This window comes from Pseudomonas sp. GM24, from assembly GCF_000282235.1.
Classification (GTDB): Bacteria; Pseudomonadota; Gammaproteobacteria; order Pseudomonadales; family Pseudomonadaceae; genus Aquipseudomonas.
Genome location: NZ_AKJR01000206.1, coordinates 1 through 107,081, shown reverse-complemented (window position 1 = coordinate 107,081; position 107,081 = coordinate 1). Strand labels below are relative to the sequence as shown.

General features: G+C 55.0%; 89 protein-coding genes and 2 pseudogenes. 42 read left to right on the top strand and 49 right to left on the bottom strand.

Translation table 11 applies throughout. The annotated features are described in order from the left end of the window. The 5 genes from PMI23_RS22455 to PMI23_RS22435 all read right to left on the bottom strand — a co-directional run. Positions 1 to 601: electron transfer flavoprotein subunit beta/FixA family protein (locus PMI23_RS22455; protein WP_007950149.1), on the bottom strand; the 601-nt coding region annotated here is incomplete at its 3' end. A gap of 59 nt (positions 602 to 660) precedes the next feature. After that, the gene (locus PMI23_RS22450) at positions 661 to 1,899 is read right to left on the bottom strand and encodes a CaiB/BaiF CoA transferase family protein (RefSeq protein WP_007910352.1); all 1,239 of its coding nucleotides are present in this window, start codon (positions 1,897 to 1,899) and stop codon (positions 661 to 663) included. A 24-nt stretch (positions 1,900 to 1,923) separates the two neighbouring features. Beyond that, on the bottom strand, positions 1,924 to 3,126 hold the full coding sequence (locus tag PMI23_RS22445; protein WP_007910353.1) for a 3-oxoadipyl-CoA thiolase: 1,203 nt from the start codon (positions 3,124 to 3,126) through the stop codon (positions 1,924 to 1,926). A 24-nt stretch (positions 3,127 to 3,150) separates the two neighbouring features. Beyond that, positions 3,151 to 4,680: a 3-hydroxyacyl-CoA dehydrogenase gene (locus PMI23_RS22440; RefSeq protein WP_007910354.1), complete on the bottom strand. Its 1,530-nt coding sequence runs from the start codon at positions 4,678 to 4,680 to the stop codon at positions 3,151 to 3,153. A gap of 3 nt (positions 4,681 to 4,683) precedes the next feature. Then, positions 4,684 to 5,469 carry an enoyl-CoA hydratase gene (locus PMI23_RS22435; protein WP_007910355.1) on the bottom strand — a complete coding sequence of 262 codons (786 nt, stop codon included), beginning with the start codon at positions 5,467 to 5,469 and terminating at the stop codon, positions 4,684 to 4,686. Between the two features lie 237 nt (positions 5,470 to 5,706). Here PMI23_RS22435 and PMI23_RS22430 point away from each other — a divergent pair, with 237 nt between their 5' ends. The 8 genes from PMI23_RS22430 (at position 5,707) to PMI23_RS22395 (ending at position 13,361) form a co-directional block, all read left to right on the top strand. After that, positions 5,707 to 6,573, top strand: a complete 867-nt coding sequence (locus tag PMI23_RS22430; RefSeq protein WP_007910356.1) for an IclR family transcriptional regulator — start codon at positions 5,707 to 5,709, stop codon at positions 6,571 to 6,573. Between the two features lie 60 nt (positions 6,574 to 6,633). Then, positions 6,634 to 7,788 (top strand): acyl-CoA dehydrogenase family protein, encoded by a 1,155-nt coding sequence (locus tag PMI23_RS22425; protein WP_007910357.1) that lies wholly within the window; start codon positions 6,634 to 6,636, stop codon positions 7,786 to 7,788. A 59-nt stretch (positions 7,789 to 7,847) separates the two neighbouring features. Continuing rightward, positions 7,848 to 9,119 (top strand): MFS transporter, encoded by a 1,272-nt coding sequence (locus PMI23_RS22420; RefSeq protein ID WP_007910359.1) that lies wholly within the window; start codon positions 7,848 to 7,850, stop codon positions 9,117 to 9,119. A 359-nt stretch (positions 9,120 to 9,478) separates the two neighbouring features. After that, positions 9,479 to 10,171, top strand: a complete 693-nt coding sequence (locus PMI23_RS22415; protein WP_007910360.1) for a 3-oxoacid CoA-transferase subunit A — start codon at positions 9,479 to 9,481, stop codon at positions 10,169 to 10,171. An 8-nt stretch (positions 10,172 to 10,179) separates the two neighbouring features. Further along, positions 10,180 to 10,821: a 3-oxoacid CoA-transferase subunit B gene (locus PMI23_RS22410; RefSeq protein WP_007910361.1), complete on the top strand. Its 642-nt coding sequence runs from the start codon at positions 10,180 to 10,182 to the stop codon at positions 10,819 to 10,821. A gap of 151 nt (positions 10,822 to 10,972) precedes the next feature. Next, positions 10,973 to 11,401 (top strand): MarR family winged helix-turn-helix transcriptional regulator, encoded by a 429-nt coding sequence (locus PMI23_RS22405; protein WP_007910362.1) that lies wholly within the window; start codon positions 10,973 to 10,975, stop codon positions 11,399 to 11,401. Between the two features lie 52 nt (positions 11,402 to 11,453). Continuing rightward, positions 11,454 to 12,710 carry a M20 family metallopeptidase gene (locus PMI23_RS22400; RefSeq protein ID WP_007910363.1) on the top strand — a complete coding sequence of 419 codons (1,257 nt, stop codon included), beginning with the start codon at positions 11,454 to 11,456 and terminating at the stop codon, positions 12,708 to 12,710. Positions 12,711 to 12,716: 6 nt separating this feature from the next. Then, entirely contained in the window at positions 12,717 to 13,361 is a 645-nt protein-coding gene (locus PMI23_RS22395; protein WP_007910364.1) for a trimeric intracellular cation channel family protein, read from the top strand. A 25-nt stretch (positions 13,362 to 13,386) separates the two neighbouring features. Here the strand turns inward: PMI23_RS22395 and PMI23_RS22390 are convergent, their stop codons facing one another. From PMI23_RS22390 to PMI23_RS22360, 7 genes are all read right to left on the bottom strand, one after another. Further along, the gene (locus tag PMI23_RS22390; RefSeq protein WP_007910366.1) at positions 13,387 to 14,724 is read right to left on the bottom strand and encodes an MFS transporter; all 1,338 of its coding nucleotides are present in this window, start codon (positions 14,722 to 14,724) and stop codon (positions 13,387 to 13,389) included. A gap of 29 nt (positions 14,725 to 14,753) precedes the next feature. After that, positions 14,754 to 15,671 (bottom strand): formylglycine-generating enzyme family protein, encoded by a 918-nt coding sequence (locus tag PMI23_RS22385; RefSeq protein ID WP_007910368.1) that lies wholly within the window; start codon positions 15,669 to 15,671, stop codon positions 14,754 to 14,756. After that, positions 15,655 to 17,361: an arylsulfatase gene (locus PMI23_RS22380; RefSeq protein WP_007910370.1), complete on the bottom strand. Its 1,707-nt coding sequence runs from the start codon at positions 17,359 to 17,361 to the stop codon at positions 15,655 to 15,657. Before PMI23_RS22380 ends, PMI23_RS22385 begins: the two co-directional genes overlap by 17 nt. A 47-nt stretch (positions 17,362 to 17,408) precedes the next feature. Next, on the bottom strand, positions 17,409 to 18,818 hold the full coding sequence (locus PMI23_RS22375) for an alginate export family protein (RefSeq protein WP_007910372.1): 1,410 nt from the start codon (positions 18,816 to 18,818) through the stop codon (positions 17,409 to 17,411). 130 nt (positions 18,819 to 18,948) lie between these two features. Next, positions 18,949 to 19,884, bottom strand: coding sequence for a catechol 1,2-dioxygenase (gene catA / locus PMI23_RS22370; protein WP_007910374.1), 936 nt, complete (start codon positions 19,882 to 19,884; stop codon positions 18,949 to 18,951). Between the two features lie 49 nt (positions 19,885 to 19,933). Next, on the bottom strand, positions 19,934 to 20,224 hold the full coding sequence (gene catC, locus PMI23_RS22365) for a muconolactone Delta-isomerase (RefSeq protein WP_007910377.1): 291 nt from the start codon (positions 20,222 to 20,224) through the stop codon (positions 19,934 to 19,936). 25 nt (positions 20,225 to 20,249) lie between these two features. After that, positions 20,250 to 21,371 carry a muconate cycloisomerase family protein gene (locus PMI23_RS22360; protein ID WP_007910378.1) on the bottom strand — a complete coding sequence of 374 codons (1,122 nt, stop codon included), beginning with the start codon at positions 21,369 to 21,371 and terminating at the stop codon, positions 20,250 to 20,252. Between the two features lie 150 nt (positions 21,372 to 21,521). Here PMI23_RS22360 and PMI23_RS22355 point away from each other — a divergent pair, with 150 nt between their 5' ends. Continuing rightward, on the top strand, positions 21,522 to 22,394 hold the full coding sequence (locus PMI23_RS22355) for a LysR family transcriptional regulator (RefSeq protein WP_007910380.1): 873 nt from the start codon (positions 21,522 to 21,524) through the stop codon (positions 22,392 to 22,394). Between the two features lie 43 nt (positions 22,395 to 22,437). On the opposite strand, the gene PMI23_RS22350 is transcribed toward PMI23_RS22355, so the two are convergent. Continuing rightward, positions 22,438 to 23,313: a LysR family transcriptional regulator gene (locus PMI23_RS22350; protein WP_007910381.1), complete on the bottom strand. Its 876-nt coding sequence runs from the start codon at positions 23,311 to 23,313 to the stop codon at positions 22,438 to 22,440. A 100-nt stretch (positions 23,314 to 23,413) separates the two neighbouring features. Here PMI23_RS22350 and PMI23_RS22345 point away from each other — a divergent pair, with 100 nt between their 5' ends. Next, a complete protein-coding gene (locus PMI23_RS22345) occupies positions 23,414 to 24,763 on the top strand; it encodes an MFS transporter (protein WP_007910382.1) in 1,350 nt (449 codons plus the stop codon). 77 nt (positions 24,764 to 24,840) lie between these two features. Here the strand turns inward: PMI23_RS22345 and glyA are convergent, their stop codons facing one another. The 3 genes from glyA to PMI23_RS22330 are packed head-to-tail and all read right to left on the bottom strand — an operon-like array spanning position 24,841 to position 28,645. Continuing rightward, positions 24,841 to 26,103, bottom strand: a complete 1,263-nt coding sequence (gene glyA, locus PMI23_RS22340; RefSeq protein WP_007910383.1) for a serine hydroxymethyltransferase — start codon at positions 26,101 to 26,103, stop codon at positions 24,841 to 24,843. 40 nt (positions 26,104 to 26,143) lie between these two features. Continuing rightward, complete coding sequence (locus PMI23_RS22335; protein ID WP_007910384.1) at positions 26,144 to 27,322, bottom strand: M20 aminoacylase family protein; 1,179 nt, start codon at positions 27,320 to 27,322, stop codon at positions 26,144 to 26,146. 3 nt (positions 27,323 to 27,325) lie between these two features. Further along, on the bottom strand, positions 27,326 to 28,645 hold the full coding sequence (locus PMI23_RS22330; protein WP_007910386.1) for an MFS transporter: 1,320 nt from the start codon (positions 28,643 to 28,645) through the stop codon (positions 27,326 to 27,328). Positions 28,646 to 29,033: 388 nt separating this feature from the next. Between PMI23_RS22330 and PMI23_RS22325 the strand changes: the two genes are divergently transcribed. Next, on the top strand, positions 29,034 to 30,173 hold the full coding sequence (locus tag PMI23_RS22325; protein ID WP_007910388.1) for a porin: 1,140 nt from the start codon (positions 29,034 to 29,036) through the stop codon (positions 30,171 to 30,173). On the opposite strand, the gene PMI23_RS22320 is transcribed toward PMI23_RS22325, so the two are convergent. Further along, entirely contained in the window at positions 30,170 to 31,093 is a 924-nt protein-coding gene (locus tag PMI23_RS22320) for a LysR family transcriptional regulator (RefSeq protein WP_007910389.1), read from the bottom strand. The two genes, PMI23_RS22325 and PMI23_RS22320, sit on opposite strands and share 4 nt — an antisense overlap. Positions 31,094 to 31,253: 160 nt before the next feature. Here PMI23_RS22320 and PMI23_RS22315 point away from each other — a divergent pair, with 160 nt between their 5' ends. After that, positions 31,254 to 32,315: an SDR family oxidoreductase gene (locus tag PMI23_RS22315; protein WP_007910390.1), complete on the top strand. Its 1,062-nt coding sequence runs from the start codon at positions 31,254 to 31,256 to the stop codon at positions 32,313 to 32,315. Positions 32,316 to 32,576: 261 nt separating this feature from the next. Here the strand turns inward: PMI23_RS22315 and PMI23_RS22310 are convergent, their stop codons facing one another. Next, positions 32,577 to 32,813: a hypothetical protein gene (locus PMI23_RS22310; protein ID WP_007917634.1), complete on the bottom strand. Its 237-nt coding sequence runs from the start codon at positions 32,811 to 32,813 to the stop codon at positions 32,577 to 32,579. A 228-nt stretch (positions 32,814 to 33,041) separates the two neighbouring features. Between PMI23_RS22310 and PMI23_RS29465 the strand changes: the two genes are divergently transcribed. The 3 genes from PMI23_RS29465 to PMI23_RS22295 all read left to right on the top strand — a co-directional run bounded on the left by PMI23_RS29465 (position 33,042) and on the right by PMI23_RS22295 (position 34,462). After that, a complete protein-coding gene (locus PMI23_RS29465) occupies positions 33,042 to 33,362 on the top strand; it encodes a hypothetical protein (RefSeq protein WP_007917636.1) in 321 nt (106 codons plus the stop codon). A 156-nt stretch (positions 33,363 to 33,518) separates the two neighbouring features. Beyond that, positions 33,519 to 33,701, top strand: coding sequence for a hypothetical protein (locus PMI23_RS22300; protein ID WP_007917639.1), 183 nt, complete (start codon positions 33,519 to 33,521; stop codon positions 33,699 to 33,701). An 86-nt stretch (positions 33,702 to 33,787) separates the two neighbouring features. Further along, entirely contained in the window at positions 33,788 to 34,462 is a 675-nt protein-coding gene (locus PMI23_RS22295; protein ID WP_007917641.1) for an HAD family hydrolase, read from the top strand. A gap of 161 nt (positions 34,463 to 34,623) precedes the next feature. Here PMI23_RS22295 and PMI23_RS22290 read toward each other — a convergent pair whose 3' ends face one another. Both PMI23_RS22290 and PMI23_RS22285 read right to left on the bottom strand, forming a co-directional pair. Next, the gene (locus tag PMI23_RS22290) at positions 34,624 to 34,989 is read right to left on the bottom strand and encodes a histone-like nucleoid-structuring protein, MvaT/MvaU family (protein WP_007917642.1); all 366 of its coding nucleotides are present in this window, start codon (positions 34,987 to 34,989) and stop codon (positions 34,624 to 34,626) included. A gap of 169 nt (positions 34,990 to 35,158) precedes the next feature. After that, the gene (locus PMI23_RS22285) at positions 35,159 to 35,458 is read right to left on the bottom strand and encodes a hypothetical protein (RefSeq protein WP_007950146.1); all 300 of its coding nucleotides are present in this window, start codon (positions 35,456 to 35,458) and stop codon (positions 35,159 to 35,161) included. A gap of 335 nt (positions 35,459 to 35,793) precedes the next feature. Here PMI23_RS22285 and PMI23_RS22280 point away from each other — a divergent pair, with 335 nt between their 5' ends. From PMI23_RS22280 to PMI23_RS22255, 6 genes are all read left to right on the top strand, one after another. Next, the gene (locus PMI23_RS22280) at positions 35,794 to 36,225 is read left to right on the top strand and encodes a LexA family protein (protein WP_007915612.1); all 432 of its coding nucleotides are present in this window, start codon (positions 35,794 to 35,796) and stop codon (positions 36,223 to 36,225) included. Further along, entirely contained in the window at positions 36,212 to 37,492 is a 1,281-nt protein-coding gene (gene umuC / locus PMI23_RS22275) for a translesion error-prone DNA polymerase V subunit UmuC (RefSeq protein ID WP_007915614.1), read from the top strand. The genes PMI23_RS22280 and umuC overlap by 14 nt, the downstream gene beginning before the upstream one ends. Positions 37,493 to 37,620: 128 nt before the next feature. Further along, positions 37,621 to 38,178 (top strand): lipocalin family protein, encoded by a 558-nt coding sequence (locus tag PMI23_RS22270; protein WP_007915616.1) that lies wholly within the window; start codon positions 37,621 to 37,623, stop codon positions 38,176 to 38,178. Between the two features lie 43 nt (positions 38,179 to 38,221). After that, the gene (locus PMI23_RS22265; RefSeq protein WP_007915618.1) at positions 38,222 to 38,746 is read left to right on the top strand and encodes a DUF3833 domain-containing protein; all 525 of its coding nucleotides are present in this window, start codon (positions 38,222 to 38,224) and stop codon (positions 38,744 to 38,746) included. 256 nt (positions 38,747 to 39,002) lie between these two features. Then, positions 39,003 to 40,772, top strand: coding sequence for a hypothetical protein (locus PMI23_RS22260; RefSeq protein WP_007915619.1), 1,770 nt, complete (start codon positions 39,003 to 39,005; stop codon positions 40,770 to 40,772). Positions 40,773 to 41,013: 241 nt separating this feature from the next. Next, the gene (locus PMI23_RS22255; protein ID WP_007915620.1) at positions 41,014 to 42,045 is read left to right on the top strand and encodes a hypothetical protein; all 1,032 of its coding nucleotides are present in this window, start codon (positions 41,014 to 41,016) and stop codon (positions 42,043 to 42,045) included. Between the two features lie 431 nt (positions 42,046 to 42,476). On the opposite strand, the gene PMI23_RS22250 is transcribed toward PMI23_RS22255, so the two are convergent. After that, positions 42,477 to 44,501 carry an AAA family ATPase gene (locus tag PMI23_RS22250; RefSeq protein WP_007915621.1) on the bottom strand — a complete coding sequence of 675 codons (2,025 nt, stop codon included), beginning with the start codon at positions 44,499 to 44,501 and terminating at the stop codon, positions 42,477 to 42,479. A 331-nt stretch (positions 44,502 to 44,832) separates the two neighbouring features. Between PMI23_RS22250 and PMI23_RS22245 the strand changes: the two genes are divergently transcribed. The 3 genes and pseudogenes from PMI23_RS22245 to PMI23_RS22240 form a co-directional block, all read left to right on the top strand. After that, a complete protein-coding gene (locus PMI23_RS22245; RefSeq protein WP_007915622.1) occupies positions 44,833 to 45,051 on the top strand; it encodes a hypothetical protein in 219 nt (72 codons plus the stop codon). A 1,223-nt stretch (positions 45,052 to 46,274) separates the two neighbouring features. Further along, a complete protein-coding gene (locus PMI23_RS30055) occupies positions 46,275 to 46,544 on the top strand; it encodes a DEAD/DEAH box helicase family protein (protein WP_177321065.1) in 270 nt (89 codons plus the stop codon). Beyond that, positions 46,538 to 47,318: pseudogene (locus tag PMI23_RS22240) on the top strand (cation:dicarboxylate symporter family transporter); the annotation flags it as partial. The gene PMI23_RS30055 and the pseudogene PMI23_RS22240, both read left to right, overlap by 7 nt. A gap of 188 nt (positions 47,319 to 47,506) precedes the next feature. On the opposite strand, the gene PMI23_RS22235 reads toward PMI23_RS22240, so the two are convergent. The 4 genes from PMI23_RS22235 to PMI23_RS22210 form a co-directional block, all read right to left on the bottom strand. Next, positions 47,507 to 48,466 carry a hypothetical protein gene (locus PMI23_RS22235; protein ID WP_007915630.1) on the bottom strand — a complete coding sequence of 320 codons (960 nt, stop codon included), beginning with the start codon at positions 48,464 to 48,466 and terminating at the stop codon, positions 47,507 to 47,509. Between the two features lie 818 nt (positions 48,467 to 49,284). Then, the gene (locus PMI23_RS22225) at positions 49,285 to 51,042 is read right to left on the bottom strand and encodes a UvrD-helicase domain-containing protein (RefSeq protein WP_007915634.1); all 1,758 of its coding nucleotides are present in this window, start codon (positions 51,040 to 51,042) and stop codon (positions 49,285 to 49,287) included. Further along, complete coding sequence (locus tag PMI23_RS22220) at positions 51,039 to 52,931, bottom strand: ATP-dependent nuclease (RefSeq protein ID WP_007915635.1); 1,893 nt, start codon at positions 52,929 to 52,931, stop codon at positions 51,039 to 51,041. The genes PMI23_RS22225 and PMI23_RS22220 overlap by 4 nt, the downstream gene beginning before the upstream one ends. 731 nt (positions 52,932 to 53,662) lie before the next feature. Beyond that, positions 53,663 to 53,977: a DUF6966 domain-containing protein gene (locus tag PMI23_RS22210; protein ID WP_042705006.1), complete on the bottom strand. Its 315-nt coding sequence runs from the start codon at positions 53,975 to 53,977 to the stop codon at positions 53,663 to 53,665. A 711-nt stretch (positions 53,978 to 54,688) separates the two neighbouring features. Between PMI23_RS22210 and PMI23_RS22205 the strand changes: the two genes are divergently transcribed. From PMI23_RS22205 to PMI23_RS22185, 5 genes and pseudogenes are all read left to right on the top strand, one after another. Further along, a complete protein-coding gene (locus tag PMI23_RS22205; RefSeq protein WP_007915638.1) occupies positions 54,689 to 56,059 on the top strand; it encodes an alpha/beta hydrolase in 1,371 nt (456 codons plus the stop codon). 2 nt (positions 56,060 to 56,061) lie between these two features. Further along, a complete protein-coding gene (locus tag PMI23_RS22200; RefSeq protein WP_007915639.1) occupies positions 56,062 to 57,141 on the top strand; it encodes a trypsin-like serine peptidase in 1,080 nt (359 codons plus the stop codon). Then, a complete protein-coding gene (locus PMI23_RS22195; RefSeq protein ID WP_007915640.1) occupies positions 57,138 to 58,949 on the top strand; it encodes a trypsin-like serine peptidase in 1,812 nt (603 codons plus the stop codon). The genes PMI23_RS22200 and PMI23_RS22195 overlap by 4 nt, the downstream gene beginning before the upstream one ends. Further along, positions 58,946 to 62,050, top strand: coding sequence for an ATP-binding protein (locus PMI23_RS22190; protein WP_007915641.1), 3,105 nt, complete (start codon positions 58,946 to 58,948; stop codon positions 62,048 to 62,050). The genes PMI23_RS22195 and PMI23_RS22190 overlap by 4 nt, the downstream gene beginning before the upstream one ends. 95 nt (positions 62,051 to 62,145) lie before the next feature. Then, positions 62,146 to 62,439, top strand: a pseudogene (locus tag PMI23_RS22185) (hypothetical protein); the annotation flags it as partial. A 492-nt stretch (positions 62,440 to 62,931) separates the two neighbouring features. Here PMI23_RS22185 and PMI23_RS22180 read toward each other — a convergent pair. Continuing rightward, positions 62,932 to 66,525 (bottom strand): SIR2 family protein, encoded by a 3,594-nt coding sequence (locus PMI23_RS22180; RefSeq protein ID WP_238539553.1) that lies wholly within the window; start codon positions 66,523 to 66,525, stop codon positions 62,932 to 62,934. Positions 66,526 to 66,714: 189 nt separating this feature from the next. On the opposite strand from PMI23_RS22180, the gene PMI23_RS22175 reads away from it, so the two are divergent. Then, positions 66,715 to 66,930 carry a hypothetical protein gene (locus PMI23_RS22175; RefSeq protein ID WP_007916579.1) on the top strand — a complete coding sequence of 72 codons (216 nt, stop codon included), beginning with the start codon at positions 66,715 to 66,717 and terminating at the stop codon, positions 66,928 to 66,930. A 136-nt stretch (positions 66,931 to 67,066) separates the two neighbouring features. On the opposite strand, the gene PMI23_RS22170 is transcribed toward PMI23_RS22175, so the two are convergent. Together PMI23_RS22170 and PMI23_RS22165 are read right to left on the bottom strand one after the other, a co-directional pair. Continuing rightward, positions 67,067 to 67,285, bottom strand: coding sequence for a hypothetical protein (locus tag PMI23_RS22170; RefSeq protein ID WP_007916577.1), 219 nt, complete (start codon positions 67,283 to 67,285; stop codon positions 67,067 to 67,069). A gap of 95 nt (positions 67,286 to 67,380) precedes the next feature. After that, entirely contained in the window at positions 67,381 to 68,253 is an 873-nt protein-coding gene (locus PMI23_RS22165; RefSeq protein ID WP_007916575.1) for a DNA-binding protein, read from the bottom strand. 78 nt (positions 68,254 to 68,331) lie between these two features. On the opposite strand from PMI23_RS22165, the gene PMI23_RS22160 reads away from it, so the two are divergent. Continuing rightward, a complete protein-coding gene (locus PMI23_RS22160; protein ID WP_177321064.1) occupies positions 68,332 to 69,477 on the top strand; it encodes a site-specific integrase in 1,146 nt (381 codons plus the stop codon). A gap of 257 nt (positions 69,478 to 69,734) precedes the next feature. Beyond that, positions 69,735 to 70,520 (top strand): hypothetical protein, encoded by a 786-nt coding sequence (locus PMI23_RS22155; protein WP_238539552.1) that lies wholly within the window; start codon positions 69,735 to 69,737, stop codon positions 70,518 to 70,520. 27 nt (positions 70,521 to 70,547) lie between these two features. Here PMI23_RS22155 and PMI23_RS29450 read toward each other — a convergent pair whose 3' ends face one another. The 4 genes from PMI23_RS29450 to PMI23_RS22135 all read right to left on the bottom strand — a co-directional run bounded on the left by PMI23_RS29450 (position 70,548) and on the right by PMI23_RS22135 (position 75,473). Continuing rightward, a complete protein-coding gene (locus PMI23_RS29450) occupies positions 70,548 to 71,900 on the bottom strand; it encodes a TniQ family protein (protein ID WP_274517700.1) in 1,353 nt (450 codons plus the stop codon). Between the two features lie 64 nt (positions 71,901 to 71,964). Further along, positions 71,965 to 72,939 (bottom strand): ATP-binding protein, encoded by a 975-nt coding sequence (locus PMI23_RS22145; RefSeq protein ID WP_007916567.1) that lies wholly within the window; start codon positions 72,937 to 72,939, stop codon positions 71,965 to 71,967. 12 nt (positions 72,940 to 72,951) lie between these two features. Further along, positions 72,952 to 74,754 (bottom strand): DDE-type integrase/transposase/recombinase, encoded by a 1,803-nt coding sequence (locus tag PMI23_RS22140; RefSeq protein WP_157279750.1) that lies wholly within the window; start codon positions 74,752 to 74,754, stop codon positions 72,952 to 72,954. 104 nt (positions 74,755 to 74,858) lie between these two features. Beyond that, a complete protein-coding gene (locus tag PMI23_RS22135) occupies positions 74,859 to 75,473 on the bottom strand; it encodes a hypothetical protein (RefSeq protein WP_007913138.1) in 615 nt (204 codons plus the stop codon). A gap of 503 nt (positions 75,474 to 75,976) precedes the next feature. Here PMI23_RS22135 and PMI23_RS22130 point away from each other — a divergent pair. Further along, positions 75,977 to 77,035, top strand: coding sequence for an ArsO family NAD(P)H-dependent flavin-containing monooxygenase (locus tag PMI23_RS22130; protein WP_007913140.1), 1,059 nt, complete (start codon positions 75,977 to 75,979; stop codon positions 77,033 to 77,035). 166 nt (positions 77,036 to 77,201) lie between these two features. Here PMI23_RS22130 and PMI23_RS22125 read toward each other — a convergent pair whose 3' ends face one another. Next, positions 77,202 to 77,978, bottom strand: coding sequence for an SDR family NAD(P)-dependent oxidoreductase (locus PMI23_RS22125; RefSeq protein ID WP_007913146.1), 777 nt, complete (start codon positions 77,976 to 77,978; stop codon positions 77,202 to 77,204). Positions 77,979 to 78,192: 214 nt separating this feature from the next. After that, the gene (locus PMI23_RS22120; protein WP_007913152.1) at positions 78,193 to 79,110 is read right to left on the bottom strand and encodes a LysR family transcriptional regulator; all 918 of its coding nucleotides are present in this window, start codon (positions 79,108 to 79,110) and stop codon (positions 78,193 to 78,195) included. Positions 79,111 to 79,348: 238 nt separating this feature from the next. Between PMI23_RS22120 and PMI23_RS22115 the strand changes: the two genes are divergently transcribed. From PMI23_RS22115 to PMI23_RS22100, 4 genes are all read left to right on the top strand, one after another. Next, the gene (locus PMI23_RS22115) at positions 79,349 to 80,188 is read left to right on the top strand and encodes a pirin family protein (protein WP_007913154.1); all 840 of its coding nucleotides are present in this window, start codon (positions 79,349 to 79,351) and stop codon (positions 80,186 to 80,188) included. 72 nt (positions 80,189 to 80,260) lie between these two features. After that, positions 80,261 to 81,340 carry an alkene reductase gene (locus PMI23_RS22110; RefSeq protein ID WP_007913156.1) on the top strand — a complete coding sequence of 360 codons (1,080 nt, stop codon included), beginning with the start codon at positions 80,261 to 80,263 and terminating at the stop codon, positions 81,338 to 81,340. A gap of 244 nt (positions 81,341 to 81,584) precedes the next feature. Next, positions 81,585 to 82,373, top strand: a complete 789-nt coding sequence (locus tag PMI23_RS22105; protein ID WP_007913158.1) for an SDR family oxidoreductase — start codon at positions 81,585 to 81,587, stop codon at positions 82,371 to 82,373. 198 nt (positions 82,374 to 82,571) lie between these two features. Continuing rightward, on the top strand, positions 82,572 to 83,264 hold the full coding sequence (locus PMI23_RS22100) for a GntR family transcriptional regulator (RefSeq protein WP_238539550.1): 693 nt from the start codon (positions 82,572 to 82,574) through the stop codon (positions 83,262 to 83,264). 59 nt (positions 83,265 to 83,323) lie between these two features. Here PMI23_RS22100 and PMI23_RS22095 read toward each other — a convergent pair whose 3' ends face one another. The 8 genes from PMI23_RS22095 to PMI23_RS22060 all read right to left on the bottom strand — a co-directional run bounded on the left by PMI23_RS22095 (position 83,324) and on the right by PMI23_RS22060 (position 93,205). Beyond that, on the bottom strand, positions 83,324 to 84,850 hold the full coding sequence (locus tag PMI23_RS22095) for a UxaA family hydrolase (protein ID WP_007913162.1): 1,527 nt from the start codon (positions 84,848 to 84,850) through the stop codon (positions 83,324 to 83,326). Beyond that, positions 84,847 to 86,217, bottom strand: a complete 1,371-nt coding sequence (locus PMI23_RS22090; RefSeq protein ID WP_007913163.1) for an MFS transporter — start codon at positions 86,215 to 86,217, stop codon at positions 84,847 to 84,849. Before PMI23_RS22090 ends, PMI23_RS22095 begins: the two co-directional genes overlap by 4 nt. A gap of 114 nt (positions 86,218 to 86,331) precedes the next feature. Continuing rightward, a complete protein-coding gene (locus PMI23_RS22085; protein ID WP_007913166.1) occupies positions 86,332 to 87,258 on the bottom strand; it encodes a 3-keto-5-aminohexanoate cleavage protein in 927 nt (308 codons plus the stop codon). A 50-nt stretch (positions 87,259 to 87,308) separates the two neighbouring features. Next, positions 87,309 to 88,271, bottom strand: a complete 963-nt coding sequence (locus tag PMI23_RS22080) for a 3-hydroxyacyl-CoA dehydrogenase (RefSeq protein WP_007913174.1) — start codon at positions 88,269 to 88,271, stop codon at positions 87,309 to 87,311. Positions 88,272 to 88,592: 321 nt separating this feature from the next. After that, the gene (locus PMI23_RS22075; RefSeq protein ID WP_007913176.1) at positions 88,593 to 89,813 is read right to left on the bottom strand and encodes an alpha/beta fold hydrolase; all 1,221 of its coding nucleotides are present in this window, start codon (positions 89,811 to 89,813) and stop codon (positions 88,593 to 88,595) included. Between the two features lie 65 nt (positions 89,814 to 89,878). Beyond that, positions 89,879 to 91,267: an MFS transporter gene (locus tag PMI23_RS22070; RefSeq protein WP_007913177.1), complete on the bottom strand. Its 1,389-nt coding sequence runs from the start codon at positions 91,265 to 91,267 to the stop codon at positions 89,879 to 89,881. Positions 91,268 to 91,657: 390 nt separating this feature from the next. Continuing rightward, positions 91,658 to 92,584 (bottom strand): LysR family transcriptional regulator, encoded by a 927-nt coding sequence (locus PMI23_RS22065; RefSeq protein ID WP_007913178.1) that lies wholly within the window; start codon positions 92,582 to 92,584, stop codon positions 91,658 to 91,660. Positions 92,585 to 92,668: 84 nt separating this feature from the next. Continuing rightward, positions 92,669 to 93,205 carry a 2,4'-dihydroxyacetophenone dioxygenase family protein gene (locus PMI23_RS22060; RefSeq protein WP_007913179.1) on the bottom strand — a complete coding sequence of 179 codons (537 nt, stop codon included), beginning with the start codon at positions 93,203 to 93,205 and terminating at the stop codon, positions 92,669 to 92,671. Between the two features lie 352 nt (positions 93,206 to 93,557). Between PMI23_RS22060 and PMI23_RS22055 the strand changes: the two genes are divergently transcribed. Together PMI23_RS22055 and PMI23_RS22050 are read left to right on the top strand one after the other, a co-directional pair. Next, on the top strand, positions 93,558 to 94,562 hold the full coding sequence (locus PMI23_RS22055; RefSeq protein ID WP_007913180.1) for an LLM class oxidoreductase: 1,005 nt from the start codon (positions 93,558 to 93,560) through the stop codon (positions 94,560 to 94,562). Continuing rightward, positions 94,559 to 95,506 carry a nuclear transport factor 2 family protein gene (locus PMI23_RS22050; RefSeq protein ID WP_007913181.1) on the top strand — a complete coding sequence of 316 codons (948 nt, stop codon included), beginning with the start codon at positions 94,559 to 94,561 and terminating at the stop codon, positions 95,504 to 95,506. Before PMI23_RS22055 ends, PMI23_RS22050 begins: the two co-directional genes overlap by 4 nt. A gap of 18 nt (positions 95,507 to 95,524) precedes the next feature. Here the strand turns inward: PMI23_RS22050 and PMI23_RS22045 are convergent, their stop codons facing one another. The 5 genes from PMI23_RS22045 to PMI23_RS22025 form a co-directional block, all read right to left on the bottom strand. Continuing rightward, positions 95,525 to 96,541: a LacI family DNA-binding transcriptional regulator gene (locus tag PMI23_RS22045; protein ID WP_007913182.1), complete on the bottom strand. Its 1,017-nt coding sequence runs from the start codon at positions 96,539 to 96,541 to the stop codon at positions 95,525 to 95,527. A 161-nt stretch (positions 96,542 to 96,702) separates the two neighbouring features. Next, positions 96,703 to 97,665, bottom strand: coding sequence for a cyclase family protein (locus PMI23_RS22040; RefSeq protein ID WP_007913184.1), 963 nt, complete (start codon positions 97,663 to 97,665; stop codon positions 96,703 to 96,705). Between the two features lie 47 nt (positions 97,666 to 97,712). Further along, positions 97,713 to 98,804, bottom strand: a complete 1,092-nt coding sequence (locus tag PMI23_RS22035) for a glycerol dehydrogenase (RefSeq protein WP_238539549.1) — start codon at positions 98,802 to 98,804, stop codon at positions 97,713 to 97,715. Positions 98,805 to 98,879: 75 nt separating this feature from the next. Next, a complete protein-coding gene (locus PMI23_RS22030; protein ID WP_007913186.1) occupies positions 98,880 to 99,650 on the bottom strand; it encodes an SDR family oxidoreductase in 771 nt (256 codons plus the stop codon). Between the two features lie 634 nt (positions 99,651 to 100,284). Next, positions 100,285 to 101,223, bottom strand: coding sequence for a LysR family transcriptional regulator (locus tag PMI23_RS22025; RefSeq protein WP_007913188.1), 939 nt, complete (start codon positions 101,221 to 101,223; stop codon positions 100,285 to 100,287). 121 nt (positions 101,224 to 101,344) lie between these two features. Here PMI23_RS22025 and PMI23_RS22020 point away from each other — a divergent pair, with 121 nt between their 5' ends. Beyond that, on the top strand, positions 101,345 to 102,271 hold the full coding sequence (locus PMI23_RS22020) for an alpha/beta hydrolase (RefSeq protein ID WP_007913189.1): 927 nt from the start codon (positions 101,345 to 101,347) through the stop codon (positions 102,269 to 102,271). Between the two features lie 168 nt (positions 102,272 to 102,439). Here PMI23_RS22020 and PMI23_RS22015 read toward each other — a convergent pair whose 3' ends face one another. Beyond that, positions 102,440 to 103,096: a dTMP kinase gene (locus tag PMI23_RS22015; RefSeq protein ID WP_007913190.1), complete on the bottom strand. Its 657-nt coding sequence runs from the start codon at positions 103,094 to 103,096 to the stop codon at positions 102,440 to 102,442. A 57-nt stretch (positions 103,097 to 103,153) separates the two neighbouring features. Continuing rightward, a complete protein-coding gene (locus tag PMI23_RS22010; protein WP_007913191.1) occupies positions 103,154 to 104,335 on the bottom strand; it encodes a XylR family transcriptional regulator in 1,182 nt (393 codons plus the stop codon). A 176-nt stretch (positions 104,336 to 104,511) separates the two neighbouring features. Between PMI23_RS22010 and xylA the strand changes: the two genes are divergently transcribed. After that, positions 104,512 to 105,828 carry a xylose isomerase gene (xylA, locus tag PMI23_RS22005; RefSeq protein ID WP_007913192.1) on the top strand — a complete coding sequence of 439 codons (1,317 nt, stop codon included), beginning with the start codon at positions 104,512 to 104,514 and terminating at the stop codon, positions 105,826 to 105,828. A gap of 149 nt (positions 105,829 to 105,977) precedes the next feature. Beyond that, positions 105,978 to 106,979, top strand: coding sequence for a D-xylose ABC transporter substrate-binding protein (xylF, locus tag PMI23_RS22000; protein WP_007913194.1), 1,002 nt, complete (start codon positions 105,978 to 105,980; stop codon positions 106,977 to 106,979). Positions 106,980 to 107,081: the final 102 nt, after the last annotated feature.

Sequence of the window (107,081 nt, the reverse complement as noted above, 5' to 3'; positions counted from 1 at the left end):
CTTCGAGAGGCTTCTTCTTGGCTTTCATGATGTTTGGCAGGGACGCATAACGCGGCTCGTTCAAACGCAGGTCGGTGGTAACGATGGCCGGCAGTTTCAGGGAAACCGTCTGTGCGCCGCCGTCGACTTCGCGGGTGACGGCAACGCTGTCGCCGCTGACTTCGACTTTCGAGGCGAAGGTGCCCTGACCGTAACCGGTCAGCGCAGCCAGCATCTGGCCAGTCTGGTTGTTGTCGCTGTCGATGGCTTGTTTGCCGAGGATCACCATCTGAGGCTGTTCCTTGTCGACAACCGCTTTCAACAGTTTGGCAACGGCCAGGGACGTCAGGTCTTCAGCGGATTCGACGAGGATGGCGCGGTCGGCACCCAGAGCCAGCGCGGTGCGCAGTTGCTCTTGAGCGGTGGACGGGCCGATGGAGACGACGACGATTTCAGTCGCAACATCTTTCTCTTTCAGGCGTACGGCTTCTTCCACGGCGATTTCACAGAATGGGTTCATCGACATTTTTACATTCGCAAGATCGACGCCTGAGTTGTCCGCTTTAACCCGGACCTTGACGTTGTAGTCGACCACCCGCTTGATGGCTACGAGGACTTTCATGGAAAACTCCATTGCAAAAAAAAGAGCCCGGCTCGCGTTCGGCGCGCCGGGAAAGCGAATCAGCGCTCGCCCAACTGCTCAATCACGCCGCTGGCCTTCAGTTGCGCCAGGCGCTCGTCGTCCAACCCCAACTGACGCTTAAGCACTTCATCCGTATGCTCACCGAGCATCGGCGCCGGGCGCAGGTATTCCACCGGCGTACCCGACATCTTGATCGGGCTGCCGACGGTCACGAAATCGGCCTTCAGCGGATGGGGTATCGTCACCAGCATATTGCGCGCCTTGACCTGAGGCTCATCCAGCGCCTGGTCGATGCTGTTGATCGCGCCTATTGGCACACCCCGAGGGTGAATACGGTCGATCCATGCCTGCGCGCGCCCCTCAAGGAAATGCCGAGACAAGATTTCGATAATCGCTTCGCGATTGGCCACCCGGTCGGCGTTACGCGTGAAACGTGGATCTTCAGGCAGGTGTGCGAGGTCAATGGCCTCGCACAACGCGACGAATTGCGAGTCGTTGCCGCAGGCGATGATGAAGTCCTGGTCACTGGCGCGGAATACCTGATACGGCACAATATTGGCGTGAGCGTTGCCATATCGCCCAGGCGGCTTGCCGGAGGCCAGGAAGTTCTGACTCTGGTTGCACAGGGTGGCAACCTGCACATCCAGCAACGCCATATCGATATGCTGACCGAGCCCGGTCTTTTCCCGGCTAAGCAGCGCCGCCTGGATCGCCACCGTGGAATACAACCCGGTCATCAGGTCGGAAAAAGCCACGCCGACCTTTTGCGGTCCGCCACCGGGCAAGTCATCGCGTTCCCCGGTGATGCTCATCAGCCCGCCGATGCCCTGCACGATAAAGTCGTAACCGGGCTCGGCAGCACGCGGGCCGGTCTGCCCGAAACCGGTGACGGAGCAGTACACCAAGCGTGGGTTCAACTCCGCCAGCGACGCGTAATCCAACCCATACTTGGCCAGGGAACCAGCCTTGTAGTTTTCGATCAGCACGTCGCAATCGGTCGCCAGGGCACGTACCAACGCCTGCCCTTCCGGGCTGGCCAAGTTGAGCGCCACCGATAACTTACCGCGATTGGTCGACTGATAATAGGAGGCCTCAGAGGTCAGCTCGTCGCTCTGGCCTTTCATCCAGGGCGGCCCCCAGCCGCGGGTGTCGTCACCGACGCCTGGCCGTTCCACCTTGATCACTTCCGCGCCGAGGTCGGCGAGGGTTTGCCCGCACCAGGGCCCGGCAAGTACACGGCTCAAGTCGAGCACGCGGTATCCAGTCAAAGCACCCATGTCATTTCACCTTTACTTGAGCGTTCACGCGCGCTCGATAACCATCGCCAGCCCTTGGCCGACACCGATACACAGACTGACCACGGCGAAGCGTTTTCCGCTTTCCTGCAACGCCCGCGCGGTACTCAGCGCCAAGCGCGCGCCTGAGGCACCCAGTGGGTGGCCCACCGCGATCGCGCCACCGTTGGGGTTGACCCGAGGATCGTCAAGCGCAAGGCCCAGCCCCTTTAGACAACCCAGCACCTGGCTGGCAAACGCTTCGTTGATTTCGATGATATCCATGTCCGCCAGCGTCAGGCCGGCGCGGGCCAAGGCTTTGTTGATCGCCTCCACCGGGCCGACGCCCATGATGCGCGGCGCAACACCTGCGGCGGCGCTCGAGAGAATTCGCGCCATAGGCACTAACCCGTGGCGCTCACCGGCGGCGGCAGTACCGATCAGCAGTGCCGCCGCCCCATCGTTTACACCTGAAGCGTTGCCGGCGGTGACCACACCACCTTCGTGCAAAGGGCTTAGGCGCGTGAGGGCCGCAAGGTCGGATTGTGGGCGTGGGTGTTCGTCTTGCTCGACCAGGTTGGGCGGCGTCTTCCGACTAGTAGGGACACTGACACTGAGGAGTTCGTCGTTGAAGAAACCGCGCTGGCGTGCGGCATGGTAATTCGCCTGGGAACGCGCAGCGAAAACATCGGCCTGGGCCCGGTCAATGCCGTATTCCTGGGCCACGTTGTCGCCGGTCTGCGGCATGCTGTCGTTACCGAACTCGGACACAATCCTCGGGTTGGGAAAGCGTGCGCCGATGGTGCTGTCGAACACTGTGAAATCGCGGCTGTAGGCCGCCTCTGCTTTGGCCATCACGAAGGGAGCACGGGACATGCTCTCCACCCCGCCGGCAACGAACAGTTCGCCTTCCTGACAGGTAACAGCCCGGGCGGCATCGATTACCGCGGCCAGCCCACTGGCGCACAGCCGATTGATCGTCTGCCCCGGCACCGTCACAGGCAAACCGGCGAGCAGCGCAGCGTGACGCGCAATATTGCGACTGTCTTCACCGGCCTGGTTGGTATTACCAAGGATCACGTCTTCGATGGCATCGCCAGGGATGGCATAGCGAGCCAGCAATTCCCGGATCACATGGGCCGCAAGATCATCGGGCCGCACGGGCGCCAGCGCGCCAGCGTGGCGACCGAAAGGCGTGCGCAACCCTGCAAAAATATAAGCGTTGAGCATGGCAGTTTCCTAAGCGTTAAGGGATCAAGTCAGGGTCGGTTCGGGATGGCACAGCGACAGGCTGAGTGCCGCACGACGGCGCAGCCACGGGCCAGGTCGGTAACGAGGGTCACCGGTCAGTTCAGTCATGCGCTCCAGGATAGTCAGCAACCGCTGGGGCCCGACGCTGTCCCCCCAGGCCAATGGCCCTTGCGGGTAACCCAGCCCCCGGCGCACGCCTTCGTCCAGGTCTTCGACGCTGGCAATGCGTTGTTGCACGATATCGCCCGCCAGGTTGACGATCATCGCCAGCACCCGTTGGGCCACAAAGCCGACACTGTCATTGATCACGCTGACACCCACACCATCGCGTGCAAGCAATGCGTGTGCGGCATTGCGCAGGTCGACGCGGGTGGTGGGGGTAAGCATCAGCGTGCGGTAACGAGTGCAGTCGAGCAGCGGGTCGATGCAAACGGTACGGGTCGGGTCGGTGGCAAAGCGTTGCGCCGCGCGAGTGGCGTCATCCCCATACGGTGCCAGCAGGCACAACGCATCATCCGACGGTGTGGCCCCCTGCTCTACCTGCGCGCCGAGTTGCTCCAGCAATGCGCTCAAGCTGGCGCGGTCATTGTCGTTTTCGGTACCCAACCAGACGGGCGGAAACGCGTCCACAGTAGGTACGGCCTGCGGCTCCGGCGCATCCACCCTCTGGCCATCGACATACCGGTAGAAACCACGCCCGACCTTACGCCCGACATACCCCGCCTCGAGCATCTGGCGGGTCAGCGCGGCCGGACGATAACGCGGTTCCTGGTAGAACTGGTTGTAGATTGACTCGATCACCGGGTGGGACACATCCAGCGCCGTAAGGTCGAACAACTCCAGCGGCCCCATGCGGAACCCCAAGCCTTCACGCAGGATGCGGTCAATCTCTGCGGGTTCCGTTACGCATTCCTTGAGTATCTGCAGGGCTTCGGTGCTGTAGGCACGCCCGGCGTGGTTGATGATAAAACCGGGGGTGTCCTTGGCCCGGATCCCGCGATGTCCCATCCGCGTAGCCAGCGCTTGCAAGCTGTCGCCGACGCGCGGATCGCTTGCCAAGCCATCGATGACCTCCACCACCTTCATCAGCGGTACCGGGTTGAAGAAGTGAAAGCCCGCCACACGTTCCGGGTGCTTGCACTCACGCGCGATGCTGGTCACGGACAGCGATGAGGTGTTGGTGGCCAATATGCAGTCATCGCGCACCACCGCTTCAAGTTGGGCCAGCAAGGCCTGTTTGGCATCCAGGCGCTCAATAATGGCCTCCACCACCAGGTCAACATCGCTGAGCTCGGTTAAAGCCGTCGCCACCCGCAAACGCTCAAGTGTTGCCTGGGCATCGCTGCCGGGAACCTTGCCCTTGGCAACCAGCTTATCCAGGGTCTGCCCCAGGTTTGCGCGAGCGGCCTCGGCGGCGCCCTCGCGGTTGTCAAACAGCAAGACTTCAACACCTGCCTGGGCTGCAATCTGGGCAATGCCGGTGCCCATGACGCCGGCACCCACCACCGCCATGCGCTTGATTTCACGTGTCATGGGTCATTCCCCCAAAAAGCTGGCTTTGCGTTTTTCCAGGAAGGCGTTGGCACCCTCCTTTTGATCCCGCGAGTCAAACAGCAACTGGAACGCCTTACGTTCCAAGGCCAGCGCACTGTCCAGGGGTAAGTCGGCACCGAGCAACATCACTTCCTTGATCTGCGCAACCGCCAACGGTGGCAATGCGGCAATCTCTGATGCGAGCTCAAGCGCGCGCGGCAACGTGCGCTCATCACTCACCACCTCGCTGACCATGCCTATTGCAAGCGCCTCGGGCGCGGGCACCAGGCAGCCCGTCAGCGCGATACGCATGGCCTGGAACTTACCGACCGCACGGATCAGCCGTTGCGTGCCCCCCGCCCCCGGCATCAGGCCTAGCTTGACCTCAGGCTGACCGAAGCGCGCCGAGTGTCCGGCAACAATAATGTCGCAGTGCATCGCCAGCTCGCAGCCGCCACCCAAGGCAAAACCGTTGACCGCGGCGATCACCGGTTTAGGGCAACGAGCGATGGCATCCCACAGGTATTCCGTGTGACGACTGTACATCTCGATCGGGCTGGCCTGGGCGAACTCGCGGATGTCGGCACCGGCGACGAAACACTGTTCGCCGCCGGTGAGGACGATCGAACGCACCCGCGCATCAACGGATAGCGCACGAAAGCTCTCGGCCAGTTGTTCGCGCACTGCGCTGTTAAGGGCGTTCTTTACTTCGGGCCGTTCAATACGTACGACAGCGACGCCATCCTCGCGAATCTGTACATGCACGACCGGTTCTGGTTGGGAGTTCATAGCGACCTCTTATTATTGTTTCGATAGGCGAAACTGAGTACCGTATTTTCAATCCATCATAGGGAGGCTTCCAATTCTCTGTAAACATAAAACACAAAAAATCTAACAAAGCTCAATGATTACTGGTTTTTATCCGCCAACAAAAAAGCTATTGGTATTTTTATCGCAAGCGAATACAATTTCGCCAGACGAAACTCTATTTTATTTTCTTGCATTTTTTTAAAGTGAGGTTCTACCATGGCTCGCATCAAGGCAGATCAGCAGGCAGCTGACACGACCAAGGGAGCGGATGAAATCGGGTTTCTGAAGATGGGCATGCTCGACCCCGCCAGCGCACTGAGCGACGACGAAAACAGCGGCCAATTCGTGACGGCATTGGCACGCGGCCTGGAACTGATGAGGTGTTTCACCCCGCGCGACAACGTGCTGGGCAATCAGGACCTGGCGCGCATGACCGGCCTGCCCAAACCGACCGTGACGCGACTGACCAATACGCTGATGCGTCTGGGCTGCCTCAAACGAGAAGTGCATTCGGGCAAGTATCAGCTGGATGTCGGGGTGTTGGGTTTTGGCTACGCCATGTTGTCGAACCTGGCGATTCGCACGGTGGCCCATCCGTTGATGGAGGAGCTGGCGAACCACGCCCAGGCCGCCGTCGCCATGGCCTCTCGTGACCGCCTCCAAATGGTGTACCTAGATGTGGTCCAGGGCCAGGGCAACATGACCATGCGTCGTCAGATCGGCAGCTACTTGCCCCTTGCACAGAGTTCAGTAGGCCGTGCATGCCTGGCGGCCATGCCGGAAACCGAGCGGGAGTTTTTGCTCGATCACATTCGCCAGCGCGAATCGGAGCAGTGGCCAGCCATCCGCAAAGGGCTGGACCGGGCATTCAGAGATTACGCCGACTACGGCTTCTGTCTGTCGATCGGTGAGTGGCATCGCGACGTCAATTCCGTGGCCGTGCCGTTGGTGCACCCGCAATACGGGTTGCTGACGTTCAACTGCGGTGGGCCGAGTTTTCAACTGCCCCGCGAACAGCTCATGGACGACATCGGGCCTCGCCTGATCAACATGGTTAATAACATCGGTGCCGCTGCTCGCTGACGCAACGGAGTGACGGCGCCCCAATAAAGAACCGCTCGCCTGCGAGCGTTAGGAGCGCACATGATCCGTGATACCGAAACCCTGCAGATTCTTCTGGACTCACTTCGTCAGTTTGTCGGCGAAGTGCTGATCCCTCGGGAAAACGAGGTGGCCGACACCGACGCAATCCCCCAGGACATCGTTGAACAGATGCAAGCCATGGGTCTGTTTGGTCTGACACTGCCGGAAGAGTTTGGCGGGCTGGGTGTCACGATGGAGGAAGAGGTGAATATCGCCTTCGAGCTGGGACGTACATCCCCGGCGTTCCGCTCCTACATTGGCACCAACAATGGGATTGGCTCTATCGGCATTTTGCTGGATGGCACTGACGAGCAGAAACAGCACTACCTGCCCAAACTTGCCAGTGGTGAATTGCTCAGTTCTTTCTGCCTGACCGAGCCGGATGCAGGTTCTGATGCAGCCTCACTCAAAACCAGCGCGGTGCGTGATGGCGATACCTATATCCTCAATGGCACCAAACGCTTCATCACTAACGCGCCGCATGCTGGCATATATACGGTTATGGCGCGTACCAGCACCGAGATCAAAGGTGCCGGCGGTATCAGCGCGTTTATTGTGGAGCGCGGTACCCCGGGTGTTTCTCTGGGTAAACCCGACCACAAAATGGGCCACAAAGGGGCTCACACCTGTGACGTGATTTTCGAGAATGCGAGAGTCCCCGCGAGCCAGCTCATCGGTGGTATCGAAGGTGTCGGTTTCAAGACCGCCATGAAGGTGCTCGACAAAGGGCGCCTGCATATCGCGGCACTGAGCGTCGGCGCTGCAGAACGTATGCTGGATGATGCCTTGCGCTATGCATTGGAACGCAAACAGTTCGGCAAACCCATCGCCGAGTTCCAGCTGATTCAGGCGATGCTTGCCGACAGCAAGGCAGAAATCTACGCCAGTCGGTGCATGGTGCTGGACGCCGCGCGCAAGCGAGATGATGGCCATAACGTCAGCACCGAAGCCTCGTGCGCGAAAATGTTCTCCACCGAAATGTGCGGGCGTGTCGCCGACCGTTGCGTGCAAATCCACGGGGGCGCCGGTTACGTGAGCGAATACGCTATCGAACGCTTTTACCGTGATGTGCGCTTATTCCGGATCTACGAAGGCACCACCCAGATCCAGCAGATAGTCATTGCCCGAAACATGATCCGCGACGCTCAGAGCTAAGGCGAGAAACGCGCACCATTCGGGTCAAGTTCCCCTACAAATATAAAAAAGGTAACTCCATGGACGCTGCTCAGGCGAGTGCGACCGCGCACGCCAAATCCGGTAACTGGGTGCTGGTATTCATTTTTTGCTTTCTCGGGTTGCTGATCGACGGCGCTGATCTGATGCTGCTTTCCTACAGCCTCAGCAGCCTCAAGTCTGAATTCGGCCTGACCAATGTCGAAGCCGGAAGCCTGGGTAGCTTTACCCTGGCCGGCATGGCTATCGGAGGTATTTATGGGGGCTGGGCCTGCGATCGCTTCGGGCGGGTGAAAACTGTTGTCTGGAGTATCGTATTGTTCTCCGTCGGCACCTCTATGCTGGGACTGACGCACAGCTATTGGCAATTTGCGGTCATTCGTTTTCTGGCATCGCTTGGAATCGGCGCGTTGTACGTGGCTTGTAACACGCTGATGTCCGAATACGTCCCTACTCGCTACCGCACAACGGTGCTCGGCACGTTGCAAGCGGGTTGGTCGGTCGGCTACATCGTTGCCACCCTGCTGGCCGGTTGGATGCTGCCAAGTCATGGCTGGCGTGCGCTTTTCTATGTCGCAATCATCCCGGTGGTGCTTGCAGTAGTAATGCAGCGCTTCGTGCTGGAGCCTCAAGCCTGGATCGACGCGCAAGCCGAGCGTGCTCGACAAAAACTCGCCGGCACACAGCGAGGGTCGATTGAAAAGCGTGAAGGCATGTTCAAACAGATTTTCGGTGAGCCTAAAGCTCGCCGGATGTTTATCTGCTGGGCACTGACTGCCGGATTTCTCCAGTTTGGCTACTACGGCGTGAACAACTGGATGCCGACTTATCTGGAGAGCGAATTAGGCATAGATCTCAAATCCATGACCGGTTATATGGTGGGTACCTACTCCGCAATGATTTTGGGCAAGATTCTTGCGGGCATGGCGGCAGACCGCATCGGGCGTCGAACCGTGTTTGCATTTGGCGCGCTAGGGACGGCAGGGTTTCTACCGGTAATCGTACTGTTCCAAAGTCCGGAAAACATACTTTGGATGCTGGTCGTGTTCGGCTTTCTGTACGGTATTCCCTATGGTGTAAACGCCACGTACATGACCGAAAGTTTCGAGGCGAAATTACGCGGTTCTGCAGTGGGCGGCGCGTATAACATGGGCCGTTTAGGTGCGGCGGTCGCGCCTGCAGCTATTGGCTTCCTGGCTTCACATGGTTCAATCGGCGTGGGTTTTATCGTGATGGGGGCGGCGTACTTTATTTGCGGGGTGATCCCGGCGTTATTCATCAGGGATAAGCAGTTCGATCCGCAAAAGCAATAGCCTCTACTCAACCTCAGCAGCCTGGGGTATCCCTCGGTTCAACAGGCTGCTGTCAACTGCTGGCAAAGAGTTCTTCTACCCCCAGCAGTTACACGCGCATTGATCGCCAAACCTATTGTTAATACCATCGCACGGATGTTATCGGTGACGATTACGGCGCTCAAACATCACCAGACATTTGCAGTCGAATCCTTACCATTCGCGCGCGGATGCGTTCGCTAATCGCACGACATCGCCTGCTCGAACACCCTCCTTTACTCATTGTTTGGCACGCTACGCATATCGCTGCAGGCGCCGCCAGCCCTGCGGTTCGCATGCTGATTGATCTGTTCAATCAAGATGAATAACAGGAGAACGACTTGATCAACAAAACCTTTGAATCCATCGCGGCAGCGCTTGATGGAATAGCCGATGGTTCGACCATCATGGTCGGTGGTTTTGGTACCGCCGGCATGCCGTCTGAGCTTGTGGATGGTGTTATCGCCTCAGGCGTCCGCGAGCTGACCATCATCAGCAACAATGCCGGTAACGGTGAAATCGGTCTTGCCGCCTTACTCAAGGCTGGGCGGGTTGCCAAGGTCATCTGTTCGTTTCCACGCCAATCCGATTCCTATGTATTCGACGAACTCTACCTGGCAGGAAAAGTACAACTTGAAGTCGTCCCGCAAGGCAACCTGGCTGAACGCATTCGCGCCGCAGGTTCAGGTATCGGTGCGTTTTATTCGCCAACCGGCTACGGCACGTTGCTGGCCGAAGGCAAGGAGACCCGGGTGATCGACGGTCGCAACTACGTGCTGGAAATGCCGTTGCGCGCCGATGTGGCACTGATCAAGGCAGAGAAAGGAGACCGCTGGGGCAACCTCACCTATCGCAAGGCTGCACGCAATTTTGGGCCGATCATGGCCATGGCAGCGACGACCGCCATCGCTCAGGTCAACCAGATCGTCGAGTTGGGCGAGCTGGATCCCGAGCACATTGTCACACCGGGAATCTTCGTTCAGCGCGTGGTCGCCGTGCCGCTCGCCCGTCTTGCTAAAACCAACGTCAACTGAGGTCCGCCATGACTGCTATGAATAAACTCTCACGTAGCGAAATGGCCCAGCGTGTGGCCGACGATATTCTTGAAGGCTCCTACGTGAACCTCGGCATCGGCGTGCCGACGCTGGTGGCCAATTATCTGGGTGACAAGGAAGTGTTCCTGCACAGTGAAAACGGTGTGTTGGGCATGGGCCCGAGTCCCGCGCCGGGTGAGGAAGACGATGATCTGATCAATGCCGGCAAACAACACGTGACGCTGCTGGCCGGTGGTGCCTACTTTCATCACGCAGACTCCTTTTCAATGATGCGTGGTGGACACATCGATATCGCCGTTCTGGGTGCTTTTCAGGTCTCGGTCAACGGTGACCTGGCCAACTGGCACACCGGTGCTGCAGGTTCCATCCCAGCGGTGGGCGGTGCCATGGACCTGGCGACTGGCGCACGCCAAGTGTTCGTCATGATGGATCACCTGACCAAGACAGGCGAAAGCAAGTTGGTGCCGCAATGCACCTACCCGCTGACTGGCATTGGCTGCGTGACGCGGATTTATACCGACCTGGCCATCCTCGACGTGACCCCTGAGGGCTTAAAAGTCAGGGAGATTCTGGCCGATATCAGCTTTGAAGATCTGCAATCGCTCAGTGGCGTGCCGCTGATCAAGTGACAGGGCTTCAACCCTGCGCCGGACAGCGTTATGCACTGTTCGGCGACTGATACTCACGCTTCACCTCCACACCGCATTAACCAGCCACTGAAAATATAGTTGAATAATTCAACTATATCTCTATACTTCAGCCATACGACTGGAGCCCGCCATGTATTCCGACTTTCTGAATTTCAAGCTTGATATGGCCAGTGCCCTGCTGATGGAACGGGCGAATACCGTCTACCTTCAGCACTGGGATCTGGATGTCCGTGGATTGCGGGTTCTGCGCTTGATTCAGGCCTGCCCTGATATCACCCCGAAAGAAGTTTCAGCACGGGCCTTGCTGGAAAAGACACTGCTCTCCAAGACTCTGGCACTGCTCGAATCGCGGAATCTGATATCGCGCTCCCCTCACCCGGTCGACCGCCGTAGCGTTGGATTGCGTACCACTGCCGCGGGCTCGCAGATCGCTGACGACTCCACTGTCGTCGGCTCCGAACTTGAAGATCAACTGGTCTCTGCGCTCTCGCCCAAAGAGCGCGCGGCACTGGATAGTCTGCTTTCAAAACTGATGGAAAGCTTGCTTCCGCCTTCCTGACACCACCTCTCTCCCCTCTTTTTTCTGCCCTCTTTTACATAAGGAGTACCCCATGTCGTCCCTGAAAAAGTTGATTCCGGATCTTGATGCCTTGTTGCCTGAACTGGAGGACGTCTACAAGGACTTGCACCGTCATCCTGAACTGTCGATGTACGAGTATCGCACCGCGAAAATCGCCGCGGACTACCTGGAGCGTTATGGGTACGAGGTGACGCGCGAAATCGGCGTGACCGGTGTTGTCGGTGTGTTGCGTAACGGTGACGGTCCGGTGGTCATGTTGCGCGCTGACATGGACGCATTGCCCATGGCTGAGGCCACAGGCCTGCCCTATGCGAGCGATGTGGTCACCCGCGACGAAGACGGTGTTGAAGTTTCTGTTTGCCACTCCTGTGGACATGACATGCACGTCACCTGGTTGATGGGAGTGGCTCGGGTTCTGTCCGAACAACGCAGTACCTGGAGTGGCACGCTTCTGGCTGTATTCCAGCCGGGCGAGGAAGTGGGTGTTGGCGCGCAGAGCATGATCGACGACGGCATGCTCGATCGCTTCCCCAAGCCGGACATCATTCTCGGTCAGCACGTCATGGTCGGGCCGGCCGGCACTGTGGGGCACCGCAGCGGCACCATTCTTTCGGCTGGCGACAGCCTGAAAATCAAGATGTTCGGGCGCGGAGCTCACGGCTCTCAGCCGCAAACGTCGGTTGACCCGGTGATCATGGCGGCATCCACCGTGCTGCGCCTGCAGACCATCGTCTCGAGAGAAGTCTCTCCGCTCGATCAGGCCGTGCTGACGGTCGGCTCGCTGCAAGCGGGCACCAAGGAAAACATCATCCCGGACAATGCCACGTTGAAACTCAACATGCGCACCTACGACGAAGACGTACGCGAGCACATGCTGGGTGCGATCAAACGCATCTGCTGCGCTGAATGCTCAGCCTCCAACGCACCGCGCGATCCCGAGATCACCACCATCAACCGCTATCCGTTGACGGTCAATGATGCGCGCGCATCCAGCCGTTTGGCTGATGCCTTTGGCGCCTGGTTTGGCGACAGAGCTTATGAAACCGCACCGGCCGCTGCGAGTGAAGATTTCAGTGTATTCGGCCGCGCGTGGAAGGTGCCCTACGTGTTCTGGTTCGTGGGTTGCACAGATCCGCAGATCTACGAACAGGCCAAAGCCACGGGAAAAATCAACAGCATCCCGAGCAATCACTCGCCGCAGTTCGCGCCTTTGCTGCACCCGACATTGCGTACCGGGCTCGAATCGATGCTTTGCGCAGCATTCGCATGGTTCGGCAACGCTGAGTAACCAGGCATGGACACCCACCTGATCTACACCGTCATTGACCTGCTCGGCACGTTTGCATTTGGCGTGAGCGGTGCCATTGCCGCACGGCAGCAGCGCCTTGATCTGTTTGGCATTGCGACCATCACGTTCATCGTTGCCTGTGGTGGCGGGATTCTGCGGGATCTGTGTCTCGGCACACTGCCGCCGGCCGGGCTGTCGAGTTGGCGCTACCTGATCGTGTCGCTGCTCGCTTCAGCGTGGGTGGTGTGTGCTTACCCGATGGTGTGTCGAATGAAATCCCCCGTGCAATTGTTCGATTCCATTGGCCTCGGGTTATTCGCGGTGGCAGGCGCAAAGAAGGCACTGACCGTCCACGCCGGTGCCGAGGTTGCGATATTGCTGGGGATGGTCAGCGCTGTCGGGGGCGGTGTGCTCAGGGATGTTTTGCTGTCGCGTGTGCCCAGCATTTTGCAGCGGGAAATCTACGCGTCTGCCGCGTTGGCTGGGGCAGGTGTTGAAGTTTTGCTGAGTTACAACGGCGCCGATTCCGTGATGGTCTCGTGGCTGACCGCAGCAGGATGCACCCTGCTGCGGCTGGCGTCATTGCACTACGGTTGGCGGCTGCCATCCACCGACGATGAATCTGAAAATCGCCCGGACAGTACTCATTAGGCCCGGTGCGAACCGGACTCGATGCTTATTCACTGGGTTGTAACCTGACTTCTTCGTGCGACTGCACCGTTCGACGCTTGAGAAATATCAGGATAGCCGCTGCACCAATGACGCCCGGAACGGCAAATACCAGGAAACTGGCCTGCAGTGGCAAGCTTGATCCGTGCAACACACCGCCAAGCACGGGCCCGATGATTGCGCCTATCCGGCCTATCCCCATCGCCCACCCCAAACCGGTGGAACGGACATGTGGCGGGTAATATTGAACGGCGCAGGCGTTCGCCAGAATCTGAGTGCCGATTGTGCAAGCTCCGGCAATCGCGATGAGCAAGTAGAGCATCATCAAGGGAGCCTTCACGGCCAACAGGCTCAAGGACAATGCTCCGCAGGCAAAGAAAAACAACAGCACTTTGGCGATGCCGACTCGATCACCCAGCCATCCGCCACCGATGGCGCCTACGATAGCCCCCGTGTTGAGCACAAACAGAAACGCCAGACTTGAATTGAGCCCGTATCCAGCGCTGCTCATGATCTTGGGCAACCAGGAACTCAATGCGTAAACCATTAACAGGCAGCAGAAAAACGCTACCCACAAAGCGAGCGTACTGATCGTTCGCCCATCACGAAACAGTTCTCCCATTGAGGCTTTCGTTCCCTGCGAAACGTTATGGATCAGTAGGTCATCGGGTTCAGGCGCATAGGCAGGCGTCGCCTTGGCGAGCAAAAATTTGGCCCGTTCGATTTGCCCGCTGCGCAGAAGAAAATCCATTGACTCTGGCAGTTGCTTGATCAGCAACGGCGTCAGCAACAATGGAATCAATGCGACATAGAACACCGCTTGCCAACCCCACAAGGGGATGAAGATCATCCCGAGCCCTGCCGAAAGCATCCCGCCCAGCGAGTACCCACTGAACATGATGGCGACCAGCGTACTGCGTGATTTACGAGGCGCGTATTCATTCATCAGGGCAACGACATTCGGCATGACCCCACCTATTCCCAAACCGGCGATGAAGCGACATACCGCAAAGGTTTCGGGCGTGGAGGCAAAGCCGTTCAGCGCTGTTACGCCGCTGAACAGCAACACACACATCATGATGGTTTTGCGTCGGCCAATCCTGTCCGATAGCGATCCGAAAAACAGTGCGCCCAGCATCATCCCGACGAGTGCACAACTACCGAGTGCGCCAGCCTGCAACGCAGTCAGATCCCACTCGGCCATCAAGGACGGCAGCACGACACCGTAGATCACCAGGTCGTAGCCATCAAAGATGATGATCAACGCGCACCAGAACAACACTCGCGCATGAAAGGCATTGAAACGGGCCCCGTCGACCAGGGCTGAAGCATCGATTTTACGCATGGCATCGCTCGTTTTTTGTTGTTGTTCAGTCATCGCCTGACACACCTGAAGCCAATGTGAGAACTGGTAGTGTCAACGGATTGTGGCGATCGAGCTGGCGCACGGTAGCGCTGGCAATAGTTGGGCGCACACAGGTGTGATCCACCTTTGAGCACCTTCATCCCCGCCGATATTTTCGCGTTTGTGCAACATGACTTTTGGGGCGCGTCATGGGTGGTCTGGAAGACCGAAGTCGTCCACTCCCAGACATTGCCGATCATGTCGAACAGGTCGAATCCATTGCCGGGAAAGGTTCTTACCGGAGACGTACCGGCGAAGCCGTCGGCTTCCAGATTCTCGTGGGGAAAGGCGCCCTGCCAGGTGTTTGCCTGGTGCTGGCCATTAGGCGCCAACTCATGCCCCCAAACGAACTCGCTTGCCTGATGCCCACCCCAGGCGGCGTATTCCCACTCCTGCTCGGTAGGTAGGTCGCAACCTGCCCATTGGGCATAAGCCATGGCATCTTCGAGCCCGACGTGCACCACCGGATGATTGTCCATATTGCGTAGATTCGAACCGGGTCCCTGCGGGTGAGACCAATCAGCTCCCGGAACCAACGACCACCAGCGGCTCACATCATCCAGAAGCACAGGGCTGGTTGGCGGTATGAATACCAGCGATGCAGGTTGAAGCTGCGCGGGCGGCACACCGGGGTAGTCTTCAGGTCTCAGGGGCCGTTCGGCCTGCGTGACATAACCGGTGCATGCGATGAATTCGGCAAACATGACATTGGTGACCGGCGTGTCTTGAATCTCAAAACCCTCGACCTGCTCCCAATGGGCTGGTGCTTCTTCCGGGTAATGACGATCCGACCCCATCAGAAACGACCCGCCCTTCAGCCGGCGCCAGTTGGCAAGTCTGACAACGGCGTGATCCTCTTCGCTGCGCGCATCAATCGACTGTTTCATAGTGCTTAATCTCGTTGCCGAAACGGATTTTCGTCGCGAGTTGTTCATCCCATGTAATACCGTTACGCGCTTGGCACTCTTGCCATTGATTCAGCAAGGTTCGGGTAATCTGAGGATTCTGATCCGCGAGATCTGCGCGCTCGGTCGGGTCCTTGCGAATGTCGAAGAGTTCCCATTTGCCCGGCCCCCAAGGCGTATTGCTGAAGGTCATTTTCCATTTGCCTTGCAGCAGTGAGACTCGACCGAACAATTCGGTGCACTGCATCTGATCTTCCGGGTGAATGGCAGGGCTGGCCGCTTTCAGAAAGCTCAGTGCAGACGTCCCCTGCATTTTTTCAACGCTGGTATCGCGCGTTGATGGGTGTTCGACCCGAGCCAGTTCCAGGAACGTGGGAGCAAGGTCTTTCACACTCATATAAGCGTCTGAAGCTTCCCCGTGTCGCATACCCGGCCCGGCGATGAACGCTGCAGTACGAATGCCGCCTTCATAGGTAAAAGCCTTGTACATCCTGAAGGGTGTCGAGCTGACACGTGCCCAGTTTGGACCATACCCACTGAATGATCCCGGCTTGCCGATATTGTCCAGTGAGTTGTCAAAGTTTTCGGCAATCCACTTCGCGTTGTTCGGCGTGACGTCGTCCGGATTACTGCCTTCTGCGCCGTTGTCGGAAAAGAACACGAACACCGTGTTGTCATACTGCCCGGTATCTTTGAGGTGCTTGACCACCTTGCCGACGTTGTCGTCCAGATTAGTGATCATTGCCGCATAAACTTCCATTCGTCGCGACTCTAACGCCCTCTCGCGGGGTGACAGCTTTTCCCAGGTGGGCCATACGCCGGGGCCGGGATTGATCTGTACATCCTGCGCGACGAGTCCTTTGTCCTTCATCCGTTTCAGGCGTGCTTCGGCAATGTTTGCATAGCCTTTGTCGTAGAGGCCGCGATAGCGTTCGAGATACGCTGTGGGTACCTGCAGTGGCCAGTGCGGTGCGGTGTACGCCAGATAGGCGAAGAACGGCTTGTCGGTAGCCGCTCCAATCTGCTCAATGGCCGTGCGCGTGAAGTAATCCGACGAGTAATCGAAGTTTTTCGGGAGGTCGATATCTTCCCCATTCAATCGATAACTCGCCTTGGGATTCCTGTCGGTGGTGCCCCCTTGCGTGAAATGGTCGGCAGAGCCCTCGAGAAGCGCAAAGGACTGGTCAAAACCTCGCGCCTTCGGTCCCAGTTCAGGTGTTTTGCCAAGGTGCCATTTACCCACCATCATCGTGCGATAACCGTTGGCCTGAAGCAGCTTCGGAAAGGCCACAACGCGATCGGTCAGATAGCCCTCGTAACCGCGTTTGCCTGCCTGCTCGGGAAGTACCAGTTCGGCCATGGTGCCAACACCGGCGATGTGATTGTCGGTGCCGCTCATGAGCATGGAGCGCGTCGGTGAGCATGTCGGGGCCGTGTGGTAATTGCTGAACGTCACCCCTGCCCTCGCGATGGCGTCCAGGTTGGGCGTCTGAATTTCACTGCCGAACGCACTCAGATCCGAATAGCCCATGTCATCGGCCACGATCAGCACGATGTTCGGGCGACTGTCTTTTTCTATCGAGGCTGCATGGCTGTAGGGTTGCGAAAGCAGGCTGATGCCTCCTGCCAGGGCAACAGCACAGATCATCGATGGTTTACGTTTAACGAACATTGCGGACTCCGTTGTTATTGTTCAGCAGGCAAAGAATCGCCAAAGGATCAGAAAACGAACTGGGTGTAGATACCGAAGTAGTCAGTGTCTTTACCGCCGATATCCTCCAGGGCCGCCCCGGCCTGGACATGGGTATACATGGCGTGAACGGTCGTGAACCGGTTCACGCGCCAGTCGACGATGAAGTTGGTATTGGTTGCGACGTGCCGCGCATTTCCCTGGTTCGGCGCGTAGGGAGCAGCGGTCGGGAGGTAATAGATGCCGTCCTTGGTGCTTTCACGCATCAGGACATCGACGTTCGCTTCGAGCTTCACGTCCTGGGTCAATTTGAGCGATGCCACGGGGGCGACATTGATCATGTTGGTCGCGGTAAACCAATTGGCATCGGTGTACACCAGACCTGATGCAAGCGCTGGCGCAACGAAGTCGCCGAGGGTGTTGTCGTTCGGATCGTCGTCGCCGCTGAACGCGTTGGCTCGAATCCCCAAGCGAGGCGTTAGCGGTACATCTTTGAAGGTGTAACCCGCCTGCGTCATCAGTCCCCAGGCGCGGATGTCCTGGCCGCCGCTGTTGCCACCCTGCACCACGGCTTCAATGTCGTAATCCCACGGCGTGGATTGGCGATAAAACCGTACGCCATAACTGTTGCGCCGCTCATTGCCGGCGACACTGGTGTAGACCGCATTGTCTCGACCGAAGGTATAGGCGAATACATCAATATTGCTGTCCAGAGGGCTCCAGACTGCCGTGCCGTATACCCCGGAAAAATCCTGATGTTTATCGCGCTGGTCATCGAACTTGAGCGGATCGATCTGCGTCGGACTGACCGAGAACAGCTCCCAGCGGGTCTTGCACGGGGTTTGCCAGCCCAGCTTCACACCATCATAGGTGTAGCGGACGTTGGCACCTTCGCGAAGTCCGGCAAGGCGCACACTGCCCATAGGCATCACGAAACGTCCGCCCCGAACGTTAAAGACTCCATAGGAATCATCTCCCATGGAATATTCGGCGAACATTTGCTGCAGATCGGTCTTGTCGCGATTGAATCGACTCACCCGCTCGGAGAAAAACTCGCGGTTATCACCCAGCTCGGTAAATACCCGCAGACCATTACTCAAATTGAGATCTGCGCTGAGTCTCAGACGCTGTTGCAGCATGCTGTTTGGATTGGCTTTCCCGCCCACACCCAGCAAGGCATGTTGATAGTCCTGATACTGGTATCTGACTTCGCCACCGATAGCGAGATAGTCCCGTGCATCACCGGACAAGGGAATGTAGCGGATAGAACCTAACGGATCGTTGCGACGGATGTTTTCATCGGCGAGGTACAGTGGGTTGTCGGCCCACGCAATGGTGCTGACGGGCGGCAACTTCAATTGTGTTGCTTCTTGCGCCATGGCAAGTGATACGCCACACAAAAGAGACGAGCACAACAAGGGCTTGGAATAACTGTTCATTGTTAGCCTTTCTTATTTTTATTATTACTTTTGCAGGCTGCGAGTTCCCTTCAATGCCTTTCACATCACTGTGTGCACCTGGAAGAAAGTCAGGTGGCAACTTGCGTGGAGTTGCCACCCTTCCCTTGCGTCAGTCCTGAAGCACGCGCGGGCGCAAGCTCCGCTGCTCTTGTGTTGCAGCCTCAGCCGGTTGCAGTTGGAAGTCGAAAGACAGCTCGGCGAAACGCCCTTCTACACCACGTTTGGCACTCGATTGAGCGTCATCAATGAAGCGCACTTCACCGATCAAGCCTTCTCGCGTGGCGTAGGCGAAGTCGTCCCACAGGTACTTTTCGCCTGACAGATTGATTTGAGTGGTCAGGTGGCGGTAACCGGGTGCTGAAATGAAATAGTGAATATGCGCAGGACGCTGACCGTGGCGACCCAACAGATTCAGGCATTCCTGAGTCGGGCCCTGAGGATCGCAGCCATACCCGGACGGGACGATACTGCGCGCACGATAGCGGCCCTCGGCATCCGTAACGATGCGCCGACGCAAGTTGTACGCCGATTGGGATTTATCGAAGTAGGAGTAGTTGCCCTTGGTATTGGCCTGCCACAAGTCGACGATAGCGCCCGCGACAGGCTGGCCTTGCAGGTCGACGACCTGGCCTTCGATGAACAGCGTTGTGGCGACGCCCTCTTCACTGCCATCGTCCATACGCGCTTCGCCTTCACACAGCGGAGCACCGGCGACATACAGCGGGCCTTCGATGGTGCGAGGCGTGCCGCCGGTGTGGCCAGCCTGTTCATCGCGGGCATCATTGAGCAAATCGAGGAAATGCTCGAGGCCAAGTCCGGCCATGAGCAGAGCGGCTTCACCGCGACCGCCCAGGCGATTCAGGTAGTCGATTGCGCTCCAGAATTCGTCATCGGTAATCTGCAGGTCTTCGATCAAACGCGCACTGTCTTGCAATACACGCAGCAGGATCTGTTTGACTCGCACGTTGCCTTGATCATTGTCCAAACCAGCAGCTTGTTTGAAAAATGCCTGGATCTCATCAGAGCTGGAAATTCTGACAGTCATGATTATGTTCCCATCTTTTTATTATGTTCAAAGTCGCAAAGAGCAACGCTTAACGATCGTCTTCGTGGATCGATGAAGGATGGCGGCAGAGCCCAGTCACTTCGATATCCATGTACGGGAACAGCGGCAATTGCATGAGCGTGTCATGCAAAGCCTCAACGCTTTCGACGTCAAAAACGCTGAAGTTGGCGTAGTGACCAGCGATACGCCACAGGTGCCGCCATTTGCCTTCAGTCTGTAAACGCTGCGCCAGTTCCTTTTCATCGGCTTTCAAACGCGCGGCTTTCTGTGGGTCCATGTCCACGGGAAGCCTCACCGTCATTTTTACGTGGAAGAGCATCTTTCTTATCTCCTGATAACAAGGTTTAGCGGCGACGGAAGCGGGCCAGGCGATCTTCATCAAGCGTCAGCCCCAGACCTGGTGTGGTCGCAACATGCAAGTGGAAGTCGCGGTAGACCGGTGCTTCGGTAACGATTTCTTCGGTCAGCAGCAGCGGCCCGAACAGTTCGGTTTGCCATTGCAATTGCTCAAGCGTGATGAAGGCATGGGCCGATGCCAGCGTGCCGACGGCGCCTTCGAGCATCGTGCCGCCATACAGCGCAATGCCGGCCGCCTGAGCGATATGGGCGGTGCGCAGGACAGCGCGAGGGCCACCGTTCTTGGCGATCTTGAGGGCGAAAATACTCGCTGCGCCATCGGCGGCGAGGCTGAAAGCATCCTCGACACACTCGATGGATTCGTCGGCCATGATTGGCGCCGGGCTGCGCTGGTTGAGACGAATCTGCCCGCCGCGATTGATCCGGGAGATGGGCTGCTCGATCAGGTCGATCCCGTTCTCTCCCAAGACCTGGCACCCCTTGATCGCTTGAGATTCGCTCCAGTATTGGTTCACGTCGACCCTGACACTGGCGCGGTCGCCAAGGGCTTTCTTGATCGCGACCACGTGAGCAAGATCTCGCTCCAGCGCGTTGGCGCCAATCTTCAGTTTGAAAATGCGGTGACGACGCAGCTCGAGCATCTGCTCGGCTTCCTGGATGTCTTTGGCGGTGTCACCACTGGCCAGCGTCCACGCCACTTCGAGTGCATCGCGAACGCGCCCGCCCAGGAGTTCGCTGACAGGCAGACCTAAACGCTTGCCTTGGGCGTCCAGCAATGCCGTTTCGACTGCGGACCGGGCAAACGTATTGCCTTTAATGGCCTTGTCCAGACGCTGCATCGCGGCATTGATGTTCTCGGCATCCTGGCCAATCAGCAACGGCGCGAAATAGCTGTCGAGGTTGGTCTTGATGCTCTCCGGACTCTCATTGCCGTAAGCCAGTCCACCGATCGTCGTCGCTTCGCCGATGCCCTCGATACCATCACTGCAAAGCAGGCGAAGAATGACCAGGGTTTGCCCCTGCATGGTATGCATGGCCAACTTGTGCGGGCGAATGGTGGGCAAGTCGACGATGATCGTCTCAAGGCGCTCGATCCGGGTTAAGTTCATTTCTGGTTCCATTGTGCGCAGGTTCAGATATGGGTCGTGATGCCTGTGCATCGATACCCACGGAATCTTGTTTGATGTAACTTAGAATCCGCGCAACGTATCCACTGCGTCCAATATTCATTTTGTCTCTCTCCATACCTCGGAGGTATCGTGGAATTAAGACATATCCGCTACTTTCAAGCGGTGGCTGAAACACTCAATTTCACCCGTGCCGCCGAGCGCCTGAATATCGCCCAGCCACCGCTCAGCCGGCAGATTCAGCAACTCGAAGAGCATTTAGGTACAGCGCTGCTGGAGCGCACGCGTCCGGTGCAATTGACCGAAGCGGGCCGCTACTTCCATGAGCACAGCGGCATGCTGCTCAAGCAGCTTGAACAGCTGTGCGAGAACACTCGACGCATAGGTGAGGGGCAGCGGCAATGGCTGGGTATAGGCTTCGCGCCGTCTACCCTCTATGCGCTGCTGCCTGAACTCATTCGAGAATTACGCCGCGATTCAGACCTTGAGCTGGGCCTGCAGGAAATGACCACGCTTCAGCAAATCGAGGCACTGAAAAGCGGCCGTATCGACATCGGTTTTGGTCGTATTCATTTCGACGATGGCGCCATCCACCAGCAAGTGCTCTATGAAGATCCGCTGGTCGCGGTACTGCCGACCGGGCACCGTTTGCAGGGTGAAACCATTACGCTGGAACGCCTGTCGCACGAGTCCTTCGTGCTGTACCCGGCCAACCCGAGACCCAGCTACGCCGATCATGTTTTAGCGTTGTTTGCGAATCACGGTATGGGCCTGCGGGTATCTCAATGGGCCAATGAGCTGCAGACAGCCCTGGGCCTAGTGGCGGCGGGACTGGGCATCACGCTGGTCCCCGCCTCTGTTCAGCAGCAACATCGTGCGGATCTCACCTACGCGCCTATTCAGGATTCCGAAGCGGTATCGCCGATCATTCTGAGTCGCCGGGCTGGCGACATCAGTCCAATGATTCAACGCTGTCTGGCAATAATTACGGCCATCAACCACTGAGTATCAGGGCGCCTGTTTGCCCTGGGCGTCAAGCGAAACGGGATCAACGAGTACTGCTGGCCAATCCCAAACCGCAGGGTGCCAGTAACTTCACGATTGCATCGGCGGTCCTGCGTATCACCGTGTCGTTTCGCCGATCAGGATGCATGGCCACCCAGATATCGAGATCGAGCATGGGCAGATCGCTTTCCAGTCTGATCAGCCGAGGATCCGGATCGCCGATGAAGCAAGGCAATCCCGCAACCGCGATGCCGGTGCACGCCGCGTCGTACTGCTGACTCAAGTCGGTCACTTCACAGGCCACGCGCCTGGAGCCGATGATTTCGTAGAGCCAACGTTTGTGGGCAAAGTCGAAGTCTGGATCGTTATAACCGACAAATTCCCAGGCGTGCTCGTCATGGATGTTGTAATAGTCAGGCGCGGCATAGAGACCAAATTTCATGACCCCGACTTTGCGGACGATGTCCGTGTCCTCGATCGGCGATGCAAGCCGCAGTGCCAGATCAGCCTCAAGCCTGGACAGTGAAACAACATGGGAGTCGCTAAGAATCGAGAGTTGCACGGGCGGATCCAGGCGACACAGCATTGCCACATTCGGCGTCAGCAAGTGCCTCGACAGGATAGGCGGCGCCGAGATCGTTACCTTCGAACGCACGGTAGAGCTGGCAGTCAGGCACTTGCGCTCTATTGCGAACGCTCTTGAGTCGATTTCGACGAGATCGTCCAATAACTGCTGCCCGATAGCCGTCAACGGTGATTCACGCGTGAGCCTGTCAACAAGCCGAACATTGAGTTCGGCCTCCAACGCAGCGAGCCGGCGACTGACGGTTGCCTGATTGACACGCAAAGTCCTGGCAGCCCCTGAAAGACTTCCGGCCCGTGCGATCGCCAAGAAATAACGTAGATCTTCCCAGTTCATAAGCCATGCAGATATGCATTGATAGTGTGCGAATTATAGTATTTACGCATATCACGTCAACCGTTACTTTCAGGCCCATTCCTCTTGATGCGAACCTGATATGCCCAAAACTTCCTTAGCTGCGATTCAAATTGCAGCCTGTCTCGGCTTCTTGGTTGTCCAGCTTGACGTCAGCGTCGTCAACGTTGGGCTCGGAACGTTGAAGGCAGCATTCGACACCAATCTCACCGGCCTCCAATGGGTGATCAACAGCTATGCACTGGCTTTTTCTGCCTTGCTGATTCTCGGCGGTGCATGGGGTGACAAGTTCGGCGCCAAGACAATCTTCGCGGTGGGGTTTGTAATTTTTACAGTCGCCTCGATTGGCTGCGGACTGTCAAACAGCATGGCGATGCTCATTGGTATGCGCATCGTTCAAGGTATCGGGGCCGCCCTGCTGGTTCCAACCTCCTTGACGTTGATCAGAGTCAGTTTTCAAGACCCTGAAAAACGGCGTTCGGCCGTGGCAATGTGGGGCGCGTGCGGCGGCATCGCCTTGGCTGCCGGTCCAGTGATCGGTGGATTGTTGATTGAGTCACTCGGCTGGCGCAGCATTTTCCTGCTTAACGTACCGATTGGCATTCTCGCGGTGGTATTGATCCTGCGTCATGCCCCGCAGTCGCCTCGTACTGATCAGAAAGTGGATGCGCTGGGCCAAATCTGTATTGCTGCCTGTCTGGCGTCTCTGACCTATGCACTGACTGAGTCAGGTGCTATCGGCTGGAGCACTGAAACCCTTTCAATCCTGTTGCTCGCCGGCGTGTGTGCAGTGGCCTTCGTGCTCATCGAGCGACGAATCAAGCATCCGATGCTTCCAGCCCGATTGGCCAAAAACAGGATCCTCGCCACCACCGCTCTGGCAGGGGCAGCGATCAACCTGACGTTTTACGGCACGGTCTTCGTGTTCAGCATCTACTTTCAGTTGTTCCTGCACTACGATGCCTTCCGCACGGGACTGGCATTTATTCCACTGACCGCAGTGTTGACCTTCTCTACGATGGTGTCCTCCCGGATTGCCAAACGCGTGAGCGCCGCAAAAATCATCACGACCGGATTTCTTATTCAGATCGTCGGTTTCCTGGCTCTGTCCCAAGTCACTGCACAGACATCGCTCTGGTACTTGAACGTCGCCTTGATGATCGTAGGCATCGGCAGCGCCTCGTCCGTTCCCTCGATTACCAATTCAATGTTGTCAGCAGTCTCTCAGCAGGACGCCGGCATGGCCTCTGGATTAATGGCTTCAGCACGTCAATTGGGTGGAGTCATCGGCGTAGCGGTGTTTGGCGGACTGATCAGCAGCACCGCGCCCGAAGCTTTTGCCCGGGGTTTATCCAACTCGATGCTCGTCTCGGCTGCCGCTCTTTTTTTCTGCATTTGCGTCAACCATTGGGTAAACCGAAAGTCGTCCTGAGCATTGGGGACTTACCATTATTCGACTTGCTTATCGGTTTACCCGTCGGACTCAAGGTTTCGAGCCTCAGGTGATCCTCAATCGCGAGTAGATTGGTAAACCGGGAACTGTTGGCACAACTTCGCGACCTGCCGAGCGACGTGCGCTTCGACGTCAGCATCACCCAAGTGGTCAAGCACATCGCAGATCCAACCGGCGAGCGTCCGGCACTCCTCCCCCGTAAAGCCTCGCGTCGTCACCGCCGCCGTGCCTATCCGCAGCCCGGAAGTCACGAACGGCGACTGGGGATCATTCGGCACTGCGTTTTTGTTGACCGTGATGCCGCAGCGTTCCAGCGCAGCGTCGGCGTCCTTGCCGGTAATGCCCTGGCGAATCAGGCTGAGCAGAAACAGGTGGTTGTCGGTACCTCCGGAGACGACGTCATAACCCCGCTCGATAAAGGTTTGCGCCATGACTTGGGCGTTCTCGATGACACTTGCCTGGTAGGTCTTGAAGGCCGGCAGCGCCGCTTCCTTGAAGCACACGGCCTTAGCGGCGATAACTTGCATCAACGGCCCGCCCTGACTACCGGGGAACACTGCCGAGTCGAGTTTTTTCTCAAGTTCGGGATTGCTTCTGGCCAGGATCAGCCCTCCGCGTGGGCCGCGCAGCGTTTTGTGCGTGGTGCTGGTCACCACATCAGCGTAAGGCAACGGACTCGGGTACAACCCCGCCGCCACCAGCCCCGCCACGTGTGCCATATCAACCATCAGCAACGCCCCGACTTTATCGGCAATGGCCCGAAAGCGTGGGAAGTCGAGCGTGCGTGAATACGCCGAGAAACCCGCGACGATCATGCGGGGTTGATGCTCGACGGCCAGGCGCTCGACTTCGTCATAGTCAATCAATCCGCCAGCATCAGTGCCGTACTGTACGGCGTGGTAGAGCTTGCCGGAAGCAGACACCTTGGCACCGTGAGTCAGGTGGCCGCCGTGCGCCAGACTCATACCTAGCAACGTGTCGCCGGGCTTCATAAGTGCAAGGTAAACGGCACTGTTGGCCGACGAGCCTGAATGTGGCTGGACGTTGGCATAATCTGCACCGAACAGCTGTTTGGCCCGATCAATCGCCAGTTGTTCGATGACATCGACGTGGGCGCAACCACCGTAGTAGCGTTTTCCGGGATAGCCTTCGGCGTACTTATTGGTCAACAAGGTGCCTTGTGCCTGCATCACCTGCGGGCTGGCATAGTTCTCCGAAGCAATCAGCTCAATGTGTCGCTCCTGACGTCGGGACTCGTCGGTAATAGCGGCGGCCAATGTTGGATCGAAATCAGCGAGAGACAGGCTTTTCTGGAACATGAATTTTCCTTGAACAATGTTTTGAGGCTGATCAGGGCGGTCAGGCGAGAAAATCTTCCACCAGTTTTACCCAGCAATCGGCGCCCAGTCGGATCAGCTCATCATTGAAGTCGTAGTGCGGGTTGTGCACGGAGCAGCCGTGAAACTCGCCCTCACCATTACCCAGTAAGAAATAGCACCCTCGCACTTCTGTGAGCATCCAGGCGAAGTCCTCGGTGGCCATGACCTTCGGTCCCCGGCTTTGCAGGTGGCCAGGTTCAAAGAGTGGTGCAAGGCTTTCGCGCACTCGTTGCGTTTCGGTCTCGTCATTGATTAGGGCGGGGGCCAGCGGGGTAATTTCCAGATCAATGCTCACACCGAATGATTGCTCGTGACCGCGGACGATTTGTTCCAGTCGCTGATTGATCTTTTGCTGAGTCTGCGGGGTGTCGGTACGCACACTGATCAGCATGCGCGCCTCGTCAGGAATGATGTTGTAGACACTCCCGGCTTGCAGCATGCCGATGCTGATGACCGCGTATTCCTCCGGGCCGAGGTTGCGCGACTTGATGGTCTGGATCGCATTGATCAGGCTGGCTACAACAGGCAATGGATCAACCGATTTCTCTGGCATGGCACCGTGTCCACCTTGCCCGCTGATGCGCAGCGATACACGTTGCGAGGATGCCATGGCGGGGCCCGCCTGAACCACAGCCGTGCCCAAGGGGTAACCGGGCATGTTGTGCAGCGCGAAAATCGCATCGCAGGGAAAACGCTGGAACAGGCCGTCGTCGATCATCGCCTTGGCCCCACACAAGCCCTCCTCGTCCGGTTGGAAAATCAGATTCAGGGTGCCGTTGAATTCGCCGTGGATTGCCAGACGATAAGCGGCTGCGAGCAGGATCGCGGTATGCCCGTCATGCCCGCAGGCATGCATGCGATCGGCAATCTGGCTGGCATGCGCAAAGGTGTTTTTCTCTTGCATGGGCAGCGCGTCCATGTCGGCGCGCAGACCGATACGGCGTGTGCCCTCGCCTCTTTTCAGGACACCGACCAGACCATGTCCGCCGATACCGCGATGCACCTGATAGCCCCATTGCGTGAGTTTGGCGGCGACCAGTTCAGCAGTGTTCGGGGTTTCGCCGCCCAACTCAGGCGCAGCATGAATTTGTCGGCGCAAGGCGATGAAGCTTTGCAGTTCGGTTTCGCTCAACGCTGATTGGTTTTGTTGGTTGCGCATGGGTCAGTCTCGTCCAATGTTTTCCGGGAACAGTTTCAGGCAGCACAGGCTGATTACTCCGCCGACAAGCAGGTAGAACGCCGGGGCCGTGGGTGTGTCGAGTGCCGAAGTCAGCCATGTGGCGATCAACGGTGAGAAGCCGCCGAACAAAGTGACGCCGAAGCTGTAACTCACCGAGGTGCCGAGCGCTCGGTGCTGTTTGGCAAAGCCTTCCATGATCATCGCGAAAAACGCCCCGGAGCCCACACACCCGGGCAGTACCAGAAGCGCGACGATCAGCATCGCGATGTACAAGTCAGTGGTATGCGACAACAGCCATAGCGCGGGCCATGCTGCGATAACCGGTAAGGTAATCGTCCAGACCAGCAGTTTTTTGCGCAGGCCGTGGTGGTCGGCGTAGCGCCCTGCTATCGGCGTGATGATCGCCAGGCACGCGGCAGAAGCACAGGCAATCGCCAAGGCGCTGCGCTGCGGATAATGCAGTGCACTGACCAGATACGCCGGCATGTAGAAAATGAACAGGTACATGCTGATGGTTGCGCTCGCCATCAATCCGGTGGCGAGTACGGTATTGCGCAGATCAATGACCTCGCGCCAGCCGGGTTTGTGCACGGTGGATGGTGAAGAGCTGATGACGGGCGCTTCAAGGGTTTCCGGCAGGCAGCGGCGGATGTACCAGCCGACAGGGCCAATCAGCAAACCGATGACAAAAGGGATGCGCCAACCCCACGCTTCCAGGTCAGGCGTGGTCATGACACTGCTCAGGAGAAGACCGATTCCAGCCCCTACCAGCGCCGCGTACCCCTGGCTAGCGGCCTGCCAGCTGACGTTGCGGCAACGATTTTTCGTCGCCGACGATTCCATCATCAATACCGAGGCGGTGCCGACTTCTCCACCGGCAGAAAAACCTTGAGTCAGCCGACCGATGACCAACAGCACGGTGCCCAATACCCCGGCTTGCTGGTAAGTAGGGGCGAATGCGATCAGCGCCGTACCCAGCGTCATTAGCGCAATGGTCAGCGTAAGCGCGGCCTTGCGACCCTTTCTATCGGCGAAACGGCCAATCACCATCGCGCCGACCGGACGCATCAAAAAGCCTACCCCGAACGCCGTCAGCGACATCAGCAATGAGGCTATCGGCGACTGCGCGGGGAAAAAGTTCTTGGCGATGATCACGGCAAAAAAGCTGTAGATCGTGAAGTCGTACATCTCCAGGGCATTGCCGAGGGCGCACGCTACCGTGGCTTTTCTGGAGTTGGAAGTGGCCGGATTGGAACGCATCGTTCCGTTGGCCAGGGAAGTGTCCGAATGCAGGGTCGTCATGGCACGCTCCGATTTCTTATTGGCGTTATGCGAGGCCAACTATCGGGGAACTCCGAAGACGAATCACTTGCGCTTTTTGCAGGCAATTAACCAATGGTTAACTTGATTGCGTCACATCCTTTGAATGCGCCCTACAACGGTGCTGCGAGAGGACTTGAAGACGGGTATCGCACCAATGGCTTCCATTATTCAGACGCATGCAGCCGCCGAAACGAGGTAATCGGGCTTCTTTTTGTGATTTTTGCACATGCCTGCCGCCCTCAATGCACCGGTCATTCCCCAGCAAATTAACCATTAGGCATAGCCATGCAAAATTGACCATTTCCGCCGGTTTTTATTTTCGTGGAGGCTGCGATTCATCAGCCATCACGTCTACGGAGCGTCTGAAATGGTTATGTCCGCCGCGCGCAATTGTTCATTGACCGCTTTGCTCCTGGGGCTCGGGCTACCGACGTATAGCCAGGCTGAGGGATTTCCTGCGATCGCCCGAGTAGCGCCGGGATTTGGCTATTACAACGTCGATAAGGGTTACACCGACAAGCTCAATGTCTACGGCACACTCGATGCGTTTGTGAATTACCAGGACTCGGGCCATCACTCCGGAACCAAACTCGCGGGCGGCGGCGCCTGGACCAATAAGTTCGGGCTTTACATGCGCAAGGCCCTCAACCCGGACACGGTGCTGGAGTTCGACGTCGAGGAAGGTTTCAACCTCAATGGCCAAGCGCTGGACGAGCATTGGAAGCAGGTCGGCACGCTACGCCTGGCAGTGGCGGCGCTGCGTTCGCGGGACTACGGCAAGTTGGAATTCGGTAAAACCTATGGCATGGGCACACCCACGTTTGCTGATCCCTTTCTGGCCACCTACGGTTCGCCCTACACCTACCTGACCAGCCCGCCGGCCGGGCGCGGCGCCTATTATCTGGATATGCGACCGAAGCACACCCTCGCCTACACCACGCCCAAATTCGCCGGTTTCAGCGTGGCCACCGCCGTGAGCCTGGGCCTGAACGATACCGCCAGCTCCGGCAAAACCGTGCGCGGTAAAGGCATGAGTGTTCAGTACAGCAATGCGCGGTGGATTTTGCTGGGCTCATTCAATGATTACTTGAGCGATCCATGGGACGACGGCGACCGTCAGCGGCAGACCCACAACTACTTCAAAAGCGCTTCGGTGTTTTATGACTTCGGGCCGCTGTCTGCCAATGTCACCTGGCAGCGCCAGGACGTCGACTACCACGCGACGCCGAGCATGAGCGCATGGACGTTGGGCCTTTCTGCGCCCGTCGGCAAAGCCGATGTGGCGCGCATGGCACTGGTCAAGCGTGACATCGAATTCGGCGATAAGGACGCCAGCGGGATCATGCTCGGCTACGACCATTTCCTGAAGAAGAACTGGGCCATCTACGGGCGGGTCGCCCTGATCGATAACCGCCCCGAATCCGCCATCAGCTATGCGGGAATCCCCCTCGAGCAAACCGGTGACGACCCCAGTAACCTCGCAGTCGGCATGTACTACCACTTCTAATAAGTCGGCTCTGCCGATGACTCAGCGGCTAGCTTGGATTTGAGCCCGTAAAACAAATCTCTCGCCGGCGACGTCAATGAATGGCGGTCAACGCACACCAGATAAATCGGGTATTCGGGGATGACCTCCTCGACTTCGACGAGGACCAGTTCCGGTACCCGTCCCGGTGGCAGTGCGCTGCCCAGCGCAAGATTGCTCAGGGTCATGAACGCGTCGGCATTTTCCACCAGGCGCAAGGCCAGGAACAGCGAGGCACACTCGATCACCTTCTGCGGCGGGTGAATATCGTTGACCTCGAACATTTGGTAGAACTGCGAAGATCGGTCGTCTACCTCGTCCAGACTGATCCAATTGGCGTACTGCAATTGCCGTAAAGAGGGTGAATGCCGCAACGGATTGTTCGGACTGCATACCACGGTCCCTTTGATCCGGTGCAGGGCTTCCCAATCAAGATTCAAGCGTTGAGTGTTTTGTTGAGACGTCAGGGCAAAGTCCAGGCTCCCATCGCGCAAACGCTGGACGATATGGCTGGGGCGCAGCTCGATCAGTTTGATCCGCACCCGTGGGTTTTTCGCCTGGTAGTCACTGATGCACTTCTCAAAACCCGGCAGCATGGCGGTCAATGAAGTGACGCCGACAGCCACCTCCCCAACGGCCATGTCGTGAATATTGTCGGCCTCGATCTGCAGGCGCCGCATGCTCTCGACCGCCATGTGCGCATGCCGGATGATCCGCCGACCTTCGTCAGTCAACGACATGCCTTTATAGGAGCGCTGCAGCAGGGTCAGGCCCAGCTCGCGCTCCAGATCCTTGATTGAACGGCTCAATGCAGGCTGGGTGACATGCAGCATCTGCGAAGCTTCATTGATGCTGCCACACTGGTTGATCGCGACCAAGGCTCTGATTTGATGGAATTTCACGGTGTGCGACTCGCTTTTTATTTGGCGCCAACCATAAAGCAAGATGCCGGCCAGTTACCACTCTGTCGTTGAGCGCAGCTCACCAGGCTAATGCGGATTCGGTTCAGGTTGAACCTCTGTTGCTGACGTGGACTCCCAGATCTAAATCCAGGAGAAACGTATGACCCAGACAGCTTTGGTCGTGGGCGCCAGCGGCATCGTCGGCAGCGCCACCACGCAGTTACTCATCGACAACCAGTGGCAGGTCGCCGCGCTCTCGAGGCACCCTTCGCAAGCGCAAGGCGTGATTCCTGTCGCAGCAGACCTTCAGGATCCTGCCTCGCTGGAGCATGCGCTGGCAGATTTGAAACCCACTCATGTCTTCATCACCACATGGTCACGGCAAGCCACGGAGGCCGAGAACATTCGGGTCAATGCAGCCATGGTTCGCAATGTTCTCGACGCCATTCGTCCAGCCAAAAGCGTTAAGCACGTAGCACTGGTGACTGGCCTGAAACACTACCTCGGCCCATTCGAAGCTTATGGTAAAGGCAGCCTTCCGCAGACACCGTTTCGCGAAGACCAGGGTCGACTGGATGTCGAGAATTTCTACTATGCCCAAGAAGACGAACTCTTCGCCGCGGCTGAAAAGGACGGCTTCACCTGGAGTGTTCATCGCCCGCATACCGTCACCGGGGTTGCTGTAGGTAATGCGATGAACATGGCAACCACCCTCGCCGTCTATGCCTCGATTTGCAAACAAACCAATCGCCCTTTTGTATTTCCCGGATCAAGGGTGCAGTGGGACAGCCTCACCGATATGACGGATGCACGGCAGTTAGCGAAACAACAACTGTGGGCGGCCACCACGCCGGCTGCGGCCAATCAGGCATTCAACGTCACTAATGGCGATGTATTCCGTTGGAAATGGATGTGGAGCCGAATTGCCGACTACTTCGACTTGCCTGCTGCCGATTATCCCGCTTCACTTTCGCCGCTCGAGAAGCAGATGGATAACGACCAGGCCGCATGGACGCAAATGGTTGCGGAACACGGTTTGAAAGAATCCGATATTGGTCGCCTGGTGTCCCCATGGCACACCGATGCAGATCTCGGCCGCCCCATCGAAGTTGTCACGGATATGTCGAAAAGCCGTGCGATGGGCTTCACTGCGTATCAAGCAAGCGATCAGGCATTTTTCGACGTGTTCGACAAACTACGCGAGATGCGCTTGATACCTTAGGTTCTGCCAGCAACGCTGTCTGATTTCTCCACTGAACCAACCGTGCTACTCCCATCACGATAATTTCACATTGGCGGGTGTACGGTTGTGACAGCTCCTTAAGTGTTTCCCGACCCGTGCCCCCATCGCGGGTCTTTTTTTGCGCCGAATAAAGAGATCAGTGTCTTTATGTGATGTGCTCCGCACTATGGCTTGAACGTGCCGAGTCATCGCTGATACAGCGACCTCCGTGTGCCAATCAGTAAGCGTGCTGTCACCCCGTCAGCGTGGATCTTGCTGAGTATCCATCACCGCATTATCCGTCTCCTCCCGCACACGCTCAGGGTCTAGCCCGACGTCGTCATCAAGCGGACGCTCACCCTCGTTATCCGGCAGTTCGTCAATGCCCTCCTCCTTCATCGGGTCAACCTCAGTGCGCCCCGGGCTCAATGGATCGGGTGACGTGGGCATTGGGTCGTCCTCACCCATACCGCCTTGAAGCTTAGGATCGTGATTCATAGACACCTCTCAGTACCCTCAATGGTGGGGGCATGTAGCTTTGAGAGGGTTGGTATTTCGAGTGTTCGATTTATTGGGTTACCGACCGTCGCCAACCTGTCATTCAGCCTTTCAGTCATCTCGATGGAACGTTGCGCGAGACCCCATCCTCTATCGCAACACCAGCGAATCTGAGGACTTCATCATGAAGTATCTGGAGAAGCGGCCTTTGAAGATCGGAGGTGAGGAATGCATTCAGTAACACCTGACGGTCGTTACTTCGTTGTCAAAGGGCAGCTGTGGCGCTGTTCAAATCCATCATTGCAAGAGGACGTGCGCCAGCGTCTCGTCGATGCACTCATGGCAGCTCGACGGGAGGTGAAGAAAGCAAAGGATGCGGAAGACGAATCGCAGATGAAGCGCGCTCGGGAAAAAGTACAACTGGCCAAAGTAGCGCTTGGTGAGCGGGGCCCTGTTTGGTGGGTTGATGGCAGTCCTGATTTCAATCGATTCCGGGTCACTAATTCCCCTTATGCTGAATGGTTCAGCTTGCTTCATGCGTCTGATTAACCCTTGGCTCAAGGCGGAAGTAAGGCGATGGAAACCGCAGTGGCATTCATGCGCTGCGGTTGCTCCGCTTTGAGATTTGCGAAAGACGGAACGACTCAGAGCATATGTTTTCGAAAAATTGAGCGCCTCGAGTTTCAAGGGGCGAGGAGAAATCTTATGACTGAAAAAAGCTCCGTTTCATCAAAAAAAAGCAAAGCACTGAAAGATTCTGCTCTCGTCTCGGACGTGTCAGAAACAGGCTTAACGGATGATGAACGAGTGGTTAGGGAAGATGAGTTCCTTGGCGACGAACCACGTGTGGAACCCGGCCCAGCCGACTTGGAAAGACTCAAGGATTAACGTCAGCACCCTTGGTACTCGGTGCGACCGATATTTCGAATACGCGATATCTACTACCTGAAATTTGCTTAATGGAGGTGTCACGTATGCGCCAGCAAACCTCATTCTTATTTGATCTGGATGGCACGTTGACTGATAGCGTTTACCAGAATGTCTTTGCGTGGAAAACTGCGCTCGACTCAGAAGACATACCGTTGGCCATGTGGCGAATTCACAGAAAAATCGGTATGAGCGGCGGGCTGATGCTCAAGATGCTAGCCCGTGAGACCGGCCTGGAAATCAAACCAGACCAGGCTAAAAGACTCAGCGATAAACATGATAAAGCCTACAAGGATCTGCAGGGTCAGATAAGCGCTCTGCCTGGCGCTGTCGAGCTTCTCGATACTCTGAACCGCGATCAGCTCAAATGGTGTATTGCGACCAGCGGTGGCATGGACACTGCGGCGATAAATCTGAAGGCATTGGGCTTGAATATCTCGGAGGTGAATCTCATCACCCGTGATGACGTCAAGTATGGCAAGCCCGATCCAGACCTTTTCCTCGCCGCTGCAAGCAAACTCAATGTACCCATCGAAGATTGCCTGGTGATCGGCGACGCCATCTGGGACATGCTTGCCGCACGACGCTGCAAGGCCACCGGTATAGGGCTGCTTTCAGGTGGTTATGACACAGGAGAGCTTGAACGTGCAGGTGCACTCCGAGTCTACGAGGATCCTCTGGCACTGCTGCAGCACCTGGACGAGATTGCTTCACGTCAGTGAGCTCTCTCTAGACACCTAATACAAACGCGCGCCCTGCCAACGTACTGGGCAGAAGACGCCGCGCCTACAACCTGAATAGAGCTACGAAGTCACCCCCAAGTTGACTAAAAAACGAATTACTAAAAAGGGCCTTGTCAGGCCCTTTTGTATTTAAACCAAAATCACTTGGCCAACCAAGACTCGACAGTCGCAGAACCATATTTAGCTTTCCAGTCTTTCAACGTCTTGTGATTACCACCCTTGGTTTCAACAACTTCGCCGGTGTGCGGATTTTTGTAGACCTTCAACTGACGAGGCTTGCGACTACCAGTTTTGGACTCGGCGGCTGGAGCGCGACGACCTGCTTGCGGATCAAGAAGGTTGACCACGTCCTTAAGGCTGTAGCCATATTTCCCGAGCAAATCACGCAGTTTGGTTTCGAATTCAATTTCTTTCTTGAGACCAGCATCACCCTTGAGCGCCTCAAGCGCTTGGAGTTGTTCGGCGAGGTGTTTTTCGAGCTGACGGAATTCGGCGAGTTTAGACATAAGAAATTCTCGATGTGAGTAATACCAGAAGGTTACACGATAAATCACAGCCCGCACTTACAAGGAGAAGCGCCTGAGGTCTCTCACCCGGACAGCCGATATTAATATCTGTTTCCAAGCGACAATAGGCCCAGAGTTGACTCACTGTGCATGGCCGATGCTCCCTTTCTTATTGATGAGTATCCGCCTCCTCAGCCGGATAAAACTCGCCCTCCTTGCTTATCCTTTTTAGCTGTTCGCGCACGATCAACTCAACGCTGGCAACGGCGGCTTGATCGTCAGGGTCGACCGATTGCAAGCACAGGCGTCGGACGTTCTGATCGTGGGTGCCCTCGCTCATCATTTCGTGGGTGAAGACTTGTTCACCACGCCATAGGCATAGCTGGGTATGAGTCTGGCCGAGCCATATCTCGTTGATTGATCTCAGGTCGGTGGTAGCCAGTTGATCGACGGTGATTGTCTTATCCATTGCGCTGTACCTTACCAATAAGCAGAGACAGGTAGACTTACGGGCACAGGGGGGCGTTCCAAATGTCGGCACCTCACACCCGCCAAGGTTGGTTAAACACGTCTCGGATCGAGCTCGGGCGATCGTAGAAGGCGCAATGTTGTACCGCTCTACTGGCCAAAGTATCACCAGCTGGTCTGGCGCAAGCTCCTTGGGACAGTGATCCATCGATTCGCAGATCGAGTAGCGTCCGCACAGGGTGTCACCCGTCGAATTGTCGTACCTATGAGATTGACCGCAAGCGAAGCAAATCGTTAACTGTATATACGTACAGCTAACCTCTTAAGGCTTGCATCATGAACATCACCATGCTCGGCCCTCTCGCGTCTGGCGGCATAAAGCTGCCCTTCTATTCATCCAGGGTGCCGGCGGGTTTCCCCTCCCCTGCTGCTGATCACATCGAAAAACACATTTCCCTCGATGAGCTGTTCGATATCCGCGCGCCGCACGTGTACCTGGTGAGAATTGATGGAGACAGCATGCAGGGCGCCGGCATCTATTCAGGGGATCTGGTGGTCGTTGATCGGAGCATCGATGCGGTCAGCGGCGATATTGTCATCGCAGCACTCAATTCCGAGCCGTTCTGCAAGCGTCTGCTTCTGCGCGAGAACGCCGTGATGCTTTTGTCAGAGAATTCAAAATACCCGGCAAGGCATGTCATGGAGGGCGATGAGCTGGTGATCTGGGGTGTGGTGAAATACAGCGTGCGCAATCATGAAAACACTTGAGCCAGTCTTTGCCCTGATTGACTGCAACAGCTTCTATGCGAGCTGCGAGCGAGTGTTCAGACCCGACCTGGCAAAGACACCTATCGTGGTGCTGTCCAACAACGACGGCTGCGTGATCGCGCGCAGCTACGACGCCAAGTCTTTCGTGAAAATGGGCCAGCCGTACTTTCAAATCAAAGATCACCTTCGCCGGCATGGAGTCGTGGCCTTCAGCAGTAACTACGCACTGTACGGCGACATGAGCGAACGCGTCATGACGATCATCGAATCAATGGTGCCAGCGCTCGAGGTCTACAGCATTGACGAGGCGTTTGCCGATCTGACCGGCGTCCCAAGCGATCTGTCTGCTTTTGGGCGGCATATGCGCTCCACTCTTTTCAAGCGCACGGGGGTTCCAGTCGGGGTGGGTATTGCCCGCACCAAAACCCTGGCGAAGCTGGCAAACCATACCGCCAAAAGGTTGTTGGATATCACCGGAGGCGTGGTGGATCTGTGCGACCCGTTCAAACGCGACTGGACGCTGCGCAACACTGATGTCGGCGAGGTCTGGGGCATCGGCAGGCGCATGAAGGCGCACCTGGAAACGATGGGCATCAAGACCGCCATGGACTTGGCGAAAGCCGATCCGTGGATGCTTCGTCAGAAATTCAGCGTGGTGATCGAAAAGACCGCTCGCGAGCTTGCCGGCACCTCCTGTCTGGAACTGGGTGAAGCTGCGCCCCCCAAGCAAGAGATTTGCTGTAGCCGGATGTTCGGCACCCGGCTCACGCAGATCGAGCCGATCAAGGAGGCCGTCGCCACCTACACCCAGCGCGCGGCGGAAAAGCTCAGAGCGCAAAACTCGCTGTGCAAGAAGATCCGCGTGAGTATCAGGACAGGCATGTTCAATCCCGAAGAAGCGAAGTACGCGAACGGCGCACTCGTCGAGCTCCCCTACCCGACAAACGACGTCCGACTCATGACCAAGGCTGCGACCGAAGCGGTCAATCGCCTCTTCCGACCAGGCTTCAAATACAGCAAAGCGGAAGTCCTGCTGATGGATTTGCGCCAGCCCGGTGAATTCACGGACGACCTGTTTGCACATTCCCAGCCCGTTACGGCGGACAAAGTGATGACCGTCCTCGATGAAATCAATGGCCGTTGGGGAAAGGGAGTTCTTCGCCTGGCCAGCGTGCCGGCGGCGCCAGATTGGGCTATGCGCCGGGAGTTGATGAGTCAGAGCTACACGACGAAGGTTGATCAGCTGTGGACGGTCATGGCCCGGTAAGCGGTCGTTGAAAGCGGAGGGTAGCCTGCATGAGCGGGCCATCGTATCGATTGCAAGTTGATAGCACTTTTCACGCTCACCCTACCTCCAATGACATGTGCGTTTCTCCTGACAACCTGGAGGTCTCTATGTCGATACGCAAGATCGTTCTGCTTTCCTGTCTGGGTGCGGCACTCGCCGGGTGCGCAGGCTCGCGCGAGAAGCCCCCTCCCACCACCATGCAAGTCGACCTGCAGAAATACCAAGGCACCTGGTACGAGCAGGCCAGGTTACCGATGTTCTTCCAGCGCAATTGCCAGCAGTCAGAAGCGCATTACGGTCTGCGTGATGATGGCCGCATTGACGTCACCAATCGTTGCAGGGAACAGGATGGCGAATGGAAAGAGGTACGCGGAATTGCTGAATCGGAGCAGCCAGGCAAGACAGACAAGCTCTGGGTGCAATTTGATAACTGGTTTAGCCGCATCGCGCCAGGAATAACCAAAGGCGAGTATTGGGTGCTTTACCACGACCCGGCCTACAAGTTCGCACTGGTCGGCCACCCGAACCGGGAATATCTGTGGGTGCTTTCACGCACCTCTGAAATTAACGGCGTCAACCGTGAACAGCTGGTAAAGATTGCTCAGCAACAGGGGTATGACACCAGCAAACTGATCTGGCGTCCAGCAGACCCGACCAAGCCCTAGTCCACTGGGCTCCTTAAGCCCGGAGACCTTCGAGGAAATCCACATGCTCAAGAAATGGATACTGCTGCTATGCATTGGCCTAGCAAGCTGCAGCCAGGTGGATGTGCAGACCTACAGCCAGGAGACGCCCACGCTTGAGTTACGCGAATTCTTCGAGGGCCGGGTCGAAGCGTGGGGCATGTTTCAAAAGCGCTCAGGCGAGGTCACGAAGCGCTTTCATGTAGTCATCAATGGTCACTCCGAAGGCCGCAGACTGATCCTCGACGAGTCGTTTACCTACAGCGACGGTACTACGCAAAAACGAGTGTGGACGCTAACCCCTGCTGGCCCTGGCCAATGGCGCGGAACCGCTGGCGACGTGGTGGGCGAGGCGCTTGGTGAGGTGGCAGGCAATGCACTGCGCTGGAAATATGTGCTGAACCTTCCGGTGGATGGCAAGGAGTATCAGGTTCATTTAGATGACTGGATGTACCTGGTGGACAAGAACACCCTGATAAATCGCTCGTTCATGAGCAAATTCGGTGTAGAGGTCGGCCAGATCACTTTGTTCTTTCGCAAGCAGCCTTGAGGTTGCGTGTGGACAGGCCACTATCGGCCAAAAGCGGCCTTCCGTGAGCGGCTGCTTTCGGCCAGAAGCGGACGCTCGTCTTGGTCCGATTTCGACCCAAAGTTGACGGTGGCGACATTCGAAAAACCACCCAATGTGGTTGGTAAACCGAGCTAAGGTAAGCGAGCGAGGGGCTGCGCAGACCATACTGTCGTGAGGCCAGGGCGAAGGCCGCTGTTGACTCACAATGTGCTATCACTAAAACGGAAATTCAACCATGAGTGAAGAGTGGATTCTGCAAACCAAGGAAACCCGTAGGGCCTTTTCTAACGCGGCGTGGGTTCCTTTGAGAGCGTCAGTTGAGAGCAAGAAAAGGGATGTAAAAGACGTAGGTCATGTCAGTGAATATTTCGGCTGCGGCTCCGTTGCATTCCCGCCAGAGCATCGCCAGCTGGTTGAAGAACGTCTTGGATGGAGCGACATAGGCATTGGGCACACTGTCGCGCCATATGCATACGAAGATGGGTATTATGCGTCCATAGATCAGTATCAATACAACGATAAAGAACCAATAGGCATTAACTTAATTTATGAACACCCGCAACTTGTTGTCGGTGGTAGAAAATGGATTTTGAGCCCTGACCTGGTAGTTGCGCTGCGCCTGATCAAAGAAGGTGACAATTGGGTTAGACCTGAAGAAAATTTCGTTGTAGTGGCCCGCGAGACAGTAAGTGAAGATGGCGAATACTGTCAGATAGAAATCAAAAGGGAGTTTCTACTTGATTATCTAGCAGCTAGGAACCTTTCGCTTCGCCTTGCATACTACCGACAGAGGGTAGAAAACATCCCTGTACTAGAAGACAGCGCATATTCGAATCTTCGGCCTCACAATGAGGAAAGAGATAATGGCAAATTCACCCTAATCATTCGCAAGCTTGATGACGTCTTTGGGGGAAGCTGGGCGATGTTTCGAGCCTGGCGAACTGACGTAGATGAGGATGAAGACGCCCCTGTGATGGGGCCTGAGAATAACTCGAACACTGACCATGAGAGTTCAAAGGGGCACCGTGGAGGCTATGAAGGTGTAAGGGTAGAGGGGGAGTTTTGGCGTGAGGAGTGGATAGACCACCAATCCAAAAGTCAGCGCGTTCGTGGAGATGCGGATCCAAATCTACCGCAATTCATCGTGGAAACAGATGGAACGCGAATGAGGTCAGCAGAGCTTGATAACGAGGACGTGGGTCGCTGGCTGTGGTTTCGGTCCAGCGTTGTTACCGAGCTTCTGAACAATCGAGGATTCAAGCTGGCATGGTACACCGCTGAAACTGGAGCTATTCAATCCACGTCAGGATATAAAACTCATTTTGGAATCAACAGCTCTGATCTGATCACCGTATATGCTTATGACATCGCTCGCCTCGCCTCATGGGAGCAGCATGTTTGGGCAGCGCATAATGTAGCTCCTGAAGGTAAAGTATCAAGTGAGTTGCTTGAAGCACAGATGAAAGCGCAACCAGCATCTACACATGCTGTTGAAGAAATGTTTTTTGGAAGCATGAGACTTCTCGAAGACAGCTTTAGAGATAAATATAATATCTCTCTGTTCAGCCACGACATTGATGACTTCGAAGCAGGTCAGCAAATATCCAGGTTTGCCAGCAAAGACAGAGCGTCCCTGCTCAGGCTAGCCAAGGACATCATTCGCGTATTCTCAGACAGGCTCAACATAACCGAGCTACGCAAACTTTCTACACACGAAGAAAAAGCCAAGCTCGGCTCAAACAAATTACTCCAAAGTATTTTAGCGGAGAAAATTGGAGACGCCAAAGCCAAGCGAGTGTTTGCTGAGATAGCCGGTGCTTATGATATGCGAGTGGGAGATGCACACCCGACTGGCTCAAAGGTCACTGACGCGATCAAGCTGGCGGGCATCGATGAAGAAAACTCGCCCTTACGGCAAGGAGAACAGCTTATCCACAACGTTGGGCGGTCTGTTTGGTACATCGGAAAATTCTTGTTCGCCGAGACAGATGGCTCGGACGAGTAGCAGTCATGCGATCCGAGGGTGCACCAGGTAGATGAACTTTCGAAAATCCTCCTGGGCGGGGTGGACGTTAACGCGGTCAGCCATACGGCAAAGTAACTCCTTTGGCCCACGCAGGAGCGAGCTAAGGCTCAGCCATAGGGCAGCCCAGTACGCGCCTGGGGGGCACCTATTTTTGTTGTAATGGGATTAGGGTATTGTGCGTTCCCTATCGCGCCAAGAGGTGCTCAGGGAGAAAAGGTCGATGTCGGGTAAGGGCGTACCTACGCTGGATAGAGCGAAGGTTCTGGAAAATGCTGTAACGTCCATTCAGCTGGGGATTGAGGATTACCAGCTCACGCAGGGTGATGACGGGAACCCCCTCCGAGCCGTTTCATCCGCTCGTAACCTCTTCGCAGGGGTTTTGCTGCTGTTCAAGTACAGGATTGCAATGCTCGCGGACTCTCCCGAACATGCGGCCAGCCTCATCTACAAGGCAAGGAAATTCAAACCCTGCCGTGACCAAGATGGCGTAATCGAGTGGCGTCCCGAGCTTGAACGAAACAAGACAATCGACGTAGCAGACATTGAACTGCACTTTGAGGGTCTTGGCATCCGCACTGATTGGACAGCCGTGAATACCCTGCAACGGTGCCGGAACGATCTGGAACACCTCCACCCCAAGCATCCCCTGGAGGAGATCAATAAATTCTTGCTCGATCTGTTCCCACTCCTGCGGGACTTCATTACACACGAGCTATCAGAGAATCCGGCAGCCTTGCTAGGCGAGACCTGGGAAGTCATGCTGAGAAATCACCAGTTCTTTGCCCACAATCTGGAGGAGGTACAGCGCCAGTGGGAAGACCTGGGCGTCATGGCGCATACCCGCGAGTTGTTCAAGGCTTGTTCATGCCCTGCCTGTGGTTCCCCGCTGCTTGAGCCTAACCGGGAAGACCTCCAGGCTGGTGTGCCCTTCGACTACTCAGAGTTCCGATACAACTGCCTCGCATGCAACCAGTCAGATTCGTTCATTGAGTTGATGGAAGAGGAGTTACGAACCACCCGAGAGAACCCGTTCGACGACGAGGAAATCATCACGGACTGCGGTAGTTGCGGCGCTCCGATGTTCGATCTATCCGAAGGGCATTGCCATCTCTGTGGCTACACTTATCAGCCGCCGAAGTGCTCCGGGTGCCACACCTCCCTAGAGGGCTACGAAGCGGAGAATGGGGCTCTATGTGATAGGTGCTCGGAGTACGCACACTACGATGATGAGTACGAGCCTCACATAAGCTAGCCATTGTTCCGCACTAAAGCGCTTCTGAGTTTCCTCCGGCAAGAGCCGCTGTGGGTAAAAAGCTGTCCCCCAGGGATATGCTGGAGTGGGATGGAAGCTCACCCATTAGCACAGAGAGGCCTGTCGCTTATGAATGAATCCGTGCGGACAATCGTGAAATTCCAGGCCCCAGGCGACACTGCCTAAATAAAGTTTTAGGAATGTCCGCTTTGGGCTTTCTGTCGGTCATGTCCAAGAATAATGCTGGTCAAATCCGATGCGAATGACTGGTCAGGTCAAATGAAAATTGGTAGAGGCGAGTCTGAGCAATTACCCATCCGCCACGGACCAAAGTGGACAACTAGATCAGGTGAGCATACCCGTCGCTCGAATGGGAGCATGTTTTAACATTTGATCTAAATAGGCCGCCCTTTGACGCGGCCTAATAACTTTTAACTCTCGAAGGGCTTAGGATCCCGAGCAACGTGCTTTTCCAGCCGTCCGTTGATCAATGCAAACAGCGCCTCGAATTGCTCAAGACTTTGCTCTGGCAATACATTTTCCGGTTCCGACGCCATCTTTTTGAGGAATAGCCGTGTCGGTCGAGTTTTATGGAAGGGGATTTCAAGATTCGCAAGGCCCTCCTCAATACGCTTGGCGATCCGCGGGATATTGAGATTTAACTTCAACGCCTTCCCCTTCAACTCTTTGCTGTAGGCCTCTCGCACAAGCGCCTCATACACTACCGGATCTAGCAAGTCCTCAATATCTGCTTCGTTCGGCTGGGACGAAAACGCTTCCGAAACAAATACGACGTTCTGATCGCGAATGAGCTTCGCCTTGAGAAGCTCGTCCTTGGTGACCCTTGAGTCCCGCTCAGTGTCTAGAAGAACCAACACGTTGAGAGCCTCCGACGTCAGTAACGCAACCATGTAAGAGACCTTCTGCGCACCTCCCGCTGGAGTCATTGTGAGAGCGGTACTCAGTGCCGTTCTTCCCTTTTCGGACATATAGGCGCTAACAGCGCTCATGATCCAGAAGTCCGTAACCCCCTCGACAACAAGATTGTTGGGGCCGACAAAGAGGCTTTGGGCAAGGTCATAGCCGAGCGCTGCCTGCAGCGGGAACAGCGTCCTAGCATCTCCCGTCGGATCGTTCGTGACTGTGGTTCCAACTTCCTCCGAGATGTTGACGGTACGGACTGAATCGAGCGCATGCGTCGGCACCATAAAGGGTGAGTGCGTGGAGTAGAGGATTTGATTGGAGAAGTCCACCTCTAGATGATGGAGGAGATCTGATTGGGACTTGGCATGCAAATACAGGCCGGGCTCATCCAGCAGGAGCACAGCATTCTCCGCATGGCCTCCGTCTGTGTCAGCCGAAAACGTGATGTAGAAGGCGAAGAACCACTGAAAACCTCGGCTCCTGTCGTTGAGATTAACTTCAACGTCATAGGTGCTCGTTGGATCAGAGATGATGGTATCGATGTGGGGGCCGTCGAGGTTAAAACGAATCTTTAGCGCGCGATCTTTCCACAGCCGCTTAATCTCACCTGTGACAACAGCGCTGGCACGGTTCGCGAGCTGATTCCGCGTTTCATGATCATTTTGCCCATGGAGCTTCTGCAGCTCATCGGGATTGAGGCCTGCGACCTTGCACAGTTTCTCAAAGTTTCGGTCCGCATCCTCAAGCTGCCCCTGAGACTTCCGTTGGATGTAGGCGGCTATGTCTTGGTGGCCATCAAGTTCCGGGTATTCATCGATATAGATGAACTTCGGAATTGCGCCAGCAGCCCAGCTACGAGCCTGCTGTTGGGCATCCTTGTCAAACACGATGCTATCGGCCAGCTCTTCGAGCTCAGAGAGCGTCTCCTCTTGTTTGTCAGTCAACTCAGCATCAGCGCCGGCCAGCGCTGTCCGCAGAGCGTTTGCCGCAGCCACCATCTGACTAGCCCACGTGTCACGTAACCTTGTGGCGGTCGCAACTTTCTCGAAGGCATCGGCTGCCGCATCCAACGCGCTAGGGGTCTCCTGCTTCAACGCTGCAGCGCGCACCGCCGCAGCTACCTTCTTAACCTTGTTTTTTATGTCGGTTTCGTCGAAGACTATTGCCTTGAGCTCGGGGAATCTCACAGTTCTTAACGAGCCATAGCTACGCCCGACGATGACCAGGGACACCTCCGTGGCCCGCGGAAGTACTTCAAGCAGAGCTTCTTTGTCGTCATCGTCTAAGACCCATGTCGTTGACAACACGGGCGTGTCGTCTGTGCACTCCTCTAGGCGCCTGTGACGGGGAAAGTCCTTAATGGGCCTCAAAGCCTCGAATCCTGTAATCGGGTTTAGGCTGTGCAATGCACGAAGCAGGTTCGACTTGCCGCTCTCGTTTCGTCCCAGAAGGGCGGTAATACGAGAGACCGCGATTTCACCGCTGTCATTGATAGAGCGATAGTTACGAACTCTGAATGACTCTAGCCTCATGGCTACCCCCTTCTTGTTGGCCTAGTTCTGTATAGGTGCGGGTATTTTGGGTAGAAAGCAAGTGGAATAAGGATGCAGGATGCCATCATTGCGTGGAAGGTCCGCAATTGGTCCAAAACGGCACTTGCGAATGGCCGCTTTTGGCCGAAAGCGGCCGCTGGCTGGACCCGATGATGGATTGGATGCAGTCGCCGCCTCCTCCCCAACTGATTGGCTAAAGTCTCAAATTATCTGCGCGGCGAAGCAATTTTTAAGCATGCCGTATCTAAGCCTCTCTGCTGCGGCCGCATGAGCTAGGCTTTGCGAACCCCTCATTTCCAGGATGGATCGCATGCCAAATAACTCAGCTTCTAATATCGCCACTGCTGACGCCCTGACATTGCTCCTGCACAACCAGCATGCACTGGCGGCGGCAATCGAGGAGGTCGCCGTTTGGCTTTCAGCCAATGGCGTGGCAGCGGTTGCAGATAACGCTGTGATGACTATGGAGACCTTGGACACAAATGCAAAAGCGATCACAGATGCGATTATGCGGATACGGCAATCCTAATATCGCCTTTGCTGGCAGCAATCGGCCAGAAGCAGTTCTTCGAAGTGTCTAATGAAGAAGGACCGATTCATAGTCCCTTTGACTAGAGCGGGTACCAAATCTTTCATTAGTCGAAAAGAAACCGCCCCTGCCGAAGCCAAGGCGGTTCACAGCTCGACCTTAAGGCAGGTCGTCTAAGCGGTCACGCAGCAATTCATAGACGTGATAGACACGCGCACAAACCACCACGACATCCCACGCATGTTTCAAGAACTTGAACATGCTTGGCCCTCCCGTAGTTGGGCCAGCCTCCAGCGCGCTTATCCCGGAACACGCACGCTTTTCGGAACACACCAAGCGTTCCCTATGAGGTGGCTAAGCCATTGAACTCTCGGTTACATCCGGCACGGATTCCTAGGCCCGTGTAGAGAGTCGCAACTCGCGTCAGTCCTGGTTAGCAGCTCCCAGTCGGCTGTGCGCGAATCTGGCCCGATGTTAACCAATTTATTCCAGCTCCTGGGCGCGCAGTGGCGCACAAACTCGTCATAACACCAGAGGCTTTTTGTCCGAAGGTAGGATTTACGGGGCTTCGGCTGGGTTTAGTTTTTTAATTATTTTTTTCACGGGTATAGGTTTTGGACAAAAAACATACAAAAAGCTGCTAGCCCTTACCCGCTGGACTCTTCTGCGCGTCGTCATCGCAAAGATGGCGGGCGGCCATCAAGCCGCCAATCGTTAATTATTGCCACCAGTAGTGCCACATGTGTAAGCTCCTTTCACACCAAGCGTTCCCTATGAGCGAGCCATCTCGGTCCCTAACCGGAATGGCAGAAAAAACCGCCTACCTAAGGCGGTTTTTTTTGTCTGCGATTTGCGAGTCCCATGTAAAAGCTAACGTTTTTCCGATCAGTTGTTTTGCAGGTCGAAGATTCCAGCTGAATCGCACTTAGTTTATAGACGAATGATGACTGCTTGTGGCCGAAAGCGGTCGTTACTTAACTTCCGCTTCTAGCCATTTTCAGCCCTTCGCGAATCAGCCAGAAGCAGCCGTCGGTAAAGGGCTGTTTTCGACCTCAACACAGACTGGTTACTACCTCCCTCCCCTACTGTAATACTCGCATATGGCCAGTGCAGGGTTAGGCTAAGCAGAGGGTTTCGATCTACAGAGGGATTGCCGTGCCAGATTTCTTTGGTTGCGCAAGCAGGGACACTGAATCTTTCCCAGCAAAATCGAAGCCCTAATAATGGGTTCAGACCGGGGCAGCTGGGCAGCTGGGCAGCTGGGCAGCTGGGCAGCTGGGCAGCTGGGCAGCATGCATGCAGTGCTAGCACATTTCTCGGTACAAGATTATCCGGCAATTGTTAGTCTACCCACGGGCTACGGCAAAACTTCTTTGATGATGGCTCTCCCCTTATTGCTCGGGCCTGCTCGTGTTCTGATAGTCGAGCGGTCTAGCGCTTTGAGGAAACAGGTTCATTCCCATTTCTCAGTGCTATCAACGCTCATGGTCTGAGTCGGGTCTCGGAGTGCTTCTTCGAGTTCATCAACCTGATCATGAAGTTCGTCCCCCTCGGCGCCTTCGGGTCGGTGGCATACGTGGTCGGCAGCAACGGTTCGGCGGTGCTGATGCCACTGACCAATCTGGTGTTGATGTTTTACGTCGGCGTGGCGTTTTTCATCTTTGTCGTACTGGGTGCAAGTCTGCCGTATTTGCGGGTTCAGCCTGTGGCGGCTCCTCAAGTACATCAAGGATGAGATTTTCTTCGTACTCGGCACCGCTTCGTCGGAAAGCGCCCTGCCGCGCCTGCTGCAAAAACTCGAGAAGTTCGGCTGCTCGAAACAGAGCGTCTGCCTAGTGTTGCCCACCGGCTACGCGTTCAACCTCGACGGCACTTCCATCTATATGTCGCTGTGCCTGCTGTTCATCATCAATGCCTACGGGGTGCCGATGAGCTGGGAACAACAACTCGGCACCATCGCGATCATGCTGGTCACCTCCAAAGGCGCGGCGACGGTATCCGGTGGCAGCTTCGTGGTGTTCGCCGCGGCCGTTACGGCGATTGGCGGACTGGCGGTGGTAGGTCTGGCGCTGCTGTTCGGCGTCTACCGCTTCAAGTCGATGGCCATAGCCACCTGCAACACCATCGGCAACAGCGTGGCAATGGTCATGGTATCGAAGTGGTCAGGCGAGTTCACCGAGCAGACCGCCAGAGCTGAACACCACCGAGTGTTTGGCCGCAGCCCAGAGGCAGCGCTCCAATCATTCATTCGTGCCCAGCAGTTGTAGTGAAGACTGTTCATGACGAAGGGCCCGCAAAGGGCCCTTTTCTGTATTCTCTCCAAAATCACTTGATCAGCTAAGTCTCAGGCATTGGGCACCTTTCTACTGAATTGGCCTGTTTGACGTACTCGACCGCGAGAGCCCAAACATTTGTGGCTGTACATGAAAATGCACATCTGCATGGGTGTCACGTCTCAGTCGTCGACCTCGAGAGATTTGTACTCGCATTTCTGTCGAGCAAAGTCAGTAGGTACCACCACAGATGCTTCAAAAAAGGTGGCAAAGTCAAAATCCTCCAAAGCAAAAGGCGCGACCAATACGGACTCCTGCGTGTTTCCCAGAAAAACGACAGGTTTGGAGGTTTTCACGTTGGCACACTCATGCGAGTAATTGAAATCAAGTGCATGGGCCATCAGGTAGATTTTCTCTGAGATTCTTGAATCATTCATTTCTTCGTTCGACCAGCCCGAACCAAAAAGCAAAATAACACTGGACACACATATGAACAGTAGCGAAAACAGTGGTGGTAGTTCCACATCGTCGCCCGCCCACTTGGCTTTAATCCAAGTCAAAACAATCAAAAAATGAGCCAAGGCAGTAATTGTTGCCAAAGCCAATACAAAGGGGATTAACAACTTAAAGAGCACGAGCCCTGTCGTCAGTACCAAGGTGACAGTGAATGCCGATGCGTCAACATGAAAAACGCTGTTAACTAAACCTGCCGCTCGACCTCGAGCATAAAATATGGCGCCCGACAAGATAATCGATACGATTAGTTTTGTGATGTAAAAACTCCATAGCGATTTGATTAAGGCCGATCGTTCCAGCGATACACCAACAAAAATCGTACACAAGGTCACGCCCCACAGTTGCAGCGTTAAACGGTGGTGCTCTATCCACTCAATATCACTACTTCCCCATCGGCCGATGGATAACAGTACACCGACTATACCGATCACCCCCATTGCCCAACTGAGGTTATAACGATGCTTTTGCTGTTCCCGTTCTTGCGCGATTAGAAACTCTGCCAAACGATGACTGATGCTACGCACATAGTAGTTTAACGACTTTACTGAATTGCTAGACAGATCTCGCTCGTCTCCTCTCAACTGGCGATGAATTTCTTCGAGACTCCGCTCAATTTCTTTTGTCATTTTCCGTCCATTTGCTGTGTAAGTGCTGCTTGTTTTTTATAGAGGGGTTTGAACGACCCGCGATGTTGAGCAATGATCGCCCTTGAATGGAGTTGCAGAAACGCACGACATCAATGTTCAGGAACTGGACCACTTTTTAGAGTATCGAGGTCGTCACTTGCCCAGACTTTGGCATTGGGTGCTGGCTTTTGAGCCTGATGACTGATGCTGCGCAGCGGGACTTTCAATTTGGCCGGTCACGTGGCGGTAGCCCCCGGCTTGAACGGACCTATACCCGTTCCCAGTCGCGAGGATCATCCGGTAGTCCAAGGGTGGAAGTGTCCAGCAGTTCAAACGTATCTGGATGGAGTACGGAGCTGGTGGCGTCGTTTAACAAGTCATCAATGGCGTGCAGGATGCTCTGATAACTGCCTAGGCTCTCGTGATCGAACACTGGATGAAATCTGCCATCTGCCGCTTGAGCAATGAAGAACGTGCCGACCCGTGTCTTGTATTTTAATATCGAGCGCATATGCTGGCTTGCCCGCGTTGTCGGTTGAAAATGGAACTGACCGAGAACGAAAGTAGCAAAACGACACCATGGCGTCCACCGTCCGATCTGCGCGGCGGAAACGGTGCGAGGCTGCAGGGTGGCCACTCTAGGGAAGGAAGCGAACGCCTCAAACCCTGAGCCCGCAATTCATTGTTGCTTTCGATATAACAGCCACCCGACAGGACGGCATTTAGAAACAACCAGATATGAAAACGACTGCAGGTAGCAGCCAATCCGTGGCCCCTCGCGAAACACTATCCAGGCGCGACGTCTTTCGGTTGACGGATTATCGCTGAGCTACATGAAACCCGAGCCCTCGAAGGGTGGTTCGCTCTGCGGCTTTCAATTTCTTGACTGCCCAGACCAAGAGATTTCTGGGTCTTGAACTCGCCACATAGGCGAGCCTTGCCGCTTCTGAGTTCCGATCACCAATCCAGTCTGCCCAATGTGACTGATCCCCTCGCCTGGAAGCTGAGACAAGCATGGTCGCTTCGTGGGTTTCGCCTTTGATCTCATGAATTGTTGCCAACCGGATGCTGCTCTCTTGCAACGTCACCAATGAGAGTCTTTGAGTGACCAATTGCTCACCGAGGCCCGCGGGGGAGCGCAATCCAAGTGCTGTCAGTGGTGCTATTGCTACGGCAATATCGGCGATGACAAAGGCCTGCTTTGGCAGTTCATTAAGACGAGCTTTGGCGACCTTGCACCACCCGCGCCAGTGCTGACCTGCGACCGAGGCGCCTGTAATTGTGACAAATGCCAAAGCCTGATGAAGAAATAAGCGCCATTCCAACTCGGACTCGACATCCACAGGGCAGTGGAAGGAGTTGGGTTTTGCCGAATACTCCAACTTGCTGGCAAGCCACCCTCCAAACAGCGCAAGCGACTTCTGGATGGCGATTGCCGAATCATTACCTGCCAAGGCGCAGGCCAGTGCCAAACGCTCGGTATCGTTCAGGTCATTGGCACCGGAGCAAAACCGACTCAGCGTCGAATGACCGCGCGAGACGATCACCCGGTTCGCGTAGCTGTCACTGAGGCTCATAAACAGCGGCATCGCTTCCGAGGGACAATCGTCATATTCGACAATCACTGGTGCAGCCGGCTGAATCGTTGGATTGCCGTGAATTTTGTTTCCCGGCACCAGTTCGGAGCAGAGGTCGACAATGGCCTGAGAACTGCGAAAATTCTGACACAATTGAAGACCGTTGAATCCATGATCGCGGATGAACTGCATGACACGTGCGGGATCTGCATGGCGGAATCCATAGATCGACTGGTTGAGATCCCCCACGATGTGCATTTTCACGCCCAGCCCCAGCAAACCCTCCAAGATGGTCAACTGCTCAACCGAAAGATCCTGACACTCGTCGATCACCAGAAATGGATAGCGCAGGGCCAGTCGTGCGCAAAAGGTGGACAGCTTTTCCTCCTGCAAGATCTGGATGGCGAGGTGTTCAACATCCCTATAGGTGGCAAAACCGGCCCCCTTAAAACGTGTCTTGGCCTCCCTGAGGTCGCGCAATTGCCAATCCGCCAATACAACGGCGTTCAGCTTGCGGTCCAGCCCAGGTTCCCCCGTTCGGAAGACAAACTTACCCGTTGCCAGATCCAAGTCGTACTGGTTGGCGGGAACGCGGATGTGTTCGATGGCGTACTTGGTTTTGATGTAAACCGTTGACGTGGCATCGACCAACCTCAGCCGGAAGTCGCCGTTTTTACCAGCATACCCGGTGAGCCGATGGGCCACGGGCGCCACGAGACAATTGAGGATAAAGCTGTCAATCGTCGACACCCAGTGCGGGTAGGCCACCGGTGCCCGTTGCCTATGAGCAATTAGCCGGCTCTTCAGCTCGTTGGCCGCGCTGTTGGCGAACGACAGCAGTGCGATTCCACCCGGATAGCCCTGCCAACCCTCGATTTCGCGTGCCACCTTGGCAGCAATCACCTCGGTTTTCCCGCTCCCTGGACAAGCTTCCAAGTAAATATTGTCGTCAATGGAGGAACCGAGATATCCACGTTGGTCGTCGCTCGGAAAGGTCATTCAGATCCCTCCTCAGCAATAGCGCAGGCCCAACAGATTGCCTGCTGGATATAGCGCGGTACGGCAAAGACGTAGTCACCCTGTTCGAGCTTGTCGGCCAGTAGCTGGGCGTAAAGCCCCTTCCCCATGTTGGTAGAATCAATACGCTCCAGAAGCTCGTAGGCATATTCAGCTTTCTGCGCCTCGGTCAAGGCCACGAAATCGGCCGCGAGCATGTCCTGGAACGCAGCCTTGACGGGGCCATCGGTGGGCCAGTTGTCGTACGCTACCTGCAGCATCAGTTGCAGATTGCCTGCCGTCATCGCCAAGTCATACTCAAAGGTTTTAAGGTCGCCACTAAACAAGCGCCCGTATTGGGATGTCGCTATGGTTGGAATCAGGCCCAGAGCAGGATTTGTTCCGGCGGCCAAATTCCCTGGGTGCGGTTTGATGGCCACGTCGACCAACTGGTCCTGTACCCGCACCTTATGGGTTTTCGCCGGATCTTTGTCGGTGAGGCCCGCGCAGGGAATAGGTAGATTACGGCTGCGCAACTGCCCATCAACCTCACAAAACAGCTGCATGAAATGGGCGAAATAGATGCCATTGAGGTTGATGACTGACACCCCGTAATCCTCCAGGGTGTTCAACCCTTTGCCGCGATTAGCAAGCACGATTTTCGCCAGCTCTGGCAGCGCAATGGCCTCTGCCACGCCCTCGACAAGGATGACGCCCTTGGAGAAAAGCAGGTTGGATTTGGTGACATCCAGCCAGCGGTCGATAAATCGTCGACTTTGTTCCGCTAGGCCGCAAAAACGCGCAGGAACGGCGAGTGGTTCGCCTCCGCCGTTGATATGGATGATGTTGTTGATGGAGACGGCCGACGAAATCACCGTGGAGTGGGTAGTGATTACTACTTGAATATTCTTGTTGAGGGCCACCTCCTGCAGGTGCTTTAACAGCCTGATTTGCAGTTGCGGATGCAGGTGCGCTTCCGGCTCCTCAATCAACAACAGCTTATGCAGTGTGCGCTCCCCCGGCCCCTCCCCATCCTCGACGATCAACTCCGCGAGGATGGAGGCGATGTACAGCAAGTTGTTGTAGCCCAAGCTGTTTTCATCCAGCGAGCGGAACTGCGACAGCTCGGCAGATGACGCGTTCGGAAAGTACAGCAAACGCAAGCCTTCGACGATCCTGGTGAAGTTGGATTCCGAAAACTGGATCGTAGTGTTTTGCGACAACCTTTCTCCCAAGGCGGCGCGTAGACTACTGGATATCAGGTCATTTGCCCTTTTAATGTCTTGTTCAGCCGCCAGCTGAGAATTGAAGTCGGCGACTTTTACTTCAAGCGGATGCAATGTTTTGGTTTTAGCACACACCTGTAACTGATCTTTGCACAATGCCTTCATCAGCCGGGATAATCTGGACTGCCGGCCCTCCCGCAGCTTCTGCTCTGCGTCACGCAACGGTGGCAAGTAGATGCAGTGAATTAGCTCCAGCGTCTGTTGATTGAAGGCCCCAGTCCTGATTGCGCCACCCCAAAGCTCCTGGCTGTAGCGACCGCGCAACTCGCGGTTGAGCACGGTCAGATTGAGTACCGCTTCGTCCTGGTCACCACACCAGGAGTCGAGTGCTACTTTCTCGAACACACTGAGGTCGCCAAACGTCGCCGTGATGGCGAAACTGGAGGCTGGCGCGGCGTCAAGCTCGAACGACTTGTGAAAATCGCGCTCGTTGACCGAGCGTTTACCGGACTCCGAATCCTGGAACAGCTGACGCAACGCGTTGATCACGCCCGTTTTACCTGCCCCATTCTCCCCAACCAATACGTTCAACCCTTCATGAAACTCAACCGTGAAACGCCTGCCGAAACTCTTGAAGCCCTCAACCTCTAGCTGTCTCAAGTACATTAAATCTCATCCCATCAATTCAACGCTTGGCAGGTGCGCTGGCGTGCGCTTACCCGGTGGTAATTGCCAATGTCGCTAAATGCTCTGGGGATGTCCATAGGCCATTAGCCACTAAGTTATGACTAGATTATTTAGGGCAACCCAGGTGCACGCCCCAGAATTGATGTCGCTATCAACCCTGCCCGTGACATTTCGCAATTTCTTCAAGGTGAGCAATGGTCGCTAGTGGCCGATTGCTGCTGGTCGCGACCGTAGGTGATTGGTGCTAGATAGGAAGAACTGCCTGAACTTGTATTAATTTCTTAGCCAGTTCAGCCAGAGCATTTTAGGGACTTCGGATCGAATGACACATTGGCCATACTTCGAGTGTCAGGTACTGGTTGCCATTCAGCAGTGGTGGCGTCGATTTCGCGCAGAGTCCATTGCTGGGGGCCGGACCAGGACAGTTCTATGTAGGGGCCTTCGAGTACTTCGTTCGCTATTAACATGTCGACTTCGTCGGCAGGTCCCGGGAGCATGCCTCCGACAGCAATGGGCACGCGCTGATGCAAAAGGCTGTTGAGCATGCACAACAACTCGGCACGTGATGTGTAACGCACTCTGTAATCCCCGACTTCTGTGTAGGCAAACACCAGGCTGCCGGAAACGGAGTCGACGGAGCTGATCAAAGTGAGATGCGTCGGTGGCAGGCCTGACCCGTTTGAATACCGTAGTTTGATAACTGCGCCCCTTTATGTAGTTCGCTTTATGAGCTCGACGAGCTTCGCGGCTTCATTGCGCAATTCATCGAATCTTTCGTTTAGCTCAACGTGACCCGGCTTCCAGCAAAGGACGCCATTCTCATCACTTTGACCAAGAATGAGATCATTGAATGAGCCCATTCCACCATAAGCTGACTGTAGGTACTCAATTCCGGAGTAATCAGAATCCATTAAGCGTGCTCTTGCCTTACGCATCCACAGGCTCCAGTGAGTATCTCCATCGCTCTCAAGCATTGCTGCAAGCTGATCAAGAACGCAGATCAGCTCTTCGGTTTTAGGTCCCATTTCTTGACATCGTCCAAGGTGAATCACGGTATGGGAAGGAACCCCACCGCCGAGTATTTTTCGTCAGTCTCGCTACAATAAGCTACTGTTTCGCAATCAGGTTGTCCAAGGGCCGCTTTTGGCCGGTTTCAGCCCTTGATGGCAGGCAAAAAACGGCCAAAAGCAGCCAGATATCAGAGAACCTCAACCGAGGCGCATGGCACGACGGGCGCAGTCGAGTCTCTGCCCTGTCCAGTCCTGAAATGCGCGATAGAAGGAATTGGGATCTTCAGAACCGAGCAGGAGTGCAATTTCCGCACCTGATTGGGCGGTTTTCCCCAAATAGTGGCCTGCCAAACTTTCGTGCGTTGCAAGTTGTCCAGCTATCCGAAACGCCTTCATCTGCCGTTTGCTTCGGTTTTATCGATACAGGAAGCCAGTGATGATGACAATATGCATCACTTTTTTCAGCCCGTTGTGCTCACAGTCGATAGCGATCACATCCGCCAAGCCCAGCCCTCCGGTAGGCTCACATTAACGAAGGTGTTGCAGTGGTGCAGGTAGCTTGGCTCCTACTCGCTTAAATAGACTGCTGCCATCGTCGAGGTGCAGAACTAAATATTGGCCGAGATGTGCATTGATGAATTATGGCTATTTGCAATCATCGAGGCATTTGGCTAATTTCTCTCAACCCCAAACGAGCACAGCTCGAAACCCAACAAGGAGGTTGAAGTGGATATCGTCATCCTGATTCCCGGTATTATGGGCACTACCCTCCTGGCAACCAGCGCAGATGGCAGGCCACAAGAGGTTTGGCCGCCGACCCCCTATGAAGCCGTGATGGGTTACAAGCGCCTGGATCTGCTGACTCGGCCCGACCTGAAAGTCGGCGAGCCGATCAACAAAGTGGCCTGCTACGACTTCTACAGCCTGCTGCGCGAACACCTTGACGACCTGGGGTTCAAGAACACCGATAAAGGCAAACGCCGGATCGAGTTCGGCTACGACTGGCGGCAAGACAACTTCGATAGCGCACAAAAGCTGGCTGAACTCCTTGAAAATCTGCACATCCAGGAGCCCGGTGCGCGCGTTACGCTGGTAGGCCACTCCATGGGCGGCCTGGTCTCGCGTTTGCTCCTCGAACAGGCGCAGAACCAAAAACAACCTTGGTTCTCCAACATCACCCAATTGATTACCCTGGGCACACCGCACTTGGGCGCACCGCTCGCACTGGCGCGTATCTTCGGCTTGGACAGCACCGCTGGGGTCAGTGCAACAGACGTCAAGCGCCTGGCTAACGACCCACGCTATCCGTCGGCCTACCAACTGCTCCCCGCCCCCGGCGAAGCGGCGGTATGGGCACTTAACAGCCCTGACCTGAGGGCCGTCGACATCTATGAACAACAGTCGGCCACGGACTTGGGGCTGGACTATGGCTTGGTGAACAAAGCTCGGCGGATGCACCAGGTGCTCGCTGCGGGCACGCGCCCTGAAGGGGTGCGTTACTTCTACTTTGCCGGCAGCGGCCATCAAACTGTCACCCGCATCAATGTCAACCATACCGCCGGCCAGGCTGTTGAACATGCCACGTCGGTCATTACCAAAACCAATGATGCCGGCGACGGCACAGTGCCGCTGTACAGCTCGTTACCTATCACTGGCCAGCGCCAGATCGTGATCAACGAGCACGCCACTGTATTCAAAGGCGAACCGTTCCGCCGTGCGTTCTTCCGCTTGCTAGGCGGGAACATTGGACCTTCCATCGAGGGAGCAGTCGACGAAACCAAATTGACGGGTTCTCTTGATCGTCCGGTCTACGAGCAGGGCGAGTACATCGAAGTGACGTTGGAGGTGCTCAACCTCAAGTCACTCGATGGTAAAGGGCGCACCGCTACCATCGAAGGGGAGCTGGTGATCACCGACGCTCGCGCAGATGCGAAATCGCCAGCCCATACCTACCGAGTGAACTATTCGGGGCCACTTCTCGACCGCCTCAGTCTGATCATCGAGTCCGATGAGCTCGCGCCGGGCCTCTATGAGCTGGCCTTCCAGGGCCAACCCGCACTCAGTCAACCGCTGCATTTCGCAATCACCACAGTGTGAACATGGACGTCGCAAAGCTACTGCGCAGTCGCCTGTGCAGCCAGGTAAATGTGCATGGCCGCGAAAGCCTTGGGTCGGACCCACTGAGCGAAAAGGCACGTGAGCATTCTCTCGCGCGCCTGGCTTTGCAGGTCGATGAAAACGACCCTGCGGCCAGGCACTTGTTGGCCAGTGCTCGCGCAGGCCTGGATTTCCTGCGCAGTGAAAGCGGTATCCTCACGCCGGCAATGCGTGTCGGCATCGAGGCCATCATACTCACCGACGGCTCGCGGCCGGCGCTGTTGGTCAGCAACGACAGCATCGACTTTCAGGACCCACTGATCGGCGGCTGGTTCAGCCGCCTGGCCAAGAACAAGCCCCTGCTCAGGGAAACGTTGGGCAAAATTGCCCGCATTGCCCAGCAGCAACCCAACGGTACCAGCAAAACGTTAGGCACGGGATTTATGGTCGGCACCGGCCTGCTCGCAACCAATCGCCATGTGCTGCAAGAAATGGCCGTACTGGACTGCGCCGGCATCTGGCGTTTCAAGGACGACCTGATAATCGATTTTGGCGGTGAGCATGACCGGAGCAACCCGCCGGCTGCACTCGCTCGGCCTGTCGCCGTTGAGCGCCTCGGGCCTGAGCCGATCTTGCAACTGTGCGAACCACGGCGCCTTGACTTCGCCTTGATCCAGATCCAGGCGCTGCCCAACAATTGCCTGCCCACGCCACTGCAAGTGTGCGATGCCGACGATGCCCAAGCCTTGAAGCCAGGCACGCCGCTAGTCACGATCGGCTTCCCGGCCAAGCCGTCGTTCGGCATGGAGAACGCCAAGGCCCTGTTCAAATTGTTCAAGGGCGTTTTCGACGTAAAGCGCCTCTCGCCGGGGCTGTTGGGCGATGCGCTGGGCCAGGTGCCCGGCGACAGCCACCCACCACGCTGCTTCAGCCATGACGCTTCGACCCTGGGCGGCAACTCGGGCAGTTGCGTGATCGGCCTGGACGATACCTGGCAAATAATCGGCTTGCATTTTGGCGGGCGATCCGGGGAGTACAACCTGGCCCATGACATACGTGCGGTGATGGAGAGTGGTGCATGACGGAGGCGGATCTACGCTTGGCCAAGTGGGTGGTCGATGGTGAGTTGGCCTTTGCCGAACTGTTTCTCACCCTGCAGCAAAGCGATGACACTAAGGTTCAGTACGATACCCTAAGCCAAGACGGCGATACGCTCGAACAACGCCTGGCCAGGGCCTTCGGCCATGCACGCGCGGGCGGTTGGCTGAGCGAGTTCTGCACCAACTGCGTGACCGCTCGGTTAGTGAGTCGCGGCTTCATCGAGGAGGCGATCAAGCAGACCGCATCGCCCTGGATGGTCAAAGCCCAGGCCTTGATCGATGCCGATTCACCATTTTTGAACAGTGCCCTGCATGCCAAGGGGCTACTGCACGTTGCCGACTATGTGTGCCGTATCGAGATTGATGGCCGGCATGCCGGTACGGGGTGGCTTGTACCGCCAGACATGGTGGTCACTGCCGGCCATGTGCTGACTTCAAGCGCAACAAATGACCCGTTGGTCGACATTGACAAGCAGGAGGAAGCAGACCCTTTCAGGGTCGTCGTTTACTTCGACGACAAAGTCGATATGTTCGGGGGCCGCCGCGTACGCCGCAAACCCCGTGAATTCCTGCTCGCCGAACGGTGGCTGGTGGCACTCAATTCACCGCCAATACAGCCTGGCGGTATCGTCCAGCATGGTTTAGACGGCCAAGACTACGCCATCATACGCCTAGCCGAAGCGCCGCTGCCTATGGCCAAGCGTATGGAAATGAAAGCTACCCTGCCATATCACGAAGATTACCTGCTGGTGATGCAGCATCCCGAAGGCCAAGCGATGTGCCACCAGCAAGGCAACGTCACCGGGCTGCACGTGACACCGGGGCTATTCCAGCACTCCGTCAATTCCGAACCCGGCAGCTCCGGGGCGCCATGCTTCGACGTCAACTTCAGGGTGGTCGGGGTGCACACCGGAGAGATGCTGGGGGTGACACCCGCCAGCAACCTGGCAACGGCCATCGATCAAGTGGCTGCGACCATTGCTCAGCTACCGGCGACACTGCCGTCGAACTGGCCCTACAGCTTCGATGATGCCGATGGAGTCCCGTGGCCGATCGTCGACCGCGAGCAGACCCTGGCATGGCTGCGCGAGGCCTGCACCGACGACCACCAGCGCGGGCTAATGATTCGTCCGCCCCTGCGTATGCCCGCCGGCATGACCTTCACCGCTGAGCTGTTCAAAGCCCTGCTCCCCCAGGAACTGCACCGTGTGGTGCGCATGTCAGCGCTGGATATCCACGCACTTGGCGCAGAAGCATTCGCATTGCAGCTGCTGGCGGCAGTCGGCAAGAGCAACGCCACGCCGTTCACCCCGCCCCAAGGTGACACCACATCCATAGCCTACCTGCGCAACACCTTGGTACCCGAATTGCTGGCCAGGCTCGACCAGGCGCGCATGGAGCGCCATGTCTGGTTGTTGCTTGACGACCTGAAGCGCCCAGACGCCGCCCATATCTCCCTGGGCGATGGCAACAACCTTCGCGAATTGTTGGACTTGCTCTACGAGGCACTGGCGGGCTACAGCTGGCTGCGCATCGTGTTGCTGGGCTATGAGGGCACGCCACCCAGAGCCTCCGCCGCCTACTGGAGCGAACAGACGCTGCCCGAGCTTACTCCTGCAAGGTTCTCGCAATACATGGAAAAAGCCTTCGCTGGCGTGCCTGACATCAAGTACCGCGCAAGGTTGAGCAAGCAATATAAAATAGTGACCACAGGCCAGTCCGCAGAAGCCAATCTGCACTGCATGGCCACGACGTGCGGGCTGTTCCTCGACAACATGAGATCCCTATGACGGCCTCTGACGACGAAGCACTCAACAAGCGCCTCGCCGCGCTGGAAGAACGCCTGGCGGCCCAGCAAGTGACGGCCATCGACGGCCTCACCGACAAGTCGCGCGAACTGATTGCCAAAGTCGCCTTGGCAGGTGCTTTCGACCTCGGCCAACTGGCACGCAAAGCATCCCCCAGCGAGCGCGAGGCGCTGGTTGCGCACCTCAGCGATATCTCCGAACTGGTGATTGATACCGGCGACATGTACCGGCGCCTGTCCACCGGGCCTCGGCGCAAGGCGCTGGCCGAATTGCTGGCCAATCCGGGGTTCACGCGCAAGGTACTTGACCATTTCAGGCCCGCCCCCCGAGACCTCGAAGGCATGTACACCGCGCAACTACTGCGTGGCTGGCAGCCGCAACTGCAACTGCTGAGTACGCCGCAGTTGCAATCCTTGGCGGTGGCCACCGGTTGGCTGCAAGGCTTGTCCGACACCCGTAAAACCCTGAGCCTGCCAGATGCACGGCAGGTGCAAAGCGAAATTGCCAACCGTATCCGCGACCAGGAGTTACAGGCGCTCGTGGGTGAAGGCCTGATCGGCCGCGAAGATGAACTGAGCGAACTCCAGGTCTTCGCCACCGATACGCAAAATAAAGGGCAAATTCGGGTCATCGACGGCGAAGGCGGAATCGGCAAGTCGAGTCTGCTCGCGGCACTGACCCAATCATTGAATGCCCTCACGCCTCCCCTGCCCATCGTTCATTTCGATTTTGACCGGCCCTCGCTAGACCCTGAAGGGCCTGGCCTGACCTTGGAGCTCACTCGCCAGTTGGCCCGCTGCAACCCTAAGGCCAAAGACGATTTCAACGAGATCAGAAAGAACTTCAAGCGCTCATTCACCGACCGTTCGGCTAGCCGCTACGACATGAGCTCTAGCCGCGAGCAGACGGTGTCGTCCAGCATGGAAGGCAGCGCGTTCATCCGTTCAGTCATTCACCGGCTCGGGCTGCACAATCAACCTGTATTGCTGGTGCTGGACACGTTCGAAATGCTCGCTGGCCGTGGCGATAGCGCCGTCGGCGCGTTAGCCGAGTGGCTGGAAATAGTCTGGCAGGACTTCGACATGCACGGCATGCGCGTGCTGGTAGCAGGGCGCGCGGCGGCAAACATGGCGCTGCCATTGGGCACCAGGATCGGTAAACCGTTCAACTTGGCGCCACTGTTGCAACGCCATGCCCGTGCCCTGCTGAGCCGTGAAGGCCTGAGTAGCAGCCATGCAAAAAAAGTGGCCGCCGCACTGGACGGCAACCCGCTGGTACTGAGGCTCGTGGGCCGTTACCTGGCAAACCATCCCGACCATGTAGAAGAATTCCTGAAAGATGCTGCCGGGCTGGACAAGGCGCTCGGCCAGGGCGTGCTCTACACCCGCATTCTCAACCGCATCGGCATTGGCGAGAGCGACCCGCTGCGCAAGCTGGCGTATCCGGGGTTAGTACTGCGTGTGGTCACGCCAACACTGGTGCATGACGTGTTGGCCCCACTGGTACTGGGCGACAAGCTATCGGAGGACCAATCGCAGGCGCTGTTCGACCGCCTCAGGCAGTACGCCTGGTTAGTCGATGAGCACGCGCCGAATCAGGTACGCCACCGCAAGGACCTGCGTATCGTGACCTTAGGCCTGCTGCGCAAGGACCCGGTGGCCGGACCGCTTGCGCTGCAGTTGCACCGAGAAGCCATTAAATATCATCGTGAAGAATGTGACCCCGACCTGTCGAGCGAGCAGCACCTACTGGAAGTCGTCTATCACCGCCTGATGACACTGCGAAGCCCGCAGCAGTTGGACCAGCAGGAACAGATGCTGGTCAGGCAAGCCATGGCCGGCGACCTCAGTGAACTCACGCCCTACCCGGCAGCGCTGGCACGCGCCTACTGCCAAATGCCGCCGTTGCGCGAAGACCTTGCATTGTTGCCGGGCGAGTTGCAGCGTGAAGCGACCGCTGAATACGCCTGGGCGCTGATCGATGCCGACCGGGCCGAAGAAGCCTTGGCACTGCCGACACCGGGCTTTCTGCCCGTGTGGTGGCTGACAGCGCAGCATGACTCGGCCAGGTGGAATATCCCTGCCGTTGGTAATGCGCTTGGCATGGGCTATGAGGCCTTTCGCGGTATCGCCTCAAGCACCCGCGAGCATCAACAGAACGCCCTCGCGATCAGCGCATTCCTCGATCTCTGGCGGCGCCGAACCCGCAATATCCCCAAACCTTCAATGGTGCTGCGTTTAGTCGAAGCACGACGCACAAAACGCACGAGCGGCCAGCTCAAGTCCATGGTCGCTTGGGGCATTGGCGCGCTGCAGCAACCTGCCAACGTCGATCAGGAATGGGTGGTGATGTACTCGATCCTGACGCAGACCCTAGATGATTCAAAGCTCGACAATTACGAGAAAGCACGCCTCTGGTTACTGTTGTGGGCGGCGGGCCACGTCAGTGAGGACGACCTCTTCGTGGTTCACGGTGATGCCTTGTCACTGGACGACCGTTGCCTGGCCAAGCTCCATAGGTTGTGTGATGTCGTGCCGGGCAGTTACCCGCTTCGTGCTTGCCTGGCCAAGATCAGTAAGCAACGTGTCGAATTGGAGCAGGTCGGGCTCTATACCCGCCGCCTTGCCGAGGCCATCACCCAGTGCCAGGCCAATCGGATTGGCTTTTTCACGATCGCTGGATTCACCCCCAACGAAATGCTGCCTGGGATGATCGTTGAGTTACGTGCTCCCACCAGACAACTGATCCGCTCTGCCCTCATTGATGCCTCTCAGCGCCAAGCCGCCAATCGGTACTTCCTCGATCTGATTGCCAAGACACCAGGCACCCCGGCAGCGCTCAAGCAGGATGTATGGCTGAGCAAATTATGGAAAAGCAGTGGCAATAGGGTGTTGATACCCTTCGTGGAGTGGCTCGCGCGCATGTGTTTGGCCAGTGAGGTGTGCCGCGAGTTCGAGCGGATCTGTACTGGCGACGCTTCGCGGCAGTTCCGCCAACTGGCACAGGCCTGGCGCTTGGTCGAGGCGCTTGAGCCATCCTCACCAGCGCCCACGACTCGAAGGCCCGAAGGCCCCAGCCGCTGACAAATCGTAAAAGGTCCTAACAGGCTCTGTCGCGTCTAGACTGAGCACAACAGATCAGATAACAGCAACCGGGGGGCCACACATAGAGGTGTGCGATGAGCCAGTTCAAGCGTCTGTTGGTAATGCTCAACCCGAAAATGCATCACACGCCAGCGCGGCGGGATATAGCGGGGCCTTGCTGGATATCAACGTATTTCGACGATGTCGCCACCTTCGCGTTGATGAGCGATGGCAAGCGGCTGCTCGCCGACAATCGCCAATCGCTGGCCGACGAGGCCGAGCAACTGGGCAGAGACATCCGCCAGCCTCTGCCACGGCAGATCACCGCTGCAGTCGACCTCAACGCCCTCGGTGCCGGCAAGCACCTCGACGCCCCCTTCATCCACTGTACCCTTGGAGCGTCGGCATTTCGTCGAGGGTGCGGCCGATCGAATGATGAGCATCTTTGGCGTCGCTGGGCTGATTGAAGCGATCAGGACCTGAGTCCAAGCGTTTTCGCGTCTGTATACGGCTTTCTGGGCCGCGGCTGGTTACCGACCGGGGTAGATCTCCACTTACATCTGCGAATTTTAAAGCTGCCCCAGCTTCTTTCGCTACTCGACGTACTTACTTGCGTTTTCAAACAGCCTGGGCCGAAAGCGGACGATGATGAGCGGCTGCTTTCGGCCAAAAGCGGACACTCACTCTCGAAAATCTCTGTAATCTTCCAGCATGGAAAAAGCAGTCCTCTTACAACTGGCCGGCTAATCCGGCACAATTGTACTCAGCAGACTATTTAACGCGCCAGAGCCCTCTTTAAGGCGGGCCTTCATACTTGGTGATATTAAAAGGCCCGTGCATAAATTAACCGTTAGTTAATGACTAACTTGTCTCTGAGAATATTATTCCTCCTCAAATAGCCTCACTTCAGGTAACGGATCGTTTTTTGCGCTCGCTAAGAGAGACTCCAGATCTGGATGCCCGCTGGCGCTATGCTTTACGATCGCCTCCGCCAATTTTGCGCAACCGGACCTTATTGCCGAAATGAATACTGCCTCTTTCGCCACAGAGTATTCAGCGACGTAGGACGTGCTCTGGAAAAGATCAGGAAGGCACTCTGCTACTGTCGTAACGTCTTCGTCAGTGAGCCAGGACCGGTTTAGTAGATCACGAACCACAACTAACAAGGGTGCGATCACCGTCAGCCGACCAGACTCAATGAGGGAAATCAGTCGGGGGATCAATTTATCAGCTATCTCATCGATCCCCAGTTCTTTGGCCTTGATCACCGCACGAGCAGCGAATCCAACCTTGCTCACGTCCTTATCTCGAAGGCCCTGCTTAATTGCTCTGGCCAGCTCATGCCTTAATTCTGGAAGATGCTTTGCGAGGTAGCAAAACGCCAGCGGTGTTGCCGGGAAACTTTCCTGTGACGCGAATTCTTTGAATCGAAGGGCCAAGTCTTGAGTCACCTGCTCTTTTCCCAGCCAAGGTAATACGCTCTTGGCGAGAACCTCCGCAACCAGTGGGCCTGGCTCATTTGGATCGGAAAACATCTTAAATAGGGCTGAACCGTCATCACCTGGCTGCCTCCAGACAATCAATTCATTAAAGCACGTGAGCGCCTGATCTGGAGTGGGGGCCAATCTATTGTCACTCGCATGAGCTTGCGACGCCCATAGTAATTTACGGAGGTCTTTGACTTCCAACGACATGGGGGTCCGATACAAAAAATCCCTTATAAGCCGATCCGTTTTTACTCGATCAGGTGATGGAAGAAAGCTGAATACGTGAGGGAAGAAACTAGCGATGGGTAACGAATCAAGTGGGGCATCGGCACCATAAATCGCTTTAGCCAGATAGGAATTCTCCTCCTCGGTGGTGTAGCCCTTCAAGACCAGCGGCAGGAGGCGGGCAATGGTTGGGGTACTTATATTCGGGATTGAACTAGATTGGTTAAGTTGCTCCAACATTTCTGCCGGAATTCCCTCTATAGGACGGCTTATCAATGGGGGGGGCGCTAATGAATGCTTCGCGATGGAATCAATCATCTCGAGGATTCTTAGCTTTATTCTTGGATTGTCCTTTCGCGAGCCAGGATTGTTCGCAATCAGTTCAGGCCACTCAGGATTGTTTCTCTCACATGCCAGAGGAAACATCAGAATCTCCTCCAGCAATTCGTTCTGTTGGCTGGCGGGAATACTGTGCAAAGAATAATTTAGCAAATGCCCATAAGACCTAGACACCCAAACATGATTTACAACTTTGTTTTCGTCCAGGCCAATTGCAAAGCGGAAAGTCTCTTTGGCTTCGTCTGCTGTGGATCTTACGATCAATCTAGCATAGGCCTCAAGCATGACTCTAAGCTTTGAAAGAGCGAAAGCTGAACTAACATTTTTTGAATAGTATCTATTCAGGAAATGTTTAATTGCATCCCGACACAGCCGTTTCATGTCATCAACCGCTTCCGCTGGTGCGGCCGCGACATTGACACGGGAAAGCATGCGATTCAGATTAGGTGACGTATCAAGACTAGCAAAGCGCAGCGAGTGCTTCATGCGGTCATGCTGTGTCAGCTCATCTAGGAAAGCGATGTTTTCGAATTGGGTCGAGAAAAGGTTAGCCCCTTCGTACGTGGGCAAAACCCCTGTCGAACGCATCAGTCCGTCAGCGATCAAGAGAACATGAACTTCATTGCTCAAATGTACTGTTTTGGAGTTATCCTTGTATTGGCCCACTTGAAATGACGGTTCGACTGAAGCTTTTTTATCATTTTTATCCAGCCTCTCTCTAACCTTCTCCTTGAGGTGTTCAATCTCGTCCCACGGATCACACTTCCATCTGGATAAGATGCTTTTGGGTAGGGAATTTGATTTGGCGGGACGGTCGCTGTCTACAGCCCTCGCCAACAGGTCTGCCCATGCAAGTCTCGATAGGATTTGTACCGAGTTTGGGTTTTTTCGATGCTGCTCGATGAGTTGAGCGTGGCCATCTAGGACTAACTTGACCGCTTGCTCAGTCTGACCTAGCTCAGCGAGGACACCTGACTTTTTAAGTTTCCATTCCGCTGAGTGCTCTGGAAGTTGAGAGGCGCTGGTCTCCATCTCTGAGAAATTCAGATCCAGCCTGGCGCGATTTACTTTGAAGTATGCAACCTCTGCGACGACATCCGGCCAGAACTGGGTACGTTCTTCAATACGCGCAATAATTTCATCTTCGAATCGCCTTTGTTCTTTGCGTTCACCGATAGACCAGCGAGCGGTATTAAGCAGCACCAAGGCGACCTCTAGCTGTTGCCTTATCGTCAGTGTCGCGGGTTCATAGATGATCTTGAGGAGGGACTCCAACAGCCAACCCGGTAGTGCGTCAAAAGTAATGCTGTAACGCCAGGAGACTTCGTAGAGAATTTTCTCCCGCAGTTCGATCGTGCAGGCGTCTAAAACACTGGGGGTTATGCTCCTGACTCCATACTGAAACTGAAGATATAAACGTAACCCATACGGACAGACCAACCAGTGCGGGTAACTTTTTCGGTCGGACTCCATCATCGATGCAGCCTCTGCGAGAGGAAGACCTTCAATTGATTGTGGTCTCCACTCTGAGGGGTGCGCCGGCTTGAGCTTATTCAGCGTTTCGATAAACAGTTCTGTGGCTTGAAGGTGTCGCAGTCCAGGGTCGTCCAGATGTTTGACGGCATCCCATAGGTCGATGGGCGCGACGTTAATGGATTCGAGATATTTTCTCTTCGCAGCTGAAAGGTTCAGAGCGCCCACCAAGTACACTCGGCGCGATTGGCTCTGCAAATGATCACGTACCCAACCGGTCCACTGCAAGAAATTAGGATCCTCACCTGAGAAGCCCAGCAGGCATAGCTCGTTCTCGATAAACACTTGGCGAGAAAAATTCACAAACGCGGCGTGGGTTTCGGGGTAGCGCCGGTAGTCTTCCTGAGTGAATATCAGTTCCTCGGTGACGTTGACCGTGCCGTGAAGCTTGGTAATTCGGGGTGGGGCGACGGCGGCCAAGTCGGTTTGCTTTGTCACAGTGCTGTAAATTGGGTCATGAACACGTTCACTGGCACGCTCAAGAAGGGTATCCCAATTTGTCGTCAAAACATCAGACCAAGGAAGCTGCAACAGTTTGGTGTGCAAGTCACCCGGCGACCAAGCTGAGTCATCGATCTCTGCTCTGATGAGATCATTGAGTGTCTGCTGTCCGAATTGCGCCTTGTATAACTCCGCCAAGCGTAGGGGGTCGAGATACGCTAAATTCGGATCCCCGGGGTCCAGTTCAGTTGCCAGCTTTCTTGAGAAATCCATCCAAAGCGGCATTAGGCGTGTGCTGTCGCCACTTTGTGCAGCGCACCTGCTAAAACCTGCCCCGACCATTACCGCGGCCCCTCGATACGAGGAATCCTGACGCCACAGTACACCTGCCAACTTCTTCAGCGCAGGATAATCCTGGAGCGCTTTTACTTTTTGTTCAGAAAATTCCATAAATGAGAGTCCATCCAAGGTAAACATCCAATGCGATATCGTAATGCCATCGTACTCGACCCTCAGGTGGTTCTCTAGAGGTTGCCAACGTAGCGCACACCCTGGATCTTTGCGATTTTCTGGATTGCTCTGGGCGTCTGGACAGTTTTCATCCATGTGACGAACCTAGGGTCATGAAGGAGCGGGGCCATGCCCAAGATTGTCAGCACGAAGGACTTGCATATCTATCTCGCAGACGCGAACGAAGCGGGTTTGTTCAAGTGCTTCGTGGCGTGTTTCCTAATGGGAAAGCGCATTCAGGCCGATACCGCAGTTCAGGCGTATCGGGTGAATGAGAAAAAAGGGCCCACTAAGGGCCGTTTTTTAATCACGTTGCCTTGGCGTTCCACAATTATGGTGGAGTGACTCCAATAGTAGGATGTTGGAGCACTCCTCATTATTGAACTGAGCTGCCTCAAAAATACAACCGTCCGCTTTTGGCCGAAAGCGGCCGTTTGAGAATAGCCGCATTTTGGCCGATTGATGACGGCCTCAACGATTCCTAGCATAGCCGTAATCGCATGATCGCATCTGTTATCGCTTTTGCGTTTGCATCCAGTGTCCCCAAAGCAGCGACGGCGTTATCAGCAGCAATGTCTGCGCCATCCCCTGAAATCCAATGAGTGATCTCTTCGATAGCCGCACCGAGCGCATGCTGGTTGTGCAGCAGCAGCGTCAGCGCATCGGCAGTGGCGATTTTGGAATCCGAGTTACTTGGCATTTGTATCGTCCTTGAATGATAGGTCTGAAAGGTCAATTCGTGTTTACCAGAACAGATTAGCCCAAGCATCTTTGCTGGCATTAGCGGTAGTGCTTTTAGTTTTTTGTAGTTGATACCGTTTTTTTTCGGGCTCTTGGCTTACGCCTGGTCTCGGGAATCTGACGAGTCTGAGTCAACTGCTGTTCCAGGGTTTCAGCCCGGGCTAGCTGCGCCGCGGCATGCTGCTGAGCTTGGCTCATTTCGCTATGGGCCAACTCCAGCTTTCGTTGCAGGTCGTCATGCTTTCGGCTGGCGGCCTTTAACTGGTTTACTGCGGCCTTCCCCTCCTCCCGGGCGCGATCGATCTCGCGATGGGCGCGATCCTCAACCCCACGCAGATAACTATCCTGAGCTGTTCGCTCCTGTTCATGCTTCTGTCGTAACGCCTCGAAATCCTGCTGAAGTGTCAGGTTTTGCCGTTGGGTATCAAGCCGCTCGCGCAACAACACGTCACGCTGCTGTTGCAGCTCCTCAATCTGCGTCTGCCGCTGTACCAGCAGCAGATCCAGGTCAGCTAACCGCGATTCGGCCGCCTGACGCTTGGTCACGGCCTCTGTGACCTGTTGGCGCCCCTTTGCTAAATCCTGACGCACTTGATCCTCGACCGTCGCCAGCCGTTCACGCTCGGCCTCCAGTACTTCGCGCTGCTGATCCAACGCTTGTTCGGCCACACCTTGCGCTAAGTGAATCGCTTGCTGCCATACGGCAACGAAGGCTTGCGACACCTCACTAGGTAACGCCGGCAGTCGCGTTTCTCCGTTCAGGCGTTCGGCCAAACGCGCCCACCAAATATCCAGCAACCCGCCGACTCGCGCCGGACTACCTCGGCCCAATTCCAGGCGCACTCGCTCCACCGTCGGCCGCTCACCACGGGCCAGCACCGTATCCGCCGCGGCAAACACCTCGTGTTCCGGTACTCCTACTGCCATGCCTGATCTCCGCGTATATTAGGTCTGATAATTAAATGTTATCCGACGTTATTTTCTTGAATTTGGATTAATAATACGTTGAACGTATCAAATATTACAGATCGACTGGCTCTGGTAGACGAAATGCCGCTTAACCCGCAATCCTTGGCGCTGCACGCCCAGGAAGCCGCGGCGGCGTTTATTGCCGCCGGCACCGCGGCCAATACGGTGCGCAGCTATCGAAGCGCCCTCGCCTACTGGTCGGCCTGGTTGCAGCTGCGTTATGGCCAGGCGCTGGGCGATGCGCCCCTTCCCCCAGCGGTAGCCGTGCAGTTTGTCCTCGATCACCTGGCCCGGCCGCTGGCCGATGGCGGCTGGGCCCACCTGTTGCCGCCCGGCATTGACGCCGCCTTGGTCGCTGCCCGGATCAAGAGCAAACCGGGGCCACTGGCGTTCAATACCGTTAGCCACCGCCTGGCGGTACTCGGTAAATGGCACCGAATCAATGAGTGGGACAGCCCAACCGAAGCACCGGCTTTAAAAAACCTGCTGCGCGAAGCACGCAAGGCGCAATCGCGCCAGGGCGTCAACGTGCGCAAGAAAACCGCGATCGTGCTTGAGCCGCTGCAGGCGCTGCTCGCCACCTGTGACGACGGCGTGCGTGGTATTCGTGACCGCGCCCTACTCCTGCTGGCTTGGAGCGGTGGCGGTCGGCGTCGCTCGGAAGTGGTCGGTCTGCAGGTCAGCGATGTGCGCCGCCTGGATGCCGACACCTGGCTGTACGCGCTGGGCACGACCAAGACCGACACCGGTGGCGTACGCCGGGAGAAACCGCTGCGCGGACCAAGCGCCGCAGCGCTGGCCGCCTGGCTGGCCGCGGCACCAGCCGAGTCGGGCCCGCTGTTTCGCCGGTTGTATAAAGGCAACACGGTGGGGAGTATGGGATTGTCGGCCGACCAGGTGGCGCGCATCGTCCAGCGCCGGGCGAAGTTGGCTGGCCTCGAGGGCGATTGGGCAGCGCACAGCCTGCGCTCGGGCTTCGTGACCGAGGCAGGCCGGCAGGGCGTGCCGCTCGGCGAGGTGATGGCGATGACCGAACATCGCAGCGTCACCACCGTCATGGGCTATTTCCAAGCCGGCGCACTGCTAACAAGTCGGGCGACAGCGCTGTACGGAGCTGCCAGTTCGAAAACGAGCGAGACCATAGCGAGTGATCGTGCGCCTAAAGACAAGAGTCTTCCCTGAGGCTAAATAAGTTTTGGTGTACGCCCTCAAGACCTTTTGATGACTGCTGAATGCAACAGTGGCGAGTTATCGGGTTGTCTCCAGTATCGACCATCGCCCTTTCAAGGAAACACGAAGCGAGACACCAGACCGCACGTCAGCTTTTATCGCAAATGCACTTACCTTCCAGTCGGGTGACCTAACATTTAGGTAAGTCACTCCTCCGCTCGGCGACTGAAATGAAAAGAGCAACAATCCTGCAGATTGAGCGATGCCGCTTGAAGATCATCGGTGAAGGGCGTGTACCTTCGCCCATAACAGTAGCACGGGAGCTAGGTGCGGAATTCTCGCGTGCGTCAATCGTTCTAGGGCTACGGCAGCTCGAATCCCGTGAAGTGCGCAGATTACATGTATACAACCCAACTCAAGATCTGCCTCCGGCTAGAACCATGGTCACAGACCAGGGCCTCAAAAGTCGTCTGTCTATGACGGAAAAGCTTGTGGCAGAGCTAAAAGCGCGTACTGCGCACCTCGAACGCCGTGAAAAAACCCTCAACCGGAATCACACCAAGGCTCAACGCAAGCTCGCCAAAAGTCGGTATAGAAATCGTGACTACAGGTTAGCCATGGACACACTGAGCGCTGAAATCGTAGCCTTGGAGTTGGCTTTGAAACGAGCTGGCGAGCGCTGGCGACCCGAGCATCTCTCAGTTCCAGACCTTGCCAGCGCGACACTCCTTCATGATAACAAAGCAAGACTGATAGCTCAGAGATACTCAATATTAAAGCAACCGGCGCAGAATAACGGTGATTCTCAGCGGCCAAGTCTTATGCACCTTCCTCAAGATGCACTTTGTTCTCGCTTGCTGACGGTGCTTTCTCTCAACGAAGAGCACAAACACAGGATGTATCGCGTAGTTCGGACCTATGCGGATGAAAATAAACACCTTGCGGGGGTTATTAAAGAACTAGAGCGCAAGATTTTGATCATGGAACAGAACCAGCGGCGCTGTAACGGAACGTTCAGCCATCTATGGCCTGAAGACCTGCTGAAAAAACTATGAGGACTTGATCTCAAGGTGCTGTCGTAATCAATCCTCCACGCAGTCACAGCCTAGCGACGGTAAATGGTCTCCCAGGCTCGACAGGAAATTCTTATGAGGGCCGGGGACAAAAGTCGTGATACTAGAGGCTCCTTCGTTATCGATATAGACTGCCCAGCAGTTCGAACTCGACAGCGGATTAGTCGGCCACTCAGTGGGCGCAGGAAAATCCGCCCGAGTCGTGAATGCCGCTAAAAACGCTTCGAGTGTTGTATTCAATGCATGTGCAAATATGTGTTGGATCAACCAAAGTCGCTGAGTGACGGGAAAGAGCGAAACAGAACGCTCATACAATATCGACTGCAGCCACTCACGAATCTTGCAGTGATTACCGCGCTCCGCTTGCAGTGTACCGATAGGTGTTCGCGCGTTGAGCCAAAAGGTTCGCCAAGCAATGAGGGCCAATATCTGTGGGCACACATGTGGAATCTCACCTCCTACGGGATCCCTCCATAGCGTTTTGCAAACCGCGCCGAGACACTTTTTTGCTTGAAGTAACCGCACCACGTATCTAGATAGCGACTTGAAAGTCGCAAAAAAATAATCAGTCAGTGCTACCTCGTCTCCCAAACTAGCATTTTTACTCACAATTTTGTATCGATTACTAGTTTGTCTGGGGTAGACGTCCAAACTCCAGCCTTGATGTTCTTCTGTCGCATTCCGGATAAGCCAGTAGAAAAAAGTTCGCTCCGTTGCTAGAGCGTTCTCCAAGCTTTTAGATAGGCATAAGACGTTGTCACAATAGATTGACGTTTGGCGCTGAAAAGAAAATACTATCGCATGATCCGCTTTCCGCTTAAGCATGTACGCAAATGCTTCCAACAACAGTTCACCGTCTTTGTTAACGCGAACAAAAACTTGCTTCGAGGGGGCGCGGGCGATGAACGTTTGATTGCAGCAGGGACATCCGAACGGAACCTTGAAGGTAGCGGCCTCCAAACGATTAGAGATACCCGCTCCGCAATTTGGACAGCGCTGGATGAGCGGTACTCGGTGCAGCGGGCAGTCATGAACAAATACGAGCTGAAAAAGGGCATAGTGACGATGTTGAGATAGGCAATGGCGGCAGTATTTGAGATTTTCTTCAATACAATCGATATCTGCCACAAATTCTGGTACGAGGAACAGACTATAAAGCTCTGCTTTCGTTAGGCGCAGATGCTTTTCCGTATTTATCAAGTCAATTGAATACAGGCATGACAGGTTTTTAGTGGCTTTGACTCGATTTGAATTAACTTTACTGGCAAATAACTTTACTAATTTAGTAGGGTTAATGGCATTTCTGAGAGCAAATCGAGACATTATCGAGTATGCCGACTCATTCGATATGTATCGCGGCATCATAGATGAATAGGAATATTCCTTACTCCAGTCGTCCTCCTCTAAAATGATCAATTAAGCGCCCTCAGGTTCTATAGCTCATGTCTTTGAGGTGTTCCATGAATACAGGATACCAAGACTCAACTATCAATCCTCGACAAATGTCCGGCGTTAAATTAAAGTTTGGTAGATCGAACTCTGGATGTTCTTCCAAAAATATTTCCACTGTTTTGGTAAAATATTTCATTGGGATCTCTGGCCCATCGTTTATGCCGAGCTCCTCGTCCTGCTTAAGGAATGCATCCCATAAGACTTGTGCGTTAGCCCCTAGCCTGAAGCCACTTGCGTAAGCCGTAGGCAAAAAAAACCTAGTAAATGTCCAGTTTGAACCTGCAGGAAATTCGAGGGTATCATATTGGCTAAGACAAGATGCAAAATCCTCATACGTCCTTATCCCGTAGAACTGCATATCGAATGTCATGAATCGGGAGACTATTTCCCCTTTTTTGTTCTTAATCAAAGTCTTTTTTTGAGTATATAAATCTAATTGGCCAACCAAAATAACCAACAATGAGACGCCACCAATTTCAGCCTGATCATAAATATCACGCAACCACTCGTAGTGCACCGCCCATAACTTCTGCGCCTCATCTATAAACAGGATAAATATTCGGCGAGGATTCTGTTTTCCCGCATCGATAATGTAGTTGGCCAAGCGAATGCGTTTATCCGCTACCGAACCGCCAGTATCTGCATGCTTGACAGCCTCTAGGAATAGCGTAAAAAACTTCCCTTCACTCGCCGCCAGATCTAGATGCACGCTGAAAAGCCTAACCGGCACTCCTGGGAACTCAATCTGAAGCATTTTAGTGCAATAATATATCGATCTCGTCTTTCCGTATCTGGTATTCCCATACACAAGCAGTCCAGTGTCTTTTCGGTTGATTACCTTCATCACCATCGCATAAATAAGGTCGATGGCCTGTGTGGGAAGCAGATACGTTCTGAGTGCGACCGGATGAGCTTCTTTGGATAAGGGGCGCAAGTTTTTGATTTCCATCGACTACCCCTCTCAAATTATAAATCCTTTTGTGAGCTTTCTGGGGATTCCCACCGGTACCGCAGGCTGCTTTTTACTAGAGGGCAAAGGGATATCGCTAACACTCCCTGCATTTTTTAATAGGGAAGTTGCGATTTTTCTGGTGATGGTATTGCCCGATGATTTATGTCGACGGTAAGCGTGGAGGATACTTTCTCCTCGTTGAAATTCAAATTGTCCAGCACGTAACGCTTTTTGCATTTCCGCTTGTAGTGTCAAACTATGAGGGTGATCACACCAAGGGGAAGGAGGCGTTAAAATACCAATCATAGTTCCATCTTCGTCAAAGAGCCAGATGGACGATATGTCCCGCCTCAGAAATCCGATAGAAACCTCAACGCCGGAAAAATCGCTTCTAAGCACGTTACTATTCCGGTATTTCAGATAGCAAAAATTAACATATGCTCCACCGTATTGGGCAGAGCTTTTAACTCGCACCCTTTGGTGCTCCATCAGGAACTCCCTCTCTCGCCGCACATCTTCGACAACCCTGTCGGGCGGGAGCGCATCATCAGCTATCCCCGCGTTAAACAACGCTAACGGCGCATGCCCTTGAATTCCAGAATGTGGTCTTCCGTTATAATCGGAAATGACAATATCAACAACCTCCCGTAGTTCCTCCAGTGTTATCAACAACTTGAGCCTGTTGGCATGGGTTGGAGCCAATCGCTCTCTGAGTTCATCCATTGTATTGCTACCGGTACTCCCGACAATTCGATGGGAAAAATTTTGAATCAAGTACTCGAAAAAACGCTCGATGATAGCCCTATCATTTGGCTCGTGCGGAGGACCGAAATCACACAAACAGCCGATACGAGTCGATAAAATTTCCTGAACATGCCGGGCCTTATGGGCCATTGCGTTATCGAGTTTCAGGCTCAGCCATGTTCGCCAGGCCGCATTATGATTTTCTGAAGGAAACCCTCCGTCTTTGTGATACTTCGCACCAGCAATTATTGGCATCGGACGTTGGTGAGGGGCTAGAGAGTTGAAAATTGCTTGTAATAAATCTATATGATCATAAGTATGACCTAAGGCAATCGAGTATCCCAAAACACAACGGGTAAAACTATCTATAACCACGATTATCCAGATCCGCGAGATTTCGTACAGCACGTCCTGTCCATACGCGTCCTTCTCAGACACTACTAGTCCTACGTCAAGATTGTGACCGTCGACCTGTACTTCATCCAGCGGCGACATAGGAGGAAACAAGTCTCGCTCCGCCCGAGATTTTGAGTTTTTTTCTTTCTCAGCCTGGAAGAACTTTTGACGATCAATTAAATAAGACCTCAACACCCCCACTCCGCCGACTTTCCTGTTCAAAGGGTATTGATCCTCTCGTATTCCTACTTCCTTGCATTGCTGCAAAAAGGCCTCATGGATCTCAGCAAAATACGGACCACCCTTTTTTCTCGGCTTGTATGCTTTAGCTTGATAATCCAACCACTCCTGTAACTCAGGGTGGCCTAGCCTCAACTGTGAGAACAAACCTGCACTGCCTACCCCATTCAGATTGCTGACGTTATCCGGTTTAGAACGATTGTAGTTTGAGAATCTGGCATACGGTATCGCGGCGCGGAACCCTACTATAGAGCCATCTTCTAATGTTTGCATGCCCAATTCAAGCATATGAAAAAGCGTTGATCGAGACACTCCCCATTTATCCTCTACCTCATCAACCGAAGCGTCTGTTTCTAGATAAAAACGAATCGCAGAAATTCGACGTTGCGTTTCTTCCCTACGATTACTTTTTACGACCGGCACATCCACCATGGGCCACTCATCAAGATTGATGTCGCTACTCCTGAAGCTAGACTTTGAAAACCTTTTTCTTTCAGAGTTACTAGCCATAGAGAGGCCTATCAATTTTAAGTGCACTAAATGGAAATCTGAGTATTCTGTGATATTTTTTTGCTGGCAATTTCTAACAAGCGCAACCGACCGCGTCGTACTAGCTCAAACGATAATGCAAGCGTTTCTGGATTCATTCGATCCTCTTCACACATCTCTTTAATGGAAACACTTTTGTGTATGGTTATATCTCGAAAAACCAGCCCCAATCTCTTTTCGGAAATTTTGTAATGCCATTTATTAATATACGACATCATTTTTAAAAGATTCCACATCTCCACATGCCCAGCAGACGTCCATTTTTCTTCTATCGTTTCAAGCGATATCCCAAGCAAACTGCAATACTCTTGCAATGAATGCATCGCGGCTTCGGTAGCGCTGTCCTGCGTTATAAGATGAGGTCTTCCCTGCTTAGAGTATGAAAATACGATGGGAATACGGAAAGGCGTGCTTTCAAAAATTTGTGCATTGATCTTAAGCTCTGTAACACTAGGATCAAATTCAAGTGTTAACCAGCGCCATAGTGTGATGCGGTTGTACAGACGGACTGGCTCACCCGATTTAAGGCTGTGGTAACGGTACTCATGCGCACCCGCTGGTCGCGGGCACTGTTGGCTTACCAATGAGTCCAGAACCGTCATTCTAAGCACCTCAATGTCGTCTGCCAGGTCGCTTTTAAAATGCGCAGTGCTAAATTTGTCGTATCAGCAATAAAGTTTTATATTTGTAGAATTGTGGCAGAATTTACATTAAGCATTGGAATATTATGACTTATAGCTTCGCTCCTTTATAACAGATATTAATTTCACACCAGTGCTCTGACAGACCTGCTTATTTCGTTTGGTTATTTTGAAGAGTTCTTTGTCGCGATTTTTCTATCAAAACAATGATTCTGATAGCCATGCGCGATCACGCCGAAATAGTTCGAAATTTTTAAAGTTTTAAGTTTGTGAGATTGCAAGCCCGCTAAACCATGAACACCGAATCTCATCGCAGCGATCGTATCGGCTGGCTGCGCGCTGCCGTTCTGGGAGTATCACTGTTCCGGGCTGTGGTTTAGAACGCCTCCGCTTGAGCAACATCAACAAACGTCCGCTTCAAATGGATTAACTTAACCTGAACCTCGCTGACCCAAGGATTCCTCATGCCTGCCGAAGTGGATGTCGCGATTATTGGCGGTGGCCAGTCCGCACTCGCCGTGGCTTACTTCCTGCGCCATACCGGGCGTTCCTTTGTGATTATTGATGCCGAAGCAGCACCGGGTGGCGCGTGGCGACATGGCTGGGATTCCCTGCGACTGTTTTCACCGTCGACCTGGAGCTCCATCGCCGGTTGGATGATGCCTCCGGTCACTGACGGTTACCCCAGTCGCGACAACGTAGTCGATTACCTGCGTCAGTATGAGCAACGCTACCAATTTCCTGTCGAACGGCCCTACTGGGTCAACGCTATTGAACGTCGGGGCAATCACCTTAACGTAAAAGCCCAAGGTCGCAGTTGGCTGGCCCGCACCGTGGTCAGCGCGACCGGCACCTGGCGCCATCCTTACCTGCCGCATTACCCCGGCAGCGAAACCTTTACCGGCCAGCAATTGCATTCGGCCCACTACGTTAACGCCAAACCGTTTGCCGGAAAAAAAGTCCTGGTGGTAGGTGGTGGCAATTCCGGTGCACAGATCCTCGCTGAAGTCTCGCAAGTGGCCGATGCCACCTGGGTCACTCCGCAGCCGCCAGAGTTTCTTGCCGATGACGTTGATGGACGCGTGCTCTTCGAACGCGCCACCGAGCGCTGGAAAGCGCAGCTGGCCGGCATGGTCATTGAAAACCCGGTTGGCGGCCTGGGCGATATCGTGATGGTGCCGCCAGTTGTCGAGGCTCGGGAGCGCGGCGTGTTGCACGCGGTTCGGCCGTTCCTGCGCTTCACCGAGACCGGCGTGACTTGGGCTGATGGCTCACAAACGCCGGTCGACGCGGTGATCTGGTGCACCGGCTTCCGCCCTGCCCTCGGCTATCTGGAATCACTGGGCGTGTGCTCCGCCGACGGGCGCGTGGCTGTCAAAGGTACGCATTCGATTCAGGAACCGCGTTTGTGGCTGGTGGGTTATGGCGACTGGACTGGCGCCGCTTCCGCGACACTGATCGGCGTGACCCGAACGGCGCGCAGTACCGTTGAGGAAATTGAGCGTTTTTTGCTGGACCAGTGAGTCGGCGCACCGCAGCTAAGGCAACGCTGATTGACATCAATATCAACGTCCTTTAGCAGCACTTCTGTGCGGGAGACGCAAAATGAGCGTCGACGCACGACCTGATCAGGCGATATCCCTAAAATCCCTCAAGCTCGTTGAGATCCCTCTCAGGAACTAAAAAGTCTTAATCAGCTTTGTTCTCAACCAGACAATTGCCTCCATCCACTACGAGCAGCTCACCGGTGATGTAACTCGCTTCGGGTGAAGCCAGGAATACAACGGCTGCAGCCACTTCGTCTGGTCGCCCCGCTCTCCCGAGAGGCGTAGAACGTGCGGCTTTGACTTCATCAGGCGTGCTCGACCCTGTAGCTATCCAACCAGGGGCAACTGAATTCACAGTGATACCTTGATGAGCAACCTCAAGAGCTAGACTCATGTTCATTCCTACCATTCCCGCCTTTGCAGCACTATAAGCAGCCTCCCCTGGATTACTGGCCCGTGTGCCGGTAGTTGAGCTGATGTTCACTATGCGGCCATAGCCTCTCGCTCGCATCCCAGGCAACACCCCTTGGGTTAACAGAAACGCAGTTGTCAGATTTCTAGCGATGGAAAGATTCCAACTTTCGAGGCTCGTACTCGTGAATTCGGAGAACTGTTCTGGACTCCCTTGCATCGCCATACCGGCATTATTTACAAGAATATCGATGCGGCCCCAGACGGCCTCAGCCCAAGCGACGAATTCACTCACCTGAGTTTCCTGAGTCAAGTCGACCGATCGACCCACTGCTTCGAAGCCGGCGGCACGTAACTCCGCAACCCGCTCATTGATGCGTGCGCTGCTTGCCGTGACGATCAACTTGGCCCCTTGAGCCCCAAGACGATGGGCAATGGCCATACCGATTCCAAGCTCACTGCCCGCTCCACTCACAAGTGCCACTTGATCTGCCCAGGTTGAATTCATCATCGTTGCCTCTGTTGAAGGTTTGCGAAGCACACGAGGCTTGCGACTGCCGCGCGACGAAATGTTTATGCATCAAGGCATGATTCGGGCTTTGAAGGTAACCATTCGAACGGGGAATGAATCCTCAAACAACGAAGTGCCAGGCTCCCACTATAGCGCTACCCTCTTCTATTCCGAGCGCGACCGAATCGTCGATATTTCGACAATGCATGGATCAGGAAAGAGTCGTTGCAGGGAATTCTTGCCCCTCTAATTTCTCCATAACCAAGCCAATGAATGCAGATACAGCCAGCGGTAGGTGTCGCCGACTAGGGTAAAGCAGATGCAGGCCGTATCCGGTTCTGTGGTACTGCGGAAGTACAGACACAAGGCGCCCCGTCTGAAGATCAAACTTAGTCATAGCGGGCGGCAGCAAGGCAATTCCTAGCCCGGCCAACGTCGCCTTGCGCAAAGCCTGGGCGGTGTTGCCATTGAAACGGCTAGTGACCCGCACCTCTTCCGCCGTATCGTTTGGCCCATGAAGAACCCAAGTGGTGAAACCGCTAGGATGGCCAAAGCTCACACAGTCGTGTTTGACCAAATCTGCAAGATTATTAGGTATGCCTCTTTTTTTAATGTAATCAGGGCTGGCTACCAGACCTTCGTTACCCGCTCCAAGGAGCTGGCGACCGACGTATCCTGAGTCCTGCAACGCCCCACCTCGAAACGCAATATCGATGCGATCAGCGATCAAATCGGCGCGTGCATCGCTTAGCACAAAGTCGACGTGTACCCGCGGATGTGCCTCGAGAAAATCGGCCACCCACTCCATAGGAAAGAAGTCGAAAAAATCAGCCATTGCCGCAATGCGCACGGTGCCACTCGGCTCTTGGTTTCCGGTCATCAGCTGCTCACCAGCGTCAATCAGACCTTCCACTGCTCCACAGCAGCGCTCGTGAAAAGCCTCGCCGGACTGAGTGAGTGTGAGCTTTCGCGTGGAGCGCTGCAGCAGCCTCGTACCGAGTTGAGCCTCGAGCTGTTGAACCCGCCGGCTTAAGGTGTTTGAGGGCATTCCAAGCTGCCGTGCTGCCTCAGCGAAACTACCGCTGCGCACCACTTTTACAAACAATGCGACGTCATTCAGATCAATCATCTTTACTGCCATCCACTCCAAAAATGGATTAGTCCAATCCAATTATGCCATCTAATAAAGCAATCAGCGGACGCATATCCTTCTGTCATTGCTGCAGTTGACCTTCAGTTGCCGGAATCTCCTACGGGCTCACCGCCCAGACTTTCGGCATCACTGAGTTCATCCACATCCAGTCCAGGCAGCCGGAACTCCGCTCGACGACATCGTCTGTCGGCAATGGAGAACAAAGAGAAAACATATGACCACCACCGTAGTAGTTCGACCACGCGCCATTGTCCATCGTACTGAAGGAACCACACACGGCCCCATAACGAGGCTTATGAGTCCAGGTGATCTAGGCGAGATGTTGAAGCCGTTTATTTTCCTGGACATTTTCAGCCTGAACGCCAGTGGTGGTAAGTCGAGTTTCGGCATGCATCCGCACTCAGGAATCGCAACGGTTACCTTCATGACAAAAGGGGATGTTTCTTATGAGGACACCACAGGGGCGACCGGTTTACTGCTTGCCGGTGGTGTTGAGTGGATGCAGGCCGGCAATGGGGTGTGGCACGACGCTACGCTAGCCAGCAAGTCCGCAATCCAGGGATTCCAGCTTTGGGTGGCATTGCCACCATCTCTTGAAAACGCACCCGCGATGAGTGTCTACCTTGCGCCGTCGCAAGTTCCTAAAGTGGGCCCCGCGCGTTTGCTATTGGGACGTTACGGGGCAGCCCAAAGCCTGATTGAAGTGCCGAGTGAAATGAACTATCTCGCCGTGAGTTTAAAAGACGGTGAGCACTGGCATTACACCCCTCCATCCGGTCACAACATTGCTTGGCTCGCTGTGAGTTCTGGGAGTCTGGACGCAGGTGGGTTGATCAATGCAGGCGAATTAGCCGTGTTCGAAGAGTCAGAGCACCGCATCAACTTCATCGCGAAAGGCGATTGCTCTTTCGTGATGGGCTCGGCGGTAAAGCATCCGTACGACCTGGTAACGGGTCACTACTCGGTTCACACGAGCAACGCAGCTCTGGCGCAGGGTGAAACGGAAATACAGAGGATTGGCACACGGCTGCGGCAACAAGGACGGCTCAACTAGCGCCGCTCAAGCCGGCGTGAAAAACATCTCGACGATAACTATCCAACACCCCAAATCATACTGAGGCACGTCATGACAGCGAGCAATCTCAACCTTCTTTTGTCCCCCGCTCAAATCGCCAACCTACCCTTGAAAAATCATATGGTGATGGCGCCTCTGACGCGAAGCCGGGCTGGCCAAGGCGATGTTCCAACTTCCACAGTAGTCGAGTATTACCGTCAACGTGCAAGCGCCGGCCTCATCATTACTGAGGGTTCCCAGGTCTCGGCTCAAGGCAAAGGCTACATGAGAACACCGGGCATCTTCACCAGCGAGCAAATCGCCGGCTGGAAACACGTGACCGACGCCGTGCATGCAGAGGGCGGACGGATATTTCTCCAGCTCTGGCACGTTGGGCGCCTGTCACACTCCCTAGTACAGCTCGATAATCAGCTGCCGGTAGCCCCCTCAGCGATCAAGGCTGATGGCGAGATCTACACGCCTGAAGGACTGAAGCCTTACGAGTCGCCACGGGCTCTGAGTCTGGATGAAATTCCTGGTGTGATTGCGGATTTTCGCCAAGGTGCTGAAAACGCGAAGCGTGCAGGTTTTGACGGTGTGGAAATACATGGCGCGAACGGCTACTTGATCGATCAGTTCCTGCGCGATGGCACCAACACCCGAACCGATTCATACGGCGGCTCTGCAGAAAATCGCGCTCGGTTTCTTAAGGAGGTTGTGGAGTCGGTCATCGAGGTATTCGGGGCTAGCCGCGTGGGTGTTCGCCTGTCGCCAATCTTTAATTACTTCTCCATGAGCGACAGCGATCCACGAGCGACATTCAACTATGCAGCGAAAATGCTCAGTCGCTACGGGCTAGCCTACATTCACGTAGTAGAAATCGGTGCGGGTGCATTCGACTTCAAAGAACTAAAGCGTCATTTCGCAGGCACCTACATTGCCAATGGCGGCTATGACGCGGAACGCGCAGAAACGTCGCTCAGAGAAGGAAATGCTGATCTGGTGTCCTTTGGCACAGCCTTTTTGGCCAACCCGGATCTGGTAGAGCGATTCGAACAGGGTGTCGCACTGAATGACGCTGACCCGACCACCTTCTATCAGGGTGAGGAGCGCGGTTACACGGATTACCCGACCATGGCCCAGATCCGATAATGATGAAGTGCTGCGGTAAGCGCAGTCGCCGCCGGCTGCCACTCGCAGATTAATCGGGCCGTAGGTAGCAATGCTGAGCCGGAGTAGGAGTCTGCACCCTCTCCGGTAATCACCTGCAAATCTGCGGCAAACCTGTCTTGACAAACAAACTGTGATCACATATCACTTAATGAGGTTTTCTTGTCTACGCACGCCGTAGCCACGAAAGAACTCATGAACAAAAACAAGACAGGACGCATTAGCTATGAACGTGATGAAGCGGCTGACACCCTATACCGGATTGAGAGTTTTGATTTCCGGTGGGGCAGCAGGCATTGGCGAATCGATCGCGGCTGCATATCTCGAAATTGGGGCAAGAGTCCATGTATGCGATGTAAGTGAGCAGGCGATCGCACAATTTCGTGAGCGCTATCCAGAGGCTTTGGCCACATTGGCTGACGTCTCCGACTCTGCTCAAATTAAGCGAGTCTTCGAGATACAACAGGAGTGGGTGGATGGGCTCGATGTACTGATCAACAATGCAGGCATCGCAGGGCCAACGGGCGGAATCGACAAGATTACCGATGCCGAATGGGGCCAGACTGTAGAAATCAACCTTAATGCGCAGTATCGCTTCGCTCATCATGCTGTCCCCCTCCTGACGAAGTCAGAACACGCACACATCATTCATATTTCATCGGTCGCGGGGCGCTTAGGCTATGCCTGGCGGACGCCATACGCCGCGACCAAGTGGGCCATCGTTGGTCTTATGAAGTCATTGGCAGCCGAGTTGGGCGAAAAAGACATTCGAGTCAACGCACTGCTGCCAGGCATCGTCGAGGGCCCGCGCCAGGATCGCGTCATCAGTGATCGCGCCAAACAGTTAGGCATTTCAGAGCCGGAGATGCGCCAACAAACATTGAAGAAAATATCATTGCGCCGGATGACTCCACCCGAAGACGTGGCAGCAATGGCCTTATTTCTATGCTCTCCTGCTGCTAACAATGTGACAGGACAAGCAATCAGCATCGACGGCAATGTCGAGTATCTTTGATTAGTCAGACCTACACGTCTCGCCACCGACCTTGGTAGCGAGACGCTTGTTATGCCTGTGCTAGAGAACTCGTTTCTCCCCAATTCCGTCACTTTTGATACCGGCACATCCGTGATTACAGATGTCTCATTTTGCTATGCCGCCTGATCGAACCTGCCTATAATTCTCGCCATGAACCTATCCACACTCGTAACGCCCATGATCCGCCAGACTCTCAGTGCGGACGTTTATGCCCAGCTGCGTGATCTGCTGATAAGCGGACGCGTTATGCCTGGGGAAAAGCTCTCGCTCAGGTCTATAGCGGACGCTCTAGGTGTTAGCGTCATGCCAGTGCGAGAAGCGGTTCACAGGTTGGTCGCTGAGCAAGCGCTGGAGATGGCGGCAAATCGATATATTCGTGTTCCTGTGCTGACGGTCAGCCAGTTCCGGGAAATCACCAGTATCCGGTTGAATCTTGAGGGGCAAGCTGCGGCTCGTGCTGCGGAGCTTGTTGATTCGCAGGCGCTGGCTGAGATTGAAAAGATACACGAGGCATTTTGCGCAGAGTTTGCAAAAGGCGCTCCCGATGAGTCACGGCTGATTACGCTGAACAAAGAATTGCATTTTGCAATTTATAATCAAGCGGACATGCCCATCCTGCTCCAGATAGTTGAGTCCCTGTGGCTGAGAATAGGGCCTATCATCAACTATGATCTACGATCTGGCACTGAGCGTGTGGTTCAGCGAGTGCAAGCCAGTCATCACGCAGCGATGGTTGATGCTTTAAAGAAGGGTGACTCCGTTGCAGCATGTGAAGCACTGCAAGATGACATCAAAAGTGCTGCCGAGTTTATCGTGAATACAGGGGCGCTGATCGTTGCCGATGCGCACAAGCCTGTCGACGCTGATTAATTCCACCAACATGTTTTAAAAAGAGGCGCCTGGTATCAGGGCGCCTCTTTTTTTGCTTGTTACATTTGAGCGCCGATCATCCAAGGCACTGTTTCTTCACTGCCGACGCCTAATGCCTCGCTTTTAGATTTTTCTCCCGAAGCCACTCGTATGAGCATGTCAAAAATCTCTTTACCCTTCGATTCAAGGGTGGCATCGCCATCCATGACATCCCCGCAGTTGATGTCCATATCATCCTTCATGCGAGTGTACATTTTGGTATTCGTCGCAAGCTTGATCGAAGGAGCAGGTTTAGCGCCAAAGCACGAGCCGCGTCCGGTGGTGAACGCAACGAGGTTTGCGCCGCTGGCGATTTGGCCAGTGGCTCCCATCGGGTCGTAGCCAGGCGCATCCATGAACACCAAGCCTCGGACTGTAATGGGCTCGGCGTAACGATAAACGCCCATGAGTGCTGAGGAGCCACTTTTGGCAACTGCGCCTAGAGACTTTTCGAGAATGGTCGTCAGGCCGCCGGCCTTGTTACCAGGCGTGGGGTTGTTATCAATACTGCCTTTTTCGCGGTCTGCGTAGCTTTCCCACCATTTGATAAGGTCGACGATACCCTGGCCGACTTCACGGGTTGCAGCGCGACGAGTCAGCAGGTGTTCAGCGCCGTAGATCTCCGGCGTTTCGCTAAGGATGGCAGTTCCACCTTGCGCTACGAGCATATCGACAGCCACACCGAGGGCGGGGTTGGCCGTGATGCCCGAGTATCCGTCTGAACCGCCGCACTGGAGCGCCACGGTCAGGTGCCGCGCCGAGACCGGCTCGCGTCGGCACTCGTTGGCAACCGGCAGCATCGATTCCACGGCGGCAATGGCGGCATCCGCTGCGTTGCGGGTTCCGCCAACGTCTTGGATGACCACGGGAGCGATAAGCTTGCCGGTCTCGATGCCCTGGGCCATGAACAGAGCGCCCATCTGATTGGCTTCACAGCCAAGCCCGATGACCACCACGCCAGCGAAGTTGGCGTGCTTGATGAAACCGCCTAGCGTGCGCCGCAGTTGGTTCACCCCCTCGCCATTGTGCTCTATGCAGCAACCGAAGCTGTGGGTGATCGGCACCACACCGTCCACGTTTGGGTAAGCATCCAGCACACCGTTTCGCGAGAAGTGTTCAACCACCATTTTGGTAACAGTGGAGGAGCAGTTCACAGTGCTCACTACACCAATGTAGTTTCGAGTTGCTACTCGCCCGTCAGCGCGGACGAAACCTTGGAATGTCACAGGAGAGGCTGCAGGCGACGCGACTTTGGCATCCTCGCCGAACGCGTAGTCTCGCTCGAACGTCGCCATCTCCAGATTGTGCGTATGCACGTAATCGCCTGGCTCAATGGGTTTAGTAGCAAAGCCAATAATCTGGCCATAACGCAGAACAGGATCACCTGGGTTTACGTGTGCAAGGGCAATCTTGTGCGCTGCGGGCACATCGGCGAGCACCACGATATTACCGAACTCCGTAACCACGGTTCCTTGAGGTATCGAAGCGCGTGCGATTGCAACATTGTCGTCGGGATGTAGTTTAAGTGCCAGGGATGTACTCTTCATTTTGTCCTCGCATTATCAGTAATACACGGCGCAGCCTGGGGCAATACAATGTTGTCCCGCGTTTTTGTAGTAATCATTTCTTGTGCCTGACGTAGTTTCAAACTCAGGAATGCCGCGAGCGTTAAAAGAGCCGCTACAATAATGAGTCCATTCTTTGTGCTCCCGGTAGTTTGCTCAACGAAGCCCAGAAGTGAAGGGCCGAAGAAACCACCAGTAATACCAAAGGTATTCACTAACGCCAGACCCGCCGCCATACCCGCTCCCGCCAGTCTTGAACTGGCAAAGAGGAATATCACAGGCTGAACAACGAAAAACATCGATGCCGTAAGAGTGAATCCTATTAGAGCTATCAGTGGAGTGGTATAGGCCGCAAGAGTCAATCCAGCCGACATCAGGAGCAGTCCACCAAACATTATTTTGCGTGAGATTTTCGGAGTAGTTGCATACTTTGGAAGAAGCGCTGCGCCGAGTGCCGCTGCTATCCATGGGATTGAGTTTAACAATCCTATTTGTAACGATGACAAGCCTCCATACGTGCCAATGATGCCCGGCAAGAAGAAAATTACCGAATACACACTAACTTGGTGGAGGAAATACACCGTGATCGCAAGCCAAATTTGAGGGATCTTAAGGACGCCCTTAAAAGAATGACCTACATTGCCGGAGGCGATTTCTTCATCATGTTCTTTCTTCAGAACTTGTTCTACTTCAGTGACTTGTTCCTTTGATAGCCAACTTGCAGTAGATGGGCCGTCCGGAAGCTTTCGCCAAATCACTACGGAGAATAGAACAGCTGGAATTCCCTCCAAGAAGAACAGCCACTGCCAGCCTTGCCAACCCCAGATTCCATCCATCTCTAACAGCAGCCCGCCAACCGGCCCGCTGATGATATTCGCGAGACAGACCCCGATTAGAAAATAGCCACTGGCTCGTGCCCTTTGCTCACGACCAAACCAATAGGTTAAATAGAGCATTACACCTGGGAACAATCCGGCTTCGGCTGCGCCCAGTAGCGCGCGGGCAATGTAAAACGTAGTCTCATCGGTAATGAAGGCCATACCGGCAGATAACAGTCCCCAAGTGATCATGATCCTGGTGATCCAGAGTCGGGCCCCTACCCGGTGCATGATCAGGTTACTGGGTACCTCCATGAGTGCATAGGTAAGGAAGAAGAGCCCTGCCCCAAAACCGTAAGCGGCAGCGGAAATACCCAAGTCTACTGCCATGTGTGTTTTGGCAAGTGAAATGTTAGTTCTGTCTAGAAAGCTTATAACGTAAGCAAAGATTAACATCGGCATTAGTTTGCGAAACATTAAAGCGTTCAGCGACTTTCCCTTTTGTATTTTTGTATGGGTCGTAGCTAACATGGTTCATTTTCTCCTCATGAGGATAAGTTGCTAAGGCGCGGGTGTTGTGCCGCGACCTTTAATTATCAAAATATCCTCTAGATAGACTTTATGGGGGGGGGTGAGTGCCCGCGCTTAGAAATTGACGTTATCGCCACCTTTGAGCTTCAGGATTTCCCTCGCGTCAGCAGGTGTCGCCACTTCAAGTGAAAGCCCTTCGAGAATTTTGCGCATACGCGAGACTTGGTCTGCGTTGCTTTTTGCCAATTGGCCCGGCCCGTCCCAAAGCGAGTCTTCAAGACCCACACGCACGTGTCCTCCAAGCGTGGCTGATTGAGCACCAATGCTCATCTGCTGCTTTCCTGCTGGAAGAACCGACCACTGATAGTCATCACCGAAGAGACGATCAGCTGTGCGACGCATATGCAGGACATCCTCCGGGTGACCGCCGATACCGCCCAAAATGCCGAAAACCGATTGGATCAAAAATGGAGGTTTGATGAGGCCGCGATCAATGAAATGTGCAGCGGTGTAGAGATGCCCAATGTCATAGCATTCGATTTCAAAACGGGTACCGTTCTCACTGCATGACTCGAGGATGTGGGCTATGTCGGTAAATGTATTTTTGAAAATGCGGTCATGGCTGCCGGCGAGATAGGGTTCCTCCCAAGCGTGTTTGAACTCCTTGAAACGATTGAGCATTGGGTATAGACCCATGTTCATCGTCCCCATGTTCAGTGAGGCCACTTCCGGTTTGAACTGATGAGCTGGGCGAAGTCGATCTTCAAGCGACATTGTCGGTGCGCCACCTGTAGTCAGGTTGATCACCACATCGCTAGCTTCTTTGATAGCCGGCAGAAACTGCTTAAACAGTTCCGGATCCTGAGAGGGGCTGCCATCAATTGGATTACGAGCATGTAGGTGAACAATTGAGGCGCCAGCCTCAGCGGCACCAATCGCCGCTTCGGCAATTTGACCTGGTGTTACCGGCAGATATCGAGACATGGAAGGTGTATGAATTGCGCCGGTGACCGCGCAAGTGATGATGACTTTACGAGCCATGGTGATCTCCTGGTTACTTTTATTTTGGTGTTCAGGATGAATTGATTCCGTCAGGAATTTGGTGCTTGACGCTTGTGTGCAGCGAGAGCCATAAGGCGGCGGTCACGCCAAGCGGATCGCAATGCAATGCCTTCAAGTTCAAGTTTTTGGCGGCGCTCGTCATGTACTCGGGCGACTGCTGATTCCGACCAGTCAAAAGCATTTTCGGAATTGATCGTTTCGCGATTTTGCTGACCGTAGCGTTTGGCATAGTCAGATACGCCGGCAGGGGCGTTGAGATCGATGGTTTCGAAGGGGCCCATAAACGACCAGCGGAGGGCGAGTCCATCTTTGAGCACCCGATCAATATCCTCCGAGCTGGCAAAGCCTTCCTCATGCAATTTGAAGCATTCGTTGAGGACTGCGGCTTGGACTCGGTTCAACAAGAAGCCGTGGATCTCTCGGGATAGAACGACAGGGCTCTGCCCTGCTGCGGTGTAGATCTCATGCGCTCGAATCATCACTTCAGATTCTGTCCACGGCGCAGGGCATAACTCCACAAGAGGAACTAAGTAAGGCGGGTTGGTAGGGTGTGCAACTACGCAGCGCCCCCGACCTGGTAGATCTTTAGTGAACACGGAGGCCGGTAACCATGAAGTTGAACTGGCAAGAATCGCATCCTTGGGCGCCAACACATCCATTCGACTGAAAATGTCGATTTTCGCCTCCACCGTTTCCCGAACGCTTTCCTGTACGAGCACCGCATCCCGTAGCGCATCAGCCAAATCGGGAACACACGTAATACGTGCAAGTACGGTGAGGGGGGCGTCATTAAGAAGATCGAATTCTGCGAGCTCATTAAGCCTCGCTTCGATGTAGGCATGGCTGTTCTGCATTGTCTGCAGATCCATGTCGTGTAGGCGTACCGGATGTCCCGCTCGAGCAAAAACAATCGCCCAAGCTCTCCCGATCAGGCCTGCGCCAACGATTGCAATGGGGCTACGCTCGGTCGCAGATGGAGTTGTACTTCGCATGATGTTCTCCAAATTTTGTATTTATGTTTAGGAGTAATCGTTTGAGCGGTTGGTGAACAATGCTGACGCTCAGATGTTCGCTCTGAGACAGATGCTATCCACTGTGATCACAGATCACAAGAAAATAATTCTGATTGTCTGACGATCGGCTGTGGAAGGGATTCGAGGGTCGAGATAGCTCCCGCAACGGCCAGAGCCTCAGTGGGTCGGCGCGCTTTAGGTTTTTGTGCGGGAATAGAAAAGGTTTTTTTGGGATTGAACCTTCTCGTTCAATAAACGCAGAAAAGCCCGCCTGACGAGCGGGCTCCTCAATCAGATCTTTCAGCCTGCGTGGCCGTGACCCGCTTCACGAAGGAAAGCGCGTACCGTGTCACAGAACTCCAATGGGTTCTCAGTCATTGGATAGTGGCCAGTACCTGCGAGCACGGCGATCTTACTACCGGGAATGCGAGATGCGGTCTCCTCAACCTTCTCTTGGTACACCAACCAATCCGCGTCACCGCGCAGAAGTAAAACAGGCGCTTTGATCTTTCCAACTTGTTGCCGCTGATCAAAGTTCGCATAGCCTGTGAGGTCACCTTTCATCACCTGCGGCGTGGTGCGCGAGATCTGCCACACCACCTCCCTCGCACGATCTGGTGGAGTGCGATTGCCCGTCATCGAACGAGACCAGGCACCGATAATCTCTGGCCCATTCATGAGCAACATATCGAGGAAGAACTCGGAAACCGTCGGGGTAAAATCTGCCCCTTCAGCTGAAATGATCGCGCTGTACGCATCGGGCCGACGTGCCCCCAATTCCAACACCAGATTGCCACCCATCGAGCATCCCATGATGGCGGGTTTCTCAAGTCCCAAAGCCTCCATAAGGTGCTCATTGAACTCCGCATGGCGAGTGAGGCTGTGGAATGGGCCTGATTCGGGCAGCTCTGATTTGCTGTGCCCGGGGGCGTCAATTGCAATGACGCGGAACTCATCTGAGAGGCCGTCCAGTACGTGCCTGTACATCAGAGAATCTTGTGATGCCGCGTGGAAGCAAACGAGTGGACGTCCCTCCCCTGATTCTTCGTAATAAACGCGAATTCCATCAACGGTAATGTACCGTCCTACCGTCTCTTTCCCCGACGGCTTAGGCCCGGGAGAGTACGAGACTGGTGGGTTATTATTAGCTTTCCCTACACGCTTCATTGCGTCGAACGCGCGGGCCATCACATCTACGTACTGCCATGCAGCAACCACGTTGCCCTCAAGCTCAAGTTTTCCCAATCCAGGGGACAACGCTTCAAACCAATCGATCTTTCCGTCAAGAACGCGCTGCCACTCATCATCAGCACCAGACACGATGATGTCAGCGCCCAACGGGCTTCCTTCCGGGTAAACCGCAACGACTTTACCGGCGAGAACCGCAAGCGTTGAAAAACCTGTGCTGTGCTTGAATTGAATGCGCCCATCAAAATAGCGAGCAGCGGCAGTCCAGTCAGCATCACCGTTTAACTCGTCGGCGAGTTGGCTCAACCATTTGGCATCATTAATAAGGGTCATGACTTTCTCCTAGCTTTAGCTATCCCCAAGGGGATTTTCTTGTAAGTGCAGGTGCGATCGGTTCGTTACAAACCCATGTTGCAAGAGGACTTCGATACCAGCGCCTTGTCGTACTTCAGGAACCAACCGGTAGTTTCTCGGGTGAAGAAAATGGTGATGATGGCCGCCAGTACCATGAGACCGGAGATAAAGTAGAGAGCGTAGTTGTAGCCCGCAGCCTGCTCAAAGCCACCACCTGCGCCGATGAACATCCCGATCACGAATGGCCCAAAGCCACCGGCGTAAATACCGACGTTGACGATTGAGCCCGCCAGGCCAGTCGTGCCTTGCTTCGCAGAGTCAAACGCAATGGCATACAGCAACGTGTAGGGCGCGTTCATCGCGAACCCAGCAAACAACTGAATCGCGATAAGCCAAGTCAGGCTGACGGATGAGTATTTGAAGAGGTACATGCCCACCGCAAGCCACGCGAAAACAAGCACTAGGCAAAGTTTTCGGCCTGCACGGTCTGAAATCCATCCCCAAACGATCTGGCCGATACCACCGGTGATCGTGAAGAGCACCGAGTAAGCAGCTGCCTCTGCGAAGTTGTAATGGGCAACAAAGGCCAGGTACTGAGGTAGCCAGAAGCTGATGCCGAAGTAGCCAACGATTGCAAACATCGAGATTAGAGCGATAGCGGAGATGTTCGGATTTTTCATTGCCGACTTGAACGCGCCTTTGGGCACCTCCACCACACCTTGTACCGCTTCCATTGATGGAGGGGTCTCACCCACGGCTTGAGCGTGTTCAACAAAGGACTCGTAACGCTTCTTCGTACTGAACCACCAGTAGACCGAAAAGATGATGATCATCGGTACAGGGAACAGCAGGAATGCCAAGCGCCAATTTTCCGGGCCGTAAGCGTGGAGTAGAGCACTGATCGCCAAGCCACCGATCAATGTGCCCCAAGGGTATCCGGTGTGATGAAGTCCTAGGGCGAAACCACGGCGCTCCTTCGACCACCACTCAGACAAGGAAGTGACTTCGATGGCTTCGCCAGCACCGCCAAATGCGTGAGACATCACTTGCAGCGCGACAAGCACTCCAAGCGAGCCAGTCAAGAAATTGAGGCCGGTCAGAAAGGTGAATAGCGTGTAAGCAATCACGATTGGCAGATGGCGGTATTTACGCATCCATCCCTGACCGCCTTTATCAGCCCAAATCATGCAAGGCACGGCTATCAAAGATGTAGCGATCGTGATGAACGCGGCAAGCAGTCCAGTCAGCTCAGCGCTTGTCTTGAACTCGCTGGTGATGGAGGGCAATACCATAAAGAACATCTGGCGGGAGTTGGCATCCATGGCATACACGAGCCACAAAAGCGCCATCGCGCCCCACGAGGCTGCACCTGCTCCTTTTGGCACACGATTGACCGCAGGTAATGCTTCGATTTTGTCTTGAGCAAATCCCATGGGGATATCTCCGGGTATTTATTTTTATTCTCCGGCTGAGGATCGGTGGTTTGCACACATACGCCTCAACATCCGAGATGATCCAGCACTTGTCGTACTGTTCACCATGGACAGAGGTTATGGCTCAATTTCAGGGCTGAATATAGCTGGCAAAGCACACCTGCTGTGACCGCCAGGAACAGGTCAGTGGCACAAAATGAGAGAGGCGCCAGCGAAGCATTTGGCTAAGTAATTACTGGGAAATAGGTCTCAATTTTTGGGGAGCTCTGTTGGGCACAGAGCAGGAGGTAAAATTACAGAGAGGTGGAGTATTGGCTCTCTTGTGCATGAGCCAAAGTTGCACGCTTGCGCGGAGGGAAAGTGAAAGTAAGCGCGGGGCCGTAGTGGCTATCAAGTCGCTTCGGGTAGTCCTCTCACGACCTTCCATGGATGTGCTATCCATTTTTTTTGGAAAAACTCGATGAAAACTCGGATGCGGGGACTTAGATGTTTTCTATCCGAGTAGAGCAGGTAAATAGGCTCTAAGATCTCCGCTTTGTACTCGTCAAGCAGGAGCACCAGCGATCCGTCCTGAATGTCTTTTCCAATGTGGAAATCCGCAAGACGGACTATACCCGCACCTGATTTGGCCATATCTCTCAGCAGCTCACCCTGGGTAAAGGATCCTCGAGGCTTCACAGGGGTCGTCACACCTAGGCCATCTTGGATAAAGGCCCATTTGTTCCAAGGGCTGGCAAAACTGAAGTTAAAGCATCGATGATTCATCAGGTCTTGTGGCTGCTGCGGTGTTCCATACTTTTCCAGGTAGTCAGGTGAAGCACACAGCAACCATTCACATTCGCCTATCTTCTTTGCGATTCTGGAAGAGCTCGGAAGAATCCCGCTGTGGATGGCTATGTCCAATCCCTGCTCGAACTGGTCAACGAACTGAGCGCCTAACTGAATCTCGACATCAAGACCGGGATAAGTGTCGAGGAATTCCGGCAACCAAGGCACGATCTGCTGCTTCGCAAAAGAGGTCATCGTGTGGATGCGAAGCGTGCCACTGACCCTTGAAGGAAGCCCTTCTGCCAGAGAGTCAGCTTCACTCATCGCCTCAACCACAGCTTTCGCACTGCGCAAATAAGCAGCTCCCTCCTCCGTCAGAGTGAGGACTCGGGACCCCCTCTGGAACAGTCGAACTCGAAGCCGATCCTCTAGCCGCGCTATCAATTTACTGATGGCCGACGGAGTCATCTCATGCGCCCTGGCGGCAGCAGAAAAACTTCCGCACTCTGTTGACCAGATGAAGGCTAGCATTTGGGAGTATTGATCCATTTCGGTACGCTCCTTACGCGACTGAATCTACCTGTTTATCTACACAAAAAAACGCGCCGTAGCGCGTTCTTTTTTGAACCAGAATCAGCGAATGAACTGCTCGATATAATCGTCCGGCAAGCCCAAATTTTTGTAATGGCTGCGGGCAGCTTCCAGCTTGGTGAAAACGTCTTCATAGCCAACCGCGACACCCTGTGGGTCGACGTAAGTGTAGCCACCCTGAACGTGGAACCAAGTAATCATTTCTTCGACATCTTCAGGGACGAACAGAGTGTGAGTCTCCCCTGGCGGCTCGAATGCAAAGGAGCCTTCATCAGCAACCCAATCGTGTTCGAGGTAGTACCAACGCCCCTTCAACACGATCGCATGCACTGCACCTGAGTGGCGGTGACGTGACAAAACCCCGCTCTGCCGCACTCGGAGCAAGTTGATGTAGTACCCACCGCTAACGCTCAGCAGCAGTGGTTTGAAAGATACTGACTTGGTGACAGGCACCCAGAGATTATCGTCTTCGAGCCAAGTGGTCATAACGCCTGGATGCACCATGTCTGGAGACATGAAAGGCACCTGCGGCAAAGCATAAGGAATGGCAAGTTCATCAGGTTTAACGGGCGTATTCATTATAATTTCTCTCAACGTGTGACTGGCGAGCGAGCCAGGATTTCAATCGCTGAGTGAGAGTAGGTGATGCTCTCGCACAGGAGAATACTCAGAAATTCACACCATCTGTGACCACTCGTCACAGCGCGTAAGACTCATCCCGTTGAAGGCCGCGACTCATCTAAGACGCCTACTGCGGACGAGTTCAAGCGATTGACCCAGCAGATTTTTCATTGTGTGGATAGCGGCCACCAGTGGATCGCGCCCCATCAGAGGGGACACATTTTCCCCAATACCTTCACTACCATGCAGACCTGTTCATCTGAAAGCCGCTTACACAGTAGTAATCGGCTTGAAATAATGAGGTTTAGCAATGACTTCTCTCAGCCCTTCCCTTGAGCTCAGTCCCGAACTTGCAGCTCACCCGGCCTATTCGCGAGTGTTCCTGCCCGAAGGCCTCACCTTCGGATACATCATGCCCTTGGAGGGCTATCCGAATTCACCGTTTCCCACGCTGCAGGATCATCAACGCCTTGCTCGCATCGCGGACGAGGCTGGATTCGCAAGTCTGTGGATGAGAGATGTGCCCTTCTATGACCCGAGCTTTGGTGATACTGGTCAAATGATCGACCCGTTTGTATATCTGGGATATCTGGCTGCTGTTACCAAAAACATTGCCTTGGGCACAACGGGCATCGTTCTTCCGTTACGTGAACCACTGATCGTCGCTAAGCAGTCCGTTTCGGTCGACCAGCTAACCGGCGGTCGTTTCTTGCTAGGGCTATCCAGCGGAGATCGCCCGATTGAATATCCAGCATTCGGGATTGATTTCGAAGCGAGAGAAGAACGATACCGGGAAGGCTTCGAGCTGATTAAGACAGTCACTGAAACCAGCTTCCCAAGCGTCTCAACCAAACTTTTCGGCCAGCTGGAAGGCTTGCTAGACATGGTACCCAAGCCCGTTGGCCCTCGACTCCCCATGATTGTCGTGGGCCGGGCCCGTCAGACGCTTGAGTGGATAGCCAATAATGCCGATGCCTGGATTTGGCATCTGAGCGACTTCAATCGTTTGCCCGGCCTCATCCGCGAGTTCCGTTCTGCCAGCCAGACCGGCAATGTAAAACCATACGGCTACGCGACGTTTTTCGATCTGGCGAAGGATCCGAGCACACCGCTGGAACGCGGCTACAACGGAATAAGGATCGGGCGTAATGCTCTCGTGGAGCTCTGGAAACGGCAACAGGATGAAGGTGTTTCACACGTCGCACTGAATATCAAACCTCTGCAGCGACCAGCCGCTGATGTCCTGGAGGAGATGGCTGAGTATGTCCTGCCACACTTCCCCATAGGCCAACCTGCCTCGCAGGTGACCCAGTGACCGGCTCAAATGATCGCACCGAAATTAAGGGCGTTATAGCCACCTTTCTGGAAGCCTGGGAGAGCGGTAATTGGGAATCTGCTGGGGACATGTTCACTGACAATTGCCAGTTGGTGACAAGCCACATGTCCGCTCATGAGGGTGGACGCAAGATCGTCAGAGCTTTCCAGCAAGACCGTGCCAAGGCTGATGGCTTTTCAGTGAAGGCAACCAATCACTATGTGGGTGGTGGAGAAACCGACGCCAATTTCAGTTTCTACGCCTATGGCCATATCAGCAAAGCCACAAAGTCGGCCACGCTCGGATTTGGTATGACTGTCACAGGCTCTCTGAAAAAGACAGCAGGCACTTGGCGCCTCGACAGCGTGCTGATTGCCTTGAATTGGGTAACCGGGGACTACTCGCTTGCCACTCACTGGCAGCTTCCACCAGGTGACGATGGATGGAGGATTGGCGATCCAGCCCCCACCATCGTTAGCGAGCTGAATTCGCCATGGCTTGCTTTCCCAAGCTCAACGCCTTCGGTACCCAGCGAGGAGTGTATTGCTGAAACCTACGCTCGTTACTCATGGGCGCTGGATCAGGCTGACATGCAGCTACTTGCCCATTGCTTTGCCAACGACGCCGCTGGTGATTTCCAACCGATGGGCCTTATTGAAGGGCGCCACGCGATCATCGGCTCCTTCAAAGAGTTTCGCAGGCCCTGGCCGTGGATGCAGCATTTCGCGGACGTGCTGGAGATCAAGGCCGACGAGGAAAAGGGTGTAGCGGAAATGATTGTCGGCAGAGTCATTCCTGGAAACTCACACACGCAAGATGGCACGCCTCTCTATGGCGCGCATTACCGAATGCGGCTTCGTCGCAAGCATGAGGGCTTCTGGCAACTGACCTGGAGCGAGTACCGCCCAGGCTGGTTCAATGCCAATGAAGCACCAAGAGTTTAGTGCCTTTCTGGAAACGCTCTAGGGCCGTGGCGCCGTACTATCTCGGACGACGAGTTCGATTTGTATGCGCTCGCGGCGTGCAAGTGGGCGCCCCTCGATTAGCGCAACGATGTTGTTGGCGCTGCTGATACCAATTTTCGAAGTCGGCACCCTGACGGTCGTCAGGGCTGGCACGTAGGCAGCCGCGAACTCGATATCATCGAACCCGCTGACTGATAGTTCTTTGGGGACGTCGATCCCATTGGAGCGCGCTTCCGCCAACGCTCCGATACAGGTGAGGTCAGTGCTGCAGACAATGGCTGTAGGCTTGGGGTTAAGCTCCATAGCAATCCGCAGCCCGGCGCGCCCTCCCTCAATCGTGAATGGCTGCTCAATAATCCGTTCACTTGAAAGCTCTATCCCTGACTCGAGTAGCTGAGCGGTAATTCCTTTCAGACGGTATTTTGCCCGTTCGTTGTTAGAAACAACTCCACTGATCATGGCGATACTTTGATGACCAAGGCTAAGCAAGTGCTTGGCAATCAATCGACCACCCTCCTCATTGCTGAATCCCACGCAGTGATGGTCGTGAGCACCATCAAGCGACCACATGAGAATGAATGGGCATTGGGCGGCAGTTAGCGCTTCATAAATTTCAGGACTGTGTTCAGTACCCACCAACAGTAGGCCTTCGACGCCCCGCTCAATCATGTTCCTTACGTTTACCAGTTCTTGCGCCTGGTCGTATTCATGGGAAGAAATGATTAGATGATACCCAAGCTCCGTTAGCCTTAACTGGAGGGCCTGGACAGCTTCAGCGAACGCAGGGTTGTTAAAAGTAGGAAAAACGGCTCCGATGCTGTGCGTGCGCCTGGATGCCAAAGCACGCGCGGCCCCGTCGCGCACGTACCCGAGCTCTTGAACAGCTGCTTGTACTTTGGCCAGCGTGGCAGGTTTCACTAAGTGCGGGACAGCCAATGCTCTTGAAGCACTCCCCATCGAGACGCCCGCCAATTCAGCCACATCCTTGAGCTTCGGTTTCTCGATTTTTTTCATTGGAGATTCAGCATCCTCGATCGTAGCGCGGAGACAGGACGATCAGAAGAACGCCCTCGATTTGCGCAGAGGATGATAAGCCAACAGCCTGCCGTTCGGGAGCCGTTAATTGGAGGGAAAAACCTGAGAGCAGCGTTTCTGCTGCCCCCAGGCAAAAACACTTATTTAATGACGATCGGATTCACAGGAGCTCCGGTTCCGCCAACGACCTTTAGAGGGGCTGCGGTATAGAGAAACGTCCACTGACCGTCCTCAGCGCAGTCCTCAGCGAGAGGATCAAGCTGAGCGATCTCAGTGAGAGTGATGCCCAAGTTCCTCATGAGTGCGTTGTGCAACGGCAACGCAACTCCTGACACGGGGTCGACGGTGACTTCGTTAGCAATGGTGTCGGTGACGATGTTCGGAATTTCCATCTCCTGAAACCACTTCACCAGCTCAGGGCTGTAGGTCAGGCCTGGCTCGATAAAGTCTTTGTAGAACTCTTCCGGGTCGCGTTTATAAAACGAGCCAATCCATCCAGTGCGGATGATGAGAATGTCGCGCTTGTTGATAGAGACGCCTTGAGCCCGGGCCGCAGCCATTAAATCCTCATGGTTGAACGTTTCACCTGCATCCAGCACGTCTTTACCACGGTGGCGCGCGATGTCGATCAGAATGCCTCGGCCAACGATGCCTTTTTCACCCAATGGAGCAACGCTCGCCTTGGCCAGCGAACCGATAGTGGTATCGGCGCTGTAGCCATTCCAGATCTGATCGTCGTACCAGACATGCCCAAGGGCGTCGTACTGAGTTGACCCTTGAAGATGAAAAAACATCACGTCGTCGGCGAACTCGTAAGAGCCCGGAAAATGTGGGCCTTTGCCACAGTTGTAGTGACCACGATCCATGATATTCATGCGTTTTGACTGGGAGCGACCAGGCCAGACCGGGTCACCAGCAGGATCTGCCATCCGCACCTGCAAAGTAAATGTCTTGCCTTGCTTGACCTCTTTGACCCCTTGGAGCACTTCGATATCTGTAAGGTAGTTGAGTGAGCCTACCTCATCATCCGGGCCCCACTTACCCCAATTCTTAGGGGAGTCTTTGAGCAAGTCATGAATATGCGGAACGGTCTTGTCTGTCATTTTCTGAGCCTCTTTTATTCTTGGATTAGCTGTGCTGCATTTAGCGGTTAGTTGAAACGTTCCAATCGTTGTCCCAGCTCGTCGGCACGAGCGAGTCCTCGGATGATTCGCTCAGCCGTAAGGGCTGGCGCCATATTTTTCGCGTACACCGCACCCAGTGTTGCCTGGACGACAATGTCCAATTCCTCAGAGGTAAACGGAGACGTCTGGCCAAGGCCGTCGAGGGTGACGGGAAGATTCACATCATTCAGAAGCTGAGCGACCCCTAGGATCTCTGAGTCTGGGCGCTCTTCGACGGACATCTGCACCAGCGTCCCGAATGCGACAAGCTCACCATGCAGCATGGAAGTAATCGCAGGAATTGACGTAAGACCTCGCACAAGCGCATGGGCTAACGACAAGCCGCCACTCTCAAACCCAACGCCACTGATAAGGACGGTTCCTTCAACAACCCGCTCGACATCATCATTAACCTCGTGCCGGCCTACTGCTTGGTAAGCGCTGTACCCGTAGGTCATAAGCGTCTTAAACACAGCCTCTGTTAGCAGCAATGCCGTGTTCAACGCTGGAGTACCAAATGAGTTATTGCCTCCGGCAGACTGACATTGTTGCGCCTCAAACTTTTTACTGATGGCGTCGCCGATGCCTGCGGCGAAAAACCTTGCAGGCGCACGGACAATCACTTCGGTGTCCACGACTACTGCAGAGGGGTTCATGTTCAGGTACTCGACACCAACGACCTTGTGCGCTTCGTCGTAAAGCACAATCAAACGGCTGGTTGGGGCGTCGCTGGAAGCAATGGTCGGGCATACGACAATGGGGACGTTAAGCTGAGCAGCCATCCCTTTAGCCGTGTCAATTGTCTTACCCCCGCCCAAAGCGATGATGGTGTCTGGCCTGTAATCTGCTGATCGCTCACAGAGAGACGCAATTGCAGCTTTAGTGCATTCACCAGGAAAAACGATACTGTTCGCCTCGAAGCCATGCTCTGACAATGCATTCCCTACCTCAGGCCACAGATGCCTCGAGACGAACTCGTCGCACAAGACCAATGGGCGCGATTGCCCCATATCGGAAAGGATTCTGCCAAGCTGCTTTAGCGCGCCTGGCCCTTGCTCGTATCGGCCAGGAAAACCCATTGTTCGAACCATGCCATCACCCGCTGCTGAAAAACTGTGAGATAAATCGTTACGCTGAATACGAGCCCGGATGGATCAGCGCATCAACCAGCCACCCGCCACATCCAAAACTTGGCCCGTGATGAAGTCACTGTCGTTTGAAGTCAAAAAGCATGCTGCTTTAGCTACCTCAAGTGGCGTTCCAAGACGGCCCAACGGAGTCTCATCAACGACTGCCTGGTTCGCTTGCGCAGAAACGGTTTTAAGAAGCGGCGTTTCGATGCGTCCCGGAGCCAGTGCGTTTGCAGTAATGCCATAGGGCCCGAGCTCACCTGCCAGGTGACGGGTAAAACCGATAATCGCGGCTTTAGTAGCGCTGTAATGCGCCGCGACAATAGGCAAATAGGCGCTGCCGGCGACGGAAGACATGTTCACGATTCTTCCAAAGCCGCGCTCAACCATTCCCGGCGCGATTGCCCTAACCAGGTTGAACGAGCCAGTGAGGTTGATGCCGACGACCCTTTCCCATTCCAGAGGATCCATTTCCCAAATCGGTGCGGGTGCGCCCTGATGTTTGGGTGACACGCCTGCATTGTTGATCAAGGTGTCGATCGGGCCGAGCTGCTCACCAAGCTCAAGACAGGATCGACTGCATTGAGCGAAATCTGATACGTCAGCTTTAGCCCAAGCCACCAGATGTCCAGCAGCACTGAGTTGCCGTGAAAGCTCGGAAACTGACTGTTCGTCGAAATCTACCAAAGCAACCCGCGCGCCCTCCTCGCAGTACAGCCGGGCAATTGAGGCACCAATGCCCCCTCCTGCCCCGGTAATGAGAACTGTGCGTCCTGAATGTCGAAGATTCGTCATGTCAAACTCCCCGCGCTGAAAAAACAGAAACAAGGCGCGGTGATGCTCACACGCGTCCAATGCCGCACTGGCTGACCGAAAATTTCGGACTCATGTATGCGGGTGGTTTTAGGAGATTTGTGTGGCGAAGCCTGTGCCCCCGTGCCGGGGCGGTCGGTGTCTTTAGATAAGAGGGCAGCCGGCGTGGTTGACCGAGCGAAAGCTAATGATGCAGTGACCATTATGAACTCCAGGCTTGCCTAGTAAAACGGCAAATATGAATCGCTTCATTTTCACAGCCTGCGGCCATAAGCCAACAAAATCCATGATATTTTCACGACTCTATTTTTTTATTTATTCTCTTAAGAGATATTTATGAAGCGCTTCATTTTTATTCGGATATTTGACCGCTGTCAAGCGGTCTGCATGGTCACTTCCCCAGCAAGGAGCGCCAGTAATTCCTACGAAACGCAGTCATGAGCATCTATTGAGGATGTGGAAAACACCGGCGCACTAAGCCTCTGAGGCACTGGCTCCTTTGGCAAATGCACGGAATACGGGCGCAGTGCCCACGCCTGGAAGTCGATGCTCAAGTGAAATGAATACGCGATGCATATGCTAGGTATCGACTAGCCGCGCGGGCTTTGCTCACGGGTCAGGCATAGCGAATGCCTTCCGCAGAATGCTGCTCCCATGGTGGGCATGGTGACCAAGCCTCCACGAGCTTATCGATGAAGAGTCGAATTTTTGGAGATAGGTGCCGCTTGCTAGGGTAGATCACCCGAATAGGCTCTGCGGCCTCTGCATAGCCAGCGAGCAATTGAACAAGTTTGCCGCTTCTCAAATCGTCGTTCACCACGTAGGAAGGAAGAGTCGCGATGCCCAGGCCAGCTACAGCTGACTGGTGTAATGACTCAGCACTGTCCATCTGTAGCCTTCCACCATGAGTAACGGACACAGAGCTACCATCCACGCGAAAATTCCAAGGAAGCAATCTCCCACCACTCACGAAATGCAGGCACTGGTGCTCGGATAAATCCTCCGGCGTTTTAGGCTCGGCGTGCTCAGCCAAATATTTGGGGGAAGCGCAGGTAATCATTTGTTGGTAGGCCACAGTGCGCGTTAACAACCGAGAATCTTCCTTCGGTGGCCCGATACGCATGGCCAAATCAAATCCCTCATCGATCAGATCGACCAGCCTGTCAGAAAAGGTGATATCCACGCTCAGTGAGGGCCAATCCTTAAGGCAGCACTCAATGTGCTGAAGGACATGAAGTCTGCCCAGCGCAACCGGCAGACTCATCCGCAGTCGCCCACTGGGTGTCGAACGACGAAACGCAAGGGCATCCTCCACGTCGTCCAGATCCTGAAGAACGCCCACGCAGCGCTCATACAGAACCTGGCCGTCATCCGTCATGCTTAAACTGCGCGTAGTGCGATTCAGTAAACGTACCTGTAAACGAGCCTCGAGCCTGACTATCGACTTGCCCACTGCAGAGCGCGTAAGGCCAAGCTGTTTTGCCGCCGCAGTGAAGCTTCCAGCGTTTACCGAGCTCACAAACGCGGCAATATCATTTAGGTTATGGAGTTCCATACGGCCTCGGTGGTCTCAACGTTCGGGCGGCTTAGCACCTGTTATGGGGAACCCTATTCCCCAATAGTAAGCATAGTATCTCAATTAGCTAATCCACTCCCAACGATCAATTGAGGTCATTATGAACACTAAAGTCCAAGCAGCCGTCCAAACCTGGGCCAATAGCCTTAGCGATCTGGTACCCGTTCTTAAGGGAATCGATACCACTACAAAAATGAGCGACATCCGCGACTCTTACGCAAAAATGCTCGCGCAAAATCCAGCGCCAGCTGGCGTTAAATTCGAAGCAGTCGACATGGGTGGCGTACCCGGCACACTGGTTACTCCGGACGAGATCAAAACCGACGCGGTCGTGATGTACATCCACGGCGGCGCCTACATTGTAGGACGTCCAGACGGCTACCACGGTATCGGCGGCAACTACTCTAAAATGCTCGGTGCTCGTGTGTACATGCCGGACTACCGCCTCGCTCCTGAGCACAAGTTCCCAGCATCAATTGACGACACATTGCGCGCTTACGAATGGTTGCTTGAGCAGAAAATCCCGGCTAACAAAATTGCGTTCTCTGGCGAGTCGGCTGGCGGCGCGATGGTTGTCAGCGTCATGGTTGCGGCTAAATCGAAAGGGCTTCCATTGCCTGCGGTTGGCTCCTCCATCTCACCATGGGCGAACCTTGAACACACCGGCGCTTCCATGAGCAACCGTGAAGGTCTGGATCCTCTGAACTCCAAGCCTGTCTTGGACATCCTCGCCAGAGCATTCCTCGGCGACACATTGGCCAATCATCCTCTTGCCTCACCTGTGTTCGCGGACGTCACCGGTCTTCCACCAATCTTGGTGCAGATCGGCGAAAACGAGCTGATGTTGAGTGATGCAATGCGCCTCGCAACTCACCTGGCAGATAACCGGGTTCGCGTGAACCTGGAAGTATGGCCTGCGATGTTCCACGCTTGGCACTTCTACGCCACCATGCTGCCAGAAGGTCAGCAGGCTATGGAGAGTTCCGTTCGCTTCATCGAGGCTGGCTTGGCCGACGCTAACCGCTAAAACGCAGAACAACCGCGATGGCTTTGTGGCTGTCGCGGTTTTGCTCATCCTGTTTCTATAAAAGCGTCATCAGGCTATTCAGAGCGCCTGAGCAAGCGTCCTGCCCAACCCCAGAAAATTTCACCAGACGCCCCTTCCTGGCAGGCCGTGTCCACTGAACTTCAAGGTCTACGCGATACCCTGAGCGCCAAGACTGGCATCCACTTCGACGTTCAACCCAAGCACCTCATAGACCCGAGAAACCACCAGCATCGTCGCCTCCTCAACCGTTCCTTCATTACGGCACAACATCCAACCGTGATCCTTGACCGCTTGCTCGAACATTTCCGTACACGCCACATGCTCTGCGTGCTTCTGGATCACAGTGCCGCCCAGTCCTCGTGATCGGTTAGCAGCTCTGGCCCATGAAATATCCGGATCGGTGACGACGCCGACATGCAGATCTGGCACCCGCACATCTCGCTCCATATTCAATTGAAGAATCTCGGCAAACGGGATGGTTTGGCGAAACGCCGCATCCGAGGGATACCAGCGATCGATCAAGATGATGCTGTCCAGCGGCTGCTTCGTCAGAACGTTCTGGGAGATCCAGCGACGGCTATCCGCAAGGCGCTGACACACAGCCCACTCCAGATCCCGGCAAGGATTTCTCGCCAGAGTGTTAACCAAGGCCATGGTTTCACCCCTGAACGGATCGCTTTTTCTCTCGCAAAGCCGGATGACTTTCTGGTTGCCCGCCCTCAGTACTTGCGTAACGGCCTCCAACAGTGTGGTTTTGCCGGTACCTTTGGGCCCATCCAGAGAAACGAACAGCGGACGATTCATTGTTCACGCAACAATCAAGACATTGATGCCCGCTCTAACCTCATTTCCGCCATTCCATTAGCGCATCCCTGCTCCTTGCTGATACTCCCGCGGCGTGCAGCCAAACTCCCGCCGAAACACCGTGTGCAGATACTGCGCAGATTTAAACCCACAACTGCGCGCAACGTCGGCAATCACTGAATCTGCATCTTTAAGGCCGCTAGTCGCCGCTGCCAGTTTGAAACGCAAAATCTCGTCATGCACGCTACAGCCTCGCTCAGCACGAAAATGCGCTTCGAGTGACGAACGCGAAACGCCGACATAAGCCGCCACCTGCGCTGTTTTAATGCCTTGGCAAGCATATTGGCGAATGAACAGCAGCGCCTGCATGACGTAAGGATTGCCCAACGGCTGGTGCAAACTCGACACCTGCACGTTGACCGCATCCGGCGGGATCAGGATCTGCGTACCGGTAGATGGCATGCCGTGCAGCATCTGGTGGAGCAGTTGCGCGGCGGTACGGCCCATGGTTTCCGTGCCCTGAATAACCGAACTCAGCGGCACTCGAGTCAGGCTGCGGGTCAGCGGATCGTTGTCGATGCCGATCAATGCCACCTGCTCCGGCACCGCAATGCCGGCGGTCAGGCAGGCTTGCAGCAACTGGCGCGCGCGGGCGTCGCTGACGGCGATGATGCCGATGGGTTTGGGCAGGCTTTGCAACCAGGCGATCAACTGTTCGACGGCGCTGTCCCACAGCGGTGCGCTGGTGCCCATGCCGCGATAGATTTCGCCGTGCAGGCCGTCGCGTTTCATTAGTTTGCGAAAGGCTTTTTCCCGCTCCTGTGCCCAACGATTGGCTTGCGCTTCCGGCAGGCTGAAGCAGGCAAAGCGCTGCAGTCCTGCCTCGATCAAGTGCGTGTAGGCCAGCGTTATCAGTGCGTTGTTATCGGTGGCGACGTAGGGAATCGCTTTCGGATAGGCGCGTTTATCCTCGTACGAGCCCCCTACCGCTACCACCGGCATCTGGATATCGGCCAGTGCCTCGCCAATCAGCGGATCGTCGAAGTCGGCGATGATCCCGTCGCCCTGCCAGCGCTCGATGCCTTTCAAACGACAGAGAAAGTCCTCTTCGAGAAACAGGTCCCAGGAGGCGCGGGTGCTGCTCAGGTAGTTGCCGATGCCGCTGATGATGCCACGGTCGTAGATCTTGCTGCCGTTGAACAACAGGGCGATGCGGTGAACAGGCGGTACGGTTTTCATTGTTTTTATGCTTGTTCTGGGCCCCCTTGTCACAGAGGCGATTGGCACAGACTAGGCGCCTGGCCGAAGAAGCTCAATACGCAAAATCGCACCCCGTGTTGATGTTTTTCATAATCAGCGGGTACAGGGCCGTTGCTAGTATCGAGACACCGCCAAGAACAACAAGGACAAGGTCCATGCAGTATTTCCCCGATGTCGATGCGATTCGCTACGAAGGCCCAGACAGCGATTCTCCCCTCTCCTTTCGTCACTACGACGCCGACAAACTCATCCTCGGCAAACCCATGCGCGAACACCTGCGCATGGCCGCCTGTTACTGGCACACGTTCGTCTGGCCGGGTTCCGATGTGTTCGGTGCGGGGACGTTCAAGCGCCCTTGGCAACATGCCGGCGACCCGATGGAACTGGCGATCGGCAAAGCAGCCGCCGCCTTCGAGTTTTTCTCCAAACTGGGTATCGACTATTACTGCTTCCATGACACCGATGTCGCTCCGGAAGGCAGCTCTCTGAAGGAGTACCGCAACCACTTCGCGCAGATGGTTGACCACCTCGAGCAACACCAGGAAGCCAGCGGTATCAAGCTGCTGTGGGGCACCGCCAATTGCTTCAGCAACCCGCGTTTCGCTGCCGGCGCCGCGAGCAACCCCGATCCCGAAGTGTTCGCCTGCGCCGCTGCCCAGGTGTTCAGCGCCATGAACGCGACCCATCGCCTGAAAGGCGCCAACTACGTGTTGTGGGGCGGTCGCGAAGGCTACGAAACCCTGCTCAACACGGACTTGAAACGTGAGCGCGAACAGCTCGGCCGCTTCATGCGCATGGTGGTCGAGCACAAACACAAGATCGGCTTCACCGGTGATCTGCTGATCGAACCCAAGCCGCAGGAGCCGACCAAGCATCAATACGATTACGACAGCGCCACCGTGTTCGGCTTTCTCCAGCAGTTCGGGCTGGAGCACGAAATCAAGGTCAACATCGAGGCCAACCACGCGACACTGGCCGGTCATAGCTTTCATCACGAGATTGCGACGGCGGTCTCGCTGGGGATTTTCGGCAGCATCGACGCCAACCGCGGTGATCCGCAAAACGGTTGGGACACCGACCAGTTCCCCAACAGCGTCGAAGAAATGACCCTGGCCACCTATGAAATCCTCAAGGCCGGCGGCTTCAAGAATGGCGGTTTCAACTTCGATTCCAAGGTGCGCCGGCAAAGCCTTGATCAGATCGATCTGTTCCATGGCCACGTCGGCGCCATGGACGTTCTCGCGCTGTCTCTGGAACGCGCAGCGGCCATGGTGCAGAACGACGAGCTGCAACGGCTGAAGGATCAACGCTACGCCGGCTGGCAGCAGCCGTTCGGGCAGGCGGTGATGGCCGGTGACTTCAACCTTGAGTCGTTGGCCGAGCACGCGTTCACCAACGAGTTGAACCCGCAAGCGGTCAGCGGCCGCCAGGAAATGCTCGAAAACGTCGTCAACCGCTTTATCTATCGCTGATCACACAGGGAGTCTGCGGGCGCATCGACGCGGTGACATTTCTACGACAAATCTGTGCCTGCGGCGTCTGCGGATTCTCTACAGTTTTACCAGCCCGATACTCATCGTCAGGCCGTGTCTTTCCAACAACAATAAAAGGACGCCCCACTATGAAGAACGTAAAACGCACGCTATTGGCCACTGCCCTGGCGCTGCTGTCACTGCCGGTGATGGCTGACGCTGCCCACCCGAAAATCGGTTTCTCCATTGATGACCTGCGCCTGGAACGCTGGTCGCGTGACCGTGACTACTTCGTCGCGGCGGCCGAAAAAATGGATGCCAAGGTCTTCGTGCAGTCGGCCGATGCCAATGAGCAGAAGCAGATTTCCCAGATCGAAAACCTGATTTCCCGGGGCGTCGATGTCATCGTCATCGTGCCGTTCAACGCCACGGTGCTGACCAACGCGGTGGCCGAAGCGAAGAAAGCCGGGATCAAAGTCGTCTCCTATGATCGTCTGATCCTCAACGCCGATGTCGACGCCTACATTTCCTTCGATAACGAAAAAGTCGGCGAGATGCAGGCCAGCGGCGTGCTGAATGCCGCGCCCAAGGGCAATTACTTCCTGCTCGGTGGTGCGCCCACCGACAACAACGCCAAGATCCTGCGTGAAGGCCAGATGAAAGTGCTGCAACCGGCCATCGACAAGGGCGATATCAAGATTGTCGGACAACAGTGGGTGAAGGAATGGAACCCGACCGAGGCGCTGAGCATTGTTGAAAACGCCTTGACCCGCAACGACAACAAAATCGACGGTATCGTTGCCTCCAACGACGCCACGGCAGGCGGCGCGATTCAGGCACTGGCGGCACAGCAACTGGCCGGCAAGGTGCCGATTTCCGGGCAGGACGCTGACCTTGCCGCGGTCAAGCGCGTGATCGCCGGCACGCAAACCATGACCGTGTACAAACCGCTGAAACTCATCGCCACCGAAGCCGCCAAGCTCTCGGTGCAACTGGCACGCAACGAAAAACCTGCCTTCAGCTCGCAGTACGACAACGGCAGCAAAAAAGTCGACACCATCCTGCTCACGCCAACCCCGTTGACCAAGGACAACATCGACCTGCTCGAACAGGACGGCTTCTACACCAAGGCGCAAATTGCCGGGAAGTGATCTCCGGTAATGCGAAAAACCCTTGTGGGAGCGAGCCTGCTCGCGAAGGCGTTGTGTCAGTCAACGAAGCATTGTCTGAACCGACGCTTTCGCGAGCAAGCT

Bases quoted from the DNA above. Each gene is read 5' to 3' on its own strand.
- PMI23_RS22450 (WP_007910352.1), bottom strand. From the start codon at position 1,899: ATGGGTGCTTTGACTGGATACCGCGTGCTCGACTTGAGCCGTGTACTT.
- PMI23_RS22445 (WP_007910353.1), bottom strand. From the start codon at position 3,126: ATGCTCAACGCTTATATTTTTGCAGGGTTGCGCACGCCTTTCGGTCGC.
- PMI23_RS22440 (WP_007910354.1), bottom strand. From the start codon at position 4,680: ATGACACGTGAAATCAAGCGCATGGCGGTGGTGGGTGCCGGCGTCATG.
- PMI23_RS22435 (WP_007910355.1), bottom strand. From the start codon at position 5,469: ATGAACTCCCAACCAGAACCGGTCGTGCATGTACAGATTCGCGAGGAT.
- PMI23_RS22430 (WP_007910356.1), top strand. From the start codon at position 5,707: ATGGCTCGCATCAAGGCAGATCAGCAGGCAGCTGACACGACCAAGGGA.
- PMI23_RS22425 (WP_007910357.1), top strand. From the start codon at position 6,634: ATGATCCGTGATACCGAAACCCTGCAGATTCTTCTGGACTCACTTCGT.
- PMI23_RS22420 (WP_007910359.1), top strand. From the start codon at position 7,848: ATGGACGCTGCTCAGGCGAGTGCGACCGCGCACGCCAAATCCGGTAAC.
- PMI23_RS22410 (WP_007910361.1), top strand. From the start codon at position 10,180: ATGACTGCTATGAATAAACTCTCACGTAGCGAAATGGCCCAGCGTGTG.
- PMI23_RS22405 (WP_007910362.1), top strand. From the start codon at position 10,973: ATGTATTCCGACTTTCTGAATTTCAAGCTTGATATGGCCAGTGCCCTG.
- PMI23_RS22400 (WP_007910363.1), top strand. From the start codon at position 11,454: ATGTCGTCCCTGAAAAAGTTGATTCCGGATCTTGATGCCTTGTTGCCT.
- PMI23_RS22395 (WP_007910364.1), top strand. From the start codon at position 12,717: ATGGACACCCACCTGATCTACACCGTCATTGACCTGCTCGGCACGTTT.
- PMI23_RS22390 (WP_007910366.1), bottom strand. From the start codon at position 14,724: ATGCGTAAAATCGATGCTTCAGCCCTGGTCGACGGGGCCCGTTTCAAT.
- PMI23_RS22385 (WP_007910368.1), bottom strand. From the start codon at position 15,671: ATGAAACAGTCGATTGATGCGCGCAGCGAAGAGGATCACGCCGTTGTC.
- PMI23_RS22380 (WP_007910370.1), bottom strand. From the start codon at position 17,361: ATGTTCGTTAAACGTAAACCATCGATGATCTGTGCTGTTGCCCTGGCA.
- PMI23_RS22375 (WP_007910372.1), bottom strand. From the start codon at position 18,818: ATGAACAGTTATTCCAAGCCCTTGTTGTGCTCGTCTCTTTTGTGTGGC.
- catA (WP_007910374.1), bottom strand. From the start codon at position 19,884: ATGACTGTCAGAATTTCCAGCTCTGATGAGATCCAGGCATTTTTCAAA.
- catC (WP_007910377.1), bottom strand. From the start codon at position 20,224: ATGCTCTTCCACGTAAAAATGACGGTGAGGCTTCCCGTGGACATGGAC.
- PMI23_RS22360 (WP_007910378.1), bottom strand. From the start codon at position 21,371: ATGAACTTAACCCGGATCGAGCGCCTTGAGACGATCATCGTCGACTTG.
- PMI23_RS22350 (WP_007910381.1), bottom strand. From the start codon at position 23,313: ATGAACTGGGAAGATCTACGTTATTTCTTGGCGATCGCACGGGCCGGA.
- PMI23_RS22345 (WP_007910382.1), top strand. From the start codon at position 23,414: ATGCCCAAAACTTCCTTAGCTGCGATTCAAATTGCAGCCTGTCTCGGC.
- glyA (WP_007910383.1), bottom strand. From the start codon at position 26,103: ATGTTCCAGAAAAGCCTGTCTCTCGCTGATTTCGATCCAACATTGGCC.
- PMI23_RS22335 (WP_007910384.1), bottom strand. From the start codon at position 27,322: ATGCGCAACCAACAAAACCAATCAGCGTTGAGCGAAACCGAACTGCAA.
- PMI23_RS22330 (WP_007910386.1), bottom strand. From the start codon at position 28,645: ATGACGACCCTGCATTCGGACACTTCCCTGGCCAACGGAACGATGCGT.
- PMI23_RS22325 (WP_007910388.1), top strand. From the start codon at position 29,034: ATGGTTATGTCCGCCGCGCGCAATTGTTCATTGACCGCTTTGCTCCTG.
- PMI23_RS22315 (WP_007910390.1), top strand. From the start codon at position 31,254: ATGACCCAGACAGCTTTGGTCGTGGGCGCCAGCGGCATCGTCGGCAGC.
- PMI23_RS22310 (WP_007917634.1), bottom strand. From the start codon at position 32,813: ATGAATCACGATCCTAAGCTTCAAGGCGGTATGGGTGAGGACGACCCA.
- PMI23_RS29465 (WP_007917636.1), top strand. From the start codon at position 33,042: ATGCATTCAGTAACACCTGACGGTCGTTACTTCGTTGTCAAAGGGCAG.
- PMI23_RS22300 (WP_007917639.1), top strand. From the start codon at position 33,519: ATGACTGAAAAAAGCTCCGTTTCATCAAAAAAAAGCAAAGCACTGAAA.
- PMI23_RS22295 (WP_007917641.1), top strand. From the start codon at position 33,788: ATGCGCCAGCAAACCTCATTCTTATTTGATCTGGATGGCACGTTGACT.
- PMI23_RS22290 (WP_007917642.1), bottom strand. From the start codon at position 34,989: ATGTCTAAACTCGCCGAATTCCGTCAGCTCGAAAAACACCTCGCCGAA.
- PMI23_RS22285 (WP_007950146.1), bottom strand. From the start codon at position 35,458: ATGGATAAGACAATCACCGTCGATCAACTGGCTACCACCGACCTGAGA.
- PMI23_RS22280 (WP_007915612.1), top strand. From the start codon at position 35,794: ATGAACATCACCATGCTCGGCCCTCTCGCGTCTGGCGGCATAAAGCTG.
- umuC (WP_007915614.1), top strand. From the start codon at position 36,212: ATGAAAACACTTGAGCCAGTCTTTGCCCTGATTGACTGCAACAGCTTC.
- PMI23_RS22270 (WP_007915616.1), top strand. From the start codon at position 37,621: ATGTCGATACGCAAGATCGTTCTGCTTTCCTGTCTGGGTGCGGCACTC.
- PMI23_RS22265 (WP_007915618.1), top strand. From the start codon at position 38,222: ATGCTCAAGAAATGGATACTGCTGCTATGCATTGGCCTAGCAAGCTGC.
- PMI23_RS22260 (WP_007915619.1), top strand. From the start codon at position 39,003: ATGAGTGAAGAGTGGATTCTGCAAACCAAGGAAACCCGTAGGGCCTTT.
- PMI23_RS22255 (WP_007915620.1), top strand. From the start codon at position 41,014: ATGTCGGGTAAGGGCGTACCTACGCTGGATAGAGCGAAGGTTCTGGAA.
- PMI23_RS22250 (WP_007915621.1), bottom strand. From the start codon at position 44,501: ATGAGGCTAGAGTCATTCAGAGTTCGTAACTATCGCTCTATCAATGAC.
- PMI23_RS22245 (WP_007915622.1), top strand. From the start codon at position 44,833: ATGCCAAATAACTCAGCTTCTAATATCGCCACTGCTGACGCCCTGACA.
- PMI23_RS30055 (WP_177321065.1), top strand. From the start codon at position 46,275: ATGGGTTCAGACCGGGGCAGCTGGGCAGCTGGGCAGCTGGGCAGCTGG.
- PMI23_RS22235 (WP_007915630.1), bottom strand. From the start codon at position 48,466: ATGACAAAAGAAATTGAGCGGAGTCTCGAAGAAATTCATCGCCAGTTG.
- PMI23_RS22225 (WP_007915634.1), bottom strand. From the start codon at position 51,042: ATGACCTTTCCGAGCGACGACCAACGTGGATATCTCGGTTCCTCCATT.
- PMI23_RS22220 (WP_007915635.1), bottom strand. From the start codon at position 52,931: ATGTACTTGAGACAGCTAGAGGTTGAGGGCTTCAAGAGTTTCGGCAGG.
- PMI23_RS22210 (WP_042705006.1), bottom strand. From the start codon at position 53,977: ATGGGACCTAAAACCGAAGAGCTGATCTGCGTTCTTGATCAGCTTGCA.
- PMI23_RS22200 (WP_007915639.1), top strand. From the start codon at position 56,062: ATGGACGTCGCAAAGCTACTGCGCAGTCGCCTGTGCAGCCAGGTAAAT.
- PMI23_RS22195 (WP_007915640.1), top strand. From the start codon at position 57,138: ATGACGGAGGCGGATCTACGCTTGGCCAAGTGGGTGGTCGATGGTGAG.
- PMI23_RS22190 (WP_007915641.1), top strand. From the start codon at position 58,946: ATGACGGCCTCTGACGACGAAGCACTCAACAAGCGCCTCGCCGCGCTG.
- PMI23_RS22180 (WP_238539553.1), bottom strand. From the start codon at position 66,525: ATGGAATTTTCTGAACAAAAAGTAAAAGCGCTCCAGGATTATCCTGCG.
- PMI23_RS22175 (WP_007916579.1), top strand. From the start codon at position 66,715: ATGCCCAAGATTGTCAGCACGAAGGACTTGCATATCTATCTCGCAGAC.
- PMI23_RS22170 (WP_007916577.1), bottom strand. From the start codon at position 67,285: ATGCCAAGTAACTCGGATTCCAAAATCGCCACTGCCGATGCGCTGACG.
- PMI23_RS22165 (WP_007916575.1), bottom strand. From the start codon at position 68,253: ATGGCAGTAGGAGTACCGGAACACGAGGTGTTTGCCGCGGCGGATACG.
- PMI23_RS29450 (WP_274517700.1), bottom strand. From the start codon at position 71,900: ATGCCGCGATACATATCGAATGAGTCGGCATACTCGATAATGTCTCGA.
- PMI23_RS22145 (WP_007916567.1), bottom strand. From the start codon at position 72,939: ATGGAAATCAAAAACTTGCGCCCCTTATCCAAAGAAGCTCATCCGGTC.
- PMI23_RS22140 (WP_157279750.1), bottom strand. From the start codon at position 74,754: ATGGTGGATGTGCCGGTCGTAAAAAGTAATCGTAGGGAAGAAACGCAA.
- PMI23_RS22135 (WP_007913138.1), bottom strand. From the start codon at position 75,473: ATGACGGTTCTGGACTCATTGGTAAGCCAACAGTGCCCGCGACCAGCG.
- PMI23_RS22130 (WP_007913140.1), top strand. From the start codon at position 75,977: ATGCCTGCCGAAGTGGATGTCGCGATTATTGGCGGTGGCCAGTCCGCA.
- PMI23_RS22125 (WP_007913146.1), bottom strand. From the start codon at position 77,978: ATGAATTCAACCTGGGCAGATCAAGTGGCACTTGTGAGTGGAGCGGGC.
- PMI23_RS22120 (WP_007913152.1), bottom strand. From the start codon at position 79,110: ATGATTGATCTGAATGACGTCGCATTGTTTGTAAAAGTGGTGCGCAGC.
- PMI23_RS22115 (WP_007913154.1), top strand. From the start codon at position 79,349: ATGACCACCACCGTAGTAGTTCGACCACGCGCCATTGTCCATCGTACT.
- PMI23_RS22110 (WP_007913156.1), top strand. From the start codon at position 80,261: ATGACAGCGAGCAATCTCAACCTTCTTTTGTCCCCCGCTCAAATCGCC.
- PMI23_RS22105 (WP_007913158.1), top strand. From the start codon at position 81,585: ATGAACGTGATGAAGCGGCTGACACCCTATACCGGATTGAGAGTTTTG.
- PMI23_RS22100 (WP_238539550.1), top strand. From the start codon at position 82,572: ATGATCCGCCAGACTCTCAGTGCGGACGTTTATGCCCAGCTGCGTGAT.
- PMI23_RS22095 (WP_007913162.1), bottom strand. From the start codon at position 84,850: ATGAAGAGTACATCCCTGGCACTTAAACTACATCCCGACGACAATGTT.
- PMI23_RS22090 (WP_007913163.1), bottom strand. From the start codon at position 86,217: ATGTTAGCTACGACCCATACAAAAATACAAAAGGGAAAGTCGCTGAAC.
- PMI23_RS22085 (WP_007913166.1), bottom strand. From the start codon at position 87,258: ATGGCTCGTAAAGTCATCATCACTTGCGCGGTCACCGGCGCAATTCAT.
- PMI23_RS22080 (WP_007913174.1), bottom strand. From the start codon at position 88,271: ATGCGAAGTACAACTCCATCTGCGACCGAGCGTAGCCCCATTGCAATC.
- PMI23_RS22075 (WP_007913176.1), bottom strand. From the start codon at position 89,813: ATGACCCTTATTAATGATGCCAAATGGTTGAGCCAACTCGCCGACGAG.
- PMI23_RS22070 (WP_007913177.1), bottom strand. From the start codon at position 91,267: ATGGGATTTGCTCAAGACAAAATCGAAGCATTACCTGCGGTCAATCGT.
- PMI23_RS22065 (WP_007913178.1), bottom strand. From the start codon at position 92,584: ATGGATCAATACTCCCAAATGCTAGCCTTCATCTGGTCAACAGAGTGC.
- PMI23_RS22060 (WP_007913179.1), bottom strand. From the start codon at position 93,205: ATGAATACGCCCGTTAAACCTGATGAACTTGCCATTCCTTATGCTTTG.
- PMI23_RS22055 (WP_007913180.1), top strand. From the start codon at position 93,558: ATGACTTCTCTCAGCCCTTCCCTTGAGCTCAGTCCCGAACTTGCAGCT.
- PMI23_RS22045 (WP_007913182.1), bottom strand. From the start codon at position 96,541: ATGAAAAAAATCGAGAAACCGAAGCTCAAGGATGTGGCTGAATTGGCG.
- PMI23_RS22040 (WP_007913184.1), bottom strand. From the start codon at position 97,665: ATGACAGACAAGACCGTTCCGCATATTCATGACTTGCTCAAAGACTCC.
- PMI23_RS22035 (WP_238539549.1), bottom strand. From the start codon at position 98,804: ATGGGTTTTCCTGGCCGATACGAGCAAGGGCCAGGCGCGCTAAAGCAG.
- PMI23_RS22030 (WP_007913186.1), bottom strand. From the start codon at position 99,650: ATGACGAATCTTCGACATTCAGGACGCACAGTTCTCATTACCGGGGCA.
- PMI23_RS22025 (WP_007913188.1), bottom strand. From the start codon at position 101,223: ATGGAACTCCATAACCTAAATGATATTGCCGCGTTTGTGAGCTCGGTA.
- PMI23_RS22020 (WP_007913189.1), top strand. From the start codon at position 101,345: ATGAACACTAAAGTCCAAGCAGCCGTCCAAACCTGGGCCAATAGCCTT.
- PMI23_RS22015 (WP_007913190.1), bottom strand. From the start codon at position 103,096: ATGAATCGTCCGCTGTTCGTTTCTCTGGATGGGCCCAAAGGTACCGGC.
- PMI23_RS22010 (WP_007913191.1), bottom strand. From the start codon at position 104,335: ATGAAAACCGTACCGCCTGTTCACCGCATCGCCCTGTTGTTCAACGGC.
- xylA (WP_007913192.1), top strand. From the start codon at position 104,512: ATGCAGTATTTCCCCGATGTCGATGCGATTCGCTACGAAGGCCCAGAC.
- xylF (WP_007913194.1), top strand. From the start codon at position 105,978: ATGAAGAACGTAAAACGCACGCTATTGGCCACTGCCCTGGCGCTGCTG.